General features: G+C 45.6%; 95 protein-coding genes, 3 tRNA genes and 1 rRNA gene (1 of these 99 only partly in view). 50 read left to right on the top strand and 49 right to left on the bottom strand.

Annotated features, from left to right (window positions below; translation table 11 throughout):
• Nucleotides 1–204, bottom strand: a 16S ribosomal RNA gene (locus L5M37_RS11050); the annotation flags it as partial.
• A gap of 733 nt (nucleotides 205–937) precedes the next feature.
• Entirely contained in the window at nucleotides 938–1,771 is an 834-nt protein-coding gene (gene pssA / locus L5M37_RS11045; RefSeq protein WP_263200481.1) for a CDP-diacylglycerol--serine O-phosphatidyltransferase, read from the bottom strand.
• Nucleotides 1,772–1,865: 94 nt separating this feature from the next.
• Here pssA and L5M37_RS11040 point away from each other — a divergent pair, with 94 nt between their 5' ends.
• The gene (locus tag L5M37_RS11040; protein WP_168825064.1) at nucleotides 1,866–2,333 is read left to right on the top strand and encodes a DUF4124 domain-containing protein; all 468 of its coding nucleotides are present in this window, start codon (nucleotides 1,866–1,868) and stop codon (nucleotides 2,331–2,333) included.
• Between the two features lie 278 nt (nucleotides 2,334–2,611).
• Here the strand turns inward: L5M37_RS11040 and clpB are convergent, their stop codons facing one another.
• From clpB to rluD, 3 genes are all read right to left on the bottom strand, one after another.
• Entirely contained in the window at nucleotides 2,612–5,185 is a 2,574-nt protein-coding gene (gene clpB / locus L5M37_RS11035; RefSeq protein ID WP_198573010.1) for an ATP-dependent chaperone ClpB, read from the bottom strand.
• Between the two features lie 199 nt (nucleotides 5,186–5,384).
• Nucleotides 5,385–6,119 (bottom strand): peptidoglycan editing factor PgeF, encoded by a 735-nt coding sequence (gene pgeF / locus L5M37_RS11030; RefSeq protein ID WP_263200478.1) that lies wholly within the window; start codon nucleotides 6,117–6,119, stop codon nucleotides 5,385–5,387.
• Complete coding sequence (rluD, locus tag L5M37_RS11025) at nucleotides 6,120–7,094, bottom strand: 23S rRNA pseudouridine(1911/1915/1917) synthase RluD (protein ID WP_105249966.1); 975 nt, start codon at nucleotides 7,092–7,094, stop codon at nucleotides 6,120–6,122.
• Nucleotides 7,095–7,216: 122 nt separating this feature from the next.
• On the opposite strand from rluD, the gene L5M37_RS11020 reads away from it, so the two are divergent.
• The 6 genes from L5M37_RS11020 to hmpA all read left to right on the top strand — a co-directional run bounded on the left by L5M37_RS11020 (nucleotide 7,217) and on the right by hmpA (nucleotide 11,813).
• Nucleotides 7,217–7,978, top strand: coding sequence for an outer membrane protein assembly factor BamD (locus L5M37_RS11020; RefSeq protein ID WP_105249967.1), 762 nt, complete (start codon nucleotides 7,217–7,219; stop codon nucleotides 7,976–7,978).
• A gap of 228 nt (nucleotides 7,979–8,206) precedes the next feature.
• Nucleotides 8,207–8,282 (top strand) — tRNA-Phe (locus tag L5M37_RS11015).
• Nucleotides 8,283–8,336: 54 nt separating this feature from the next.
• Nucleotides 8,337–8,423, top strand: a tRNA-Leu gene (locus tag L5M37_RS11010).
• Between the two features lie 68 nt (nucleotides 8,424–8,491).
• Nucleotides 8,492–8,578: transfer RNA gene (locus L5M37_RS11005), tRNA-Leu, on the top strand.
• Between the two features lie 165 nt (nucleotides 8,579–8,743).
• Nucleotides 8,744–10,369 carry a methyl-accepting chemotaxis protein gene (locus tag L5M37_RS11000; protein ID WP_263200476.1) on the top strand — a complete coding sequence of 542 codons (1,626 nt, stop codon included), beginning with the start codon at nucleotides 8,744–8,746 and terminating at the stop codon, nucleotides 10,367–10,369.
• A gap of 250 nt (nucleotides 10,370–10,619) precedes the next feature.
• Nucleotides 10,620–11,813, top strand: a complete 1,194-nt coding sequence (hmpA, locus tag L5M37_RS10995) for an NO-inducible flavohemoprotein (protein ID WP_263200474.1) — start codon at nucleotides 10,620–10,622, stop codon at nucleotides 11,811–11,813.
• A gap of 96 nt (nucleotides 11,814–11,909) precedes the next feature.
• Here the strand turns inward: hmpA and L5M37_RS10990 are convergent, their stop codons facing one another.
• Entirely contained in the window at nucleotides 11,910–12,632 is a 723-nt protein-coding gene (locus L5M37_RS10990; protein ID WP_263200472.1) for a pseudouridine synthase, read from the bottom strand.
• A 160-nt stretch (nucleotides 12,633–12,792) separates the two neighbouring features.
• On the opposite strand from L5M37_RS10990, the gene L5M37_RS10985 reads away from it, so the two are divergent.
• Nucleotides 12,793–13,719 (top strand): TPR end-of-group domain-containing protein, encoded by a 927-nt coding sequence (locus L5M37_RS10985; RefSeq protein WP_212601711.1) that lies wholly within the window; start codon nucleotides 12,793–12,795, stop codon nucleotides 13,717–13,719.
• A 106-nt stretch (nucleotides 13,720–13,825) separates the two neighbouring features.
• On the opposite strand, the gene L5M37_RS10980 is transcribed toward L5M37_RS10985, so the two are convergent.
• Nucleotides 13,826–14,461 carry a helix-turn-helix transcriptional regulator gene (locus tag L5M37_RS10980; RefSeq protein WP_263175716.1) on the bottom strand — a complete coding sequence of 212 codons (636 nt, stop codon included), beginning with the start codon at nucleotides 14,459–14,461 and terminating at the stop codon, nucleotides 13,826–13,828.
• Nucleotides 14,462–14,608: 147 nt separating this feature from the next.
• Between L5M37_RS10980 and L5M37_RS10975 the strand changes: the two genes are divergently transcribed.
• Both L5M37_RS10975 and L5M37_RS10970 read left to right on the top strand, forming a co-directional pair.
• Entirely contained in the window at nucleotides 14,609–15,223 is a 615-nt protein-coding gene (locus L5M37_RS10975) for an NADPH-dependent FMN reductase (protein WP_263200470.1), read from the top strand.
• Nucleotides 15,224–15,279: 56 nt separating this feature from the next.
• A complete protein-coding gene (locus L5M37_RS10970) occupies nucleotides 15,280–15,696 on the top strand; it encodes a VOC family protein (protein WP_028759264.1) in 417 nt (138 codons plus the stop codon).
• A gap of 67 nt (nucleotides 15,697–15,763) precedes the next feature.
• Here the strand turns inward: L5M37_RS10970 and L5M37_RS10965 are convergent, their stop codons facing one another.
• Nucleotides 15,764–16,102, bottom strand: coding sequence for a DUF1971 domain-containing protein (locus L5M37_RS10965; protein WP_028759263.1), 339 nt, complete (start codon nucleotides 16,100–16,102; stop codon nucleotides 15,764–15,766).
• A gap of 241 nt (nucleotides 16,103–16,343) precedes the next feature.
• Between L5M37_RS10965 and L5M37_RS10960 the strand changes: the two genes are divergently transcribed.
• Nucleotides 16,344–16,814, top strand: coding sequence for a YcxB family protein (locus L5M37_RS10960; protein WP_219255296.1), 471 nt, complete (start codon nucleotides 16,344–16,346; stop codon nucleotides 16,812–16,814).
• Between the two features lie 68 nt (nucleotides 16,815–16,882).
• On the opposite strand, the gene L5M37_RS10955 is transcribed toward L5M37_RS10960, so the two are convergent.
• Entirely contained in the window at nucleotides 16,883–17,446 is a 564-nt protein-coding gene (locus L5M37_RS10955) for an acetate uptake transporter (RefSeq protein WP_113939919.1), read from the bottom strand.
• Nucleotides 17,447–18,255: 809 nt separating this feature from the next.
• Between L5M37_RS10955 and L5M37_RS10950 the strand changes: the two genes are divergently transcribed.
• The 5 genes from L5M37_RS10950 (at nucleotide 18,256) to L5M37_RS10930 (ending at nucleotide 22,127) form a co-directional block, all read left to right on the top strand.
• Nucleotides 18,256–18,492 (top strand): hypothetical protein, encoded by a 237-nt coding sequence (locus tag L5M37_RS10950; RefSeq protein WP_028759260.1) that lies wholly within the window; start codon nucleotides 18,256–18,258, stop codon nucleotides 18,490–18,492.
• 362 nt (nucleotides 18,493–18,854) lie between these two features.
• The gene (locus tag L5M37_RS10945; RefSeq protein ID WP_113939918.1) at nucleotides 18,855–19,718 is read left to right on the top strand and encodes a MipA/OmpV family protein; all 864 of its coding nucleotides are present in this window, start codon (nucleotides 18,855–18,857) and stop codon (nucleotides 19,716–19,718) included.
• A gap of 5 nt (nucleotides 19,719–19,723) precedes the next feature.
• A complete protein-coding gene (locus tag L5M37_RS10940) occupies nucleotides 19,724–20,134 on the top strand; it encodes a DUF3019 domain-containing protein (RefSeq protein WP_028759258.1) in 411 nt (136 codons plus the stop codon).
• A complete protein-coding gene (locus tag L5M37_RS10935; protein WP_006080570.1) occupies nucleotides 20,134–20,847 on the top strand; it encodes a response regulator in 714 nt (237 codons plus the stop codon). Before L5M37_RS10940 ends, L5M37_RS10935 begins: the two co-directional genes overlap by 1 nt.
• A gap of 11 nt (nucleotides 20,848–20,858) precedes the next feature.
• Complete coding sequence (locus L5M37_RS10930; RefSeq protein ID WP_168825043.1) at nucleotides 20,859–22,127, top strand: ATP-binding protein; 1,269 nt, start codon at nucleotides 20,859–20,861, stop codon at nucleotides 22,125–22,127.
• Between the two features lie 86 nt (nucleotides 22,128–22,213).
• Here the strand turns inward: L5M37_RS10930 and L5M37_RS10925 are convergent, their stop codons facing one another.
• Entirely contained in the window at nucleotides 22,214–22,519 is a 306-nt protein-coding gene (locus L5M37_RS10925) for a DUF1289 domain-containing protein (RefSeq protein WP_198573003.1), read from the bottom strand.
• A 176-nt stretch (nucleotides 22,520–22,695) separates the two neighbouring features.
• Here L5M37_RS10925 and L5M37_RS10920 point away from each other — a divergent pair, with 176 nt between their 5' ends.
• Nucleotides 22,696–23,232, top strand: a complete 537-nt coding sequence (locus L5M37_RS10920) for a DUF4136 domain-containing protein (protein ID WP_131523840.1) — start codon at nucleotides 22,696–22,698, stop codon at nucleotides 23,230–23,232.
• 94 nt (nucleotides 23,233–23,326) lie between these two features.
• On the opposite strand, the gene cysM is transcribed toward L5M37_RS10920, so the two are convergent.
• Nucleotides 23,327–24,205: a cysteine synthase CysM gene (gene cysM, locus L5M37_RS10915; RefSeq protein ID WP_263200465.1), complete on the bottom strand. Its 879-nt coding sequence runs from the start codon at nucleotides 24,203–24,205 to the stop codon at nucleotides 23,327–23,329.
• Between the two features lie 212 nt (nucleotides 24,206–24,417).
• On the opposite strand from cysM, the gene cysP reads away from it, so the two are divergent.
• The 4 genes from cysP (at nucleotide 24,418) to L5M37_RS10895 (ending at nucleotide 28,461) form a co-directional block, all read left to right on the top strand.
• Complete coding sequence (gene cysP / locus L5M37_RS10910; RefSeq protein ID WP_028759253.1) at nucleotides 24,418–25,425, top strand: thiosulfate ABC transporter substrate-binding protein CysP; 1,008 nt, start codon at nucleotides 24,418–24,420, stop codon at nucleotides 25,423–25,425.
• A gap of 187 nt (nucleotides 25,426–25,612) precedes the next feature.
• Nucleotides 25,613–26,458, top strand: coding sequence for a sulfate/thiosulfate ABC transporter permease CysT (gene cysT, locus L5M37_RS10905; RefSeq protein ID WP_263200463.1), 846 nt, complete (start codon nucleotides 25,613–25,615; stop codon nucleotides 26,456–26,458).
• A 9-nt stretch (nucleotides 26,459–26,467) separates the two neighbouring features.
• Nucleotides 26,468–27,334 (top strand): sulfate ABC transporter permease subunit CysW, encoded by an 867-nt coding sequence (cysW, locus tag L5M37_RS10900; protein WP_028759251.1) that lies wholly within the window; start codon nucleotides 26,468–26,470, stop codon nucleotides 27,332–27,334.
• A complete protein-coding gene (locus L5M37_RS10895; RefSeq protein WP_263200461.1) occupies nucleotides 27,331–28,461 on the top strand; it encodes a sulfate/molybdate ABC transporter ATP-binding protein in 1,131 nt (376 codons plus the stop codon). Before cysW ends, L5M37_RS10895 begins: the two co-directional genes overlap by 4 nt.
• A 613-nt stretch (nucleotides 28,462–29,074) precedes the next feature.
• Here L5M37_RS10895 and L5M37_RS10890 read toward each other — a convergent pair.
• From L5M37_RS10890 to L5M37_RS10875, 4 genes are all read right to left on the bottom strand, one after another.
• On the bottom strand, nucleotides 29,075–29,710 hold the full coding sequence (locus L5M37_RS10890; protein ID WP_263200460.1) for a DUF2625 domain-containing protein: 636 nt from the start codon (nucleotides 29,708–29,710) through the stop codon (nucleotides 29,075–29,077).
• A gap of 135 nt (nucleotides 29,711–29,845) precedes the next feature.
• Nucleotides 29,846–31,357: an AAA family ATPase gene (locus L5M37_RS10885; protein WP_263200459.1), complete on the bottom strand. Its 1,512-nt coding sequence runs from the start codon at nucleotides 31,355–31,357 to the stop codon at nucleotides 29,846–29,848.
• 95 nt (nucleotides 31,358–31,452) lie between these two features.
• Nucleotides 31,453–32,598, bottom strand: coding sequence for an HlyD family secretion protein (locus L5M37_RS10880; protein WP_105249984.1), 1,146 nt, complete (start codon nucleotides 32,596–32,598; stop codon nucleotides 31,453–31,455).
• Nucleotide 32,599: 1 nt separating this feature from the next.
• Nucleotides 32,600–32,992 carry a DUF3302 domain-containing protein gene (locus L5M37_RS10875; RefSeq protein ID WP_263200458.1) on the bottom strand — a complete coding sequence of 131 codons (393 nt, stop codon included), beginning with the start codon at nucleotides 32,990–32,992 and terminating at the stop codon, nucleotides 32,600–32,602.
• Nucleotides 32,993–33,273: 281 nt separating this feature from the next.
• On the opposite strand from L5M37_RS10875, the gene purT reads away from it, so the two are divergent.
• The 4 genes from purT (at nucleotide 33,274) to L5M37_RS10855 (ending at nucleotide 40,292) form a co-directional block, all read left to right on the top strand.
• Nucleotides 33,274–34,449, top strand: a complete 1,176-nt coding sequence (gene purT, locus L5M37_RS10870; RefSeq protein WP_263200457.1) for a formate-dependent phosphoribosylglycinamide formyltransferase — start codon at nucleotides 33,274–33,276, stop codon at nucleotides 34,447–34,449.
• A 236-nt stretch (nucleotides 34,450–34,685) separates the two neighbouring features.
• Complete coding sequence (locus L5M37_RS10865) at nucleotides 34,686–36,410, top strand: RluA family pseudouridine synthase (RefSeq protein ID WP_263200456.1); 1,725 nt, start codon at nucleotides 34,686–34,688, stop codon at nucleotides 36,408–36,410.
• A 143-nt stretch (nucleotides 36,411–36,553) separates the two neighbouring features.
• Nucleotides 36,554–38,020, top strand: a complete 1,467-nt coding sequence (locus L5M37_RS10860) for a DUF3142 domain-containing protein (protein ID WP_263200455.1) — start codon at nucleotides 36,554–36,556, stop codon at nucleotides 38,018–38,020.
• Nucleotides 38,010–40,292 (top strand): hypothetical protein, encoded by a 2,283-nt coding sequence (locus L5M37_RS10855; RefSeq protein ID WP_263200454.1) that lies wholly within the window; start codon nucleotides 38,010–38,012, stop codon nucleotides 40,290–40,292. The genes L5M37_RS10860 and L5M37_RS10855 overlap by 11 nt, the downstream gene beginning before the upstream one ends.
• A gap of 68 nt (nucleotides 40,293–40,360) precedes the next feature.
• Here the strand turns inward: L5M37_RS10855 and L5M37_RS10850 are convergent, their stop codons facing one another.
• The 5 genes from L5M37_RS10850 to L5M37_RS10830 form a co-directional block, all read right to left on the bottom strand.
• A complete protein-coding gene (locus L5M37_RS10850; RefSeq protein WP_263200453.1) occupies nucleotides 40,361–41,314 on the bottom strand; it encodes a D-2-hydroxyacid dehydrogenase in 954 nt (317 codons plus the stop codon).
• Nucleotides 41,315–41,349: 35 nt separating this feature from the next.
• The gene (locus tag L5M37_RS10845; protein ID WP_168825024.1) at nucleotides 41,350–41,982 is read right to left on the bottom strand and encodes an outer membrane beta-barrel protein; all 633 of its coding nucleotides are present in this window, start codon (nucleotides 41,980–41,982) and stop codon (nucleotides 41,350–41,352) included.
• Nucleotides 41,983–42,023: 41 nt separating this feature from the next.
• Nucleotides 42,024–42,812, bottom strand: a complete 789-nt coding sequence (djlA, locus tag L5M37_RS10840; RefSeq protein WP_263200452.1) for a co-chaperone DjlA — start codon at nucleotides 42,810–42,812, stop codon at nucleotides 42,024–42,026.
• 69 nt (nucleotides 42,813–42,881) lie between these two features.
• A complete protein-coding gene (murU, locus tag L5M37_RS10835; RefSeq protein ID WP_263200450.1) occupies nucleotides 42,882–43,562 on the bottom strand; it encodes an N-acetylmuramate alpha-1-phosphate uridylyltransferase MurU in 681 nt (226 codons plus the stop codon).
• A complete protein-coding gene (locus L5M37_RS10830) occupies nucleotides 43,559–44,602 on the bottom strand; it encodes an aminoglycoside phosphotransferase family protein (protein WP_263200448.1) in 1,044 nt (347 codons plus the stop codon). The genes murU and L5M37_RS10830 overlap by 4 nt, the downstream gene beginning before the upstream one ends.
• Nucleotides 44,603–44,761: 159 nt before the next feature.
• On the opposite strand from L5M37_RS10830, the gene lptD reads away from it, so the two are divergent.
• From lptD to L5M37_RS10795, 7 genes are all read left to right on the top strand, one after another.
• On the top strand, nucleotides 44,762–47,059 hold the full coding sequence (gene lptD / locus L5M37_RS10825) for an LPS assembly protein LptD (protein WP_219250293.1): 2,298 nt from the start codon (nucleotides 44,762–44,764) through the stop codon (nucleotides 47,057–47,059).
• 242 nt (nucleotides 47,060–47,301) lie between these two features.
• Entirely contained in the window at nucleotides 47,302–48,606 is a 1,305-nt protein-coding gene (surA, locus tag L5M37_RS10820) for a peptidylprolyl isomerase SurA (protein WP_105249993.1), read from the top strand.
• Nucleotides 48,607–48,612: 6 nt separating this feature from the next.
• The gene (gene pdxA / locus L5M37_RS10815) at nucleotides 48,613–49,599 is read left to right on the top strand and encodes a 4-hydroxythreonine-4-phosphate dehydrogenase PdxA (protein WP_105249994.1); all 987 of its coding nucleotides are present in this window, start codon (nucleotides 48,613–48,615) and stop codon (nucleotides 49,597–49,599) included.
• A gap of 15 nt (nucleotides 49,600–49,614) precedes the next feature.
• Entirely contained in the window at nucleotides 49,615–50,421 is an 807-nt protein-coding gene (gene rsmA, locus L5M37_RS10810) for a 16S rRNA (adenine(1518)-N(6)/adenine(1519)-N(6))-dimethyltransferase RsmA (RefSeq protein WP_028761527.1), read from the top strand.
• A 48-nt stretch (nucleotides 50,422–50,469) separates the two neighbouring features.
• On the top strand, nucleotides 50,470–50,850 hold the full coding sequence (gene apaG / locus L5M37_RS10805; RefSeq protein ID WP_028761528.1) for a Co2+/Mg2+ efflux protein ApaG: 381 nt from the start codon (nucleotides 50,470–50,472) through the stop codon (nucleotides 50,848–50,850).
• 21 nt (nucleotides 50,851–50,871) lie between these two features.
• Nucleotides 50,872–51,696 carry a symmetrical bis(5'-nucleosyl)-tetraphosphatase gene (locus L5M37_RS10800; protein ID WP_113939897.1) on the top strand — a complete coding sequence of 275 codons (825 nt, stop codon included), beginning with the start codon at nucleotides 50,872–50,874 and terminating at the stop codon, nucleotides 51,694–51,696.
• 97 nt (nucleotides 51,697–51,793) lie between these two features.
• Nucleotides 51,794–53,815, top strand: a complete 2,022-nt coding sequence (locus L5M37_RS10795; RefSeq protein WP_198572988.1) for a methyl-accepting chemotaxis protein — start codon at nucleotides 51,794–51,796, stop codon at nucleotides 53,813–53,815.
• Nucleotides 53,816–54,050: 235 nt separating this feature from the next.
• On the opposite strand, the gene L5M37_RS10790 is transcribed toward L5M37_RS10795, so the two are convergent.
• The 7 genes from L5M37_RS10790 to rplU all read right to left on the bottom strand — a co-directional run bounded on the left by L5M37_RS10790 (nucleotide 54,051) and on the right by rplU (nucleotide 58,417).
• Nucleotides 54,051–54,464, bottom strand: a complete 414-nt coding sequence (locus tag L5M37_RS10790) for a DUF3718 domain-containing protein (protein WP_105249997.1) — start codon at nucleotides 54,462–54,464, stop codon at nucleotides 54,051–54,053.
• A gap of 219 nt (nucleotides 54,465–54,683) precedes the next feature.
• A complete protein-coding gene (gene folA / locus L5M37_RS10785; protein ID WP_263200446.1) occupies nucleotides 54,684–55,166 on the bottom strand; it encodes a type 3 dihydrofolate reductase in 483 nt (160 codons plus the stop codon).
• A gap of 27 nt (nucleotides 55,167–55,193) precedes the next feature.
• Nucleotides 55,194–55,667 (bottom strand): threonine/serine exporter family protein, encoded by a 474-nt coding sequence (locus tag L5M37_RS10780; RefSeq protein ID WP_113939894.1) that lies wholly within the window; start codon nucleotides 55,665–55,667, stop codon nucleotides 55,194–55,196.
• Nucleotides 55,664–56,425, bottom strand: coding sequence for a threonine/serine exporter family protein (locus L5M37_RS10775; protein WP_263200444.1), 762 nt, complete (start codon nucleotides 56,423–56,425; stop codon nucleotides 55,664–55,666). Before L5M37_RS10775 ends, L5M37_RS10780 begins: the two co-directional genes overlap by 4 nt.
• A 27-nt stretch (nucleotides 56,426–56,452) precedes the next feature.
• Nucleotides 56,453–57,622, bottom strand: coding sequence for an Obg family GTPase CgtA (gene cgtA / locus L5M37_RS10770; RefSeq protein WP_105250000.1), 1,170 nt, complete (start codon nucleotides 57,620–57,622; stop codon nucleotides 56,453–56,455).
• A gap of 214 nt (nucleotides 57,623–57,836) precedes the next feature.
• Complete coding sequence (rpmA, locus tag L5M37_RS10765; protein WP_006080527.1) at nucleotides 57,837–58,091, bottom strand: 50S ribosomal protein L27; 255 nt, start codon at nucleotides 58,089–58,091, stop codon at nucleotides 57,837–57,839.
• A 14-nt stretch (nucleotides 58,092–58,105) separates the two neighbouring features.
• Nucleotides 58,106–58,417, bottom strand: a complete 312-nt coding sequence (rplU, locus tag L5M37_RS10760; protein ID WP_006080526.1) for a 50S ribosomal protein L21 — start codon at nucleotides 58,415–58,417, stop codon at nucleotides 58,106–58,108.
• Nucleotides 58,418–58,689: 272 nt separating this feature from the next.
• Between rplU and ispB the strand changes: the two genes are divergently transcribed.
• On the top strand, nucleotides 58,690–59,661 hold the full coding sequence (ispB, locus tag L5M37_RS10755) for an octaprenyl diphosphate synthase (RefSeq protein ID WP_049821790.1): 972 nt from the start codon (nucleotides 58,690–58,692) through the stop codon (nucleotides 59,659–59,661).
• An 83-nt stretch (nucleotides 59,662–59,744) separates the two neighbouring features.
• Here the strand turns inward: ispB and ung are convergent, their stop codons facing one another.
• Nucleotides 59,745–60,410, bottom strand: a complete 666-nt coding sequence (gene ung, locus L5M37_RS10750; protein ID WP_263200443.1) for a uracil-DNA glycosylase — start codon at nucleotides 60,408–60,410, stop codon at nucleotides 59,745–59,747.
• Between the two features lie 187 nt (nucleotides 60,411–60,597).
• Here ung and L5M37_RS10745 point away from each other — a divergent pair, with 187 nt between their 5' ends.
• Both L5M37_RS10745 and L5M37_RS10740 read left to right on the top strand, forming a co-directional pair.
• Nucleotides 60,598–61,161: a Tfp pilus assembly protein FimT/FimU gene (locus tag L5M37_RS10745; protein ID WP_263200442.1), complete on the top strand. Its 564-nt coding sequence runs from the start codon at nucleotides 60,598–60,600 to the stop codon at nucleotides 61,159–61,161.
• A gap of 74 nt (nucleotides 61,162–61,235) precedes the next feature.
• Nucleotides 61,236–61,556, top strand: a complete 321-nt coding sequence (locus L5M37_RS10740; protein WP_105250001.1) for a DUF3144 domain-containing protein — start codon at nucleotides 61,236–61,238, stop codon at nucleotides 61,554–61,556.
• 93 nt (nucleotides 61,557–61,649) lie between these two features.
• Here the strand turns inward: L5M37_RS10740 and L5M37_RS10735 are convergent, their stop codons facing one another.
• Entirely contained in the window at nucleotides 61,650–62,264 is a 615-nt protein-coding gene (locus L5M37_RS10735; protein WP_105250002.1) for a LysE family translocator, read from the bottom strand.
• A gap of 277 nt (nucleotides 62,265–62,541) precedes the next feature.
• On the opposite strand from L5M37_RS10735, the gene L5M37_RS10730 reads away from it, so the two are divergent.
• On the top strand, nucleotides 62,542–63,093 hold the full coding sequence (locus L5M37_RS10730) for a thioredoxin family protein (RefSeq protein WP_263200440.1): 552 nt from the start codon (nucleotides 62,542–62,544) through the stop codon (nucleotides 63,091–63,093).
• 141 nt (nucleotides 63,094–63,234) lie between these two features.
• On the opposite strand, the gene L5M37_RS10725 is transcribed toward L5M37_RS10730, so the two are convergent.
• Nucleotides 63,235–65,838, bottom strand: coding sequence for a TonB-dependent receptor plug domain-containing protein (locus L5M37_RS10725; protein ID WP_263200486.1), 2,604 nt, complete (start codon nucleotides 65,836–65,838; stop codon nucleotides 63,235–63,237).
• Nucleotides 65,839–66,207: 369 nt separating this feature from the next.
• On the opposite strand from L5M37_RS10725, the gene L5M37_RS10720 reads away from it, so the two are divergent.
• From L5M37_RS10720 to L5M37_RS10710, 3 genes are all read left to right on the top strand, one after another.
• Complete coding sequence (locus L5M37_RS10720; protein WP_105250005.1) at nucleotides 66,208–67,668, top strand: sigma-54 interaction domain-containing protein; 1,461 nt, start codon at nucleotides 66,208–66,210, stop codon at nucleotides 67,666–67,668.
• 172 nt (nucleotides 67,669–67,840) lie between these two features.
• On the top strand, nucleotides 67,841–69,313 hold the full coding sequence (gene ccoG, locus L5M37_RS10715; RefSeq protein WP_263200438.1) for a cytochrome c oxidase accessory protein CcoG: 1,473 nt from the start codon (nucleotides 67,841–67,843) through the stop codon (nucleotides 69,311–69,313).
• A 523-nt stretch (nucleotides 69,314–69,836) separates the two neighbouring features.
• Nucleotides 69,837–71,438, top strand: coding sequence for an AMP-binding protein (locus L5M37_RS10710; RefSeq protein WP_113939890.1), 1,602 nt, complete (start codon nucleotides 69,837–69,839; stop codon nucleotides 71,436–71,438).
• A 75-nt stretch (nucleotides 71,439–71,513) separates the two neighbouring features.
• On the opposite strand, the gene L5M37_RS10705 is transcribed toward L5M37_RS10710, so the two are convergent.
• The 4 genes from L5M37_RS10705 to L5M37_RS10690 form a co-directional block, all read right to left on the bottom strand.
• Nucleotides 71,514–73,418 carry an ABC transporter transmembrane domain-containing protein gene (locus tag L5M37_RS10705; protein ID WP_263200436.1) on the bottom strand — a complete coding sequence of 635 codons (1,905 nt, stop codon included), beginning with the start codon at nucleotides 73,416–73,418 and terminating at the stop codon, nucleotides 71,514–71,516.
• Nucleotides 73,419–73,636: 218 nt separating this feature from the next.
• On the bottom strand, nucleotides 73,637–74,194 hold the full coding sequence (gene hutZ, locus L5M37_RS10700) for a heme utilization protein HutZ (protein WP_028761546.1): 558 nt from the start codon (nucleotides 74,192–74,194) through the stop codon (nucleotides 73,637–73,639).
• A 36-nt stretch (nucleotides 74,195–74,230) separates the two neighbouring features.
• Complete coding sequence (hutX, locus tag L5M37_RS10695; RefSeq protein WP_263200434.1) at nucleotides 74,231–74,812, bottom strand: heme utilization cystosolic carrier protein HutX; 582 nt, start codon at nucleotides 74,810–74,812, stop codon at nucleotides 74,231–74,233.
• 35 nt (nucleotides 74,813–74,847) lie between these two features.
• Complete coding sequence (locus L5M37_RS10690; RefSeq protein ID WP_263200432.1) at nucleotides 74,848–76,938, bottom strand: TonB-dependent hemoglobin/transferrin/lactoferrin family receptor; 2,091 nt, start codon at nucleotides 76,936–76,938, stop codon at nucleotides 74,848–74,850.
• A gap of 303 nt (nucleotides 76,939–77,241) precedes the next feature.
• On the opposite strand from L5M37_RS10690, the gene L5M37_RS10685 reads away from it, so the two are divergent.
• The 7 genes from L5M37_RS10685 to L5M37_RS10655 all read left to right on the top strand — a co-directional run bounded on the left by L5M37_RS10685 (nucleotide 77,242) and on the right by L5M37_RS10655 (nucleotide 82,914).
• Nucleotides 77,242–78,129, top strand: a complete 888-nt coding sequence (locus L5M37_RS10685; protein WP_263200431.1) for an energy transducer TonB — start codon at nucleotides 77,242–77,244, stop codon at nucleotides 78,127–78,129.
• A 135-nt stretch (nucleotides 78,130–78,264) separates the two neighbouring features.
• On the top strand, nucleotides 78,265–79,020 hold the full coding sequence (locus tag L5M37_RS10680; protein WP_263200429.1) for a MotA/TolQ/ExbB proton channel family protein: 756 nt from the start codon (nucleotides 78,265–78,267) through the stop codon (nucleotides 79,018–79,020).
• A complete protein-coding gene (locus L5M37_RS10675; protein ID WP_113939885.1) occupies nucleotides 79,017–79,454 on the top strand; it encodes an ExbD/TolR family protein in 438 nt (145 codons plus the stop codon). Before L5M37_RS10680 ends, L5M37_RS10675 begins: the two co-directional genes overlap by 4 nt.
• A gap of 97 nt (nucleotides 79,455–79,551) precedes the next feature.
• On the top strand, nucleotides 79,552–80,523 hold the full coding sequence (locus L5M37_RS10670; protein WP_131523861.1) for a hemin ABC transporter substrate-binding protein: 972 nt from the start codon (nucleotides 79,552–79,554) through the stop codon (nucleotides 80,521–80,523).
• Nucleotides 80,524–80,588: 65 nt separating this feature from the next.
• The gene (locus L5M37_RS10665) at nucleotides 80,589–81,605 is read left to right on the top strand and encodes a FecCD family ABC transporter permease (protein ID WP_219250304.1); all 1,017 of its coding nucleotides are present in this window, start codon (nucleotides 80,589–80,591) and stop codon (nucleotides 81,603–81,605) included.
• Between the two features lie 10 nt (nucleotides 81,606–81,615).
• The gene (locus L5M37_RS10660; RefSeq protein WP_263200428.1) at nucleotides 81,616–82,455 is read left to right on the top strand and encodes a heme ABC transporter ATP-binding protein; all 840 of its coding nucleotides are present in this window, start codon (nucleotides 81,616–81,618) and stop codon (nucleotides 82,453–82,455) included.
• A 114-nt stretch (nucleotides 82,456–82,569) separates the two neighbouring features.
• Nucleotides 82,570–82,914, top strand: coding sequence for a DUF2956 domain-containing protein (locus L5M37_RS10655; protein ID WP_263200426.1), 345 nt, complete (start codon nucleotides 82,570–82,572; stop codon nucleotides 82,912–82,914).
• Between the two features lie 45 nt (nucleotides 82,915–82,959).
• Here L5M37_RS10655 and L5M37_RS10650 read toward each other — a convergent pair whose 3' ends face one another.
• Entirely contained in the window at nucleotides 82,960–83,481 is a 522-nt protein-coding gene (locus tag L5M37_RS10650) for a hypothetical protein (protein ID WP_263141641.1), read from the bottom strand.
• Between the two features lie 875 nt (nucleotides 83,482–84,356).
• A complete protein-coding gene (locus L5M37_RS10645) occupies nucleotides 84,357–85,895 on the bottom strand; it encodes a leucyl aminopeptidase family protein (RefSeq protein ID WP_263200425.1) in 1,539 nt (512 codons plus the stop codon).
• Between the two features lie 219 nt (nucleotides 85,896–86,114).
• Here L5M37_RS10645 and L5M37_RS10640 point away from each other — a divergent pair, with 219 nt between their 5' ends.
• From L5M37_RS10640 to L5M37_RS10630, 3 genes are all read left to right on the top strand, one after another.
• Nucleotides 86,115–87,575: an aminoacyl-histidine dipeptidase gene (locus L5M37_RS10640; RefSeq protein WP_263200424.1), complete on the top strand. Its 1,461-nt coding sequence runs from the start codon at nucleotides 86,115–86,117 to the stop codon at nucleotides 87,573–87,575.
• A 244-nt stretch (nucleotides 87,576–87,819) separates the two neighbouring features.
• The gene (locus L5M37_RS10635; RefSeq protein ID WP_028761558.1) at nucleotides 87,820–88,374 is read left to right on the top strand and encodes a cache domain-containing protein; all 555 of its coding nucleotides are present in this window, start codon (nucleotides 87,820–87,822) and stop codon (nucleotides 88,372–88,374) included.
• 95 nt (nucleotides 88,375–88,469) lie between these two features.
• The gene (locus L5M37_RS10630; RefSeq protein ID WP_198572971.1) at nucleotides 88,470–90,116 is read left to right on the top strand and encodes a methyl-accepting chemotaxis protein; all 1,647 of its coding nucleotides are present in this window, start codon (nucleotides 88,470–88,472) and stop codon (nucleotides 90,114–90,116) included.
• 152 nt (nucleotides 90,117–90,268) lie between these two features.
• Here the strand turns inward: L5M37_RS10630 and L5M37_RS10625 are convergent, their stop codons facing one another.
• Nucleotides 90,269–91,201, bottom strand: coding sequence for a DMT family transporter (locus L5M37_RS10625; protein WP_263200422.1), 933 nt, complete (start codon nucleotides 91,199–91,201; stop codon nucleotides 90,269–90,271).
• Nucleotides 91,202–91,293: 92 nt separating this feature from the next.
• On the opposite strand from L5M37_RS10625, the gene L5M37_RS10620 reads away from it, so the two are divergent.
• Complete coding sequence (locus tag L5M37_RS10620; protein ID WP_263200420.1) at nucleotides 91,294–92,193, top strand: LysR family transcriptional regulator; 900 nt, start codon at nucleotides 91,294–91,296, stop codon at nucleotides 92,191–92,193.
• 44 nt (nucleotides 92,194–92,237) lie between these two features.
• Here the strand turns inward: L5M37_RS10620 and dinB are convergent, their stop codons facing one another.
• From dinB to L5M37_RS10560, 12 genes are all read right to left on the bottom strand, one after another.
• Nucleotides 92,238–93,314, bottom strand: a complete 1,077-nt coding sequence (gene dinB / locus L5M37_RS10615; RefSeq protein ID WP_263200419.1) for a DNA polymerase IV — start codon at nucleotides 93,312–93,314, stop codon at nucleotides 92,238–92,240.
• A gap of 203 nt (nucleotides 93,315–93,517) precedes the next feature.
• Nucleotides 93,518–93,985 (bottom strand): bacterioferritin, encoded by a 468-nt coding sequence (gene bfr / locus L5M37_RS10610; RefSeq protein WP_011918791.1) that lies wholly within the window; start codon nucleotides 93,983–93,985, stop codon nucleotides 93,518–93,520.
• Nucleotides 93,986–93,994: 9 nt separating this feature from the next.
• The gene (bfr, locus tag L5M37_RS10605; RefSeq protein ID WP_006080475.1) at nucleotides 93,995–94,468 is read right to left on the bottom strand and encodes a bacterioferritin; all 474 of its coding nucleotides are present in this window, start codon (nucleotides 94,466–94,468) and stop codon (nucleotides 93,995–93,997) included.
• A gap of 252 nt (nucleotides 94,469–94,720) precedes the next feature.
• Nucleotides 94,721–94,945: a (Na+)-NQR maturation NqrM gene (nqrM, locus tag L5M37_RS10600; protein ID WP_105250019.1), complete on the bottom strand. Its 225-nt coding sequence runs from the start codon at nucleotides 94,943–94,945 to the stop codon at nucleotides 94,721–94,723.
• Between the two features lie 15 nt (nucleotides 94,946–94,960).
• Entirely contained in the window at nucleotides 94,961–96,007 is a 1,047-nt protein-coding gene (locus L5M37_RS10595; RefSeq protein WP_263200417.1) for an FAD:protein FMN transferase, read from the bottom strand.
• 98 nt (nucleotides 96,008–96,105) lie between these two features.
• Nucleotides 96,106–97,362, bottom strand: coding sequence for an NADH:ubiquinone reductase (Na(+)-transporting) subunit F (gene nqrF / locus L5M37_RS10590; protein WP_028761565.1), 1,257 nt, complete (start codon nucleotides 97,360–97,362; stop codon nucleotides 96,106–96,108).
• A 46-nt stretch (nucleotides 97,363–97,408) separates the two neighbouring features.
• The gene (nqrE, locus tag L5M37_RS10585; RefSeq protein WP_006080469.1) at nucleotides 97,409–98,017 is read right to left on the bottom strand and encodes an NADH:ubiquinone reductase (Na(+)-transporting) subunit E; all 609 of its coding nucleotides are present in this window, start codon (nucleotides 98,015–98,017) and stop codon (nucleotides 97,409–97,411) included.
• 5 nt (nucleotides 98,018–98,022) lie between these two features.
• A complete protein-coding gene (locus L5M37_RS10580) occupies nucleotides 98,023–98,655 on the bottom strand; it encodes an NADH:ubiquinone reductase (Na(+)-transporting) subunit D (protein WP_006080467.1) in 633 nt (210 codons plus the stop codon).
• On the bottom strand, nucleotides 98,655–99,443 hold the full coding sequence (locus L5M37_RS10575; protein ID WP_028761566.1) for a Na(+)-translocating NADH-quinone reductase subunit C: 789 nt from the start codon (nucleotides 99,441–99,443) through the stop codon (nucleotides 98,655–98,657). Before L5M37_RS10575 ends, L5M37_RS10580 begins: the two co-directional genes overlap by 1 nt.
• On the bottom strand, nucleotides 99,436–100,635 hold the full coding sequence (locus L5M37_RS10570; RefSeq protein WP_105250021.1) for an NADH:ubiquinone reductase (Na(+)-transporting) subunit B: 1,200 nt from the start codon (nucleotides 100,633–100,635) through the stop codon (nucleotides 99,436–99,438). The genes L5M37_RS10575 and L5M37_RS10570 overlap by 8 nt, the downstream gene beginning before the upstream one ends.
• Nucleotides 100,635–101,969 (bottom strand): Na(+)-translocating NADH-quinone reductase subunit A, encoded by a 1,335-nt coding sequence (locus L5M37_RS10565; protein ID WP_006083937.1) that lies wholly within the window; start codon nucleotides 101,967–101,969, stop codon nucleotides 100,635–100,637. The genes L5M37_RS10570 and L5M37_RS10565 overlap by 1 nt, the downstream gene beginning before the upstream one ends.
• A gap of 401 nt (nucleotides 101,970–102,370) precedes the next feature.
• Nucleotides 102,371–103,369: the 3' end of a TonB-dependent receptor domain-containing protein gene (locus L5M37_RS10560; RefSeq protein WP_263200415.1), read on the bottom strand. 1,056 nt of this gene lie beyond the right edge of the window; only the last 999 of its 2,055 coding nucleotides appear in the window; its start codon lies beyond the right edge, outside the window — the gene reads right to left on this strand; it ends in the stop codon at nucleotides 102,371–102,373.

Genomic DNA, 103,369 nt, shown 5'->3' with positions numbered 1-103,369 from the left:
CCCCTCCTTTCCCCCGTAGGGCGTATGCGGTATTAGCAGTCGTTTCCAACTGTTATCCCCCTCGACTGGGCAGATCCCTAGGCATTACTCACCCGTCCGCCGCTCGCCACCTCAGGAGTAAACTCCCTTGTGCTGCCGCTCGACTTGCATGTGTTAGGCCTGCCGCCAGCGTTCAATCTGAGCCATGATCAAACTCTTCAATTAAAGTTTTGTTGCTTCCGTCTTACGACTTCAGCGGCTCAATGAATTCTGATTTTTTGTTTCTCGCTAAAAGAAACAAACTGTACATATTGCTATGAACACTCATTGTTACATTGATTTAAATTTTTGACTGCCAACCCGAAGGCTAAGCAGTTTCGATTAACTCAACACCTGTGAGTGTTCACACAGATTTCTTGTTTTATCTTGTTAAAGAGCAACTCAATATTCATAAGAGAACTTGAGTACCAGACTGAGCGTCGAACGCTTCCAGTTGGCTAGGGCTGCGTATTCTACGCATTTCCCGTTTCGCGTCAAGGAGTTTTTGCAAACTTTCTTTTCGCTCATCAATCAGTAAACTCATCGATGAACTGTCACATCAGGCTGCTTAACGCTGTCTGCCGTGTCAGTGGATGCGCATTATAGGCAGTGAAACTTTTTGTGCAAGGGCTTTTTTAACAATCCCCGCCAAGCGAATAAATAACCACCAAACTGCAGAAATATACTGCAATACTGAGCAATATCGCTGTTTGGGTTGATAAGTTTGGCAAAAGAAATCGCCTATTGCAGGGATTTTAATAGATTGAATGGGCATAAACAGAAGTTGATAGCGATTTTTCGCGATATCTATCAGTAAACCTCTAAAAGCGTTATGCCCAGTGTGATGTCTTACTCTTGTTTGCACCTAGCTAATGATAAGCAATGATCAAAAGCACGAGCCCTAAGATTTATGCTCTTCTTATTTCTCTTTTTCGATATTTGTAGCGCTTTGTGTTTGTGTTGCAGCTTGGGTTGAGGAATTGATCTCGACATTCGTCACCGTATCATCACCGACAATATGAGCAACTTTAAGTTTTCTCACAGTTCGAATCGTAATGATCGGACCTGAAATCGCATATAAGTAAAAACCGACGCATAAGATCAATGCAGGTTGAACTGACACCACCACAAATACACCGACGACCAGTAAGATCACGATAAAGTTAACCTTGCCACGCCAGTCAATTTCTTTAAAGGAGTGATAGCGGAAATTGCTGACCATCAGTAAACCGATTGCCGCAGTCACAAGGGCTGCAATCCAACTGATATTTTTTCCATCGAGACTGTATTGATTACCAAGCCAAATACTGCCAGCAATAACAGCTGCAGCGGCCGGACTAGCGAGACCTTGAAAATAACGCTTATCGGCAACGCCAACTTGCGTATTAAATCGAGCGAGCCTGAGTGCCGCACCTGCACAATAAATAAATGCCGCCAACCAACCAATTTTACCTAAGTCGGCTAATGCCCAATTGTAGGCGAGTAGTGCTGGTGCCATTCCGAAGGACACCATATCCGCCATACTGTCGTATTCGGCACCAAAATCACTTTGGGTATTAGTCAGTCTTGCCACTCGACCATCGAGACCATCACAGATCATGGCTATAAAAATGGCTATTGCAGCAGCTTCAAAGTTAGCATTCATGGAAGCAATTACGGCATAAAAACCAGAAAACAAACCCGCTGTTGTAAAAAGGTTCGGTAATAAATAGATACCTTTATTCTTTACTGTTTGATTTGAAGAATTTTGCATACACTTATTACGCTAGTTCAGTGAAGAGAAGTTAGCTTTCAAGATAACATATTTTATTATCATGTCGATGAGAGACCAGTTAGGGATAATTTCGATGTTAAAAGTGAACATGTTCAGAACAATACTGTATCGATGGCTCTGGCTCGGCCTTTTCATTGGCCCCGTTTCTGCGGGCGTTATTTATACTTGGGTCGATGAAAATGGGGTGACGCATTACAGTCAACAAGCCCCACAACAAGAAAGCATCAAAACATCAAAACTCTACAGTGAAGATTTAGAGCAGGCGAAAGTCGGTTTTATCGCGCCGATAAAGAAAGCTGAGCCAACTTCTGAAGCCAATGAATTAGAAAAGTCAGCAGCGCTGATCAAAGAGAAAGATGCTAAGCAGGCTAAATCCATTTGTGAGAGTGCAAAACACAATTTAGATATTCTCTCGACGCATACTAAGCTTATCCGCCAAACTTCCGAATCGGGTGAATCTGTCGCTATGACTGAAGAAGATCGCCAAGCCTCGATTGCCCAACAGCAGGAAAGAATCAAACTCTTCTGTGATAAGAAGTAGCCAAATTCACTATGCCACTACATTAATGAACAACGATTAACGCTGATGCAATAAAAAAGGAGCCGAGTTAAAAACTCGGCTCCTTTCGTTTTAGTGCTTGAAGCGGAAGCGATACTGACTAAGGAAGCGCTATCTCTTATTGCAAGATAGTTTATTTCAAGCTCGTTCATTCAAGAACGCTTATTTCAGTTCGCCTATTTCAACATATCCAACTTCAAGCTTGCGATTAACGTATCGCATTCAAACAACACACTAAGTTACTAGCTACTGGTCACAGGTTATTGCTCGAACACTAACTCGCCACCCGCACAGCTGACCTTGATCGGTTTACCCGGTAACAAGTCACCACGCAGTAATTTCTGCGCCAGCGGGTTTTCGACTTCTTGCTGCAATGCCCGTTTCAACGGTCTTGCACCATACACAGGATCGAAACCAATTTCCGCAATCAGTGATAATGCGTCGTCGGTGATCTCCAATGTATAGTCCTTTTCAGCCAAACGTTGGCGTAAGGAAGCAATTTGTATCGAAGCAATACGCTTGATATTGGCAGCATCCAATGGATGGAACACCACAGATTCATCGATACGGTTTAAAAACTCGGGTCTGAAACTGTGAGTGACCACATTCATTACCGCCGCTTTCATCTCTGCATAGGTCACTTGACCAAATCCTTCTTGGATAATGTCGGAGCCTAAGTTCGAGGTCATGATGATCACTGTATTTCTAAAATCGACAGTACGACCTTGACCATCGGTTAAGCGTCCATCATCAAGCACTTGCAGTAAAATGTTAAACACATCGGGATGCGCTTTCTCGACTTCGTCGAGCAATATCACCGAATAAGGTTTACGACGAACGGCTTCCGTTAAGTAACCGCCCTCTTCATAACCTACGTATCCTGGAGGCGCACCCACTAAACGCGATACTGAGTGTTTCTCCATAAACTCAGACATATCAATGCGCACTAAAGCCGATTCGGTATCAAATAAGAACCTCGCCAGTGATTTACACAGCTCAGTTTTACCTACACCCGTTGGGCCTAAGAACAGAAACGAGCCAATCGGGCGATTTGGATCCGCCAGACCCGCGCGGCTACGACGAATCGCATTCGCGACCGCATCGACGGCTTCGTTTTGGCCGATCACTCGTTCATGCAGCGCCACTTCCATTTGCAGTAATTTTTCGCGCTCGCCTTCAAGCATTTTCGATACAGGTATTCCCGTCGCTTTCGACAATACTTCGGCGATTTCGAACTCAGTAACCTTGTTACGCAATAACGTCATGTCCTGCATTTCGGCTTGCGATGCCAAATCGAGCTGTTTTTCAAGCTCAGGAATACGACCGTATTGCAGCTCAGACATCCGAGTTAAATCACCCGCACGACGCGCCACTTCTAAGTCCATTCGAGCCTGTTCGAGATCGGCTTTTATGTGCTGAGTGCCCGCTAATGCGGCTTTTTCAGTACGCCAGATTTCGTTCAACTCTGAAGCTTTCGCTTCAACGTCACGTAATTCCTCTTGCAGATGGTCAAGCCTGCGACGACTCGCCTCATCATTTTCTTTGGCTAACGCCTGCTCCTCCAGTTTGAGCTGGATAGCACGACGTTCGAGCCTGTCGAGTGACTCAGGTTTTGAGTCCATTTGCATGCGGATGCTCGATGCCGCTTCATCGATCAAATCGATCGCTTTATCGGGTAACTTACGGTCCGACACATAACGGTGCGACATGGTCGCTGCCGCCACTATCGCCGGATCGGTAATTTCCACATGGTGATGCAGCTCGTAACGTTCTTTCAGGCCACGCAAAATGGCAATGGTATCTTCAACGCTTGGTTCATCCACCAACACTTTTTGGAAACGTCGTTCAAGCGCCGCATCTTTTTCAATATACTGACGATACTCATCAAGTGTGGTCGCGCCCACACAGTGCAAGTCACCACGCGCTAACGCAGGTTTCAGCATGTTACCCGCATCCATTGCGCCTTCACCTTTACCGGCGCCGACCATAGTATGCAGCTCGTCGATAAAGAGGATCACTTGACCTTCTTCCTGCGCCAGCTCATTAAGTACCGCTTTTAAACGCTCTTCGAACTCACCACGATATTTAGCACCCGCAATCAATGAGCCCATATCGAGGGATAAGACACGCTTATTTTTAATGCCCTCGGGGACTTCACCATTAACGATACGCTGGGCAAGTCCTTCAACAATCGCCGTTTTACCCACACCCGGTTCACCGATAAGGACGGGGTTATTTTTACTGCGACGTTGTAATACTTGGATCGTGCGGCGAATTTCATCGTCACGGCCGATCACAGGATCTAACTTGCCTTGTTCGGCTCGCTCGGTCAGATCGATAGTAAACTTCTTCAACGCTTGGCGTTGATCTTCAGCGTTCGGATCATCCACTTTTTGGCCGCCGCGCATTTGTTCAATGGTTTGTTCCATCAACTCTTTGGTCGCGCCGGCTTTTTTCAACGCTTGTGCAAGAGCATCGGCACCTTCTAACGCAGCTAATACAAATAATTCGCTAGAGATATATTTATCTTTACGCTTTTGCGCCAATTTATCGCACAAATTTAATAAACGGATTAAACCTTGGGATAATTGTACATCGCCGCCAGTCCCTTCAACTTGAGGTAAGCGTTCCAGCTCTTGACTCAAGAGCGATCGCAGCGCACTCACTCGAATGCCAGCTTGGGTCAATAAGGGATGGATTGAACCTGAATCTTGGTTCAACAATGCCATCATCAAATGCAGCGGTTCAATAAACTGATGATCACGCCCAAGTGCGAGTGACTGGGCATCAGAGATGGCAAGCTGAAATTTATTGGTCATACGATCGAGTCGCATACAGCCTCCTAACACTCATATAGTAGAGATATGCCAATCCACAAGACATCTTGCCAATTTAGTGGCTTTAAAATCAGTACCGCTAATGGAGAGATCTAAATAGGATTGGTATTACATTTCGTTAGTTAAAAGATGGGGGCTATTTAGCCAAATTCAAGCGAATAACGCGCAAATAAATACAAACTGTAGGGGAATTAGCTTAAGACTTAAGCCAGATCAATGAAGCCATGCGTCCCGTCACCTTATCGCGACGATAAGAGAAGTAATCCGTGTCGCTGACTGTGCAGATATCTGCGCTATAAATATGGTTTATCCCGAGTAAACTCAAGCGTAATTTAGCCAAGCCAATAATATCGGCAAGATACTTGTTACCACTTGGAATAAAACACGCTGCCGACTGCGGATGTAAAGTACAAAAAGCTTGCTGTACTTCAACGCCGACTTCAAATTTTTGTGGACCAATTGCCGGGCCGAGGTAGGCAATCAACTCATCCATAGGTGAACGAAACTGCGCCGCGGTGGCCTCAATCACGCCATCACATAAACCACGCCAACCGGCATGGGCTGCAGCCACTTCGGTTCCCGCTTGATTACACAACAACACAGGTAAACAATCGGCAGTCATTATAGCGCAAACTAGGCTCGCGGTTCGGCTGTAACAGGCATCGGCAATCGGTGTATCCACAGCAGGAGCTAAGCTCAGCGCATCTAAATTAAGCACATGAGTACCATGCACTTGCTCGAGCCAGACAGGCTCAGCGGTTAACGCTAATTGTTTGCAGAGTAATTCACGATTAGCCATCACCAACTCTGGCGCATCACCGACATGCAGTCCAAGATTCAGACTGTCATAAGGATGCACGCTCACACCGCCATGACGATTTGTCATAGCGATGCTGACATTAGCGGGAACAGGCCAATCGTGATGAAACACTTACAAATACTCAATCGGATGCTCGACTGTGTCTTGACGCAGTGCTTTCGTCAAAATCACCATGTCTTCAGGAATTGGCGCGTGCCAGCTCATGATTTCACAACTCACAGGGTGCGCTAATTCAAGACGCACAGCGTGCAGCGCTTGGCGCTTGAAGTTTTTCAGAATATCAAAAAACTCTGGGCTGGCCCATTTCGGCGGTTTTGGACGACCACCATACACAGGATCGCCCACTAATACGTGGCCTATGTATTCCATGTGCACACGAATTTGGTGAGTACGACCCGATTCAAGGCGCAATCTTAGACGAGTGTGGTTACGGAATTTTTCCGCCACACGATAATGCGTCACAGCTGGTTTACCTGAGTGATGCACCGCCATATGAGTACGTTTCGTTGGATGACGACCAATCGGCTCATCAACAGTACCGCCACCTGTCATAGTCCCCATCACAATCGCTTCGTATTCACGAGTGATTTCACGGGCCTGCAAGGCGGCAACTAAATGGGTTTGCGCTTCAACGGTTTTGGCTACAACCATTAAACCTGTAGTATCCTTGTCCAGACGGTGCACAATACCAGCACGTGGTACATGCTCAATATCGGGACAATGGTGCAATAGTGCATTCATCAAAGTGCCATCGGCATTGCCAGCACCAGGGTGAACCACGAGTCCCGCTTGCTTGTTGATCACAATAATGTCGTCATCTTCATAGACGATATCCAGATCAATGGCCTGTGCCGCTGCGTGAACTTCTTCTTCAAGAGTGGCATCTATGAGTATCTGTTGCAGCTCATAAACTTTCTCTCGGGGCTTATTAACGACAACGCCGTCAACATAAACTGCATCAGATAGGATCCATTCCTTGATGCGCGTGCGCGAGTAATCTGGGAACAACTCTGCTAGGGCCTGATCTAATCTCAGTCCAGTTTGTGTTGCCGAAATCTCGCTTTTTAGATTAATCTCTTGTGTCATAGGAACCGTATCCCCATTTAGGGGTCAAAAAATGTGTGCTATCTGTTACAATCGGATGTTTTCTATTTTATAGTGAAATGGAAAAATTCTTAACTACAACTTAAAAAGAATTGAATTCAAGTATGTATAAATTTTCCAAAGGCGTTACCTTAGTCCTATTTTCACTAGCGTTATCAGCCTGTAGCAGCAGCCCTGATGATAACGATATTGCCGCCAAAACGTCACCTGATGTACTTTATACTCAGGCAAGAACCTCTATGGAGCTTGGCAATTACTCTAAAGCTGTCCGTTCTTTGGAAGCGTTAGACTCACGCTTCCCCTTCGGACCTCACAAAACTCAAGTCCAGTTAGACCTGATATATGCTTACTATAAAATGGACGATGTCGCTTCTGGTATTGCGAACATAGACAGATTTATCCGTCTTAATCCAACTCATCCAGATGTAGACTATGTGTTCTATATGCGCGGTTTAGTGAACATGCAAGCCGACAATTACATGTTCCACGACATGCTTAATATCGACCGAACCGATCGTGATCCTAAAAATGCTCAAGATGCTTTCAAAGATTTTGATCGTCTTATCAAAACCTACCCTAACAGCAAATATGCCGCCGATGCGCAAAAACGCATGTTAGCGTTGAAGAATCGCTTAGCAAAATATTCAATTCAAGTTGCCGAGTATTATCTCAAGATGAATGCATGGAGCGCCGCAGCAATCCGAGCACAATCTGTAATGGAAACATACCCTGGCACCCCTTCAAATGAACGGGCATTAGAGATAATGATAGAAGCTTATGGCGAATTAGGTCAGAGCAAGCTGAAGCAAAACGTGCTCATGGTAATGCAAGCTAACTTCCCAAACAATGAAATCTTATCAAACTAACCGAGAATGCCCCTTTAATAGGGGCATTTTTTTGCTTGGTTACCCTAATAAGCCATAAATAGATAACGCTAAGTTCTCAGTGTGGATAGTAGTTTGGCTATTTTTACATCCTCAATACCAGCACAAATGACACTTTCGTGTAAATCTTATCCAACTGAGTCACTTTTTCCGTTATTTAGTAAAAATCTATTGACTCAAAACCCGAAAAGCCTTTAAATTGCGCCCGTCGCCCGAATAGCTCAGTCGGTAGAGCAGAGGATTGAAAATCCTCGTGTCCCTGGTTCGATTCCGGGTTCGGGCACCATCTTTAAATGGGTTGCGATAGCGACTTATGTTAGAGAATTGCGATAGGTACAGTGCAGGTGTGGTGGAATTGGTAGACACGCCAGCTTCAGGTGCTGGTGCTCGCAAGGGCGTGGAGGTTCAAGTCCTCTCACCTGTACCAAATTGCAGTTCAAAAGTTAAGATTCACAGTGTTAAGATTGTCAATTCGATTAAATATCGAATATCCATGCAGATGTGGTGGAATTGGTAGACACGCCAGCTTCAGGTGCTGGTGCTCGCAAGGGCGTGGAGGTTCAAGTCCTCTCATCTGTACCAACATTTAAACCTCGCAAAGCGAGGTTTTTTTGTATCTGAAGCAAAATAAATTTTCTGTAACTCTCCCCTCTTTCCTCAGATTTGCTATACCTATTGTTACAGACTCATCATAGGGATAGATAGAGTTCTGCCTAAAGGACTCTTTAGTTCACTGAGGCTATCCATATGAACGGTCTACAAATAAAACAAAAAATGTTTATCGGCATTCTGGTTCCCCTTTTAATGCTAATGACGATTGGTTTTCTCGCCATTAATATGATGGGTAAAATTGAATCGGGTGTTGAACGTATCTATGGCGATAGAGTTGTGCCACTAGACGATTTAAAAGTGATTGCTGATAAGTACGCGGTCGATGTTATCGATGCGGTCAATAAGGCGAACGCGGGTGGTTTCACCGCCTCTCAAGCAGCTGAAACACTAGACAGTGCCAAATCTACCATTACCCAGCATTGGCAAAAATACTTAGCCACTGAACTTACCTCAGAAGAATCCCGACTCGTAAAACAAGCCGAAGTACTGTTCTCACCCGCGAATCAACAGATTGACACACTGATCTCACGCTTAAGAGGATTAAATGGTGATGTATCAAGCCAATTATCGGCCAATATCCTGCCGCTTTACCAAGTAATAGACCCCATCAGTAACCAAATATCTGAACTGATTGCACTGCAAATTCGCGTGGCAGGCGAAGAAAAAGATCGTGTGAATGCCATTTACCAATCTTCAATCACTATTTTTGTAGCATTAGCCTGTGCCGCCATGATTATCAGTATTGTGATTGGGCTCTGGGTCAATCGCAGCGTGATGAATCCTATTAATGACATTCTCAGTAAACTTAAGCTAATCCATCAAGACTCAGATCTTACCGTCAAATTCACTACTTTTAATCACGATGAGCTAGGACAAATATCCACTAGCCTCACCCAAGTTATTGAACACTTGCGGGGCATTCTTCATTCGATTGCCGAAGCGGCAAATACCGTTAATAGTTCAGCAAATGAGTTAAGCAGCTTCACGCAGGCAACCAATAAACGTATGCAACAGCAGCAAGCCGAAACGGAGCAAACTGCAACGGCCATGAATGAGATGACGGCAACGGTTGCAGAAGTCGCCCAAAGCGCATCTGCGGCGGCAGATTCAGCCAAAGATGCCGACACCTATGCAGCCAATGGCAATAATATTGTGATGCAATCGATTAGCAGTATGTCGCAATTATCTGATCAAATTCAAAAAACGGCACAAGTCATTGGATTTCTGTCTAATGAAAGCCAAAATATCGGCCGCGTACTCGATGTGATAAAAAGCATTGCCGAGCAAACCAATCTATTAGCATTAAATGCCGCCATTGAAGCAGCCCGTGCGGGGGAACAAGGCCGCGGCTTTGCAGTCGTTGCGGATGAAGTGCGGACCCTTGCGCAGCGCACCCAAAAGTCTACCCAAGAAATTGAGGCCATGATTGCCACACTGCAACAAGGCGTTAAAGAAGCAGTTAACGCTATGGAAATAGGTATAAATCAAGTAGATGATGCTAATGATAAAGCTAATCAAGCAGGCCAAGCACTGAAAGAAATCGTCTCCTCAGTAGATAGCATCACAGAACTTAATACTCATATTGCGACCGCTGCCGAAGAACAAAGTAGCGTTGCCGAAAGCATTAATCGTAGTATTATTGCCATCAGCGATATTGCCGAACATTCCACCGCATCGGCGGCTGAATTAAGTGAATCTGTGGTTAATTTAACTAAACTCGCCAACAGTATGCGCAATCAAGTGAGTGCATTTAAACTCTAAGTCAAAAAACCACACTATGACTGCAATAAGCTTTGCTGTTGCAGTTAACCTCCCCCATTACCTCTGTAATACATTGAAATAATATATTTATTTATCATTTCCCAATCTCATACCCGCTTTGATAAAGCACTTCAAATGACCTTAATCACGCTTATCGGTAGCACGAATTGCGATCATCACTATTGATCCAAATCAAATAGATCTTTAAACTTATTTAACATTCATAATATTTGCATATTAAGGATTTTCTATGTTGGACAGCCGTACAATCCAAGTTATCAAGAGCACTATCCCCTTACTCGAATCCGCAGGCCCTGCGCTGACGACCCATTTTTATGAACGTATGTTCAAACATAATCCTGAATTAAAAGATGTATTTAACTTGGCACACCAGCATTCTGGTGGCCAGCCTGTTGCCCTGTTCAACGCCATCGCGGCTTACGCTAAAAATATTGAAAACTTAGCGGTGCTAAGTTCGACTGTCGAGCGCATTGCCCAAAAACATACAGGATTTCTGATCAAGCCTGAGCAATATGCGATCGTCGGCAGCCACTTATTAGCCACCCTTAAAGAGTTAGGCGGTGATGCAGTAACAGAAGAAGTATTAGAAGCTTGGGCGCAGGCCTATGGATTTTTAGCAGATATCTTTATTCAACGAGAAGCTCAAATTTATCAGGCACATGCAGAACAAGATGGCGGTTGGTTGGGTGAGCGTCAGTTTATCATTAGCGCGAAAAAGACTGAGTCCACAGTCATTACCTCCTTCATATTGACGCCCGAAGATGGTAAACCAGTTAAAGATTTCATTCCCGGTCAGTACTTAAGTTTGAAGCTAAAACATCCCAATTTAGCATATGAAGAAATCCGCCAATATTCCCTATCCGATGCACCGAATGGCAACAGCTACCGCATCAGTGTGAAACGTGAATTAGGTGGCCAAGTGTCTAATCTGCTACACGATACCATGCATATCGGTGACAAAATTGCAGTTATGCCGCCGGCGGGAGATTTTATCTTAGAAGTTGGGGCGGACATCCCCGTCGTGCTCATTTCGGCAGGTGTGGGTCAAACACCGATGAAAAGCATGTTGAATCAATTGCTCAAGTTGCAACATCCAAGTGCTATTACTTGGCTACATGCCTGTGAGCAAGGTGATGTACATGGTTTCAAACAGGCTATTCACACCAAGCGTCAGCAACATCATAATCTGAAGAGCCATGTTTGGTATCGCAAGCCGAGTTTAACCGATGTGGTAGGTACAGATTATGATTTCGAAGGACAAATGGAATTAAGCAAAGTCGCAGATCAACTGCTTCCCCATGCACGTTACTATTTCTGCGGACCTATTGGATTCATGTCAGCCATCAAGCAACAATTACTCGTTCTGGGTGTCTCAGCTGAAAACATGCACTATGAAGTATTCGGCCCCCACGCCGATCTCTAATCCCATGTCACGGGCTTGGGACACCTGACTCTCAAGTCCATTTTTATATTTAGAATACGCAGAATAATGGCTGATAAATTGAATTGCTCTATGTCTCTAAGCTACCGGTTTACAGCGGATGCAAGCCACTTCTGCGGCAGTCAGCACACGACTTTCGCCCGACGCCAGAGCTTCATCCAACACAATATCACCTATTGATAATCTATGTAGACCAACAACTGGGTTTCGAAAGCGGCCAAACATCCGCTTAATTTGATGGTACTTACCTTCCTTTAAAGTCACTTCAGCAACATGGTCAGCAATGATCACCAATTTAGCGGGCTGAGTCATTACTTCTTCAAAGCTGAAATACATGCCTTCGGCAAATGCGGCTATATATTCTTCAGTTAATGGATTAGCTAAGGTGACGCGATACACTTTATCGACCTTATGCGTCGGTGACATTAGTGCATCAGACCAGCGGCTGTCATTGGTCAGTAATAACAAACCCGAAGAATTTAAATCTAGCCTACCCGCGATATGTAACTCATCACGGGCTTCGCAATCGAGCAAATCAATCACAGTTTTATGCTGAGTATCTTTAGTCGCGCTCACCACGCCAATCGGCTTATGCAACATCAAGTAAACTGGCGTGTTGGCCTGTAATATTTGCCCATCGAGTTGGATGTGAGAAAACTCATCCACTTGCCTATCCATGTCCTTCACTATCAATCCATCGACACGAACTCGGCTCAAGAGTAACAGTTCACGCACCGCTTTACGGTGAGTGTGTAACTGGGTACAAAGATAACGATCGAGTCGGCCGCGCTTAGACTGCATAACACCACAAATGACGAAATATGAATGGGATAGCCATTCTAGCAGGATGCGAGTTCAGGTCATAGCGAGCCAATACAGTAAGCATCACAGAGGTTATTTAGAGCAAAATTAGATCAAACTAGGCAAAATTTGTTAAGCTAGGCGTTCAATTCATCTTATTGTGAGTGGTTACCGCATCAAAAACTTATCTGCAAGTCCCGTTATGATACGTTCGAACCTGCTATTTTTAGCCTTGTTTTTAGTGATACTCGCGAGCTCATTCTTCACTCAAGCGAGCGATGCAGTAAATCCCCCTGAAGCGCCTCAACCTTTCGCCATCCATGATAAACCGCTGATAGAGCGCTACGTCTTCGATGAACTCAAATCCCTCAGATACGATCAACAGGATCTTGAGCGGCGCCTCACCATAGATATCACAGATCGCGAACTGGCCGTTGCCGACAAGTCGATGAATTACGCCAATGTCACTGTCACTTACTTCTTTTATATGATCGCCGGCGTCGCCTCTTTAGTTGCCTTTATCGGCTGGCAATCCCTACGGGAAATCAAGACACATACCGCCAAACTGGCCGCGAATCAGCTGCAGAGTATTGCCGAACAATACGAAGAAAAGTTCAAATTACTCGAGCAAGAACTCAAGCATAAGAGTCGTACTATCACGGATAATAATCGTGAAATAGAAGTGATTAATGAAATTCATAATCTGTGGCTACGCGCCCAAAGTGCCCAAACACCCGAACAAAAAATTGAAGTCTACGATGAAATCCTCACGATTCGACCTGGAGACTTGGAAGCGCTGACCTACAAGGCCGATGCCGCAATGGAAATGCGCGAATTTAATTGGGCACAAAGCCTATGTAATCGTGTTTTAGAGGTTGACCCAACGAACGCCCATGCTTTTTATCAAAGAGCCTGCGCCTTTGCGTGTTTAGGTGTTGAAGATAGGGCAATTTCTGATTTGGAACGCGCCATCCATAACAGCGCATCCTTCAAAGAGCTAGCGTTGGATGAAGCTGATTTCTCACAACTTAAAGGGCATCCTCGTTTCGAAACCTTATTGGCCTATCACGAACCTGATAAGCCCTAAGCTCCTAAGTTTAAGCCCAGAACGAATGCTTAATATGTAGCGTTAGCTTTCAGTGACGTTTTATCCCACAGATAAAACGCCTCAAGCAAACAACTTAAGTGCACTACTAGGCTATCGACGCAACTTTAATTGCCGCAATTTTATATGCACAGCGGCGAGCACCTTCGATGATATGTTCTTCGCGGCTCACCACGGCAATATCAGCGAATAACTGCTGGAAAAGTTGCAACTCTGAGCGGCAAAAGTTCAAACATTTAGTCGCTGCGGCGCAGATTGGACAATGATTTTCGAGTAAAAAATACACGCCATCGATGTGTTCCATGGTCGCCATATAACCTTCGTTCGAGCGTAATTTTGCAAGTATGGCCAGACGTGTCGGAATATCAGTAGCCCCTTCCATTGCCGCACGATATTGGACTAACGCACTTTGCTCCCTGTGATCGATAAGCTTATCCAAGCCTTGGTCGCCAAAGATCATTTTTACCGAGTCAATCAGCTGTACCGTCAATTCCTCATGGCGATCGGCAAAGTGAGTACGGCTTTGTTCAGTCAATCCCCAGTAACGTGTTGGGCGACCGCGGCCTTCAACTCGATCCTCAATATCCACATCACCCATATCTTCCAAAGCCTGAAGATGTTGACGCACCCCCATAGTTGTTAACGCCAATTCCTCCGCTAAGGTTTTTGCGGTAAGCGGGCCATGTAACTTGAGTAATTGAATAATCTTATCAGTAGTTTTCATTGAGTCTCCCCGATTTCAGCCGAAGCATTATCTCCCAATCTCCGTAGCTTTAACAGATTAAATAAACTTTTTTATTTACTTTATCCTTTACAAGATTAAGTAAAGCAATTACCTTACAAATAATTTATAAACAAATAGGTTTACTTAATGAAATTACTCATCATCAGCACCAGCCAAAGACCCGATTCACAAAGTGCTAAAGTCGGTCGTTATATCGCCGAAAGCAGTTTCTCATCTCCTCACAGCATGGGTTACGACACGATACATCACTTAGAACTATGCCTGTTTAATCTGCCCTTTTGGGACGGAGAAGAAAACAACAAAGGTGAACACTGGCCCGAAATAGAGCACAGAGTCGATGAAGCCGATGCGCTAGTGCTGATCACCCCGGAATGGGGCGGCATGGCATCACCATTACTGAAGAACTTTTTATTGATGTGTACTCGCGAAGAAACCGCCCATAAACCCGCCTTATTAGTTTCGATATCGGATGGTATTAGCGGTACCTATCCTATCGTTGAAGTAAAGATGAATGCCCTTAAAAACAATAAATTAGTGCCCATACCCGATCACTTAATCATCCGCAATGTCAGCCATGTACTCAATGCAATCCCTGAGAGTGCACGCGATATCGCGCTTAGGGAAAGAGTGCAATACAGCTTATATATGCTGCATCAATACGCCCAAGCATTAGCCCCCATTCGTGAACAACATGCCAATCAAGCGTACCCAAAACAGCAGGAATACTGTTACGGTATGTAAGCGGCTTGAGATTTTAACCACCAGCAACAGACTAAAATCATTACAAGGAACGCATTATGATTCATTTAGAGCATATCAATTTAGTGGTAGACGACATCCCCGCAGCACTGCGCTTTTATCAAGCGGCTTTCCCCCATTGGCGTGTTCGCGGTGGCGATAAAGGCACTTGGTACGGCAAACCCCGTAATTGGATTCATTTTGGCGATGATTATCAATACATTGCTTTTAGTGACAATGGTGAAGGTGAAAACCGCGATTTGGCAGGTCATCAAATTGGACTGGCGCATTTTGCCTTTGTGACCGACAACTTAGATGCTGTGATAGCAAGACTGACCCAAGCAGGTTTCCCTATTGCCAAAGATGGCATGGAAGATCCCTATCGACGCAATATTTACTTCTTCGATGCCCATGGTTTTGAAGTGGAATTTGTGGAGTATTTAACTGATATTCCAACGGAACGAAATCGCTATTAGCGTAAATCGTTATTAAAAAGAAGTAGCCAAGAACCGCATGTAGTGAATAGGGTGCAGGAGCTAGGTACTATTCGCTTCGCTCGGATTGTTGCTGCGCCACTATGGCCGAATCCTTATGGGCATAAAAGTGGAGTCTAAACTGAGTATCTTCAGTCAGTAGCTCCACTTTATGCCAATATTCAGGATGTGAAATGGCGGTTTCACCTGCGCGAATAATAACTTCTTTATCTAATTCGCCCCTGCTACCCGTATAGCCATAAAACTTTAAGCTGCCCGTTAACACTTGGATCTGCCCATATACGCCAGCCTTAGTATTGTGCATGTGCAGCAACATTTTAGGAACGTTGTCATGGTTGAAAACCGGCGTTGATTTGTAATTTACAAAATCTTTGGGGACTAAGGCCATGATGTTTTGCACTCCTTGTGTCAAATCACGAAAATCGAACAATGCTTACGGCAAGACTAATATAGCCGTTGCCGTATTTCTGTCCAACTCATATCTTGACCTGTATTAACGAGCGGGTTTAAACGTCGAATTTGAAAACACCAAAGTGCTCATTCATGCTTGCAATAGCAAGGTTAGTTACTTTCATCACTGTAATCGCTACACTAGCCCGCATTAAGTGCCACCTCAATTAGATGACATGATGCCAACGCCCTATTCATACTCAACAACTTATATTTTAGATAAAGCCCATTTCGATGAATGCTATACACAATCAGTGGTACCAGATCCCACGCTCAAACCTTACTACAAAGCCATTGGATTAACACTGATAGGTATCGCGCTTATTTTCACCGATATTAGCCTTTATTTAGCTTACTTTTTTGTTGGGTTAGGTGTTATCGAAGCGCTCAATGTGAAGTATCACAAAGCATGGTGGTTGATGCGTCAGATGATGAGTAAAGCGGCCAGCAATGAGGTCACACTCACTATTGATGGGCAAGGGATTCATACTCAATCCATGTCTGTGACCAGCCAAATTTTATGGACCGACATTTACCGGATTAAAGAAACTGAAAAAGGCTTCTTGATCACCCACAAAGCAGGCACGAGTTATGTTTCTCTCCGTAGCTTAGATGAAGCAGCTGTGGCCTATATTAAAACTAAAATCTAGTACAGCTAACACCCATAAAAAAGGCTGATCTTCATCAGCCTTTTTTACAACTCTGCATTGCTGAATCGTTACTTTTTCAATTCACCCACCGGTAAAATCGTACGGCCATACTCATTATTAAGCACCTGCGCCATCGCAAAATAAATCGCACTCGCACCGCAAAGTATCCCTTCAAAGCCCGCAATAGTGCCAATCAAGGCGCTACCCGTAAAATCACGCGCCGCCAGCAGAAAAAATAAGATAGTTAAAGAAGCAAACACAAACTGTTTGGCTCTTGGATAACGCAAAGAACCCACAAACATAAATGCCGTGAATATGCCCCAAAGCGTTAAATACCAGCCCATAAAATACGTTGGACTCGCCGCAATGCCAGCATTAGGCATTAAAATGAGGCCCACTAGCGTTAACCAAAACAAACCGTATGAGGTAAATGCCGTCGTACCAAAAGTATCGCCGCGCATGAAACACATAATCCCCACAATCACTTGACCAATGCCACCGTAAAAAATCCCCATGGCTAAGATCATAGAATCAATAGGGAAATATCCCGCATTATGAATGTTTAACAAAATTGTTGTCATACCAAAGCCCATTAAACCTAATGGCGCTGGATTAGCCAGTTTTGTAGACACAGAGTTCCCCTAGAGAAAAATCAACAATTCAATAAAAATCAATAGCATTTGCCATTAATCTTATGCACGCGCACCTGCGAGAGCGGCGCATTCTAGAGGATAGCTATAATCTTAGCAATGTAATCATCAAAAACAAACGAACACATAAAAATAAACAATAAAAACATAAAGTTAAAATAATAAACTGTAAAATAAAATTTAAACTAAAAAACACATAAAAATTAATTCTTTTTAATTCAATATTCTAGAAAAAAACGGCCTACAACATGCGTCATATCTCATTTTATATGACTTCTTATAACTACCGCATAATTCAGTTAACAGCGGCGATTAAACCTTCATTAAAAATCGACCATAAACAGTGATAATAATGCATTTTATCGCAAATAAGCCCTTAAAGTGATGTAAGCAGCATTTTTGAAAGAAATCCAAGTTCTACTGTACACACAATTAAGCGCAATAAGTTAAGCACATAAGTTTATGTGCAGAGTTTCATCAATTAATTTCAAGCACAAGTTCAGAAGAGCCAACTTAGCACGCATGAGTTCAGAGGGGGGGGGTTGTGAACCTAACTCAAGCAGCAAAAGATGCTGAGAATGAATCAAACTAGAGCAAATAAAGTACACTCAGCCAGCCCATTTACTCGAAGCGAATCAAGGGAAAACAAGGTAAAAAACCTTAATCAAGAAAGGTGAAAATTATTTATATCTAAAACAGAATAGCAGTGATAAATTGCTGATGTTGGCACAGTGGTGTTAAGAGAATGCTTCTTAATCTGTGGTTGGCAATACATAACTAAAGGAAATAAAATGAATAAGTTATCAGCTGTTTTTACTCTATTGGCATTAGTAAGTTTCACTTCCTTTGCTGACGACTCCTCTTTACCGCCTGCACCAGCAGCCGATCTCGCTCAGCTGAAAGAAGTGTGCCAGCAGATGGCCTCTGAAGATCAAGTCGAAAATGCTGAGCTAAAACAATATGTGCTTGATTGTGTAAACGATCAATTGACAGAAATGGGCTACAAGTCAGTTACTGAGGTCAATTAATCTTCATTCTAATCTCTGTGTTATTACCACAAAGTAGGTTATTCGGCTTCAGTCAGTGCCATTCACACTTGCGAATGGCATTATTATTTCCAAGCAACACAGCTTTTACACCATAATTGACATCATTTCAGTTACACTCGAAACTTATAAAACACAAAATTTAACATCCACAATTAACCGTACGAAAGCTGCCAAGATAAGCTTTTAGCATGACTATCAAGGTATTGTGCGATCTACAAATTTACTATTTAATTGATAGCTGTATCATTTTGCATCTGCGTGAATGAAACCACTGTTGAATTGAGCATAAAATGCTAATCTGTTTTCCTGTATTGTTAACCTCAGCCCTTAATCGTTAAATCATGTATCGTATTCTTTTTGTCCTAATTACAAGTTTAAGTATTTTGCCTGCAATCGGAATGGCGAAAGAAGCCTGTGCACCAGAAAATCAATGTATTGAGATGAACAACTGGGATCTAGGCATCGCCATAGGCTGGGGACAAAAAAGCAATCCACTCAGGGATTTTGACGATATTCCATTGTTCTTTATTCCAACAGTGGCCTATTACGGCGAACACTGGTTCTTCGACAATGGTAATTTAGGTTATACCTTAGCCGAGCAAGAAAGCTTTACAATTAACTTAGTAACAAGTTATAGCTTAGATAGAGCCTACTTCTATCAATGGGACCCATCAAATATCTTTTTGAATCGTGGCACTCAAGTTGAAGCCAAAGCCATAAATAGTATGTATTTATCGACTGAACCCGAGCCTGAGTTTAATTCCTTAGAGACTCGGAACTTCACCTTACTTGGCGGTGCCGAAGCATTCATCTATACGCGGCTCGGTATTATTAGATTGGCGTACACCCATGATATGTTTAATGTGCATCAAGGTTCAGAAGCACAAATAAAATGGACCTATGGCTGGGATTACGACCGTTTCATTTTTGAGTTTGCGTTGGTATTTGATTGGAAAAGCCAAGATGTAGTGGATTATTATTACAGCGTTAGACCCAGTGAAAACGCCTATTGGAGCGAAAGATATCAAGCAAAATCAGGTTGGGATAAAGGTGCGGAAATGACGGCCCGTTACATATTAACTGACAATTGGGATCTACTGTTGGCAGTTCGTTACACTCTAATTGCCGATGAGATTGCCGCCAGTCCCTTGTTAGACCAAGACTATAGCAGCACCTACTTTATCGGCGCAGCCTATAGGTTCTAACGTTAGTGACACTGCCTCAGTTAAGCTTGCTTTGCTTTATAGGTCTAAGCCTCGGCTTGATGGGCCAAAGTTCAGCACAAGCCAAAACTCGCGACTCGGCACTCAAACTCACACCCGAAATTTGCATCACTAGTTCAGAAACTGAGGCCTGTGACGTCTATATAGAACTACAGTGGGAACTCGCTAAAGATGAGCTTATCTGTATCTTGTCCGACAACGCCGCCTATCCCAAATGGTGCAGTGATTCAGTTTCAACCCATACGTTAAGCATGAAAATCCACACTATGACGGATATTCAATTTGTCATGGTGAGTAAAGACAGTAACCAAACTTTGGCTGGTGCCAAACTTAAAATCACTTCTGCATCACAACCTCAGGTTCGCAGACGTTACCGCAACCCTTGGAGTTTATTTTAATGACAAGCCCACAATCGAACCACAGAGTATTATTGGTTGAAGACGACGTTCGCCTAGCAAACTTGATTGTAGATTACCTAAAATCCCATGGTATGCATGTCGAAGTTGAACGCCGTGGCGATACAGTGCTAACACGATTAATCAATTACAAGCCAGATATCATACTGTTAGACATTATGCTACCGGGCATGGATGGCCTCACTCTGTGTGAGAAACTGCCCGATTATTTCGCAGGTCCAATCCTATTGATGAGCGCACTTGGTTCAAGTGAAGATCAAATCAAAGGACTAGAACTCGGTGCCGATGACTACGTGGTCAAGCCCGTCGATCCTGCTCTGTTAGTTGCACGGATCAACAACTTACTTCGCCGTCAGAATCAGCCACCACAGGCAGAATCACACTGTCTAACCTTCGGTAAATTGAGTATCGACCCGCATACCCATGCGATTCGTCTTAATGAAACTGAAATTGATCTCACCAGCCATGAATTCGAATTGCTGTGGTTACTGGCCTCGCAAGCGGGCCAAGTGCTCAGCCGTCAGTATATTTATCAGTTGTTACTCAATATTGATTTCGATGGTAAAGATCGAAAAATTGACGTGCGGATCTCTAGATTACGTAAAAAACTCAACGATAATATTGAGACACCTTTCAGAATTAAAACCGTTTGGGGACAAGGTTATCTCTTTGCTCCTGAAGCTTGGAATAACTAAGCACAAATACAGTGAAACGTCTCTTTATCAGTTTATATCTGCTACTCAGTCTCAGCGTGCTTGGGATTGGCTGGACACTCGACAGCCTGTGGCAGAAGAATGTTGATGACAATAATGCCCTCGATGCGCCGTTAGTGGCATTGGCGCAATTATTAGCGGAATTACCTCCTGATGCCCGCCAACGGTATCTGGAGGCGATCCCAGCGAACCCTGTGATGCCACTGCAATTACTCAATGCAGATCAAGTCGCGCTGGCAGATAATCAAGCGTTAAGCACAAGCAAGGTGTTCACCACCACGGCCAATGATGATAGCTTGCTGCAATTTATTCGAGTAGACGATCAAGTCTTAATGGCGGGGCCGCTGGACATAGATCCCAGAGCCAACCTTCGCAGCCTGTTCACCCTGTTCTTTTATTTATCACTCGCCCTCGTTGCGCTAATTTGGGTCGGCCCGCTTTCACGGGATTTGAGCATACTGCGTAAGGCCACCAAAGAATTTGGCGAAGCCAAATGGGACACGCGGATTACCCTGTCAAATCGCTCCCAAGTTAAGCCCTTAGCCAATACGTTTAACGAAATGGCGCGACATATCAGCGCCTTGATTGAGAACCAGAAACACTTATCTAATGCGGTATCCCATGAGATCCGCACGCCACTGGCGAGGCTCAAATTTGCTCTTGCACTTATGCCTATGTATTGTCAGCCAGATTCGGACGAACAGAAGCGACAAGACTTTCTCGATGAAATGCAGCTTGACATCAAAGAAATGGAAGACTTACTTCAAGAACTGCTAACCTACGCCAGCTTAGAGTCACAGCGAGAAGGTATCCAGTTGGATGAGTACGATTTAATTAATCTCATCAATCAAAGTATTAAGCGCCTAGAAACCTTAAGTCCAACGCCTATAACGCTCAAAGCCGAAGTCGAAAAACTGCCCTTATTCGGAGAACCCGCATTAATCGAACGGGCACTACAGAATTTACTGACCAATGCACAACGCTTTGCCCGCACTGAAATCATCATTGAGGTTAAGCAGACCCAGCACAGGGTCAATTTAAGTGTGAGTAACGACGGCGAACCGATCCCTGCAGTGGATTTACCGAAAGTGTTCGAGCCATTTTATCGCAGCCAATCGGTACAGAATGGCAATAAAGGACATGGTTTAGGCCTTGCGATCATCAAACGGATTATGCAACGACATCAAGGGAATGTGAGTGTTACCAGTGATGCACAACATACTCGATTTAGTTTAATCTGGCCGAAGAAGCGTAAGCTGTAATAAGAATCGAGATTAGACTATTGTAAGTCAGTCATGAATCCCACTCGCGAATACAAAAAACGAGTTAAACAAGTCAATTCAACCTATTAGTCTAGCTCGAAGCCACCAAAATCCAGATCGACTTCGGGCTCAGGCTCAAAATTCAACTGTGGGTTTAACGCTGCCCTTTCTTGCTCTATTTGCGCTTGCCGTGCTTTCATCATCGCCAACTGGCGACGGCGTTTACGTTGAGTGCACAGCCGAATGACATCGTACTTTTGCGCATCTGAAAACGTTAACCAATTGAATCTTTCGTCACGGCTTCGCAGGCAACCATTACAGTAACCGCGCGCATCGGTAACACACACACCGATACAAGGACTCGGGATATCAAAAAAGGCTAACTGTTCCATAACCCGCCGCTATTCCTATCTAAAAATGAACCATACTCAAAACGACCCGCGCTAAAAAAGATACCGTTGGATTGCATTCAAAGCGATTCAAATACAACACACTTATCTAAAGTACTTGCAGAAACAACCTTAATCAAGGCACATTGAACAGAGTTTGTACAACTTGGAGCACTATCATGGGATATCGTCACTTTGCCAGTCTGCTCGTCGCTGTTGCCTTATTAAGCGCTTGCAGCAGTAAACCGAAAAACGATTATGATCTCAATTACGACTTCACCGCACTACGCAGCTTTACCCAGTTAACACCACAGCCGACGGATGACCCGTTAAGCGCCCAGCGTATTCAAGTAGAAATTAACAACCAATTGACTCAAAAAGGGTTTGTAGAAAATACAGCGTCGCCCGACTTTAACGTCGCCTACGCCTTACTCACCCAAGATAAGCCCAAAGATTCAGGACTATCCATTGGATTAGGCACAGGCACATTCGGAAGTTCGGGCGGGATTGGAATAGGCACCAGTGTTGGCGTGCCGCTGGGGAGTGATACCGCTAAAATTCAAACCATTCAGATAGATATTGTCGATCCTAAGACCAAAGCTCTTATTTGGCGTGGCAGCGACAGCTATGATTTCGATGCAGGCGGTAACGAGAAAGCCCAAGATACCGCCAAAGCCGTCAACCGAATTTTGGCGCAATTCCCACCGAAAAAATGATCACGTTTAAAAGGGTAAAAATGGGCGTGTCTCGCCCATTTTTATCAATCAAACATTCATATCGCTCAATATGCTTAGAGTAAAAATCTAGGACTCAGGAAAAAAGCCCTGACGAAAGGTAACGATCGCCTCTATCACAGACAATCGCCACGACCACAGAACCCGGATATTGTTTAGCAATCTCCAGCGCAGCAAACACGGCACCGCCCGAACTGACTCCAGCACAAATCCCTTCCTCTCGCGCTAAAGTTCTCGCCATGGCTTTTGCATCTTGCTCTTCAATATCCATAACTAAATCAACCCAAGAAGCATCAAAAATCCCAGGCAAATATGCCTGCGGCCAACGCCGAATCCCTGGAATAGCACTGCCATCGGCAGGCTGAAGGCCGACGATAGTGATGTCGGGATTACAAGTTTTAAGGTATTTAGACACACCCATTATGGTACCTGTCGTCCCCATACTTGACACAAAGTGGGTAATTTTGCCTAGACTCTGTTGCCAGATTTCAGGGCCTGTCGTGAGGAAATGGGCATTAGCGTTATCTTGGTTATTAAATTGATCCAGCACCTTACCTTTGCCTTCGCTTTGTAACTGCAGCGCCAAATCCCGCGCAGTCTCCATGTTATCCACTAGCATGAGTTCTGCGCCATAGGCTTGCATCGCATCCTTACGCTCCTGAGTCGAATTATTCGGCATAATCAGGATCATCTTGTATCCTTTGATTGCCGCCGCCATCGCCAGTGCAATCCCAGTATTGCCACTCGTTGCCTCAATAAGCGTATCACCAGGGCTTATTTCTTGGCGATGTTCGGCCTGAATAATCATATTGAGTGCAGGACGATCTTTTACAGAACCCGCGGGGTTATTGCCTTCCAATTTTAACAGTACAGTGGAAGTACCACAGTTAAGCCGCTGCAAGCGAACCAGCGGAGTTTGCCCGATGCAGGCTTCAATTGTCGGAAAGTCAGACACTAGGATTATCCTTTACTTGATAAAAACAACTAAGCGATAGCCTATTCTAAGTCGGTTACCACTGACAAACACGGTGAATACTGCTTATAACATAAAATAAATCGCTCATAGTTATTCAAAAAAGTTCTATTCAACTGGCTTTTTATAAACAATTAATTCTATTACTCTAGGTGCCATAACGCTGACAAAATTGCCAGATTAAGGAGTTAAAAATGTCCGTAAAATTGATAAAGGCCCTGCTAGGAACCCTCATTCTGGGAACCTCACTCAATGTGACTGCCGCAGATCAAACCCTGCTTAATTCCTCTTATGATATCGCACGGGAATTATTCAATGCCTACAACCCCGTTTTTGCCAAACATTGGGAAGAGAAAACAGGTAAAACCGTCGAAATTAAACAATCCCATGCAGGCTCATCTGCACAGGCACGCTCGATTCTGCAGGGATTACCCGCAGATGTGGTAACGTTTAATCAAGTGACTGACGTACAAGTTCTGCACGATCGCGGTAAATTGATCCCAGAAAATTGGCAACAATTACTGCCTAACGCCAGTTCACCTTACTATTCCACCATTGCATTTTTGGTGCGCAAGGGTAACCCAAAGCAAATCAGCGACTGGGGCGATTTAGCGAGAGATGACGTTAAACTAGTCTTTCCTAACCCAAAAACCTCTGGTAATGCTCGCTACACTTATTTAGCCGCATTAGGTTATGCTCAGAAAAACTATGGTAAGGATAATCAGGCTAAACTGGATCAATTCCTGAAAAAATTCCTCGGTAATGTCGCAGTATTTGATACTGGCGGCCGCGGTGCGACCACCTCCTTTGTTGAACGTGGGATCGGTGATGTATTAATTACCTTTGAATCGGAAGTGAACAATATCCGCCAGCAGTATGGTACGGACGATTACCAAGTAGTTGTACCAAAAACCTCGATTCTGGCAGAGTTCCCCGTCGCTGTAGTTGAGAAAAATGCTAAGCGTAACGGTACACAGGAACTCGCAACTGAGTATTTGAATTATCTCTACAGCGAAGAAGCGCAACGTCTACTGGCAGGATTCAGCTATCGTGTACACAACGAAAAGGTAAAAGCTGAGTTTGCTAAGCAGTTCCCTACCGTTGACCTGCTGACTGTTGAGCAAATCATCGGTGGTTGGGATAATGCCATGAAAACGCAGTTTGCTAACGGTGCAAAACTCGATGAGCTATTAAAGCGCTGATATCGTCCTTAATGTAGTAAGATATCAACATTGAACCCGAGCAAAGTCTCGGGTTTATCGCTAATTGGCATTTATCAATCAGTGTTAGCCATAAAGATTGCATCCAACAAATGGCTTGAGCCAACAACGAGCGAACCGTATAAATAGTATTGGTTTAACGCAATTAACCTGATCGGGTGATTATTCAGTGATTTTTAATAACGGGCGTTTACGCCATAAGCGGGTTCTTCCCGGTTTTACCATCAGCTTAGGTGTGTCCCTACTGTTTGTCAGCCTGATTTTATTATTGCCGACCACTGGGCTGATTATGCAGACCAGTTCAATGAGCTGGTCCGAATACTGGGGCGTGATTGCCGATCCCAGGGTGGTTGCCAGTTACCGAGTCACCATACTATCGGCGCTCGCGGCATCATTATTTAACTGCCTTTTCGGATTATTACTCGCATGGGTACTAGTGCGTTATGAATTCCCCGGCAAACGCATTTTAGATGCCTTGGTAGATTTGCCCTTTGCCTTGCCGACCGCCGTTGCCGGTATCACCTTAGCCACCCTTTATGCGGAAAACGGCCAAATCGGTAGTCTATTAACTGAATGGGGCATAAAAGTCGCCTACACCCCGCTAGGCATAGTGGTCGCGATGATTTTCACCAGTATTCCCTTTGTGGTTCGTACGGTACAACCGGTTCTCGAAGAGTTATCCCACGAGGAAGAAGAAGCGGGAATGACGCTTGGCGCCTCGGATCGCATGGTATTTTGGCGGGTTATTTTGCCCTCCCTTTGGCCAGCATTAATGATTGGAACGGCACTGTCTTTTACCCGCAGTCTGGGTGAGTTTGGTGCCGTGATCTTTATCGCGGGCAATATGCCCTATATCAGCGAAATCACTTCGTTAATGATCTTTGTCCGCCTACAAGAATTTGATTTTGCAGGTGCCAGCGCCATTGCCTCAGTGGTGCTGATGACCTCGCTACTGCTATTACTGCTGATAAACCTGTGGCAAGCGCGTTATCTGCGCCGCATTCATGGACGATAAGGAGCGAATATGAACTCATTTAAACCCTTAAGAGTCGGTGAAGCGCCCCTGATCAAATGGAGCCTTATTACCCTCGCCGTGCTCTTAGGCTTGCTATTGTTGCTATTGCCGTTGGTGAGTATTTTTCAGCAGGCGTTTGTCGGAGGTTGGGAGCGTTATATTGGACACCTAACTCAACCGGATTCGCTGCATGCGATTGGTTTAACACTGATGGTGGCAGCACTCACAGTACCGATCAATTTAGTGTTCGGGATCATGCTGGCGTGGAGCGTGACTCGCTTTGAATTCCCCGGTCGCAAGTTACTGATCACGCTAATTGATATTCCATTTGCGGTCTCCCCTGTCGTCGCAGGTTTGCTTTATTTGCTGCTCTATGGCAACAGTGGCTGGCTGGGCGAATGGCTATATGAGCACGATCTGCAGATCATGTTTGCTTGGCCGGGAATACTGCTAGTGACCATTTTTGTCACTTGCCCCTTTGTAGCCAGAGAACTGATCCCATTGATGCAACAACAGGGCGCATCGGAAGAAGAAGCTGCAGTGATCCTTGGAGCGTCATGGTGGCAACTCTTTCGCCGCGTGACCCTACCCAACATCAAATGGGCACTGATTTACGGTGTGATCCTCACCAATGCCAGAGCCGTGGGCGAATTTGGTGCCGTTGCTGTCGTGTCTGGCAACATTCGTGGCGAAACCAATACCTTACCTTTACATGTGCAATTATTGTACGAAGATTATCAGGCCGAAGCCGCCTTCGCGAGCGCGTCATTACTGGCCCTGATCGCCCTATTTACCCTAATGTTAAAAGCCGTAGTGGAATGGCGGCAACAACGCAGTTTAACCGCCAATGACAATAAAGAGCAGAGCCAACTATGAGTATTCGTCTTACTAATATTTCCAAGAAATTTGGCCAATTTCAGGCGCTTTCCCCACTTAATCTCGATATTCAAGAAGGGGAAATGATTGGTCTGCTGGGACCATCAGGTTCAGGCAAAACCACACTGCTGCGGATTATTGCCGGTCTTGAAGGAGCCGATAGCGGCCAAATTCAATTCGGCAACCGAGATGTCACTCAAGTGCATGTGCGTGAAAGACGCGTAGGTTTTGTGTTTCAAAACTACGCGCTGTTTCGCCATATGACGGTCGCCGATAACATCGCTTTTGGACTCGAAGTCATGCCGAAAAAACAAAGGCCTTCGGTGGCAGAAATTCATAAGCGAGTGACACAACTGCTAGAAACAGTACAACTAGGCCATCTCGCACAGCGCTATCCTGAACAACTCTCGGGAGGACAAAAACAGCGCATTGCGTTGGCCCGTGCACTCGCAACCCAGCCAGAAGTCTTGCTACTGGATGAACCCTTTGGCGCCTTAGATGCTAAAGTGCGTAAAGAACTACGCCGCTGGCTACGCAGCCTGCATGATGAATTGAAATTCACCAGCGTGTTTGTGACCCACGATCAGGATGAGGCGCTTGAGCTCTCAGATAGAGTGGTAGTGATGAGCAATGGTCATATAGAGCAGATTAATACACCTGCTGAGCTATACTCACACCCCAATAGTCGCTTTGTGTTTGATTTTCTTGGTAACGTCAATGTCTTTGAAGCCAGTTGGCAACAAAAACGTTGGGAAAATGGTCAAGCATTTTTAACACCTCCAGAACAGCAAACACTGCAGCAAGATGGTGTTCTCTATGTGCGCAGTCACGAATTAGCGCTGTCAAATAAGCCCAATAGTCAGGCCAATTTGCCGTTCAATATTGTCGCCATGACCCCAATCGGCGCCGAAGTTAGATTGGAATTAGCCCCACATGGCTGGCATAGCGAAGAACTGTGGGAAGCCAAATTTACCCACCATAATCTGCAGGAACTCGGGTTGCAAAAAGGCAGTGTAGTTTACGCTACCCCAAGAACAGCTTACTTCTTTGGTGCGCAGGGTGAGAGTTCACCGACGCGTCTAAGTTGGCCATTCCTGACTCCGGGCAGTCTCGCCTTTGATATCTAACCTGAGCTCGGGATAAGCAGAGCCGCTGAATAGGCATCTTTTCGGGCCTCTCTGCGTTGCTCTGTCTAACCATAGCTCGCTATGGCGTACGACAGAGCGCCTTGATATGCGCAAAAATCTGCGCATTCAGTCAGAAAATAGATTTTTCTTTTCAAACCAATAATTTATATCATTGATTTAATTTGTTAAATTTAGATTTTTCGACACTCATTATCCCGAGTTCAGGTTATCTAATGTCATCATGATAGGAATAAGCAGCATTAGCGGTACCACAGGGAGTGGATACCGCTAAGATTCAAACCATTTAGAGAGATATTGTCACGCCAAACACTGAAGCACTCATTAGGCATTGCCGCGACAACTTTTGGTGATAGCGACAGCTTTGATTTTTGATGCAAGCGGTAACGAGAAAGCCCAAGATACCGCCAAAAACGTCAGCTAGATCTTGGTGCTGTCCCCTCCGAAGAAGTGATTAATCATGGATGGCATATACAGCCCATCCATGTTGAATCAATAGAGCTGATAAGCAGATTTATATCTAACAATCAATATATTAGATGTTTATAACAAATAATTATTGCAGAAGTACTCATAAAATCAGCGGGTAAACGAATTAACTAACCGAGGTTAATAATTCCAATTTCAGCCTATACATTTCATCAACTGACACCACTTTCACGCTGCTTATTTCAATAGAACCTTCTTTCGCCCATAAAAATGGATAAAAGCTCAGGCATTTATCTGTAGCTATCTGTGAATAGGTTTTTTGAAAGCGCTCTTTACCTAAACTCGTATAAAACTCATTGATTCTCTTTGTAGCTGACCATTGAAAAAAATCTGTGAACCCGATTTCTAACCCTTCCCAATGAATTGAGTCTGGCGACCAATAGTATATATTCCCAACATCTGCGCCTAAACCGCCGCCGTTGATAGCAAAAAATCCACCAACTACGTCATTCGCCACTAAAAGATAATGTGCACTTCTATTCCAATCAGTAAGGTTTCTAGACAATCTTTCATGTCCAGAGCCGAAAAATCGAATCCATCCATTGTCGATCAAAATCCCACCGGTTTCATAGGCAATAGCCCCTAATACCGAACGAGTCGATACCTGAAGTGATTCAAGTACTTCAACCCGATCCTTTGAAGGCGGCAGTATCTCTACACAATGCTCAGCACCAGCAACCATTTCATTGACTACTTTTATGCCAGAGTCTTCGATATCAATCAGTTCATATATACTTTTCAATCTCTTATCCTTGTATCACTAATATCCAGTAAAACGACTCATCATTCATAACGGTACCTTGGGAATGTCAAAAATAACTAAGCCAATATAGCGTTTAAAAATGCTGGTTAGCACCCATGGTACTAAGCAAAAATCTTACTCATGGGCATTCACGGTTCGGCCTGCTGCCCATTGTCGTAGCGCATTGATTTTATCGCTCATGACCACAGATAAAGGCCGTGTCTTACTAAGTTCTTCAAGTAATAGCACTTGGTCGACACTGCACTCGACACTTCTTGCGGTATACATGGCAGCAATAACCGCTTGTTCGATTTCGGCGCCGGAAAATCCTTTGCTGCGAGCCGATAATTGGGCGAGATCTAAGCTCGCCACATCGATTCCACGGCGCTTACAGTGGATTAAGAAGATGGCTTTGCGTATGGCTTCGTCGGGTAAATCGACAAAAAAGATTTCATCCATCCTGCCCTTTCGCATCAACTCTGGCGGCAGAGCTTGAATATCATTAGCGGTAGCCACCACAAACACTTCAGATTTACGCTCTGCCATCCAAGTGAGTAAGGTGCCGAGGATCCGCGTCGAGGTGCCCTCATCGCTGCTACTCCCGCTTAAGCCTTTTTCAATTTCATCTATCCAAAGCACACAGGGCGACATCATGTCAGCCAGATCCAGTGCATTACGCAGGTTCTTCTCGGTTTCGCCTATGTATTTGTTATATAAGGCTGCCATATCGAGCCTAAGCAAAGGTCGTTGCCAAACGCCCGCAACCGCCTTAGCCGCGAGGCTCTTACCACTGCCCTGAACGCCCAGCAGTAAAATCCCCTTGGGCGCATCGAGCGCTTTGACGTGGTGAACTGGAGTCGGCTGGCCGCCTTGGTCAATGGCGCTGACAGCCAATATGGGCGAGCGCTGCTTAAGCCATTTTTTAAGATTATGTAGTCCGGCAACCTGTGAAAAATCACTGGTGTCGTATTCAAATTGCAGCACACCATTAAGATCGAGTAGCTGAAACTTGGCTTTATTGATGGCATCAATATCAGACAAAGTAATAGCACCATCATTGACTATGGCTTTGCGTACGAGACGACGGGCATCGTCTAAAGTCACGCCTCGCAGATTATCGGCTAATTTGACCACAGCAGCATCATCGACCTGTAGCGGCGTACCTTGGTGACGAATTTTATCAACTTCAAGATAAATCAGATTTTGCAATTGCACTGTACTTGGCAAAGTTAAGTGAAAATAAGCGCAATAACGTTTGATTTCAGGCGGAATTTCAAAGGTATGGCTCACCAGCACTAATGTGTGTTGCAGCGTCTCGTACTCCAGGGCGATTTCTTTAAGCAAACGGACATTCTTAGGTGCATCAATCACAAAGGGATGGAAGTCGCACAGCACATAAATTCCCTGCTGCGAGGTTGATTTAATTTGCCCGAGTAGATCGGTTGGCTCACTATTAAACTTTTGCGCCGCCAAGGGCTTATCGACCCGTGCTAGGCCTTGGGTGATGCTCCATGTAAACACAGGTTGATAGAGCACACTTGCGACCCGCTTAAGCAACTCAACCACGCGATATTCTTCATAGGTTTCAATCACTACGATTGGCATATTGGAGCGCAGCACTGAGGTTAAATCGTGAATATCTTGCATGCTTTCAAATTCCTTTTTATTCACCCAAAAATGTGTCACAAAAAAGTCCAGCGAACTGGACTTAATACAACAGACAAAAGTTAACCGATTAAGGGTTAATGTCCATCAAAAAACAAGTAATTCAGCCAACCTTGCATCCTCAGCAATACTTTACGCATCACAGCGACATGATGGAAATGTTCAGTATAAATTGCAACCTGCCCAGAAACACCCGCAGGAAATTGCTTACGGATAGCATCATCTTCGATATCAATCAGCACAATCACGCGACCATTTTGAAATAAACGAGCCGATGACTGCAGCGCGCCGCCCATTTGAACTTCACCTTCAGCCATAGCGGGTAATATTTTCGCCACTTTTCCCTTAAAGATTTGTCCTGGAGCGGCATCCAATATCACTTCAGCTTCATCACCTTCCTGCAAACGCATTAACGAGTTTTGCCAGAATGCCCCCGCAAAGTAGCGCTGCTCGTCGGGAATAAAGCTCATTACTGGACGTAATGGTAAAGGCACTGCCATCGCTCCCGCACGAAGTGCCATTTGCGTTACCACACCATCTGCAGGTGCCCGCACGACTGTCTGTTCTAAATCGTAGAGTGCACTGGCTAAATCAGCTTGCAAGCCAGCCACTTTGGTATTAACACCATCAATATTAGATTCATAGGCCAGCCTGACACGCAGTTCTTCAGCATTCGCGACGGTCAGTTGTGCCTCTGAGGCTAAGTACAATTGACGCCTATTATCGAGTTCTAGTTCAGTAAAAGGCGAATTCGCGCCCCCTTTCTTGCGGCCTAACTCATAACGCTCGAAGGCAGATTTATTACGGTCTTTATCGGCCCTAGCGCGCTCTACATTAGCCTTAGCCGACTCCCACGCCGCGGCGAGTTGTGGCACTTGGAGCTCTGCTTCCATCAAAGCAGCGCGTTTACGTTTAACAACGGCCTCGAAGGGAATAGGATCGAGACGAAATAACACATCCCCTTGTTTAACAGGCACATTAGGCTGCACTTCCACCGAAGTCACTAAGCCTTTTACTGCGGGTGTGATAGGGATAGTGACAAAATATTCACGGGCAAAACGAGAATAAGGATGGTTGTAATTCATCACGAGCAATAAGGTACCAATAATGAACACCCCACCCAGCACTGCGGTGGGAACAGTCCATTTATTCATCGGAATTTTAAAGACTTTAAAGATAGCAATACACACGGCCGCATAGGTGAGTATGAGTAATAAATCCATGTTATACCTCAACTTTGTCTGTTTTTATCGCATCCACAGCAGGCGCTATATTCATGGGAGTTATTTGCTCTAACTGTTCAAGCCGAGTCTGAAGCCCTCTGACCGTCTCGCGCAATGAATTCACATCCTCCTCTAAAACTAATTCTCGCTTCATTACAGTATTGAACCCCCAACCGCGATCTTCACGGTATAAAGTCGCCCAGATCCATAAAAATGGCCAAATTGCATGTAGGGTGAATAGACTCACCCACCCGGCGATATGCAATGCATCTTGCTGGGGATGATTACGCTTTTTGGCTATTTCATAGGGGATATCATGAATGGCAATGACACCATAAAATATAATAATGATGACAAAAAACAAAATACCTAACGCAAAGTAATCTAAGAACATCTGCATCTCCTTGTATTAATAATATGTATTCCATCCCAAAGATTAGTGGATGGTCACAAAACATGCCACCAACATGACATTAACATTTGAGTTTACTCTCAACCTCAGCCCCAATATTAACCAAAGATATGCTGTTTCGTTTTTGCCCCCAGTGATCCGGGACACACTTGTCGATTTACTCCATGACCCTAAAGCCTGTTCAGGCTAAACTAACCGCATCATTGCGACATAGAACGCAAGCATAAAACTCATCATCCCTACAATCTCAAAGGTACCCACACATGATAGGCACTCCCTACACTGAGGGCGCACGACGCGCCATGTTGCTCGGCTGCGGTGAACTTGGCAAAGAAGTGGCCATTGAACTGCAACGCTTAGGCGTTGAAGTGATTGGCGATGACCGTTACGCCAACGCCCCCGCCATGCAAGTCGCGCATCGCTCCCATGTGATCAATATGCTCGATGCCAACGCCCTGCGTGCGGTTATCGAGTTAGAAAAACCGCACTTAGTCATCCCAGAGATTGAAGCCATCGCTACCCAAACCTTAGTGGATATGGAAGCCGAAGGGGTAAATATTATCCCAACAGCTCGGGCAACGAAGCTCACTATGGACAGGGAAGGTATTCGTCGTCTCGCCGCTGAAACCTTAGGTTTACCAACCTCACCATATTTTTTCTGTGATACCGAAACCGAATTTAATCAAGCGATTAGTGAAATTGGCGTGCCTTGTGTGGTAAAGCCAGTCATGAGTTCCTCGGGCAAAGGCCAAAGCGTTATTCGCGATATCGCCCTAAGCCATAAAGCGTGGCAATACGCCCAAGAAGGCGGACGTGCCGGCGGCGGTCGCGTGATAGTCGAAGGCTTTATTCCCTTCGATTATGAAATCACCCTGTTAACCATCAGCGCAGTCAACGGCATTCATTTTTGTGCGCCCATTGGCCACAGGCAAGAAGATGGCGATTATCGCGAGTCATGGCAGCCACAAGCCATGTCCGATGAAGTGTTAGCAAAATCCCAAGCGATTGCGAGCAAAGTCGTCGAAGCCCTTGGCGGTTATGGACTATTTGGCGTAGAACTGTTTGTTAAAGGCAATGAAGTGTATTTCTCTGAAGTCTCGCCAAGACCCCACGACACAGGCTTAGTCACACTCATCAGCCAAGACTTATCGGAATTTGCCCTGCATGTTAGAGCGATTCTCGGCCTGCCGATTCCCAATATCCATCAGCATGGTCCAAGTGCCTCGGCGGTGATTTTGGCCGAAGGCACCTCAAGCAATATCCGCTATCAAGGGATTGGTGCGGCATTAGAAGCGGTCAATACTCAGCTTAGATTATTCGCCAAACCCGATATTGATGGTCGCCGCCGTTTAGGTGTCGCGCTTGCCCGTGATATCGATATCGATAGCGCAATCAGCAAAGCACTCGATAGCGCCAGTAAAGTGAAAGTCATCTTTTAAGCGGGTTTAGCCATTTAAAATTTGTTTTAAGTACAAGCTACACATCAAAGGGAAATGCGCTTTAATGCCATTTCCCTTTTTCAACACAGAGCCACACCAATAAAAAGTGACTGCCCAAAATCGACAGAGTAAACTAACGCCCTTTCTTGCTTGCCCTCATCCTAAGTTGTGGCTTAACTCAGATAATTAACTCCGATAATTAACCCTGATAAGTAAAACCAACAGTAGACCCCAATATGCATCTTCAGCCTTCTTGCTTTACCTCTTTCACACAAGCCATTGATGCCTATGCCCTGCCGCAGCGTTTTACCTTTCCTTTCTATTACGAACCGCATCCATTGTGCGTGATCGCTGCCAACGAATTACAACGCCACCTTGAGACTCAAAACGATTGGCAGCATAACTTTGGCCTCACGGGGGAGTTAACCGGTGCCATTGGTAAAATGTTTGGTGTGCTTTTAGTGCAAGATCCACAGGGGAAAGTGGGCTATTTGTCGGCATTTTCGGGCAAGTTAGCTGAGCAGAACCATTGGCCACGCTTCGTTCCACCTGTGTTTGATATGCTGGCTAAGGACAATTTTTTCCACGCCGAAAATCTGCAAATCAACCAAATTAACGAGCAGCTACTTGCAATAGAAAATCATCCCGATATTCCTCGGCTATCGAGCGAACTCAACGCTGAGCAAGCTCAAGCACAAGCCAAGCTTGCCGCCCACAGGCAAGTGATGATCGACGGCCGTCAATCCCGCAAGACGCAGCGCAATCAACTCGCAATGCAATGGGCTGCCAATCCAACTGATGAGACTTTACGTGAAAATACTGTAATCGAAGCCAAACTCAGCCAAGAAAGCATTAACGAAAAGAATCAGTTAAGAGATATTAAACGCTACTGGGATGAACGTATCCATGCCATCAGCCAAGCGTTAACTCTGCTCACTGATAAGCGTGACGCGTTAAGACTACAGCGTAAACAGCTCTCGGCGGCGCTGCAGCAAAAGCTGTTTGAGCAGTATCGTTTTTTGAATATTCGCGGCGCAGAAAAAAGCCTTAACGGCATATTTAATGGGACGGTTGAGTTAACACCGCCCGCAGGCTCAGGGGAATGTGCCGCCCCTAAGTTGCTACATTACGCCTTTAAACACGGTCTTAAACCATTGGCGATTGCCGAATTTTGGTGGGGGGCGCCGCCAAAATCAGAAATTCGCCAACATAAGCAGTTTTATCCTGCCTGTCTGCGCAAATGCCAGCCTATCTTGGGGCATATGCTCGAAGGGCTTGTTGTCGATGATAATCCGCTGCTGACGAACCCCGCCGAAGGCAAAACCTTAAGCATCCTCTACCAAGACGAGGCGATGGCGATTGTGAACAAACCCGCCGAGTTTTTATCAGTGCCCGGCAAAGAGATTGAAGACTCAGTGTATTCGCGCATGCGGCAAACGTTTCCCAATGCCACAGGGCCACTTATCGTCCACAGGCTCGATATGTCGACCTCGGGATTAATGGTGATCGCATTGACAAAAGACGCCCATAAACAGCTGCAAAAACAGTTTATCCAGCGCACAGTGACTAAGCGTTATGTGGCACTTTTAGCAGGGATCCCTACAGCAATGGCAGATAAACAGGCCGCAGGACAAATCTCTTTACCCCTACGTGGCGATTTAGACGATAGACCGAGACAACTCGTTTGCCATGAGTTTGGCAAAGCGGCCCAAACCTATTGGAAATTAAGCCATATCGATGAAATGGCACGTACAGCCCGCGTGTATCTATCCCCAAAAACGGGCCGAACCCATCAACTCAGAGTTCACTGCGCCCACTCAGAAGGGCTAAATACGCCCATTGTAGGTGACGATCTGTACGGCACTCGCGCCAATCGCCTGCATCTGCATGCAGATTTATTGATGCTTCAACATCCCGTCACCCGTGAACAGATGCGCTTTCAAGTCGATCCTGATTTTTGAGATCTGAGTTCTGATATTGATTAACAAGGCACCAAAAGGAAAACCAAGCTTAGTGGGCATTATCAGAAGTTTGACCGCGATGTATAAGTCGCATTTTTCGGGCATAGTAATGCCTCACTCAAAACGGAATCGACAGCGGTAGTATGGGCATAGGCAATCTGGTTAAAAACATAAACCGAAATCAATGGTTCTTATTTGCTTTGTTGAGCGCCACCGTATTTATGAGCGCCTGTCAGCCAGCATCGGAGCCCCGTGAACTCAAGGCAAACCCAAATGCCAGTCATACAGCAGAAATCACCTCCGCAACCGTAATGCCTCGTGCTCCACTCGCGCAGGAAGTCTATATCTGGCAGCGCCAATGGCGCCCCGCCAATCAAACGGCATTAGTGCAAAGCCAAGGTGCATTCCAAGGATTACGTATTTTAGCGCTGCAAGCGCATCCAAAACTCAATGGCGCGGACATTTGGTTTGAAGTTGCGGTCAATCATGCTTGGTTGCAGGCAGATCCTAGGCCAAAAATTGCCGTGATTCGCTTAGATGGTCAGTTCGTGCATTTAAATGATGAACAAGTTATTAATAAAATCAAAAAAGTACTAGCAAATTGGCAGGCAAAAGGCACGCACATCACAGGTGTTGAAATCGACCACGACAGTGCCAACAGTAAACTGCCAGCCTATCGGGATTTTCTTAAAAAGCTTAAAGCGCAGTTACCCACAGAACTCAAACTCAGCATTACTGCACTGCCCGCTTGGCTCAGTAGCGCCGATTTTCCCGTGTTACTCACCAGTATTGATGAACTCGTGCTACAAATTCACAGCGTAAGCGATCCACGCCTCGGACTATTCGATGCGACTCAAGGTTGGCAGTGGGTGCAGCAACTCTCAAATATCAGCACTGTGCCTTACCTTATTGCGCTCCCCGCCTATGGTTCGGCGGTCATCAGTACTGCTTCAGGTTATAAAGTTGAAAGTGAAACACCGCTGCGCGATCAACTCCAATCAGCCAATGTAGTACAGGAACTGATGGCCGATCCTCTAGTATTGCAAGCCTTTGTGCAAAAACTACACACTCAAAAAGATGCCAAACTGAGAGGCATTATCTGGTTTCGGCTGCCGCTGGAAGGGGATAAAAGAGTTTGGCCACTCAACACCTTAATCGCCGTTGCACAGCAAGGTGAACTTGCCGCCAAGATTGAATTAGTGATCTCAAGCGATAACAAGGCCACAACCCAAACGACATTAGCCGCTGAAAATAAGCCAAAAAATCTGGAAATCCACAGGCCACAGCTATTTCAACTGAGCTTAATGAATCACGGTAATATTGCAGGTGAAATTCCTCCTATTTTGTCGCTAGCGGGACAAGCTTGCAGCGGGTATGATGCGCAAAATGGCTATAGCGTAATACAAAAAGATGGGCTGTTAACGTGGCAATGGCGAGCTGAGAATACAGCAGCGTTGACACCAACCAAAACAGTTTCACGCACTGCAATCATGCCTATGCCGCAATCAAACAGAGACATTCAAACACACATGCTCAACCCTGGCGGCCAAAAAGTGATAGGCTGGGCACGTTGTGAGTCATTATATTTACAGGGAATTTATGCGCCATAAGCCAAAACTATCATTTACCATGGCAACACCCAATCGGGCTTTTATGCTTAAAAAGACCACGCTCATTTGTTTAAGCTTATTTTCCCCTATGCTATTGGCCTGCGGCCCCGATTTTCCTTTGCAACTCACTCAGGATAGGCAGAGCAATCTCAGTTATTTACCGCAAACCTCCTTTAGCCAACAGCTCACAGCCATCGCCAAGCCTTTACCTTGGCAGTATCAAGATGCACCCGCTGCACAGGAATATCTCTGGGATGAAGTGCATAGCCGTTATCTTTCACAAACTCGCGCCTTTGAAAACAGCGAGTTAAGTGACGCCCATTTAGCCTTAGTGAACACTTTGCGGGATGCAACGGGCCCCATTGAAGCCGAGCAAATGGCCGCTAAGTTAGACAAAGATCTACCACAAGCGCTAACTTGGTACACCTTAGGTGCCGTAGCGTTTGAAGCAAAAGATTATGAGAGGGCGAGTAACTATTTCATCAAAATCATCAAATTACCACAAAGTGAATGCGCATCTCGTAGCCTGTGGGCACTCTATTCGCTGTCGCGTATTGAGCTTATCTTAAGCAAGACTTCGGCTGATCCTGAACATTTTAATCGTGCTAATGCTTACCTGACACAATTACAAACCGAAGTCGCACAAGGCGCCGCCGATCCCCTGCGTTTGAGTTTAGCGAGCTTAGGTGAGCAAGCCTATATCCTGCTACACCAAGGTCAGCCGCTCCCGCAATTGACCAATCAAGCTACAGGTGAAACTGAGTCAGAGCTGCAAATGACTCTCACCCCTGATGCACTGAATAAAGCTATTGAGCTCTATGCCACGCAATCGGTACAGGGCGATAGCGGCGGTTATGATTCCTTATTGATGTTAAGCCGCACTTTGATGGGTAAAGAGATTGCTGAACTTAAGCCGCTACTGCAACAGGCGAGCGTGCAGCAGTTATTGATTGCCTATTGGCAAAGCAGCACTAATGAATTTGCCTATAATGGCCAGCTTTCAGAAATGGGATTAAAGGTTGCTGAGCTCCTTAAAGTATTTCCAACCGATGGCTTACAGCTCAACCATGGCGATAAATTAGCGGCGATTTATTACCAGTTAGGGGATTATACCAGTGCTGAGCGCCTATTAACGCTAGCGAAACCGAGCGGCCTCACTTGGTGGCTCAACGCAAAATTAATGCTACAAAAGGGCGATCAAGCAGAAGCGGCCAAGGCCTATGCTCAGGCAGCGCGTCACTTCCCTGAGCAACTCAATAAGATCTCGGCCACTGTTGACGCTAAAGAAACTCAGCAACAAGCCATTAATGCCGATGAAGATACAGCCACTTACTGTCGTATTCGTGCCGAGCAAGGAGTGTTGTCACTAGAGCGTGGCGAATATGTCGATGCGCTCAATCACTTACTCGCCAGCGGTGATGAGTACTGGCAAGACATCGCCTATGTGGCGGAGCGCGTGCTCACCACGGCTGAACTTAAGTTATTTATCGACGAACATGTGCCATTTATCGCCTTTGAATACCCTAAAGACAGCGACTGGTACGATAATATTGAGCCAATTAACAACCGCTTGCGCTACTTGTTAGGTCGCAGGCTATTACGCGAAGGCGCGATAGCTGAAGCGCCGGTTTACATCCCTAATCCTAAACTGAATGCCAGCGCCCTTGCCTATGGCACAGAGTTGAATGCAGCGAAAAAAACAAAAGGCATTGATAGCGCGAAAGCCTATTGGGCTGTTGCCGAACTTGCCCGCCACCAAGGCATGGAACTCTTAGGGTTTGAATTAGCCCCGGATTACACTATCTACCAAGGTGTCTTCGATCTAAGTGATTGGAATGAACCTAGCAAACTGGCTGAGAAAGAACAGCTGCGGATCAGTGCCAGCCAAGCAATCCCCGATAAACGCTTCCATTATCGCTACACGGCGGCGGAACTAGCCAACAAGGCATCGGATCATGTGCCCCACAACAGCCAAGCCTATGCAGCGCTACTCTGCCAAGCCACAGGTTGGGTATTGTATCGAGATCAAGAACTTGCCCTGCGTTACTACAAAAAATACGTCGCCAACGGCCCCTTTGTGCCTTGGGCCGAGAACTTTGGTTTGCAGTGTGAAGCGCCCGATTTTGACGGTGCAGTAAAACGAGCGCAGGCGAATGAAATGGCAGAATGGAACGCCCTGTACCACAAGCTGAAAAAGCCCGTCGTATTTGGCGTATTAGCCCTCACAGGCTTATTGGGTGTGTGGTGGATGCGTAGAAGAAAAACTCAATAATAAATAACCATTTACGTCTTTCTCTCTCAACGTCGACATGATGAAAAGAGAGAAAGACGCATACCGCTTTACTTGTTCACGCAGTTAATCACTTCCCCCTTCAAATAACCGTTCAAATTCACCACTGCGATATTGAGTAGACTTTGCCTTGCTTCCTTCGTCGCCCACGCATTATGCGGGCTGATGCTGATATTAGGCGCATGCAATAAGGGATTATCTGCAGTGGGCGGCTCGGTCGATAACACATCCACGCCGGCAAATAACTTGCCTTGAGCCAGCGCAGCAGCAAGCGCGGCTTCATCAATTAATCCACCGCGCGCTGTATTAATCAGCAACGCATTAGGCTTCATCAAGGCGAGGGTTTGTTGATTGATAAATTGCTCAGTTTCTGGTGTTAGCGGGCAATGGAGCGAAATAATATCTGATTCGCTAAGCACAGTATCACGTTGCGCCCACGTCACGCCTTGGGGTAAATCCTTGATGATTGAACGAGTATTGACAAGAACTTTCATCCCGAATGCGAGGGCAAGCGTTCCCACCTGCTGACCGATATCGCCATAACCTATTAAGCCTAAAGTCTTGCCTTTTAAAGATTGCAACGGCATTAAAGTAAAACAAAAATCTTGGCAGTTCAGCCACTGGCCATCGACCACAGCTTGATGATGGGCGGCCACGGCTTGGGTGTGATGCAGAATATGGGCAAACACCATTTGCGCAACGGCATCAGGCGCATAAGCGGGCACATTAGTGACCACTATACCTTGCGCTTTAGCTGCCGCGATATCGACAACGTTCGTGCCCGTGGCCAATACGCCTATGTATTTGAGACTAGGAAGTTGCGCTAGCGTCTTTGCATTCAAGGGTGTTTTATTGGTGAGAATGACTTCAGCACCTTGGGCTCGCGCGACAATATCAGCGCCACTTGTGCGGGAAAAACACGCAAACTCGCCTAATTCATTTAAGGATTGCCAGCTGAGATCGCCAGGATTTAAGGTTTCACCATAAAGTACGACTATTTTCATGCCACTAAATCTCCTTTTAAGACGATGCGTTAGATCTAAAAACTGACTTTGAGCCCAAGGTTAGCCTGAGCCTGCCACATCACATCCGACGTAATATGCCATAGGCAATCATCTTCATTGCAAAACAGCGAAGTGTCACTGTTGATAAACGTCGCATAACCCCGAATATCCGCAAACAGGCCAAAGTGTGGCGTCACTTGATACTCTACCCCGCCACCAATTCCCATGGAGAAACGCGTTTCGCTCGACCAACCGCTAGGCAGCATGCGGGTGATCCCCGCGCTGGCGGTGACATAAGGCTGGATATCGCCACGGGGGAAATATAAAGTGCCACCCAAGTGGATGTAATCTAAATCTAACGAGGTAAGAAAGTCTGGCGTAAACAAGCCGCCACTTTTCAGTTCAGAGGCTTGATGACTATATAAAAGATAAATATTACCGGGATCATTGGTGCCAATACCCACCATCAAACCGTAATGACTCGACTCCTCAACCTTCACATCGGCCTTATCACCAGTTTGATCTGTGTTGACCTCATATTGATTCACATCAAATTGACCGCCCCCCAGACTATAACCACCAAAAGGAGCGATAAATACCTCGGCCTGCGTAGACATAGCCACAGGTAACAAACTCGCCAACAGCAACAAACGGTAAGTGTTTTTCATAATGAATTCCTTATCTTTTACAAAAACCAATTTAATCAAGGCTAACGCATACCGCGCTCAGACTTGACTCTGTCATAGGCTGCTTGAATATCCTGAGCCTTACGATTAGCGAGCTCCATCATTTCCGGTGGCAACCCTTTCGCCACTAACTTATCGGGATGATGTTCATTCATCAATTTACGGTAAGCCCGTTTAACTTCTTGGTCGCTAGCTTCGTTCGTAATGCCAAGTAAACTGTAGGCATCAGTAATCGATGTTTTATTGCCACTCGATGTTTGATGGAAACGAAACTCCGCCTGCCAGCGTTTAAGTAATTCATCTAACTGCGCTCGACCATAACCTAACTCTTGAGCAATCGTCATCAAGATAGCGTGCTCAGCAGGATCCAATTCACCATCAGACAGTGCCGTTTGGATCTGGATTTCGATGAACATCTGCACTAACTCTTTGCGTCCCATCGTAATAACACGGAAAGCTTGTAAGCTGCTGCACAAATCAAAATCCGCCGATTTACCCTCACGAAATGCCTGTTGCGCCTCTTTACGGGCTTCCCCCGTTAAACGCATTTGATCCATTAATAAGGTCGCAATGCGAATATCGGTTTCGGTAACATGTCCTGATGCTTTCGCCACATGCCCCATTACTGCAAATGTGGTATTAAAGAAAATGGCTTGGCGATTCTTAGCCTGCCCTAGAATCTGTCGAAAACCCACGCCCGATGCCGCACGCTTATCGTAAAGATGACCGAGCCACAAACCTAGCAGTGCACCAAAAATACGGCCGAACATAAAGCCAATGACAAATCCAAAAAACTTACCCCAAAGCCGCATCTTATTTCCTGATTTCTATTATGTATTTGATGCACTAGCTTAATCCTATGGATATGCCAGCACCGAAATTTACTTGTTACTTTGTAACCTTAGTTCAAGCGCTTGCAATCGTGCAATGGTACCGACATCACACCAAAATCCATTAAACAAGGCACCACTAACTCTGTCTTGAGCCATTTGCGATCTCAACAACGGACCCAGTGCAAAGGCGCCCTGCGGCGTGTCATGAAATAGCGCAGGGTGATAAATGCCCATGCCCGAAAACGTGTGCTTAACATCGCCACGCTCCTGCACTTGATGACCATTCAAAGCAAAATCGCCATTTGGATGATGCTCAGGATTAGGCACTAACCATAAGTGAGCGAGCCTATCCGCCGCAGCCAGTTGCGTGATTGGCGGTAAAGCATCAATAAACACATCACCATTAATCACTAAAAAAGGTTCGTCGCTTCCGTCCTCACACAATAAAGGCAAAGCGCGTTTAATGCCGCCGCCGGTTTCAAGCGCACTCTCTTCTGCGCTATACCGAATGCGCACCCCAAAAGTGCTGCCATCGCCCAGTGCTTCGACTAACTTATGCCCTAGCCAAGCATGGTTGATGACGATATCGACTATGCCTATCGCGGCAAGTTTTTCAATATGATAAACAATCAGTGGCTTACCTAACACTGGCACCATAGGTTTAGGCAAACTGTCCGTTAACGGCCGTAACCTTTCCCCTCGTCCAGCGGCCAAGATCATGGCTTTCATTGCTTAACCTCAGATGAAGACTGACTCACACTAAACGCAGGTAACACACGACGAGTTAACCAGTGTGCAAATGGCACGAGTTCGGGATACTGCAGCGAGATGTCGACAATATACGTTAATGTCAGTGGAATATCCGCCATATACGCAGGTTTACTATCGCGATAATTTAACCGTGCAAAAATCCCCACAGCCTTAATGTGGCGCTGTAAGCCCATGAGATCAAACCAAGTTTGATATTGCTCAAAAGGAGTCTGTGCGGGAATAAAACCAAGCGCTAATGCTTGCTGATAATGATACCGCATCAAGTCTGCAACTAACGGCTGCGGCCAACGAATATAACAATCGCGTAGTAGTGATACCGCATCGTAAGTCACAGGACCAACGACAGCATCCTGAAAATCAATCACGCACAGCTTGTCAGCTTGCAGCATAAGATTACGGCTATGGAAATCCCTATGCATTCCCACACTAGGCTGAGATAGCGCATTGCCGACGAGGCGATCAAAAGTATCATTCAGCAATTGCAACTCTGCCGCGTCCAAAGACAAATTAAGATGTGTTCCTAACAGCCACTCAGTAAAAATGTGTAATTCACGGCGCACAAAGGCTTCATCGTAGTTAGGTAATGCCTGTACTAAACCGCTATCAAGATTCTTACACTCAATTACAGCGGCCACTTGCGGTAATAAATCGAGCGCCTGACGGTAAAACCGTTCCACATTTTGTACCGTCAATACAGATAAGAGTTGGGTATCGCCCAAATCACTCATCAACATAAAACCCAAATCGGCATCGGCGTGGATTACTTTTGGAACTGTCAGTCCCACGGCTGAATAAGCATTCGACAGTGCAATAAACGGGGCGATAGGCACTAACTGAGGCGGAGAATCGGCGGCGATAAAGGTAGCATCAGGCATCGAAATCCGAAAGTAACGCCTAAAACTTGCGTCTCCGGAAATCAACACAGGCATCGCCTCACAGGAAAAATAAGCATTCAGCCACTGATTAAGGGAAAGAAATCTCGGATCGGATAAAGTCATTTCATGGCTCTTAAAGAAAAATTGCTTTATTATAGCTGGCATAGAATTTGGAAACAGCTAAGAAATTGAGAGATTTATTAAGCGATGTTGCGTTTGTCAATTGCAACTTTCCCCATCCATACTTGTCCAGAATAAGAAATCATAATTACTGACCTAAAGATGCAGATCCGATACCTTCTGGCCCTGAGCCTGTTACCGCAATTAGTCCTGGCAGACGACTCTCTAACCGCTTCGGCATCCCAATGCTTAATCGAACCGCCAGTACCCCGTATCGTATCTCAAACCCAAGGGATGAGTGCGGCTGAACTCAACAAAATTCGTATTGCGTCTGATAACACCAATGCCGAAATGGGGAAGCAGGCGATTTTCCGTGGCGATGTGGTTTTTAGCCAGGGCGATAGGCACATAGCTGCCGATGAGGCGATTTTAGATCAAGCTACTGAACAGTTTGATGCCAATGGTAATTTAGTCTTTCAAGACAGTAACTTCACCGTTACAGCCGAATCCTTACAAGCTCAAATGCGGACAAACCGTGCCACCCTTAAAGGCGCACAATATTGGATCCATGGCCAACAAGTTCACGGTGATGCCGAAAAACTGCAAATTACTATCAATAACAATTTAATTTTAACGAATACCAACTTCACTACTTGCCCTCCTGACAATGTGTCTTGGCTACTCGAGGCCGAAAAGATCAAGATCAACAGTGAAGAAGAATGGGGCGAAATTTGGAATGCCAAACTAAGAATTGGTGGTGTACCTGTATTCTATATCCCCTACATGACAGTCCCCGTTTCAGACAAACGTAAATCTGGCTTTCTCTACCCTAGTTTTAGCACTAGCACTACTGATGGTGTCGAAATTTCCGCACCCTATTATTGGAATATTGCCCCAGAGTACGATTTAACATTTACACCTAGCTATATGTCAAACCGTGGTTTATTCACTAAAACAGAGTTTGGTTATCTGGCGGGTGAGGCCCAAAATGGCCGAGTCAATTTAGAATATCTAGGCAATGACAAATTGATCGATGGTAGCCCGAATCGCTACTTATATAACTGGCAGCATCAAGGGGCGATCGACAAAAATTGGCGCGTATTAGCGAATTTTACCGATGTATCAGATAACAATTATTTCAATGACTTAAAGTCAGATGTTAACCGTGCAACCGATAACCAGTTATCACGCATAGGTGAAATCAGCTACTTCGAAAGTAACTGGGATCTAAGCACCCGAGTACAAGATATTAAAGTACTGGGTGAGGATGAAAAACCATATCAAGTCATGCCTCAGGTTAACTTTAACTATCGCGCTGCTGATTTTTGGAACAATTTAGATTTTGGTTTCAATTCGGAGCTAACGAATTTTGCCCATCAGGACAACAATGTTAATACGGCGACTCGTTTGTACATGTCACCAAGCGTAACTCTGCCAATACATGGGCCTTCAGGCTCGCTCACCAGTCAAGTTAAGTTGATGCAGACCAATTATTGGCAGCATAACGAAGATCCAGACATAGTTGTTGACGACACAGTGAATCGCACCATCCCGCAGGTACGGATTAATGGTCAAATCAACTTCGAACGTTTTACTGAGCTTTTCGATCAAAACTACCGCCAAACGCTCGAGCCACAATTTCAATATCTTTATGTCGGCTACGAAGATCAACGCAACATAGGCATTTATGATACGGCTCAATTACAGGACGACTACTTTGGTCTATTCCGTGATCGTCGCTTCTCGGGTCTGGATCGGATTTCCGATGCAAATCAAGTCACTCTAGGTGTTACTACACGCCTGTTTGATAGTCACAACCAAGAAGCCACTAAATTCAGCCTAGGACAAATTTTTTACCTGCAAGACAGTAAAGTCGGTTACGAAGACAGTATTTTTGAGTCTAATCAATCAACTTCAGTACTTGCTGCAGAGTTAGATACCCGCTTGTCCCATGATTGGTATATGGGGGCTGCGATTCAGTACGATACCAACACCAGTGACAATAAAAAATCTGAAGTCACCTTAGATTTCAGACCTGAAGCGAATAAATTGCTGCAATTTAGCTATCGCTATGTCCCAGATTTATTGAACTCAAATACCAATGATACAGTGAACATCTCCCAAGCGGGCGTTCGTGGCGCTTGGCCAATCAGTGACGACCTCTACTTTGTTGGTAATTGGTATTATGACCTTAACGAAAGTCGCAGTATTGAAACTTACACAGGTATCCAGTACGAATCATGCTGTTACGCAGTAAGACTTAGTTATCATTACCGCATTAAAACCAACTATGACGACAATATAGGTTCTGCCACAATTGATCCTCGCGAACAGTTTGATAGTGGTATCTACCTGAACTTAATCATTAAGGGACTCGGTGGTTCTGGCCCATTAGGCGTATCCGATATGCTCAATGACGGCCTGTTTAACTACAGAAAACCGCTTTATCTGAGGAATTAGCAAAGAATTGTGATAGATTGCTGAACCTCAACAAGGACTCAGAGTCCAAACAGATTAATGAGTGCTTTACCGTTCACCTTTTGCTAAAGCGAATAAAAGCGGATCTTAAGGTCTAACCTTGCACTCAAATGCGTCGCCAAAAAATTACATTAGGGCAACTCACTGTAATTTCGATATAAATGGTAAAGTTATTTCAATTAAGCCGTCGAACCTGACCTTAGAACGTGCCAAGGATTTTGTGGATGAAACCCAGTAAACATCTGATTTTTGCTTTATTTGCACTCGCGATCAGCCAACCTACATTGGCCGCACCCCAGCCGCTCGACCGCGTTGCAGTCCAAATTAACGACGGCATAGTGCTCGAAAGTGAAATCACTAACATGATTGACACTGTTAAAGCGAATGCCAAAGCAGCAAACCAATCGTTACCTTCTGACAGTGCCCTGCGCACTCAGGTGATTGAGCGTTTAATCTTAACTCGCCTACAATTGCAAATGGCCAGTCGTATAGGGCTGAATATTGGTGACTTACAACTAGACCAAGCGATTGAAAACATCGCGCGTGAACAAAAAATGTCTGTCGCGCAGATGCAACAAAAAATTGAAAGCGAAGGTTTAAGTTTCAGTCAATACCGCGAACAATTGCGCGAAGAAATCACTCTAGGTGAAATTCAACGTATTCAAGTACAACGCCGTATTCAAGTATCACCACAGGAAATTACTAGCCTAGTCAAACTCATCCAAGAACAAGGGATGAAAGATGTGGAATACCAAATTGGCCACATCCTGATTGACGTGCCTAATAACCCCACCAGTGAACAACTCGAAGCATCAAGCAAACGCGCCAATATCGTATTAGAACGTTTGAAGAGTGGTGAGGATTTCCGTCGTACCGCTATCGCTTCTTCTTCAGGTCCTAAAGCACTCGAAGGCGGTATTTGGGATTATATGAACATCAACGAAATGCCAACTCTGTTCGCCGAAGTGATCAACGGTGCGAAAATGGGTGACATTATCGGCCCGATTAAGAGTGGCGCAGGTTTCCATATTATTAAGATCATGGATGCTCGCGGCCTACAAACCAAAGAAATCGAAGAAGTTAGAGCGCGCCACATTTTGCTCAAGCCATCGCCGATCCTGTCAGAAGACCGCGCTAAAGCCATGCTTGAGCAATTCCTGAAACAAATCCGCTCAGGTGAAGCTAAGTTTGAAGACCTAGCGCGTCAGTACTCAGAAGATCCCGGTTCGGCCACAAAAGGTGGCGAATTAGGTTGGGCAGAACCAAGCATTTACGTTCCTGAGTTTGCTCAAACGCTCAACAGCTTGAAAAACGACCAAATTAGTGAGCCATTCCGTACGACTCACGGTTGGCATATCACTCAGTTAGAAGAACGCAGAAAAACCGACGCCACGGATCAGTTCAATAGCAACCGTGCGCACCAGTTGATCTTCCGTCGCAAATTTAACGAAGAACTGCAAAACTGGCTAGACGAAATGCGTTCAGACGCATACATTGAAATCTTCCAGCCAGAGACCAATCGAGGTTAATTCTAATTGAGCACTAAACGTATTGCCGTTACCCCAGGCGAACCCGCAGGTATTGGCCCCGATTTAGTCGTACAACTCGCTCAGCAGGCTTGGCCTGCTGAGTTAGTCGTTTGTGCGGATCCAGAATTACTTGCGAGCCGTGCGAAACGACTCGGTTTGCAAGTGACTTTCCGCCCTTACCAGCCAAATCAAGCTCCTAAACCGCAAGAAGCGGGCACATTAACCATAGCGCCCTTTAAGTTAGTGAGCGAATCGATTTGCGGTCAGCTCGATGAGCAAAACAGCACTTATGTAGTTGAAACCTTGCGTTATGCGGGCGAGAAAAACATGAGCGGCGAGTTTGATGCTGTCGTGACAGGCCCAGTGCATAAAGGCATTATCAATCAAGCAGGTATTTCCTTTAGTGGCCATACTGAGTTTTTTGCCCATCAAGCAAATTGCCCCGATGTAGTGATGATGCTGGCAACGCCGGGTTTGCAAGTGGCACTCGTGACCACCCATATTCCTCTGGCCTATGTTGCAAAAGCCATAACACGCCAACGCTTACAGCATATTATCAAGATTCTACATGCCGATCTCATCAGCAAATTTGGCATAGTTTCACCGAAAATTTATGTCTGTGGTCTCAATCCACACGCTGGTGAAGACGGCCATTTAGGGCGTGAAGAAATCGACGTGATTATTCCTGCACTCAACGAGTTGCGAGAAGAGTTCCAAATGAATATTGTCGGCCCATTACCGGCCGATACCCTGTTCCAACCTAAATATTTACAGGACGCCGATGTCGTCTTGGCCATGTACCATGACCAAGGACTTCCCGTTCTCAAGTCACAAGGATTTGGCAAATCGGTAAACATCACCTTAGGTTTACCTTATATTCGTACCTCGGTTGACCACGGTACGGCGCTCGATCTCGCGGGTACAGGCAAGGCCGATATTGGCAGTTTTGTCTGTGCTCTGAATAAAGCCATTGAGTTATCCTCAAAGAACTAAACGATTACATTATTAATGAGCAACAAAGTACATTTAGGCCACACGGCCAGAAAGCGTTTCGGACAAAACTTCCTTACCGACGGCAATGTGATTGACCGCATTGTGGGTGCAATTGCACCCGATAATCACCATGTGATGGTCGAAATCGGCCCTGGCCTTGGTGCCTTAACTGAACCTGTAGCCGATGCTGTGGATAATCTGACTGTCGTCGAACTCGACCGCGATCTGGTTGAACGCTTACATCAACACCCAGTCCTTAAAAATAAACTGACTATTCACCAAGGTGATGCACTGCAGTTTGATTTTGGCCAACTGAGTGTGCCTGGCAAAAAAATGAAAGTATTCGGTAACTTACCTTACAATATTTCAACGCCACTGATGTTCCACCTGTTCGAATTTGCCGAACAGATTGAAACCATGCACTTTATGCTACAAAAAGAAGTAGTCCTGCGTCTATCGGCAAGCCCTGGCTGTAAAGCCTATGGCCGTTTAACGGTCATGGCACAATACTTCTGCCAAGTGGTTCCGGTTCTCGAAGTACCGCCCCACAGCTTTACCCCTGCGCCTAAAGTGGACTCAGCAGTCGTACGCTTATTGCCATACGCCGTAAAGCCGTTCCCTTGTAAAGATGTGACCGTACTACGCCACCTTTGTACTACCGCATTCAACATGCGTCGTAAGACTCTGCGTAATAACTTAAAGCACATGTTATCTGACGATGAGTTCGAGCAGTTAGGGATTGACTCAAGTCAACGCCCAGAACAGATTAGCGTGCAGCAGTATGTTGCTATGGCTAACATGGTTTGCGATAAGAAAGCATAAATATGTCTGGGCACTTAGGTGCCCTTATACCAGAGCCTAGGAACAAGAATGAGCGCATTGGACACCTCCATTCGGGTCGAAGTCAAAACTGAGTATATAGAGCAGCAGTCCTCGCCCGAGGATGAAAAGTACCTCTTCAGTTACACCATCACTATCATCAATTTAGGTGAGCAAGCGGCTAAACTTGAAACTCGTCACTGGATAATCACTGATGCCAATGGCAACACCAGTGAAGTCCAAGGTGCCGGTGTTGTCGGTGAAACGCCAACCATTGCGCCGAATACTGCCTATCAATACACCAGTGGTACTGTGCTCGATACGCCACTTGGCATAATGCACGGCACTTATGGTATGGTCAGCGAATCGGGTGAGCGTTTCCAGGCGACAATCCGTCCCTTCCGTTTAGCGACCCCAGGCTTACTACATTAATATCGTTAGGAAAGGGGTACTGTGGCGCATTATTTTGTTGGTGATATTCAAGGCTGTTTCGCTGAGTTACAAAAATTACTAGCTAAGGTCGATTTTAATCCTTCCCGCGATGAACTCTGGGCTGTAGGTGATCTTGTTGCACGTGGACCTGACTCCTTAGCTACGCTACGTTTTTTTCGCTCCTTAGGTGATTCCGCTAAAACGGTTTTAGGTAACCACGATCTCCATCTAATGGCATTACACGGTAAGCTCAAGCGCGCTAAACCCAGCGATAATCTCACTGAAATTCTAGAATCCCCCGATATCTCAGCCTCAATTGACTGGCTGAGACAACAACCTCTTATGCGTGAATTACCTGAACACCAACTCATTATGAGTCATGCGGGTGTACCACCTCAGTGGTCGCTGGAGGTATTAAGAGAAGAATCCGCACTCGTCAGTCGCGCCCTCAAGCACGATGATTATCTTGAGACATTAATAAGCCAAATGTATTCAGATACCGCAGAGCAATGGGATCCAAGTGCAATTGGCATAGAACGCTTACGTTATTGCATCAATGCATTAACACGCATGCGCTATCTTTATGTCGATGGCCGACTTGATTTTGATTGCAAACAACCTCCTGAAAACTGTACTAATCCACAACTCAAACCTTGGTTTGAGTTTGCTTCGCCGCTGCGCCAGAGTCATACCTTAGTATTTGGCCATTGGGCTGCGTTGATGGGCAAGGTCGACGATACTAAATTAAAGGCTTTAGATACAGGCTGTTGCTGGGGTGAACACTTAACCTTATGGCATCTTGAAAAAGACCAAAAAATTACGCAAAAAAAGTTAAAAAAGAGTTAAACTAAAACAGCTTAAAGTCGATAACAGACTGAGCCGCCTAACCCTGAATATCACCCTGTTTTCATTTGGAAAAATATAATAAAAATCGGAGTATCCTATGAAATTTAATGTAGCCACCAGAGTGATTGGCGGATTTGGTATTGTCACACTTTTACTCGTGTTGCTAGGATTTACATCTTATTTAACCAACAATAGCCTAAAAGCCAGCTCTGCTATGATGCAAGAATTAAGCTTGCCCGCGCTAAAATCGACAAACCACCTTAGTGAAGCATTGAGTGAGCAACAAAGACAAATCCTGATTGCTTATAACACTCCTAGATCGGCAAATATCCCGAATATTCGTAAAGTGTTTGAAGACCACGGGACTCAGTTCAAAAACGAAATTGCCACCCTCACTCAGTTAGTCAAGAGCCAGCAGAATCTATCTTCTTTAATTGCCCAATTAAGCGGCAGCTTTGCTACCTTTGAGCGAGATAGTATTGCCATGATCGCCGAACGTGAGGCCTCATTGAGCAAGCAAGAACAGCTAGTTGAACTAAAGAAAAAGCTCGAAAATGCCGCCGATGATGCCTCATCAGAACTGCTCGATATTGTTGATTTAGAAAGCAGTCAGAATCCCGATGAGCAGAGTCTTGCTGCATCAGCCAGCGCTATTGATACTAGTCTCGGAAATATCATCACTACTATTGCAGATTTAGTAACGAATGACGAAGACAGTAAGCACGAACTGATCTCAAAGGAACTTGACTATATTATCAGCGAAACCAAGAACAAACTTGAATATGTGAATCGTCACGGTCAAGGTATTGTCGAAGCGGATACCTTAAGCTCGGTCACTAAAGATATCGAAAAAGTATTAGCGCTCGTCACCGGTCCGCAATCTATGTTGCTGCTAAAATCGAGTCAGCTCTCCCACTCCAAAGAAGCTGTGATAAAACTAGGCATTATCGAAAATGATGTGAAAGTCATCAATTCCAACATGAATGATGTCAGCGATAACATCGAACTTGTTGCCGCGAACATGAGCAATGACACTATAGCCAAGATTGACTCTGCTAGCATACAAACCATGATTGTCGTGTTAATAGCAATCGTTGTCGCTGTGATTGTGAGTTTTGCTGTGGTGAATCCGTTAAAACGCTCACTCAGCCAAGTGAACAATGCCCTGAACGTCTTAGCCTCAGGCAACCTTACCCATAAACTAGATGACTCTGGACACGATGAATTTGCCGAACTAGCAAAAAACTGTAATCGTCTCGTCGATAGCTTACGCAGTTTAATCATAGGTATTTTAGATAGGTCAAATCAACTTGCCGCGGCAGCCGAACAAACATCAGCAATCACAGCGCAAACCACCTCAGGCATACAAGAACAAAAAAGCCAAGTTGACCAAGTGGCTACTGCGACAACTGAACTTAGCTCTAGTGCTCAGCAGGTGTCTTTAAGTGCCAATCAAGCCCTTGAGCAAATCAAACAGGCTGATCAAGAAACTCAGCACATGCGTGCCATTGCACAAGAGAACAAACTGACTATTTTGGCTTTAGCCGATGAAGTGGCCAAAGCGGGTGTTGTGATTAATAAAGTGCAGTCGGACAGCGCCTCTATTGGCTCAATTTTGGATGTGATCCGTGGTATTGCAGAACAGACTAACCTACTCGCCCTTAACGCCGCTATTGAAGCCGCCCGTGCGGGTGAACAAGGTCGTGGTTTTGCGGTAGTTGCCGATGAAGTGCGTAGTTTAGCCTCACGCACTCAAGTGTCGACCCGAGAGATCCAACAGATGATCGAAGTGTTGCAGCAAGGTGCAGAGCAAGCCGTTGCCGCCATGGATATGGGGCGCGCTCAAGCCAACGCCTGTGTTGAAAAAACGGAGCAAGCCAACATTGCCCTCGAGACCATCAGCCAATCTGTGCATAAGGCCTATGATTCTGGCACCCATATCGCCCATGCTGCGCAGGAACAGAATTTAGTAAGCCAGCAAGTTTCTGAAAAACTAGAGCATATTGCAGCAATTTCAGAAGAAACCGCTATCGGTGCAGATCAAACGGCTCAGTCTAGCCATCAAGTCGCCAAATTAGCCGAAGAACTCCAAGCTTCGGTCGGTGAATTTAGAGTCTAATGTTTATCACCACTAAAACCTAGGGTCGCTTAGCGGCCCTTTTTTTTGAGACGAATTCACTTTCCTATCTTACTGACGACTCGAACTGTCCGGCCTTTGCACAAATTAAGGCCATAAAAAATGCCAAACTTAAGTTTGGCATTTTTATCTAGCTTAATGCTAGATACTTGATATTAGACGTTTAATATAACGTAGCAGCAAATAGGGCTAAAGTGCCGCTAAGTTCAAATCCGCATTACTCTTCTTCACCGCCCGCAGCAGCACCAAGACGCTCTTTCACTGCAGCAGTAATTGGGCTAGCACCATGACCGTTTGCTTCAGCCCAAGCTTGGATTGTCATCCCATCAGCTTCAGCAACACTCAATTCAGTCGCCGACAAACGCTTAGCCACAAACTCACCGGTATCGTTCGCACTCGCACCGTAAGCGGTGCGCAATAGACTTGCACCATCGCAACTGATACCACTGTAAATCTGACGTAACTTAACGCGGCTTTCTTTTAACTTTTTACGTAAGCGGTTTTTGTCGTTAGCTTTTACATAATCACAAAGACTCGCTACGAGTGGATCTTCCCCCGCAACAGCAGAGGTTGGTACAGCAATAGAACTAAATCCAATTAACGCAGCCAAGGCCACAGGCATAAGACGCATCCGATACTCCTTAATACTTTCTTATAGTTTTATTATCAATTCTGTATGGGCTGCATCTATTGTCTAAATGATATTGACCTCTTGGCTTTAGCTCTCGTTCGAAATCTAGGATAACGAAATAGGCTATCTCTTTCCGTGAAAACTAAATGTCCGATATGATGCAATACGTTAGATAAACTGACGCCCCATACACACAGGGTACACAACAGAAGCTGCAATTTAACATTTTTTTACCAAATTGATAAAGCGATATTCCAAACCAGCAGCATTTATACTCGACAAAGATTCAGTTTCCTTCCAAGTCCCATCGTCCCAGTGGGGGAAAAATGTATCGCCTTCCACCTCAAGATTGATTTGCGTCAAATATAAGATATCGGCGCAGGGCAATAACTCGGCATAAAGCTGGCCACCACCTATAACCACTAACTCTTCACACTCACCAGCAGCTTGTTTAGCAGCATCAAACGAGGTCACACAGGTCACCCCCTCAATCACCAGATCCGTTTGGCGTGAAATCACTATATTATGTCGACCAGGAAGGGGCCTACCGATTGACTCAAAGGTCTTACGTCCCATCACAACAGGCTTGCCTAGGGTCATCGCTTTAAAGTGACGTAGATCTTCTGGAAGATGCCATGGCATTTTATTATCTTTTCCGATGACTCGATTGTTTGCCATCGCGGCTATCATAGCAATGCGCATGCTCACTCCTGTTTTATAGAAATAGAATTATTGAATGACGGGACGGGTCCTGAAATACAGCAAACTCGGCATGGCCAAACCCACAGCTAACGCCCCTAGAATAAAGACAGTTTTGAGGCCATTACTAATCACTTGCCCCGTCAGTTCAGGACTAACTTGAGATTGAGCGGTCAATTGCACTAAGGCAATCACAGTATTAAATGCATAAGTGCCTGGGATCATAGGAATAATCGCAGCGACAGCATACATTAAAGGTGGCGCTAAGTGGCGCTTACCAAACCCTATGGTAATAATCCCTACTAATGCCGCGGCGGCGAAGGTTGCCCACTCGATTGGCAGACCAAACTGTAACATTAAAGTACGGGAACTATGGCCAATGGCTCCCGCTAAAGCGCAGTAAGGAAGAAATCGTTTAGGAACATTAAATACCATAGCAAATCCTACGGCGGGAATTGCTGAGAAAAAAGCATCGTGCAGCAGCGTTATCAGTAATTCCATCATAGGAAAATTCCGCCGATCTGCATCGCAATCGTAATGCCAATCACAGAAGAAACGGTCAGCAAAGTAGCATGACCCCAGCGGGAGATGCCAACATTCATATGCCCTTTCACCATGTCGGAAATCGCATTGATCATCGGAAAACCCGGCACCAGCATTAGCACACTCGCGGCCATAGCAGCCTTAGGCGTTTCACTCAATGCAAACACATAGCCAGTTTGAGCCAACATACTGGTGACAAAAGCCGTGACGGCAAAGTTAACTAATAAATTAAAATGCCGCTTAGCAATTGCTAAACGTACCGACATACCTACTGCCGCGGCAAAAAAAGTAATCACGCATGCAGTGAGATCGCCATTAAATAAATGACAGAAGCTAGCGCACGACAGGCCAATCATGAATACCACTAAGCTAGGAGGATAAGTTTTAGGTTCAATCCGCGCCAAGCGTTTACGCACTTCATTTGGGCCATACAGCCCCTTTTCGGCGAGTAAACAGATACGTTGTAATTCACAGACGACTGTCATGTTAATGCCATGCTCACGAATACGACGAGTAGTTGTGATACAGCGACCATGAACCAAACTGGTTAACACGAGGGAATTAGAGGAAATAGAGAGTTCTACGCTGGCAAGACCTAAAGCCTGACCTAGACGCTGGCTGATTTCTTCAACTAAATCAGATTCCGCGCCGTAGGCCAGTAGCAATTGTGCAGCACGCACAACTTGCCGAGTAATATCATTTTGAGTATCAGCGTACACAGAACTCTCAAAACTCAAAGATTACTATTATCTTTGGTAAATAACTTCTACGTCGTAGTCGTCATCATCAAAGTCGTCGTCATCATCTTCATCAACATAATCTTCATTCAATGAATCAAGGTTTGCTTGATGATAATTATCCCACTTAAACTCAACTTCACTATCTGGGTCGACTTCATTGTCTTCAGGTGGAAGACTCGCAATGTAATCGAGGAGTTTTAATGCCAACTCACTGGTACCGTCGCGGTTATAGGCGGAGATAGTATAAACATCGCCTTCCCAACCCATTTCTTTAACGATACGATCAACCTTCTCTTGCAACTCTTCTTCAAGCAACAGATCGGTTTTGTTAAAGACTAACCAACGCGGCTTACTCGCCAACTTTGGAGAATATTTCTCAAGCTCACCTACGATAGCGCGCGCAGACTCAACCGGATCGGTTCCGTCAATCGGCTCAATATCTATGATGTGCAGCAGAATACGACAACGCTCAAGATGCTTTAAGAAGCGAATACCTAAACCCGCACCATCGGCAGCGCCTTCGATGAGACCAGGAATATCCGCAATCACAAAGCTTTGTCCAGGACGTGGATTAACCACACCTAAGTTAGGCACCAGTGTTGTAAACGGATAATCAGCCACTTTCGGCGTTGCACGGGAAACCGCACGAATGAATGTCGACTTACCCGCGTTAGGCATGCCAAGCAAACCAACGTCAGCCAGCAGTAACAACTCTAATTTAAGGCTACGAACTTCACCGGGTGTGCCTAACGTCTTTTGACGTGGGGCACGGTTAGTACTGCTCTTAAAACGGGTGTTACCTAAACCATGGAAACCACCTTTGGCAACCAATAGCTTTTGACCGTGGGTTGTTAAATCCCCAAGGACTTCTTCAGTATCATGATCGACCGCGCGAGTACCAACAGGAACTTTTAAGATCAAATCTTTACCGCTATGACCAGTACAATCACGGCCACGACCATTTTCGCCACGTTCAGCCATGTGAAAACGTTCAAAACGGAACTCGATCAAAGTGTTGAAGTTTTCGTCAGCCTGCAGAAAAACACTGCCACCGTCGCCACCATCACCACCATCAGGACCACCATCAGGTACATACTTTTCGCGCCTAAAGCTAACACAACCGCTACCGCCGTCGCCTGCTTCGACCCTAATTACTGCCTCATCGACAAACTTCATACTTACTCCTGGCACCACTGAATGAAGCAATTATACCGTCTAACTTCATTGGTCGCCAAAAAACTCGAGATACTTTGCTCCCAATCTTACCTGTCAATGCTCATTCTTGGTAATCATTTACCAACTCAAGCATCTACACGGCGTAAATAGAAGCACAAAAAACAGAAAGCCCCACCAATGGCGGGGCTTTAACAGTATAAGCTAGGTTCGAAAGTTAAGCTTCGATGCTAATAAACTTACGGTTATTAGCGCCTTTAACTTCGAATTTAACTTTACCGTCAGTCAGAGCAAACAGAGTATGGTCACGACCAATACCTACGTTTACACCAGCGTGGAATTTAGTACCACGTTGACGAACAATAATGTTACCAGCTAGAACTGATTCACCGCCAAAGCGCTTAACACCTAGACGTTTACTTTCTGAATCGCGGCCGTTACGAGTAGAACCGCCAGCTTTTTTATGTGCCATGAGTTAGACTCCTATTATGCGTTGATAGCAGTAATTTTAACTTCAGTGAACCACTGACGGTGGCCCATTTTCTTGTCGTGGTGCTTACGACGACGGAACTTAACGATAGTAACTTTATCGCCACGACCGTGACTTACAACTTCAGCAACGACTTTACCGCCAGCTACTAAAGGAGCACCAACATGCACTGTTTCGCCATCAGCGATCAAAAGAACTTGATCGAACTCGATAGTTTCGCCAGTTGCAACTTCTAACTTTTCTAAACGTACTGTGTGGCCTTCAGCTACACGGTGTTGTTTACCACCACTTTGAAAAACAGCGTACATAGCTATTTTACTCCAATTCCTAACACGCGGGCTCATTCTTGGATGAGGCAGGGTGCTACAAAAACTTTATTGACAATGGGCGCGGAGTTTACGCGAAGAATCTAACTCTGGCAAGCCCTAATTAGGAAAGAATAAAAAAAGACCGGATTAACTCTCACATTAGTTGAGCTAGTGCTGTCATATGTCAGAATTTTAGGTAAAATTCATTTCATTATAACACGTGAGCCTAAACAGGGGCCGGGTACGTAATGACCCCACAACCAGAGTCTATTATGGATTTAAACGCTATTCGTCAACTGGCTGACACTGATATGCAAGCAGTCAATCAGCTGATATATAAACAGCTTGAATCAGATGTCGCCCTAATTAATCAATTAGGTTTTTACATTATTAATGGTGGTGGTAAACGTCTTCGTCCTCTGCTGTCGGTTTTAGCCGCACGTGCGGTGAGCTACGAAGGCGAAGCACATCTTAAGCTAGCGGCGATTATTGAGTTTATCCATACAGCCTCATTGCTCCACGATGATGTAGTTGATGAATCGACGTTACGCCGCGGACGAGAAACCGCCAATGCACTGTTTGGCAATAGTGCCAGTGTGCTAGTCGGGGATTTCCTTTATACCCGCTCATTCCAGATGATGACCGAACTTGACAACATGAAAGTGCTCAGAGTGTTAGCTGATACGACTAACGTGTTGGCCGAGGGTGAAGTCTTACAACTGATGAATTGCAATGACCCTGACACCACTGAAGAAAGCTATATGCGGGTCATTTATTGCAAAACAGCCAAGTTATTTGAAGCCGCGACGCTACTCGCGGGCGTGCTAGCAGGTGCAACGCCCGAGCAAGAAACCGCCTTAGGCAACTATGGTAAGTATCTCGGCACCGCCTTTCAGCTTACCGACGACTTACTCGACTATACAGCCGACAGTGACGAGCTAGGTAAGAATATTGGCGATGACCTTGCCGAAGGTAAACCGACTCTGCCACTCATCTATGCCATTGCCCATGGCACAGACGAAGAGAAACAGCTCATACGTCAAGCAATTGAGCAAGGTGATGGTACTCAGGCCATAGATAAAATCGTAGCAGCACTGCACCATTGCGGCGCGTTAAACTACACCCAACAAAAAGCAATTGAAGAATCAGAGAAAGCCATCGCGGCATTATCTGCTTTACCCGATAGCGACTATAAGCAAGCCTTAGTAACGCTAGCTAAGATTTCGGTCGACAGAAACCACTGATTGCTAACTAATGTAGTTTCGCCCCAAAAATAAAGGTCTTACTCAGTAAGACCTTTTTTATTGCTTTAACCGCAATCCTAAAATCAAACCTGCCAAAGGATCGGCGTTTCGCCTCGCTCAAGCAATAATTGATTCACTTGAGAAAAATGCCCACAACCAAAAAAACCGCGATAAGCCGATAAAGGTGAAGGATGTGGTCCTGTGAGCACTTGATGTTGCGGTGCGTTAATGACTTGACCCTTTTTAATGGCATGACTGCCCCAAAGCACGAAAATAATCGGCTGAGTCTGCCGATTTAATAATTCCAGCACCGCGGTCGTAAAGACTTCCCACCCGGCTTTTGCATGGGAATGCGCCTTGCCTTGCTCAACTGTCAGCACAGTATTGAGCATCAGTATCCCCTGCTCCGCCCATGCGGATAAATCACCATGGGATGGCACAACAAAACCTTCAATATCCGTCGCTAATTCTTTGTACATATTGGCTAAAGATGGCGGTGGTTTTATCCCGCGTTTAACCGAAAAACATAAACCATGGGCTTGATCTGGGCCGTGATAGGGATCTTGGCCAATCAAAACCACTTTGACTTGTTCAAGGGGCGTCATACTAAAAGCATTGAAAACATCAGCCTCAGATGGATAAACCACTTTCCCAGCCCTGCGTTCATTGTCAACAAATACGCTTAGTTGCTGAAAATAAGGCAAAGCTCTTTGCTCATCGATAAATGTTTGCCATGTCGCCTGAGTCACTATTTTACCTCCTCAATTCTATAATCGGGTTAGCTTAAAAGTCCTGTGGTGGCATGGCAAGTTTGCAGACCTTACCTGCCGTTAAGTAATACCACTAAACCTGCTAGGTCTCACGTTAAGACTTTCAATTTAAAACATTCGAAATTAAGTGATATAGTGCGCCCATTCTCGCACACTCTGATACGTAATGATGATCCAACATTCTGATAAATCAATTCAAAGACATCAAACGGGTTTCACCTTAATTGAACTTGTGGTGGTCATCATAGTGCTCGGTATTTTAGCCGTAGTGGCCCTGCCAAAATTTATCAATGTGCAACAAGATGCACAAATTGCAACAGTTAAAGCGGCAGGCGGAGGCTTTAAATCAGCCATCAATCTGGCACGTTCCGTATGGGCTGTAAAAGTGGGCTCAGGTCCAAAAGAGGATTTACCCGTATTTGGTACGGCACAATCCGAACAAATAGATTTCAACGCCTTCGGTTGGCCAGCACAACACTATATCCATGGCAATGAGGCCTCTCCGGCACTCGATAATGTCGAAGACTGTATATCGGTATGGGAAGTATTATTTCAAAATGCCCAGCCAAGTGTCTCGCGCTTGAATATTGATGCGACTGAAACCGACTATAAAGCCAGTTATACCGATCCTAGCCAGTGCACTTATTTGTATCGAACAAACGATAAACTGTCGATTAATTATGACTCCCATACAGGAGTCGTCATTACCGACACAGATCCCAATAGTTAATGCCTGACGATTCCTTCTTACACCAATTAAGTTAGAATCGAACTTTAATCTGTTACTTTTTTAGAGTGAACGCCATGACCGACACGAGCAGCACCACCATTTACGAACTTGCCGATCAGTTTATTGCCTTAGCCAATCAGCTAAGCCAACAAGAAGCAGACGTAGGTAAAGTTGGCACAGCACTCCGTTTTGCCGCAGCACGTTTTAATGCCTTCGAAGCCGCGATTAAATCAGCGGATCTCGGTGCAGAAAAAGAGAGCGCATTAGAATGGTTTAGCAGTGAATTCAAAGAAATGCTGAGTGACAACTTAGACGACCACATTGCCAATCCACCCATTATCCAAGAAAGTGTGGCAGAAGAAGCTGATAATTCTGTGCAAATGTTTAAAGGCTAATCACGCCTTGATTTAAAATGCATAGCCATCAACAAACACGCCATCGATTGATGGCGTGTTTGTTATTTAAAACCAATGATTTTAGATAGATCACTAAAGCGTGTACACCACACGAATCGCCAGCAATATCAATACTACGCCGGATAACTTATCAATTAACCCCGCTTTTTCTCTCAACTTAGGCAACACACTCGAGTGGGATAGCAATAAGGCTATCAAGGTGTACCAAAGACCATCGACCACTAACGGTGTAAAAACAATTAATGCTTTAGCCGTCATGCTGTCGGCGACCATCACAAATTGGCTGAATAACGCAAGAAAAAATAGCATTATCTTAGGGTTGAATAAAGAAATAGCAATACCATCACGGGCTGCGGTTAAGGTATCTGTCGCCTCCCCTGCAGCCAATTTAGCTTGCATACCGCCATTGGAACGCAGCGCTTGAACTCCCATCCAAGCAAGGTATAAGGCACCGAGAATCGCAATGCCATTAAAGACTAAGGGCGCCTTTTTAAGGACTACGGCTAAGCCCAGTAACGTCACCAGCGCATAGATCCCAATCCCTATCGAGTGTGCCCAAGCACAAACGATACCCTTTCCCCGCCCACCACCTAAAGTATGACGTACTACCATAGTCAAACTTGGGCCCGGCGACATAGCCCCCAAACAACAAATAGCCAATAAACCTAACCAAGTACTCCAACTCATTGATGACACCTTTCGCCGAATAAAAATGCCCACTGCTGGGCCTTAAACTTGCTTGCTATTCTAACATCGCGTCATCAAGGCGTTAACGCTAATAAATCCATTTTCAATAAATGAACAGTCATTTAAGAGAATCCCAAACGCGATAATCCCATAAATTCACACTGATTTAAGCCGTTAACCGCTAAGATTAGCGTTAACCTAAGTCTTTATAGCCAAACCTTAATACCTAAGCCTTCATCGCTATTATCACAAAGGCGATTCTCAATCAGGAAATTTTATGAACACTATAACGCTGATCAGTATTTTTATTCTTTGCCTATTAATAGGTGCGATCTTATTACTGCTTTGGCAAAGACAAAAAGGTAAAACCATACCGCTGACGGTGATTTTTGTGCTGGGATTTTTCGCCTTAGGACTCAGTGCTATTATTGGATTTGTGCACAAAAGCGAGGATTACCAAGCCTATCAAAAACTACAATGGCACACCTTAGCCCCAGAGAAAATCGCGCCTCTGGTTGCCCAAGGCTATACCGTCTTTGTCGATATTACCTCTGATTGGTGCACCATCTGCCAAACGAATAAAGCGGAAGTCACCCACAGGGAGCAAATTGTAAATGCCTTGATGGCCGACAATATCATTCTGATGCAAGGTAACTGGAGTGAGGCGAATAAAACGATTGAAACCTATATGCGCCACGAAGGTGTGCCCGGCACGCCCTACAATAAAATTTATGGTCCAAACGCCCCCAATGGAATTCTCTTGCCGTCAAAACTCAGTATGAGTGATGTGTTAAATGGTTTAGTTGCCGCGCAAACGAATCGTAACTAAGCACTAAACCATATTTAGGACGAGTCAAATACGAATAAAAAAGGCTGCATTGCAGCCTTTTTGCTTACTTCACTTCTATTTATAAAAGCCAAATTTCTTGAAAGGTGGGTTAGAAATCGCTTCTATAAATTGGCTTACTCATTAAAAACGGTAATTCACTCGACCATAGTAGAAACCGCCGTTGTAATCGAATGGCCCACTTTCATAGTAAACGCCACCAAGTTGAGAATAAGCGTAATCATCGCCCACTTTCAGCTTTTGCGCTTTTTGGTCGAATAGGTTATTCGCCCCTACTGCCAGTGTTAAGCCATCAAGTAATTGATAGCTCATTTCAAGATCGACGGTCACTGCAGCATCAGCCATTTCAGAGCCCCAATCAGAGGTATCATCAGCGTGAGTCGCATAGTACTCACCAAAATAGTTACCACGCAGTGACAGGGTTACCTTGTCCCAAGACTGTGCCCAAGTTAAGGTGGCACGATGTGCGGGGATACCATCTTCTAAACGGCGAACTTTACCCGCATCGGTCGTTTTAAGATCAAACTTATCAACGCTGGTATCGGTCCAACCATAGGCAAGACTGAACTTAGCATTACCCGACAGGATTTCTGCATCATAGGAGGCGACGATGTCGATACCTTGAGTCGTAGTATCAAAGTCATTGGTGTAATAGCTCACGCCTTGGATTAACTCAGGGAACTCAACGCCAGCTGCACGTAAGGCATCATAATCTTTAGCTTCAACATCAATCTTACTCGACTGCGCAATACGGCCCTCTACGCCAATGTTGTAATAATCGACCGTTAAGAAAAAGCTTTCGTATTCATATACAGCACCTAACGCATAGCTTATTGACTCTTCAGGCTTTAGCACTTCTCCGCCATAGAATGCCGCAAGCGGATCGGTTGGGGGGGCAATAAAGGTCTGGATCAGTTCACCTTCGATAATCGATGTCTGCGTGTTGACGACGTTTTCTTGGCCCACGGTTGGTGCACGAAAGCCGGTGCTGTGTGAGGCGCGGAACGACAATTCATCCGTTGCAGAATACTGCAACGTCAATTTGTAATTTAACGTATCACCAAAGGTTGAAAAGTCTTCGTAGCGCAGTGCTAAACCGAGTAACCAGTCATCACTTAAATAAGCTTCTAAATCAGTATAAATACCTATGTTATGACGTGAGTTTTTACCCGCAGACTCTGGGCCAAAGCCTTTAAAACCATGCGCACCAATGTTGAAACCTTGACTAGCATAAGGGCCAGCAATCCACGAGGCTTCATCACCTTGAGAAATCTCAAACGACTCATTTCGCCATTCAAAACCAGAAGCAAAACTAATGTCTTCAATGCCTCCTAAGGTTATGAAGCGCGAGAAATCGAGGTTAACGGTAGTTTCAACTTGCTCATAAGCTCCCGTATCGAAATCCGTCGGGGTATCTAATCCCAGTGATGGATTCAACGAATTTTTAAGACCAAAACTGGCTTTGTTCGCCCCCGTACCAGCACTGAAATCATAATTCCATTCACCGATATCGCCTTTTACACCTGCGAAGAAGGACATATCTTCAATGGTGCCGGTGAACTGTGGCGTATAGCCACCTGGAAATATCTGGTTCATAGCAAAGCAATTTGGGTCGGCAACCATCGCCTTGTATGCATCAGTGTCGAGTACGTTGCCGTCACTATCAGGAATACCGTCGTTATTTGTATCAATTTTAGGAATAGGCACTGCCGCACAAGTCGTTTTATCACCATTAACCGCGCCCACGAGTAAATTCTGACCCTCGTCATTGGAATACACGTTGCTACGATTTTGCGGGTAACGATAATAGAAGCCTCCCACGGCATCGCGGGAAGACAGATTACCAAAGGCATAGGCATGCATGTTGGCATTAATGTCTAAGCCTGAGTTGATGAACACTGAATAGTCATCATTAATTTCAGGATTACCCCACACTTGAGCGGGGTCATTGATCGCGGTATTACCCTGCTCGGCTAAGTTAGCCGCATCAGGACGCTGCACACTACGGTTAGTGGAGCCAGCATTTTTATACTGGAAGCTTAAATTGACGAAGCCATTTTCAGTCACAGGTAAACCGACATCCCCTTCGACCGTAGTTGTAGCACCATCACCCTCGTAATATTCTCCTTGGGTCACAGTGATGGAACCACCCTCGGAATTATCTTTTAAAACAAAGTTCATGACTCCGGCAATCGCATCCGACCCATACTGCGCCGCAGCGCCGTCGCGTAACACTTCAACTTGCTTTAATGCAGAACCAGGAATAACTGAGATATCAGGACCTTGAGCGCCATCGTTAATACCACCACCTTGAAACGCAATCACAGATGCACGGTGACGACGCTTACCGTTGACTAGCACTAGCGTACTGTCTGATGGCAAACCCCGTAAATTAACGGGACGAACTAAGGTTGCTGCATCACTGATCGGTTGAGCGCGTGAGTTAAACGATGGCACCGAAGTCACTAACATATCAATCATGTCAGTTGAGCCATTTTTTTTAAGGTCGTCACTACTAATAATATCAATAGGAACGGGAGAATCGCCGATTGAGCGTGGCGCAGCACGGGACCCTACAACTGCAATTTTTTCAACGTTCTCATTTTTAACAGCCGTCTCATCTTCTTCTGCTATTGCCTGCGGACTGATTAAACTACCAGACAAAGCTAGAGTAATCGCCAAACTCACTGCACTTAATCCAAACTTCTGCTTCTTTGAGGTCATCATATTCATCCCAACTGCTTATTATTTTTAGAATACCTGACCTGCTTTGTGCGATTCTCGTCCCTAAACCTTGCTACCACGGTCAACGCAAAATCACATTACACAAACATTTTTATAACACAAATTAAACAATATCCAATGTTAAATCAGACTTTTGAATGAATATTAGTCATTTATCTTTTATATCAATTTCTTAGATGAAAATATTTTTTAGAGTATGGCACCAAGTAAAATGTACTCGAACGGCAAAAAGTGTGAGCAGAAAAATCACCAAAGAAAAAATGCTTAAAGGGCATAATCAAAAACACGATATATCGCGTCACAGTACTTAAGGTATACTCAGAAAATACCGCCAAAACCAGAGTAAGACAGATGACCAATAAGATTTCAGTCAATAATGAAAAATCGATAGATAAGCATTTCTTACCGGAAAACCAGTTACTGCTCAACGCTGTCGGCGAAGGTATTTATGGATTTGATTTAAGCGGTAATGCGGTGTTTATCAATCCGGCAGCCGAACGCATGACGGGTTGGAAGAATGAAGAGCTACTCGGTAAAAACATCCATAACTGCCACCATCACAGCCATGCAGATGGCAGTCATTATCCCCAAGAGGATTGTCCGATTTACAACACCTTAAAGGATGGGATCACCCGAGAAATCACCCACGATGTATTTTGGCGTAAAGATGGCAGTAGCTTCCCCGTTCATTACAGTTCCACCCCTGTTTACCGTGACAATCAACTGATTGGCGTAGTCGCGATATTTCGCGACATTAGTATTCAAAAACAAACAGAGCAGTCATTACGCCAAGCCCTAGCCCAAGTACAAGCACTCTCGGAGCGACTCGCCTCTGAAAATCATTATCTACAGGCAGAGTTGGCAGACAAAACGGGTGATGTGGATATTTCGGGTGCCAGTACAGTGATCCGCCATATGATCCAGCAATTGCACATGGTGGCCAATACCGACAGTACTGTGCTCATTTGTGGTGAAAATGGCACAGGAAAAGAACTCGTTGCCCGTAACTTACATCAGCTCAGTCGCCGCAAAGATAAACCCATGATCAGTGTCAACTGTGCCGCGTTTTCGGCATCTTTACTAGAAAGTGAACTCTTTGGTCACGAGAAGGGGGCATTTACTGGCGCCACAAGCCGCCGTAAAGGTCGCTTCGAACTTGCTCATCAAGGCACACTGTTCCTCGACGAAGTCGCTGAACTCAGTTTAGAAGCCCAATCAAAACTACTGCGAGTCATCCAAGAACAATCCTTTGAACGTCTCGGTGGCAGCGAAACCATTCAAGTGGATATTCGCTTAGTCGCCGCCAGTCACCACGATTTACTCAAGCGAGTCGAACAGGGATTATTTCGGATGGATCTCTATTACCGCTTGAATGTATTCCCTATTCAAGTGCCACCACTGCGCGCGAGGATCGAAGATATTCCCGAACTCGTCAGCCATATTCTGCACAACTTGAATCGTAAGCTAGGTAAAAAAATTCGTGGAGTGAGCCAAAAAGGGCTACAAAAACTCATGGCTTATACTTGGCCGGGCAATGTGCGCGAACTGCAAAATATCCTCGAACGCGAAGCCATTCTATCCCAAGGAGATATTCTGCAGATCCACGCTATGCCGAGCAATAATCCCTTAGCTCAAACCCAAGGGCAAACCTTAGCGGAAGCGGAAGCGCTGCATATAGAACAAACCCTTAAGCGCTTAAACTGGCGCATATCCGGCCCACTCGGCGCAGCGAATGTCCTCGGTGTGCCCGCAAGTACACTGAGATCGCGAATGAAAAAATTGGGGATCCAGCGTCAATCGAGTGAAATCTAATTCAAAACGAGCACACTAAAAACACGATATATCGCCAATGTGTGATATATCGTGATCCGCATCTAGTTCCAATCACAAAATAATTATAAATATCATGATGTTGAGCCAATTAAAACTTGGCCTAGCGCTTGCTATAGGGAGGCGAATCTTATTTAAGCCGTTAGGACCCTTTATGCCCAAGAGCGAAGTTACCCCAAATTCTCCAAGTGTAAATAAGAGTGTGGGCGCGAAACCTGCCTCAGTAGAGCTACACATTCCGGTTAAAAACCTCTCTACTGAAACCGCAGCAAAAAGTCGTCTCCCCTCTGGCAATATCCATTTTCGTGAGCAAAAAGGTGATTTTCAGCGCCTGCGAACCATGATGAATAGCCTATTGATCGTGATGTTTTTCGCCCTGCCGTTTATCTCTATTGATGGCCGCCAAGCAATACTGTTAGATATCAGCCAACAACAGTTTTTTTTCTTTGGTATCACGCTCTGGCCACAGGACTTTACGTTGCTGGCATGGATTTTTATCGCCGCCGCCTTCGGTCTGTTTTTCATTACCGTATTTTGGGGCCGTGTTTGGTGCGGTTACCTTTGCCCACAAACAGCTTGGACCTTTATCTATGTGTGGATAGAAACGCGCATCGAAGGCAGCAGTAATAAACGTAAGCAGCTCGACAAAGCCCCTTGGACTAGCAGTAAAATCGGTAAAAGAAGTGCAAAACACTTACTTTGGGGTCTAACAGCTCTGCTCACTGGCTGTGGTTTTATCGGTTATTTTATTCCCGCCCGCGAACTTTATGTGGACATCTTGACGGGTAATGCCAGCTTCTGGGTGACAAGCTGGGTGTGGTTTTTCGCCATTTGTACTTATCTCAATGCGGGCTGGATGCGCGAGCAAATGTGCTTACATTGCTGCCCCTATTCACGTTTCCAAGCTGTGATGTTCGATGCCAACACTAAAACCGTGACCTATGATGCACAGCGCGGTGAAGCCCGTGGCCCTCGCAAACGTAAACAAGAGAACAATCACGATGACCATACTTTAGGTGACTGTGTTGACTGTAATTTGTGTGTCGAAGTTTGCCCAACAGGGATAGATATTCGTAACGGCTTGCAATATGAGTGTATTAACTGCGGCGCCTGTGTCGATGCCTGTAATGAGACTATGTTGAAGTTCGATTACAAGCAGAATCTTATCGGCTATATGAGTGAAAATGATCTTAAGGGAGTGAATTACTCCTATTGGCGCTCGCCGCGTTTCTTAGGCTACGGTGCAGCGGTCATTATCATGTTTATCGTCATAGGGTTAGACTTAAATAGCCGCAGCGAGATCCAGCTTAACGTGATCCGTGATCGTCAAAGCTTGTACCGTGAAACCTCGGATAATAAAGTTGAAAATACCTATCAGCTGAAGATCCGCAACAAGACACAAGATACTAAGCAATATCAACTCGCCGTCGACAGTGAAATGCCCTTTAGCTTGATTGCCGATCCTATTATTACCTTGGCAGCGGGTGAACAAGTGGACTATCCCGTCACAGTATTAGCCGATAAGGATGCCATCCCCTCGGGGCGCAAAATTATCCAATTCTCGGTGACGGATGTTAAACAGCCAACACAACAAGTGAGCCAAGAAACCGGATTCTTCAGTCCTTAGCACTAAGCTTTTAGCGCTTAATATGAGTTACCGTAACATTGGTCATCATCAAATTAACTAGCCAATCGGCGCTTGAGGAATCAACTCAAGCGCCGGTTAAAGGCAGATATTCATCCCCAAATGACAACCTGATCTTTAACGTCTCATACATCGGAATAAAACCTTAAACACCTACAAAGCTGAAATTTCTCCCCGTTAAACGGCGCATAGACAAAGCAAATTGAGCAGATTCAATCTTAATCCTTAGAAACATAACGGTTACAAATTTTAAATTGTCTTTCCTTCAACTCTTATTTAGGTTTTGTGGTTCATTAGATAACTAAGCTTCTAAGATAACTAAGCTATAGTTAAACACTCAGCTTTAGAGTAAAAATACTATTTGTTACATAAAGATACCGTTATTGGCATAAAGATGTTTTTCGCGATAAGCATTGACCTCTAGTGCTAACACCCTCTAATCTAAACACCTGTTTAACTCCAAAATAATAACAACTAATAAACATCATCTTTGAGGTAGTTCAGCATGGCATACGATCAAGACTCTCAACTCAAACTAAACTACTCATCACTGGTCGATCTGATCGAGAAAACCAGCCTGCGTTACGGTGATAAACCCGCCTATGCCTGTCTCGGTAAAACCAGCAGTTTTAACGAGATAGAACGCGATTCTCGTTACTTTGCCGCCTATTTACAAAATAAGACCACACTCAAACCGGGCGATCGCATCGCCATTCAATTGCCTAATATCACCCAATTTGTCATCGCGGCCTACGGCGCAATCAGGGCTGGGCTTATCCTTGTTAACACTAATCCCCTATATACCGAGCGTGAGCTCATCCATCAGTTCAATGATTCTGGTGCCAAAGCGATCGTGGTGTTATCCGATCTATTACCGACCTTAGCCAAAGTCATCGACAGCACCAAAATAGAATATGTCATTTCAACCCACCCTTTAGATTTGATCGATCCGCACGTACAGCCTAAGACAGGCCTGAAGAATGTGGAGTTTTGCCAAATTTTAAAACAAGGCGCAGAACTCCCCTTTAGCCGATTTATCTCAAATCTCGACGACCTCTCGGCGTTGCAATATACGGGCGGCACCACTGGATTATCTAAAGGTGCTATGTTGACCCACGGCAATATGCTCGCTAATGCGGCGCAGGTAAAATCCCGCATCGCGAGCGTGATCACCGAAGGGGAAGATATCTTCGTTGCACCGCTACCGATTTACCATATTTATGCATTTATGGTGAACTTAGTGCTGTATTTCGAGTGTGGCGGCTGCTCGGTATTAATTCCAAATCCACGGGATATTAGCGGCTTAATTAAGACACTCGCCAAATATCCCTTCACTGGATTTGCAGGACTCAATACTCTGTTTGTCGCCCTATGCCATCAACCCGAGTTTAAAGCACTCGACTTTAGCCATTTAAAAATCACCATCTCGGGCGGCACAGCACTGACGGCCGCGGCGGCCAACATTTGGCAACAGACGACAGGCAACATGATCAGCGAAGGTTATGGCCTATCTGAAACTTCGCCGGTGATTTCACTCAATGCACCCGGTTATCAAAAACTAGGCACTATTGGTAAACCGGTGATTGGCACTGAGGTTAAACTCTTAGATGAAAACGACATTGAAGTGCCCTTAGGTAAGGCCGGAGAATTAGCCGCACGCGGCCCACAAGTCATGCGGGGATATTGGAATAATCCGCAGGAAACCGCTAATGCCATGACTCAAGAGGGCTTCTTTAAAACTGGGGATATTGCCATAGCAACAGCAGAAGGTTTCCACCAAATAGTTGATCGTAAAAAAGATATGATCATAGTCTCAGGTTTTAATGTCTATCCCAACGAAGTGGAAAACGTCCTAGCGAGCCACCCTAATGTGATCGAATGCGCCGTGGTGGGAGTAAAAGATGAACACTCGGGTGAAGCGGTTAAAGCCTTTATCGTGCTAAAGGATGATAGCCAAGATCATCAACAGGCTAAAGAGGCCATTCTAACCTATTGCCGCGAGCAGTTAACCGCCTATAAATTGCCAAAAATCATTGAATTTATGGCGCAATTACCTAAAAGTACCGTAGGTAAAATTCTGCGCCGCGAGCTAAAAGATAAAGCTTAAAAAACGCATTTAAAGACAAAGCTAACCCAGTGAGCTAGCTTAAGCGTTTTAGCTAGCGACTGGGTTTTATTTTACCTACACGGTCTCATTCAAGGCGCTGGCATTGGCCTCTTCGGTTAACAATTGCAGACTGGCAAATTCACGATATAACGCATTAGATTGCATTAACTCTTGATGGCGACCGCAGGCGACAACCTCACCCTTATCAAATACAAAAATCCTATCAGCATTAATTACCGTCGATAGACGGTGAGCAATAATCAAAGTCGTTTTACCCGCCATCAATACGTCCAACGCTTGCTTCACTTTCTGCTCGCTCACCGCATCTAAAGCGCTGGTCGCTTCATCGAGTAACAATATCGGTCTGTCGGCTAAAATCGCCCGCGCAATGGCAATACGTTGTTTTTGTCCACCAGAAAGCCGCACGCCACGCTCGCCTAAATAGGTTTGATAACCTTCAGTAAACTCGCTAATAAACTCGTGGGCACGGGCCGCAATACAGGCATCTATCACTTCTTGCTCGGTGGCATCGACTCGACCATAACGCACGTTTTCAAGTACGCTAGTCGCAAAAATCACCGAGTCCTGCGGCACTAGAGCAAACTGCGACCGCAACTCCTGCGGAAGAAGATTAGCAATATCAATACCTTCCAGTCGAATACTGCCAGCGCTAGGCACATAAAAGCGTTGCAACAACTGGAACAAGGTACTTTTACCTGCGCCACTTGGCCCCACTAAGGCGACCCGCTCACCCGCAGCAATGCTCATATTGAGCTGTTTTAGCACTAAGGCATCATGCTCTGGATAGGCAAAATTGAGCCCTTCAATCATTAACTCGCCACTGACCTTGGCGGGTAAACTCACAGGATGAGTTGCAACGGGAATATCCACTTGTGTTTCAGCCAGTTCGATTAAACGTTCGGCGGCGCCAGAAGCCCGCTGAATTTCGCCTATCACTTCGCTAATCGTCGCTACTGCGCCCGCGACCATCACAGCGTAAAACATAAAGGCAGATAACTCACCGCCCGTCATCTTACCCGCCATCACATCGTGGGCACCGACCCAAGTCACCATAGCAATTGCGGCGATACTTAAAAACATCACGGTTGAGATCAATAAGGCACGGTAACGGATCCGGCCACTGGCCGCAGACATGACATCTTCGACGCGGCGATTGAACAAGCTACGGTCTTTATCTTCATGCCCATAGGCTTGCACCGTATGGATTTCATGAAGCGTTTCATCAACATAAGCGCCGAGATCGGCAACCCTATCTAGGCTTTCTCGCGCCAGCGTACGGACTTTACGGCCGAAAAAGATCACCGGCCCTAACACTAAGGGCACAGCCAACAACACCAGCAATGTCATCTTAACGCTAGTGATACCCATCATAACTAAACCACCAAGCACAGTTACGCTAGAGCGCAGCGCCATGGACAGACTCGAACCCACCACAGTTTGTAACAAAGTAGAATCGGCGGTAAAACGGGAGATCACTTCACCGGTGCGTACCTTAGCGTAAAAGGCGGGAGAAAGTTTAAGCAGTTGATTGTAAACCGTTAGACGAATATCGGCGCTGACCCGCTCACCAAGCCAAGTCATCAAATAGAAGCGGCAAAACACAGCTGTGCCACTGACGGCGGTAATTCCGAGCACTAACAGTATGATTTCATTCAGCCGCTGCGCATTATCCCTTACAAAGCCTTCATCGACCATCAAGCGCACACCTTGGCCCAATGATAGCCAAGCGAGTGACCCGATCATCAAGCAGATAATCGCCGCGACAACTTTCAGTTTGTAGGGTTTAAGAAACCCCATAATCCAAGGCAATACCGATCTTTGCTGCGCCGAGGTCCATTTAGCCTTTGATTTATCAGCGCTTGTTGTAGGCGTGACTGGAATTAACTTTTCGGGCAATGGCTCAGCCCCCGCTTTAATGGGTTCAGATGATTTGGCGAGTTCGGTTGTCGGCTCGGTCACGGGTAGCATCCTTGAGGTAGGTAAGGCAATTCAAATATAACATCAGCATGAATTGGATCATCTGCAGCCGTTAACCGCGCAGCATGACTTAAAGCATATAAGTGAGATGCTACCTCTTGCAGTGGAATTCAAGGGCTGTGTGGTTTTACTCAAAAGAAAAGCATAAAAGAAACCCGCAGCGAGTGCGGGTTTGTTTTATTGCCATCGCTTAGCGCGACTTAAGCGACTTGCTTGTTTTCCGGCGTTTTTGGCGTGCCGTGGTGGCCATCGCGCTTCCAATCCACATCTAACAACTCTGCGCCGCTCAGGCTAAATGCTTGGCCAAAACCTTTGACGTAAAGACCCTGATGGGGCGCGAGCTTATATAAGTTAAAATCGGTTAACGCCGCAAGGTTATCGGACATTTCGCCAAAACGTGCCGATAACACACCAACACCTTTGCTGAAGGCGGGCGTATCGCGGGGCACTGCCTCGGCAATCGCATCGAAGGTTAAACGCTTGCGGGCAAAAACCGATTTGGCCGCAGTTTCATCTTCAACTAACATCACAGAGACCTTAGATGAGTGCTTTAAATTATGACCGTGACGGGCTAAGTCACTCACCAAAATATAAAAACCATCATCGGCCAGTGCGAAGGGCGCATAGCTCGCATTCGGCTGGCCATCTGTACCAATGGTGGCCAGTTGTAAGGTCTCGCGCTGCTGTTTAAAGGCTTCGATTTCGGGTAAGAGTTTGTCTCTTAAACGTTGTTCTTGTTCGGTAATTTCAGGCTTCATTTGCTGTTTTCCTTAATACTTTTGTTAATGCTCAATTCAGAAGTGTGATTGCACCGAGGCAAAGGCAGTCGCGAGCGCTTTAAATTGGCGAACTTGCTCAGGAAACAGTGCTCTTTGTTTATCACGACCTAAATACACTTTGAACACTACCTCACCTTCACTGCCGAAAAAGTTAATCGAATGGCTCTCGCTGCCTCTAAAAGGTCTGCTGATCAAGGCGATACCACTCATTGCATCCAATTTGAGATGACCATGCAAACCGTCCCCCTTGCTGTAGAGGTTGTAATAACCGTGGGCGTATTTTCCCTCGGGGAAATCCCCTTTAAATTCAAATACGCTGCCAGATAACATCACAATAGTGGTTAACTTTCCCCATTTGGGTAAGGCTTGCAGTAAGGTATCGAGCTGAGTTAACGGAACAAACACCACTTGTTCGGGCGGCAGCGCTGCAACCACTTCAAGCTCGGCAATGCCTAATTCACTGGCGAGCTGTGCTGGCATTAAATCAGCTTGTTGTTCAAATCGTTGTCGCAATTGCGCCTGTAGCTCACTTAGCTGACGTTGCTCAGAGCTTAAATCTGGCGCGACATCGAGCTCGGTATCGAGTGTCATCTTCATTTTACTGTCTCCAGCGGTAGTGACTATTAGGTGGCTTAGAACATATAGCGCGCCGATAACTTCATATTACGACCCGGTTGATACAAGGTTTGCCACGCTTGTTGATACTTCTCATCACCGATATTTTCGATTGCGAAATCCACTCTCACACCCGCCATCGCGCCCATAGTCGGCTCCCACGCAACATACACATCCCATAGGGTGTAATCGTCATATTTCGCCACTTTAAAGCCGTCAGGCGTATTCGACTGCGTCGCCACATAAGTGACGCGAGTGCCGAGTTTCATGTCACCTTCCATAATGCCTTGGGATAAATCGATATTGAACTTATTGGCGGGTATACCTTCTATGTCATCGCCCGTTTGACGATCTTCGCCATGGGTTTGGCCGTAATTCATCGCTAAGCGAGTTTGGCCAATACGGTAACGACCGCTAATTTCAAAACCTGTTAAACGTGCATCTTCAACGTTATTCCATGAGGTCGTTTGCTCGAATCCAGGAATGCCACGCCAAGGATTAGACACTTGCTGCACGATAAAATCGTCCACATCGTTACGGAAAATGTTAAACGTTAACGCCAGTTCATCATCACCCGCTAACTCACTGAAACGTAAGTCCGCTTTGATTTCTTTATTGCGCGCAGTCTCTGCTTTTAGATCCGAATTCACCGCGAAGGTGTTACATAAACCTTGGGGTAAAAATCCGGGGATTGGCGGGATGCAATAGTGGGTACCACTGGAGAACATTTCCTCTACCGTAGGTGCGCGGAAAGCTTGATCGTAACGGGCACTTAAGGTCAACCAAGGCTGAGTCTGCCACACCAAGCCAAGCGATGGTGATAACTCATTGTCATCTGAGGATAAGTTGAGATTATGGCTGTCATTTTTAAAGCTGTCATAACGCAGACCCGCATCAAGATTTAACGTCTGAGTCAGCTCGATATCCGCACGCGTAAAAGCGCCCCATACTGTGGTTTCGCCATCGATATTCTCTGGACGCTGGCCCACTTGGCCCGAATCATCACGCGTCGTTTCTATAGTATCGCGAAAACCATCGACCCCGTAGGTCAACAGAGTATTGCCTAAACGCGAACTGTTATTAAGGTTAATCCCCACAGTGCGGAACTCAGTACTGTCTTGCTGACCTTTCGTAATACGGTCTTCATCGTAATCGGTACTGTTCCAATACACTTGCATCTTAGTATCCAGATACGGGTTATTAGCAGGATTGAGACTATAGTTTAGGGTGAGGTTTTGATCGTCAGTCTTGCGGCGCACCAAAGGCACTGAACTACTCACAGCAGCAGAAGGATTGCTAGGTACTAATTCATTGTTTTTGCTGGCTCTTGCAGATAACTCTAACCGTGATGCCTCGTCGGCTTGCCAACCGAATTTAGCTAAACCACTGCTGCCTTGGGATGCACTGTTATTTAGAGTTTCGTCATTACCGGTTTTTATATTGTTTGAATCGTAATAGGAACCATTGAGTAACCAATCGATGCTGTCTTGTTGACCATAGATAGCGCCACTGGTTTTAGTGCGGGAGCCATTGGTCTCATAACCTTGTTTGAAATAGCCACCAAAGGTCTCGTCTGGTGCTAAAAAATCTTGTGCCGACTTAGTATTCTGCGCTACGACGCCACCGAGGGCACCACTGCCCCACAAGCTACTGGCAGGGCCGCGCAGCACTTCGATGGATTTGAGCAACTCTGGGTCCATAAAGTAGGTACCTCTGTGACCAGAGCTGGTATTTTGTCTTGCGCCGTCAATTGTTTGCAACACACGATCGCCACTTAAACCACGGATTTCAACCCCTTGAGATGAAGCTCTTGGGCCATTGGTCAACGTAATATTCGCCTCATTTTTAAGGGCATTGGCAACTGATGATGCTTGGGCGACCGTAAGTTGCTCTTCATCCACCACTGCCACGCTACGGCTGGTTTCGGAGGCTTTTTCACTAATGCGTGTTGCACTCACTAACACTTCATCAAACTCTGTTGTGACTAGTTTTTTATTCGCATCCTGTTGAACAACAGGCTTAACACTTTCCTCTGCCGCTAACGTAAAACTTAGGGCCGTACCACTCAGTGCTATCGCCATGGCGATCACTAACGGCTTTTTTTTCATCTCTTCATCCTCAAGTGATATTCAGCTGTTTCCGTACAATTTATTACTGAGCCTAGACTCTCTTTCCAGACGCCAATCCTTTCGAGATTGAGCCTCTTCCAGATCGAGCCCAAGGCAATCAGTACCCATAAAGTAGGATAAATCGTCGGTTTAGCTGCTTTTTTAAGCGCTCATTCGAGCTATTGCAGGCACTCTACCTGAGATAATAAAATATATCAAATGCAAATCATTATCATTTGCGATCTTGTTTATATTGAGATATCTTAATTAGGAAAATGGCTTTCATTAGAAAAAGAGGTTGCTGTGACACCAAAACGATATCTTGCCTTTGGCGCGTTAACGGTTGCCATCCAGACGGGTGTTATCGCCTCACAACCCGCTATGACTATGCAGCCAAGCGCCCAATCATCGAGCGTAAACCAAGCATCACTCACTCCCAGCGCGAATACTGTCACCCTTAATTTTTCTACCGCGACTAGCGCTACAAGCAACACGAGTGCAGAGCCCATCAAGCAAACAGACGCCAAAGTAGCCACTGTGAACAGTACAGTGCAAAAAAACAGTACAGCGCAAAAAGTATCAACAGCAGAATCTGTCGATAAGGCGGTTATCCCGAAAACTAAAGCTGATCAACGAATTGACAGCCAACTCGCCAAAAAATCTTCAGCAACAAAACCCACGGCTAACAATCATCCGAATGCGGACCCTTTAGCGACGAACGCTTTAGAACCAAGTGCTTTAAATTCAAGTGCTTTAAATCCAAGCGTTTTAGCACATAAGCGACTCGAACAAATTGAACATCAAACAGAACCCAAAACTGCACAAATGGATTTAATCACTAACGCAGCCGAAGTTGATGCAAAAGCGACCCCAAATGTGGCCAGTGCAACAGCTGACAGTGCCCAAACTAACATAGTGGAATTAGCCAAACCGCTGTTCGCTGCAGCACAACCGCAACCGACTTATCCAAAGATAGCGCGTAAAAAAGGGCTAGAAGGCACCGCAACCATAGAAGTGATGTTTAACGAACTTGGTGAGCAACTGGCACTGACGTTAGTAAAAAGCTCAGGGTTCAGTCTGTTAGATCAAGCCGCGTTAGATGCAGTTGAAAACTGGCAATTTGCGGCGCCAGCGCAAAGGCTAGCGAGTCATTATAAGGTCAGAGTGCCTATTCGCTTCGCGCTCAACTAACAGGCCCAATGTTGCCACTGAAAAATTAGCTCGTGGGAAGTTAGCTCGTAGGGAATTAGCCACCGCACAACTAGCCTGATTTTTGTTTTACTAACTTACATATAAAACTACTTTTTAATAGATTGGAGAGGCTTAATGCCCGTAACTGATTTTTCAACCCTACAGACTCAACTCGGCGTGCTCACTTGGCCATTGTTGTTATGTGCTTTTTTAGCTTTGATGATCTGCCTTGAACGTAGCGCCTTGTTTTTGCATCAAACTTTGCTATCAATCTGGCCCAAAAAACAGGCCTGGGTAAAAGCATTGCGTCAATCAAGCTCAGCGGCAACCACTGAAAACGTCAGCGCGCTGCTAGCGCAAACCAGCGCACAGCAAGATTTACTCGCCCGTGGCGCGACCTTGTTACTCAAACAAGTCCACCAGCCAAAAGTGCTAAGGGAAGAATTACTCAGTCTGTGGCTCAATAAGCAACAACGCGACTTGCAAGCCGGACTCAAGGTTTTACAAGTGATTGGCATCATTAGTCCACTACTCGGTTTGCTCGGCACAGTATTGGGACTCATCGAAATGTTTGCCCAACTCGGGCAATCACAAGGCCCCGTCACTCCAGCACAACTCAGTGCTGGACTGGGCCTTGCGATGAACACCACAGCTGCCGGACTCATGATCGCCGTGCCCGCCATTACCGCCGCCCATCTTTTTGGGATCTGGGCTCAAGGCCAATGCCTGCGTGCTGGGCATGTGCTCAATCAACTCAATCTCTGGTTAGCGGGTATCGAAGATATTTCAATTGATGCCAATCATTACCATGCATTCACCCGAGTCAGTAAAACCAGCGTCGAGCAAAAATTAGCATCCAAGCCCCATACTCAAATTGAGCCACAGACATGATAAGTGCAGAGAAACCATTCTTATCGCAGGCTGGCATTGCTTCGCCTGAGCAACTTCCGAGCCTAGATTTAACCGCGTTAATCGACATTATTTTTATCGTGCTGGTGTTTTTACTGCTGACGGCAAATAGCCAATTATTGAGTTTGCCGGTAGATGTGCCACAAAGCCCAAGCTCGGCCATCACGGTAATCGACAACAAACAAACAATTGCCATCAATATCATGGCAACAGCGCCTTATTGGGCTATTGATGGCAAAGAGTTTGATGACTTAGCCACTTTTACCACTGCATTTACTGCACATTTTCAGACTATGCCGAAGGCGACGGTTGTCATTGCCGCCGACAAAGCCGCGCCAGTGGAACCTTTGATGCAACTGCTTGCACTATTGCAGACGCAGTCCATCAGTCAGACCCAAATTTTGATGGAGCACTAGCGTATCCGAACCCGCCATTTAAACGAGAAAGCAAAAGTCTGACATCAAAAAACGGCATCTAAGCCTGTGGCGAACAAGTTGTATTAGGAGTTTAACCATGTTGTTTCAAGCAACTAAAATACCAGTAAACAAAGGTTCCATTGCTCAACGTTATCAACATAGACGCACATATAAAGCATTGAAAAAAATTATTTTTTTCACGTCAGCACTTACGACCTTACTATCCTCAAGCGTTTTTAGCGCTGAACTGAGTGCCGAGCCAAAGATAAGACTCGTGAGTGCGGGTACAGGAGTCACAGAGCTCGTGCTCGCCCTCGACGCAGGCAATGAGCTAGTCGCCATCGACTCCACCAGCTATGTGCCTGAAAGTTTGAGCCATGTGGCTAAGCTTGGTTATCACAGAATGCTCTCCGCCGAAGGCATTATTGCCCTCTCCCCAACGCTGGTTGTCGGTTCAGATGTGATGGGACCCGAAACCACACTTAAGGTATTAAAACAGGCGAATATCCAAGTCGTGCAATTACCCGCAACAAATGATGAACCACAACTGATGAACAATGTGGATACCTTAGGTCACTTACTCAATCGCCAAGAACATGCGGTTAAATTAAAACAAGATTTACATCAACAACTGCAAAGCTTAGCGGGTAAAAAACAACAAGTGCGCGATGCGGGCTCTCAGCCAAAAATTCTCTTCATGCTGTTACAAGAAGGCCGCGGTGCACGGGTTGGCGGTAAAGGCACAGCCGCAGATACTATTATCGAGCTGTCTGGGGCACAAAATATCGCCGAGTTTGATGGCTACAAAAGCATGTCTCAAGAAGGGATTCTGTCCTTGCAGCCCGACATTATTTTGCTGTCAAAGCGTAGCGATAAACCCACAGATCAAACTAATGCACAAATTGCTCAAGAACTGTTGAAAGAGATGCCACTACTCGCCCATACCCCAGCAGGTGAAAACGGCCATATTCAAACACTAGCACCGCAAGCCCTTCTCGGTGGTTTAGGCATCAGTGCCATAAGCGCCGCGGATACGCTCGCCAGCACATTGCTCAAGCAAAACCATTAACAAACGCAGCGATGAGTACAGTTAGCACTAATTAACCCCAGATAAAAATAGAAAGGATATTTGAGATGTTCCTCAACCGCTGGCTCTGGCCGAGTCTAGTCACACTGTTAGCCCTAAGCGGCTTACTCTCGGTCAGCACTGGCCCCGTTAGCATCAGCTTTGTCGACGCCCTAAATGCAGTGTTCAATTGGGCTACCCAGCAAAATATCGGCAATATTGCGCCCCACGAGCAACTGGTAATCAACAATGTACGCTTACCACGGACATTACTGGCGTTAGCAGTAGGCGCTACGCTCGCACAGTGCGGCGCGGTAATGCAGGGGCTTTTTCGCAATCCCTTAGCGGATCCCGGTATTATCGGAGTGTCATCCGGCGCAGCACTTGGCGCAGCCATCTGTATCGTGCTGCTACCCAACGCAAATCCGTTGATGATCCCCATCAGTGCGTTTGCATCGGGATTAGTGACCACCCTTATCGTCTACCGACTCGCCAGCAACCCAACAGGTACATCGGTCGTATTATTACTTTTGTCGGGTGTTGCCATAGCTGCGCTGGCAGGCGCAGGAATAGGTGTTCTCACGTATCTTGCCAACGACATGGCGCTACGTGACTTAACCCTATGGCAAATGGGATCGATTGCAGGTGCGCAGTGGCTATATGTCAGTCTGTGTCTTGTGACCTTAGCGCTACTGAGTTGGCGATTTCACCAAGATGCGGCGGCACTCAATGCCTTGCTGCTTGGCGAATCCGAAGCACGCCACTTAGGGATAGATGTCGATAGGCTCAAACTTAGGCTTATTTTGCTTTGCGCCTTAGGGGTTGGCGTAAGTGTAGCTGCAACAGGAATTATCGGCTTTATCGGCCTCGTCGTACCGCATTTAGTGCGCATGATGTTAGGGCCAGATCATCGCCAACTGCTGCCCATCAGCGCACTTTTAGGTGCAGCCCTATTGGCATTGGCCGATATCGGCGCGCGCGCTTTTTTACCGCCTGCCGAGTTACCCGTTGGACTCGTCACCGCGCTCATCGGTGCGCCTTTCTTCATCTTTTTACTACTGCAACAACGCAGTAAGCTAATCTAAGCGAGTTTTTATGGCTGCAACATCCTTTGTAAATCAACCATCACAATCGACAACTTATTCAGCCAAGGCGCAATTTGATCGCACCGAGCTCAGCATTTGTCAGCTCGATGTCAACATCGGTCCAAAAACCGTGCTCAGTGATATTAATGTACAGTTTCAATCGGGTGCAGTAACCGCCCTACTCGGCCCAAATGGTGCGGGTAAATCCACCCTGCTTAAAGCCCTTTGCCAAGAAATTAGCACACCAAGGCAAAGTATACGGTTAGGCCATAGCCAGCTGGCGGATTGGCCTAGGAGCGAGTTGGCAAAATCCTTAGCTGTACTGCCGCAACACGCCAGCCTCACCTTTCCCTTCACTGTGTCAGAAGTCGTAGCAATGGGCTTATATCCCTTAACCATCAGTAAGATAGAAGGTGATGCGTTAGTTGCAGAGCAACTGGCGCAAGTGGGCTTAACCCATCTGGCTAAGCGCAGCTATCCAACCCTCTCTGGCGGCGAGAAACAGCGAGTCCAACTCGCCAGAGTCTTGACTCAACTCAGGCAATCGCCGTTTCCGCCCGTACTATTACTGGATGAACCAACATCAGCGTTGGATCTTGCCCAGCAGCACAGAGTACTTGAGTTAGCCCAAAACTTAGCTCACCAACAAGGCTACACTGTAATAGTAGTACTGCATGACTTGAACCAAGCCGCGCGCTATAGCGATCAATTAATTGTGTTAAAACAAGGGCGAATCGTCAGTGAAGGCACGCCATCCGATGCTCTGTCGGTTGATACCATTAGGGAAGTATGGGACTACGAGCCCGTATATATCCCCTCCCCACAGGGTGGACATCCACTGATTTTTTAATGGAAAGAAGATATTCATCTTACGTTTTTGAGGTCTAATGTGGGTATAATCGCTGCGTTTACACTTTAGCTATCACCTTTTAGCCACAGCCGCATTAATTTAGGCAGAGCCCAGATGAAACCCACTATCTCGACAGAAACTCAACAAGAAGCAATGGTCGCAGCCAAAGCCACCCAAAAGCCGGGCCAAACCAAAGAGCAAACTAAACTCATTGCCCAAGGGATAGAAAAAGGCATAGCTGAATATAAAAAGCTACAAAAAACCAAAGCTCGCGAACGGGATAAAGCACGTAAACAACAGTTGAGAGCAAAATCTCGCACAGTTAATGATACTGATGAACTAGAGGATTCAGACGAGTTATTCGAATCTCAACGTCAGTTCACCACCGCGACTTGGATTGCCATAACGCTTTTACTATTAAGTTGGGTAGGGTTTGCCGCATATATCTCTGCAGATTAAAGCTATGATTTATATATAAAAATTAAGACATCCATATATCACTTGTTAGGCAATATCCTCTAATACCTTACACACATCATTAATTGAAAAAATATTACCGTTAAGGCTTGCTCGGTCTTTTGATATATTCAGAACGAGCCTGAATACGTTGTTCGCATCAGGATAACGGGCAAGCTTTAAAATGATGTCATCACCACTTTCTTCTGCAGACCGAAAATCCCAGCCCTTCCCAGATAAATCAAAAAGCACTTCCGCCGTTTCAGTATTGATTAACACTGGCGCATAAACCCAATGCGACATTCGCATCTCACTGGGGTTGATATCCAGTGTTAACTTACCATTTTGAAAAAACAGCTTAGTGTCCATAAACAGTCCCTGAGTAACAAGTTTCACAAGCGATAGGCCGATAGCTTGTATATTGAACCCCATATCCATTTGTTGTCCATACCGCATCACTTCTAACACGAACCGTTTACGCTCATTACCATCAGGCAAAACCGTTAAACGCTTAAGCGAAAAAAAGACAAAAAAAAGCCTGCTCAATGAGCAGGCAAAGACATATTTCAAGCGTCCCTTTCGGGGAAGTACATTACCGCGCTAGCGGGAAAAACCTGGCATATTCATGCAAAAACATCAATATGCTACTTGAGTCTAAACACGCCAAAAAAGGCGATACAAAGGTTGATGGATGATGGAAACTTAAACTTTAAGGAGGGTTAGGCCTTAAAGCTCATGGCGAATAAACCGCCACGCAAAACATCAGTGTTAAACCAAGTGTTTTGCCAATAAATATGGTTGTTGCCTGTATAAGACATAGTCAATACTCCTAAATTAGTTGTGATTAAGTACTCTAGTGAAGCTTGGCTCGGTTCCTTGGAACTAGAGATTCTCATATCCGTTGAGACGACTTGTCACTCAGGTCCTTGGAGAAAAATATCCATCCTGGATAGACTAGAGAGGAAAGGCATAGTGCCTAATCCACGAAAACAATTATATGGATTTGTAGTTTTATTACAACCTTTATTTGTATTTTTTTTGATTAAGGCTTTTTAATGTAATTAAATTACACAATTATAGTGAGGTTAATGGCGACCTGCTTCACAGAAAAACAGAAATAACCCTGTAAATATCTAATAAATAAGATATTACAGAATTATTTCTATTTGTTACTAGGGCGTGTTGACGTTTCGAGATTAAATTTTGTTCGCTCTGGCAAGCTCGTGATCGCGAAACGAGGAGTGACGTGTAGTTATTCTACTCAAATGACGAGTGACAAAGAGCAAGAGCTTGCCAGACGAACCCTTCGGGCAGCGTTTGGCTGGCATTTCTGCTGCGTTATCGCCCGTTTATGTAGAATAACTACACCGCACGGGCTTTACCTTGCATAAAAGCCAGCCAACTCGCTGCAAAAATAACCCTGAAACGTCAACACGCCCTACCCGTTAGCGATTGATCAGATATTGATACAAGCCCACCAGCGGACTCGCTGTAGGTTTGCCGTAGAGCGGATCACCTTCTGTTGCACTGCCTGCAATATCTAAGTGTGTGTAAGCCAAGGGAATAGGGGCATTAACCCCATGATCAAATAGCCCCGACGCTTTCAGTAAAAACGCCGCGGGATACTGATGTCCACGGGCGGTAATCGATGATGGCGCATTATTGGAAGATAATATTTCAGCAGCGCCTGACACATCGCGGATCTTAGCGAAGTCTTCATGGCGTAATGTAGACACTTCAAAGGGCTCACCCCATTGAGTCGCCTGCTGCTGTAAAGTGACAGCGCATTGCTGTGAACTTGCCACTGAGTTTTCCACCGCCGCAGGATAACTGCCATAACAACGTACGACATGACCTGTGAGTGTTGCTACCGAAAACATCTCAGGCTTCACCGCCGAAACGGCTTTGATGCGTAAATGGCTCAGTAAATCCGCCAGCACTAAGCGCCCTTCGGCATCCGTATTACCAATTCGTACCCGCACACCCGCATGGCTCGTAATAATTTCATCGGTCACGAAGGCTTCGCTGCCTATGCTGTTACGCACTAAACCTAACTCGGCAATCACTCGAATACCTTTAGGCTTTAGCATTGACAGAGTTTTAAATAGCCCCGCCACGGCAGAAGCGCCGCCTTTATCACGACTCATACCCGCCATAGCGCCGCCGACTTTCAGATCGGCGCCGCCGGTATCGTAAATCACGCCCTTACCCGCAAACAGGAAAGTGCGAGTCACTTGACCCTCTGGCAGATACTCTAGTTTCACCACGCGAGGCTGATGACGACCGACGGCAAAAGAAGAACGCGCCACAGCACTGAGTAGCGGATAATCACGCTCTAAAATATCTCTGTCTTCTACCACTGCGGTTTTGATCACGCTGCCCGCTAAGGATTGCAGACAATAATCGGCAAAGGCTTTAGCCGACATGCGCTCAGGTTCAGTACCACACAAATCCCGCGCTAATACGCGGCCAGCTTCTAAGGCATTGAGCAAATTGCTGTTATGGGTTGATGAAGATAATAACCCGATGGCCTCAAATGCAGGTGTTAAGCCCGTCGCTTCACGCAGCTCTAAGGTTTGCCACAGTTCTTGACCGCAAGCTAATGCTGCGACTTCAGAGGCAAAACTAAAACGTGAGTCCTTCGATGGCACTACATATAACAACGGACGTTTTGCGCCTGCGTCTTTTGCAATGGCAATCGCCGCCCTTGCAGCATTAGCATAGACTCGCACGTCCACATACTCGTCATTCACTTGGGTGACAGGGGCAATGATCAAACGCCCTCCCGCAAGCCCTGGGGCAAACAGTAATGTCGGGCTCTTACCCACGCGCTTATCCACGTGGGCACCGTGCTGAGCCAATAAACCTATCTCATCAAAACCGATAGAATCCAGATCGGGCGTCACCACCACAACCGCATCCCAGCCTTCACCATCAAAAATGGCATTTTCTGCTTTTACATCAACGAAGTTAACTTGAAACATGACCCATCCTTTTTCATTATTGTGCCTGCATTATTCCCGCTCTATCGCTTAATTACCAATCTAAAAGTGGTACCGACACTCCCAGAAAAAATCGAACTGGAAACTTTGGCTGCCAGCTCACCAAAAGCCTGTGACGCTGAGATTATTTGGCTGCACAGAATGTGGTAGAATGGCCGCAAATTTGCCCTATACCCACAAGACCTTATGAGGGACACTCAAGTGACAGCCTTAAGTCAGTTATACCCGCAGCCATTATGGCAATGGTTCGAACAAATTTGCGCGATTCCCCATCCATCTAAGCATGAGCAAGCCTTAAGCCAGCACATTCAAGCGTGGGCTAAAAGCAAACAACTTGCCGTCGTTGAGGATGCCGTTGGCAACGTGATCATCCGTAAACCTGCGACGCCGGGTATGGAAGATCGTAAAATCGTGGTTATTCAAGCCCATATCGATATGGTGCCACAAAAAAATGCCGATAAAGTGCATGATTTTACTAAAGATCCTATCGAAGCTTATGTCGATGGCGATTGGGTTAAAGCCAAGGGCACAACCTTAGGTTCAGATAACGGTATTGGCATGGCATCGGCTTTAGCCATTTTAGGCTCTGATGATATCAAGCACGGCCCATTAGAAGTGCTGCTGACGATAGATGAAGAAGCGGGCATGACAGGCGCCTTCGGTTTACAGGCGGGCATGTTAGACGCTGACATTCTGATCAATACCGACTCAGAACAAGAAGGTGAAATCTACATGGGCTGCGCCGGCGGTGTCGATGCTCAAATCACCCTGCCTATGGTGTGGCAAGCCTCTGAGCAAAGTTACTCAGCCTTTAGCCTGCACTTATCTGGCTTAAAAGGGGGTCACTCTGGGGTGAACATTCACTTAGGTCGTGGCAATGCCAACAAGCTATTGGCGCGTTTCCTCTTTGAAAACGCAGATGATTTAGCGTTGGAGTTGACCCAATTTAGCGGCGGTTCACTACGTAATGCGATTCCACGGGAAGCCAACATCAGCTTTATGTTGCCAGAAGAAAACGTCAGCGCCTTAAACGAAAAAGTCGCTGAGTTTGAAGCGCTTATCCGCACCGAATTAGCCATTGCCGATCCCGATATGCGTTTAGTGTTAAACACTATCCCAACGCCAAAACGTGTGATGAGCGAAAACAGCCAAAATACCCTGATCGATTTGCTGCATGTGTGTCCGAACGGCGTGATCCGCATGAGTGATGAAGTCGAAGGTGTGACTGAAACCTCACTCAACGTTGGCGTTATCAACACTAACGATGAAGAAGTCACTATCCTGTGCCTTATCCGCTCGCTGATCGATTCTGGCCGTACTCAAGTCGAAGGCATGTTAACTGCGCTGACCAACTTAGCCGGAGCCGATATCGATTTAAGCGGTGCTTACCCAGGCTGGAAGCCAGATAACAGCTCACCTGTAATGGCAATAGTGCGCGAAACCTATCAAGACATTTACCACAAAGAGCCAGTGATCATGGTGATCCATGCGGGTCTCGAGTGTGGTCTATTCAAGAAACCCTATCCAGACATGGACATGGTCTCGATTGGCCCCACCATTCGCTATCCACACGGTCCAGACGAAATGGTAAACATCACCACAGTCGGCCAATATTGGACATTATTATTAGCCGTACTCGAGCGCATTCCAGTCAAGGCTTAATGTTCTAACCTTACCCTAGCTCACTCAATTCAAGGCCATATCTGCTCAAGTCAGATGTGGCCTTATTTTTTACCGCGGATTCTATTTGTGTAGAAATGCCATCGATAAAATTTTTATGAAAGAACTGAATAACTTGAATTTTCTACTATAGTTGTTCTGTCTGACCCTAACGTATTTTTGCTTATCGCGCTTTTAGAGATAACCGCTTTCCCCTTCAATACTGTGACCTTAAGGAATAGAGATCATGAAATTTGGTAAAATCTTGTCAGCCGCTGCACTACTGCTCAGCAGTAACCTCAGTTTCGCCGAAGAAGTCCCCAAAGCCGTTATAGACCTAGCCGATTCACTGATGCCATTAGGCAGAGAAGTGGTACTGGTGAATGCTGTTAAAGCGCAAAATGCCCAAGGCAAAAGCTTAGATTCAATCAAAACATTAGATGAAAAATGGATTGCCACCGCAGGTATTGATGACTTTATGTCATCCCTGATGAACAACGAAGCGGCTAAGTTTCTCACGACCTTCGAAGCCAGCAAACCTTACTACCAAGAAATTTTCCTCATGGACAATCAAGGCGCGAACGTCGCCATGATCAGTAAAACTTCAGATTATTGGCAGGGTGATGAGGATAAATGGCAAAAATCCTTCGCCAATGGCAAAGGCGATAAACACATAGGTCCGGTCAAATTTGACGAGAGCTCCCAAGCCTATCTAGTACAAATTTCTATTCCAGTGATGGATGGCGATGCTGCAATTGGTGCTATCACGATTGGGATCAACCTAGATCAATTTGGACTCTAATTACCAGAGAACGCCAGTGATGGGCTGCATCCTCTTACCACAGAGGTTATTGCGGCTCTCACCTTTTCAGTGCATCAATCAAGGAGGGCGTGACTATGGAATGGTATAAAGATCTATCCGTTAATCAGAAACTGACTTATCCGAGTCTGCTACTCGCTGGCGTAGTCATCTTCGCCTCTTCAACTGGCATTTTAGGACTCAAAGCCTTAAATCACAGCGCGAATACACTCGCGCTTGAATACTTACCTAGCCAATCTGAGCTACTACAGGCCGATAAAGAGCTTTATCAAGCTCAAGTGGCCGAGCGCAGCCTGATGTTTGTTAACGTGGGCACAGACTCTTACAACGACCTTTTAAAGCAGCACACTAATAGTATCTCTCTGGTTAAAGAACATATTGATAAATTTGCCGATGTGACCACAAGTCCCATCGCTAAAGATAAGCTCAATGAATTAAATCACAGTTTCGATACTTGGCGAGCGACAACCACAGAAATCAGTAATCAACGCACCCAAAATGGCCGTAACGGTAGAACGACGGCGATTGATCTTAGTTTCGGTCAAGCAGCAACGCAATTCGAGCAACTACACCAGAACATTAATCATTTAATCAATGATTTAAATAGTAATACTACCGCAGCGATAGCCCAAGTAGATGATGATGCCAATCATGGACAACAGATGCAGTTAATTGCCTTAGCCATCAGTCTCTTGATCTGTATACTCTTTATCGTTGCACTGCCTAAACTCATCAGCAAACCGCTGGCGGTTTTACTCGCAAAAATCCACGACATTACCGATGGTGATGGCGATTTGACCGAACGAGTCCACTTAACCTCTAAAGACGAGCTTGGTGATCTCGCCAAGGCATTCAATCATTTTCTCGATAACTTACACGGTATTATCTCGCAATTTAAACAGTCTACATCAGAGCTCAACACCGCTGCCGAAGGTCTAGCCAAAACCAGCGCATCAGCAAAACATACCTTGATGGATCAACAAGCTGCCACCCACAGAATCGCCGATGCCAGCGATCATATTGCCGCCTCAGTACAAGAAGTATCAGTCAGTGCCAGTCATGCCGCCGATGCCGCTAAACAAGCCGACGTATTTACCGCCGACGGTCAGGCAAGAGTGAAAAAAACCATCAATGTGATTCGTGAACTTGCGGGAGATGTAGGCACGGCAGAAATGCAGATCAATAAACTCGAACAGGAAGGCCAACATATCGGCCGCGTGCTTGAGGTGATTCAAGCCATTGCCGAACAGACGAATCTATTAGCCCTTAACGCCGCAATTGAAGCGGCGCGCGCGGGCGAACAAGGACGCGGGTTTGCAGTGGTTGCCGATGAAGTGCGATCCCTTGCCTCTAAGACTCACCAATCAACCGAAGAAATTAAATTGATGATCGCCAATGTGCAAAATGGCACTCAAAGCGCTGTGGCAGCGATTAATATCGGTAATGAAAAAGCTATCTCAAGCGTAGAAGCCGCCAGTAATGCCGGTGAAGCCTTAGCGCATATTGCAGAAATGGTCAGCCAAATTAGTGAGATGAACAATCAAATCGCCCTCGCGGCTAAAGCGCAAACCACTATGGCCAACGAGAGTCATCAAAATATTCAACACATTGCCGAACAGTCGGAGGAAAGTCTACGAACCACTGATGAAATCTACGCAGCAAGCGTACAACTCTCGTCAATGGCGAGTAATCTCACGGCGCTGGTCAGCCGCTTTAAACTGTAATTTTTGAGGGTGAAAGCTTTTATATAAGTTACCTTTTGTAAATCAGTGATGTTTGAAAAGTCCCCTCTAACGAATAAGGGAGCATAAACCTGTCGCAGTGATTATCTGAATTCAGGTGCTCCCTTATATTTAAACAGCAAAGCTAGCACCGATTAGCAGCGCTTAACCACTAAGCCTCTTGCCGCGCGTAAGTTGACTAACATAGGTAACATCAACGCAAGGATCACTATCAGCATCCCTACCAATTGAATTTCCGTCACCGCCTGCCCCATGGCTAACGCCGTTAATGCTGCAAAAACGGGCACGAGATTAAAAAAAATCGATGCCTTAGCGGGGCCAAGCGCCTTAACACCGTTAATCCAAAACAGATAACCGAGCACAGTGGCGAACAAACCTATGTAGAGCACGCTAGAAAAAGCCGTTGCCGACAGTTCCATCAACTCCAGCCAAGGGTGAAACTCACCTCGGCCAAGCCCAACCACGGATATAGACACACTGGCAGCTATCATACTCAGCAAGGTAAATGGCAATACAGGCAACCAATGGCCGACCCGTTGCGAACAAATGGTATAACCACTCCACGCCAACATGCCGGCGGCAATCATCACATCACCTTGGTTAAAACTAAAGTTGAGCAACTGCTGCACACTACCGTTAGTGATCACTAGCAGTACGCCCGCCAATCCGCCCACTAAGCTAAACACTTGTTGTCTACTGAGCCATTCACGCTGTAATAGCCCATTGACGATTGAAGTCACCAACGGGCTGAGCGCCATAATCAAGGCGCCATTGGCGGCAGAGGTGTGCTGCAGGCCATTAAATAACGCCAGATTTAAGCCGCCCACACCAATCACACCCACTAACGCTATGGCAATATATTGCGTCAAACTCAATTTGGGCCAAACCTGACGAGTAAAAACGATATATAACGCTAGAGTCACAGCCGCAATGGTAAAACGCCAGAATACGAGGGATTCCCCTGACATCTCCTCCAGCACTCGCTTAGCAATCGGAAACACACTGCCCCAGCTAAAAACGCAAATCAGTAGACAAACGAATGTCATGTAAGGTGTATGGGATTTCATATCGGCCTCTAGGGAGGTAATTGGGATTGGGCTTAGTTTATAAGTTTCATATATTATTAAAACGCACAAAATTGAGAGCTTAAATTCCAAATATGAAACTTAATTATTCCTTAGACGATATGCGCTTATTTTGGGTAGTGGCACAGCAAGGGAGTTTTAAGCTCGCGGCGCAGCACTTAGGCATTCCACCTTCAACCTTAAGCCGTCGAATCAATCTGTTAGAACAATCCTTAGGTCTGCGTTTACTGCACAGAGACGCCCATAGAGTCAACCTTACCGCCACAGGTCAGCGGTATCTCGAACGCTGCGGCCCGCTATTTATCGAGTTAAACCAGGTATCTGGTGAGTTGCATGCGGATAAACATCAAGCGGTTGGCAAATTGCGGATCTCGGCGCCCATCAATACAACCTATCGCTGGCTGGGTGAATCACTCAACGCCTTCCAACGGCATTATCCCAATATTGATATCGATTTAAGTCTGTCGAACATGAATATCGATGTCAGTGAAAACGCCATCGATATCGCCTTTCGAGTGGGCGAACCTAAAGATCCCGATTGGATTGCAAGGCCACTTACCGCGATTAGCTTTGTACTTTGCACCAGCACATCGGCAACCCAGTGGCATGCGCTGCAATCCATTGAAGAGCTGGAACAGCATCCGGTTATCATCGCCAAGCCCACAAAAACGTGGCGTTTACAGCACAATCGCACAGGGCAAAATGTCGAGTTTGAACCAAGGGGGAATATCAAATTAGCCGTCGATGATATGGCGATTGCCTGTCAGGCCGTGGTGGCGGGGCTTGGGATTGGACTCATACCCATCAGCATGGCGAGTGAACAGATACGAAGTGGCAAACTCATTCAAATACTGCCCGAGTGGCAAGGTATTCCGCGTACCGCCTACTTGATGTATCGCGATCGAGACAACCTGCCCTTACGAGTCAGACTGTTAATTGATTTTATGTTGGCGAATCCACCCGAGGCTTATTGAGCCAATGCAGGCATAAGTCTGCGGCTTATCGACTCAATAAACGGCTAGAGTGCTAAATCCAGCTGAGTCTGGCCGTTTAAGCTTGTGGCGACGACAAGAGTAGAATCGGTAAGGCCAACTGAAATCCCTAATAGACGAATGCCACGGCCTTCTTGCCTTTCGATTGCCTGCGCGAGTAGCTCATAGAACATTACAATCGAGACTTCATCGCTGCGGTGCTCAATTGTAGTCTGCTTGAAATCGTTAAACTTAAGTTTGACCACCTGTTTATGTATTTTGCGTTCCTTAGCACTGCGACTTAAACGCAACGACAGTTCTTGGATCAAACTCGGCATCACCTGCTGGCACTGCTCTAAGCTATAAATATCCTTTGCTAACGTGGTTTCAACACCCACTGATTTGCGCTCTCTGTCGGCAGAAATACCCCTTTCATCTATGCCTTGGGAACGCTCAATCAACACACCACCAAACTTACCGAATCGCGCTAAGAGCTCAGGTTTAGAATAAGCTTGCACATCGCCACAGGTATTGAGCCCGAGCGAAGAGAGCTTTTCGGCGGTGACTTTGCCAACACCGGGAATTTTACGCAGCGATAAGGTCTTAACAAACTCAGAAAGCGTCTCTGGCGTAATGACATATTGGCCGTTTGGCTTGTTCAGATCCGAGGCGACCTTAGCTAAAAATTTTACTGGTGCGATACCCGCCGATGCGGTTAAACCCGTTTCGGCTAAGATATCGCGACGAATCGCTTGGGCAATCAAGGTCGCAGAGCCCTTATATTGTTGGCACTCACTCACATCCAAATAAGCTTCATCTAAGGAAAGCGGCTCAATTAATTGGGTATAGCGGGAAAATATTTCACGAATTTGTAGCGACACTTCTTTGTAAACTTGCATCCGACCCGGAACTAAAATCAGCTCAGGGCATAACTTAAAGGCATAAGCCGTTGCCATTGCTGAACGTATACCGAATTTACGTGCCTCGTAACTGCAAGTACTGATAACACCGCGACGGTCGCTACTCCCCCCCACGGCTAAAGGCTTGCCACGGTACTCAGGAAAGTCGCGCATTTCCACTGCAGCAAAATAGCAGTCCATATCGATATGAATAATTTTTCGCACGTTGAATTCCTCCAACGCCAAAATACTGTATATAAAAACAGTAATCAAGTATTCCTGATAGATTTGGGGCCAATAAGATGTGGCCTAGCGCTGAAAAAGAGAACAAGACAAGTGTGAGGAACAACAGACATGCTTAATAACTGAGTTTCCTAGGCCATTACACTCAGTGGCCTAGGTATTTACTCAACCTAACAATCTAAGGCTCACATCTTAGTTTGCAGGTAGTTTTGCAGCCCAACACGGTCGATAAGCCCAAGTTGTTTTTCGAGCCAATACATATGGTCAGACTCTGTATCGTCGAGTAATACTTCAAGGATTTCGCGGGTCTGGTAATCTTGCTTCTGCTCACACAGTGCAATCACTTTGCGCAAATCGTCCGCGACCTTGTATTCGTAGGCGAGATCATTACGTAGCATCTCTTCTACATCTTTACCTATGTTCAATGCCTCACGGGCGGCAACATTGGGTGTACCTTCGAGGAATAAAATGCGCTGCACTAATTTGGCTGCATGGGCTTTCTCATCATCTGACTCATGGGCGATACGCTCATAGAGTTCATTCAGGCCCCAATCTTCATACATATGGGCATGGACAAAATACTGATCCATTGCCGAGAGTTCTCCCGTTAGGAGTCGATTTAACGCATCGATAACGTCTTTATCGCCTTTCATATCTTGCTCCTATTGGTCGCTAATTTGCGATTGTAGATAATTTTGAATACCGGTTAGCGTAATGAGCTCTTGCTGCGACTCGAGCCAATCTAAGTGCTCTTCTTCGTCTTCGAGAATATCTTCCAGCAGATCGCGGCTCACATAGTCCTGTTCGGCTTCACACAAGCTAATCGCATCACGCAGCAATGTAAGCTGCTCTTGCACCATGGCCAGATCGCAGTCGAGCATCTCTTGGCTATGTTCACCAATGCGAAGTTTTTCGAGTTGTTGCAGATTAGGCAGACCTTCCAAAAACAGCACCCGCTCGATGAGCTTATCGGCGTGCTTCATATCTTGGATGGATTTTTTGTATTCGACGTGGTTTAACTTCTCTAAGCCCCAATGTTTAAACATGCGGGCATGGAGGAAATATTGATTGATGGCGGTCAACTCACAGGTAAGCACCCGATTCAGTTGCCCAACCACTTTAGGATGACCTTTCATAAGTTACTATCCTTGGTAAGCGTGAAAAGATTGATCTAAATCAAGCTTCTAGCCTAGTACAATTTATCTACCAACTCAAATTATCTTTATATTTCACTCACTTAATGATGAAAAGCATTCTCATTCCTGCTTAGATTAACTTGCTATCCCACTCTAATCCCAAGGATAAATCTCAAATGATTAACCCGTGTAAGAAAATACGAGGCAAAAAATAGCCCCCTAAATTGGAGGCTATGATCGAATCAAGACTATTTAGATAATGCGGTCTTTCGTTAACTTCTCACGACGCGCTTCTTCAGCGGCCATACGACGTTTACGTTTGTCACAAGGGTCATCACAATCACACGCTTTTTCAATCCCTAGAACACCTAAACCGCCACAACTTCCTTCAACGGCTTTGCGCTTGATGAGATAACCAATCGACATGAGCAAAAAGAAGACTAACAAGATCACAAATGCCGCGATAAAAGAGGTCATGGTTTACTCCAAAAACTAAATAAGGAAAGGCTTGAAGGCGTCGCTGTAATAAACCTTAAATCCGTCGCCTTGCTTTTCGATTAGCATTATCGCCAAGTGTTCCTTCTTGGCAAGCTCCAATGATGCTTCTGTGCCCAAAACCATCATGGCCGTCGCAAAACCGTCGGCCGTCATACAATTTTGATGCAATACAGTCACGGATGCTAACTTATGATTTATCGGTAAACCAGTACGCGGATCGATTATATGCGTAAAACGTTGGCCGTCTTCTTCATAATAATTACGATAGTCACCAGAGGTCGCCATCGCCATAGTACCAGGTGCAATAACCTGCTGTACGGCTTCAGAGCCATCATTGGTCGGTTGCTCTATCGCAACACGCCAAGAGCTTCCATCACCTTTGGCACCTTTGATACTCAGTTCGCCACCGATTTCAACTAAATACCCTGTCGCGTGGTATTTATCAAGAATGGAAGCGATCTTATCAACCCCAAATCCCTTCGCGATTGATGATAAGTCTACATATAAATGGGTGTTGTGCTTACTTAGACGGTTGCCTTCAATGGAAAGTTCACTAATCCCTGTTTTGGCTTTAGCCGCATCAATATCAGCCTGTGTCGGAACTTTCGTTGGACGCTTATCAGGTCCAAACCCCCACAGATTAACTAAAGGACCTAAGGTAATATCAAGTGCCTTATCCGTCACTTGATATAAACGTATTCCCTCTTGCACCACTTTTATGGTATCCGGTGAGACTTCAACGCTTTGCTCCAATGGCAATTGGTTGAAACGGGATAATTCTGAATTAGGCCGATACGTCGACATCTGGTCATTGACTAGCTCAAGGGCTAAATCAATCTCCGCTTGAAGTAACTGCGCCGTCGGCATCTTCTCATTCGGGACGACTTTAATGTGATAAGTCGTGCCCATAGTGCTGCCGGCCAACGAAATGACTTCGTTTTGCTTTGAACAGGCTGAAACAAAAAAGGCCAGTCCCACGAGGACTAGCCAGTTAAATGAATACTTTAACGCTGAGGTATTGATCTTTAAGGTCTGAAACATAGTGACCTACTACTCTTATTTGGGCCCTTAAATGCAAAAGTTGCAGATGAAAGGTTAACCTCAACATCTGCAACTTTTCTATCTAGGACTAATGAACATTAGCCGCCGAAGTCATCCAACAGGATGTTTTCGTCTTCGACACCAAGATTTTTCAACATACCAATGACGGCAGCGTTCATCATTGGAGGTCCACACATGTAGAACTCACAATCTTCTGGAGCATCATGGTTTTTCAGATAGTTTTCATACAATACGTTATGAATAAAACCTGTGTAACCATCCCAGTTATCCTCTGGTTGAGGATCTGAAAGTGCCACATGCCATACGAAGTTATCATTCTCAGCCGCTAGGCCGTCGAAGTCTTCTACGTAGAACATTTCACGCTTAGAACGTGCACCGTACCAGAAGCTCATCTTACGTTTAGACTGAAGACGCTTCAGCTGGTCGAAGATATGTGAACGCATTGGCGCCATACCCGCACCACCGCCGATAAACACCATTTCTGCATCAGTATCTTTCGCGAAGAATTCACCGAATGGACCAGATATAGTGACTTTATCACCCGCTTTTAAGCTCCAAATGTAAGATGACATCTTACCGCAAGGCAGTGTCAAGTTACGTGGTGGAGGCGTAGCAATACGCACGTTCAGCATAATAATGCCGAACTCTTCTGGGTAGTTAGCCATTGAGTATGCACGGATAGTTTCTTCATCAACCTTAGATTCAAGATTGAAGAAACCGAAGTGTTCCCAGTCGCCACGGTATTGTGCAGGTACATCAAAATCTGCATATTTAATATGATGAGCTGGTGCTTCGATTTGAATATAACCGCCAGCACGGAATGGTACAGACTCGCCATCAGGAATTTGCAGCTTCAGTTCTTTAATGAAAGTGGCTTTGTTATCGTTAGAGATAACTTCACATTCCCATTTCTTGATACCGAAGATTTCTTCGTCAAGCTCGATTTCCATATCGTTCTTAACGTTAACCTGACAAGAAAGACGACAACCTTTACGGGCATCACCTTTGCTGATGTGGTCAAGTTCCGTTGGCAGAATATCGCCGCCGCCAGACTTAATCACCACGCGACATTGGCCACATGAGCCACCGCCACCACACGCACTCGATACGAAGATACCGCTGTTAGCCAAAACGCCTAACAACTTACCGCCCGCACCGGTTGTAATCGCTTTTTCAGGATCGTCATTAATGCCGATCGTGATGTCACCACTAGCCACTAACTTAGACTTAGCGAATAAAATCACTAATACTAAGATGAGGACGATAGCAGTAAACATACTCACACCGAGGTAAACCTCGAGCGGAGTAGATTTAAAAATACCAAGAATATCCATTAACTTATCCTTAGAAGGTCCAATTCAAGAAGCCGTTATGTGTCTCTTACAGAGACACACCTGAAAACGACATGAAACCTAAGGCCATCAAACCAGCGGTGATAAAGGTAATCCCTAAACCACGTAGGCCGTTAGGCACGTCGGCATACTTCAGCTTCTCACGGATACCGGCCATCAATACGATAGCTAATGCCCAACCCACTCCTGAGCCGAAACCAAACACCACACTCTCGCCTAGCTTGTAGTCACGCTCAACCATGAATGATACCGCACCGAAAATCGCGCAGTTCACTGTGATCAAAGGTAAGAAAATACCTAATGCGTTGTACAAAGGTGGAAAGTACTTGTCCAGTGCCATTTCCAGAATTTGAACCAAAGCCGCAATCACACCGATAAAGGTAATGAATTTCAAGAAGCTTAAGTCAGCTTCAGGTGCGCCAGCCCAAGCAAGTGCACCAGGAGCTAGCAGCCCTTGATAGATAACTTGGTTTGCTGGGACAGAGATAGTTAACACTACAACTACCGCAATCCCTAGGCCCATGGCGGTAGTAACTTTCTTAGACACAGCCAAGAAAGTACACATACCTAGGAAGAAGGCCAGTGCCATGTTTTCAATGAAAACAGAGCGAATTAACAGGCTAATATAATGTTCCATCGCACTTACCCTTTTGCTTCAACTTGCTCTGGCTTATAGGTACGAATAATCCAAATCAAAACACCGATCAGGAAGAACGCACTCGGAGGCAGTAGTAGCAGACCGTTTGGTTGGTACCAGCCGCCATCAGAGATCTTGTGCAGGATTTCAACACCGAACAGAGAACCGTTACCAAACAGTTCACGTACGAAGCCAACAGCTAACAGAATCGCACCGTAACCTAAACCGTTACCGATACCATCCATAAAGCTCATCATTGGCGGTGTTTTCATCGCGTAGGCTTCGGCACGACCCATTACGATACAGTTCGTAATAATCAGACCGACGAATACCGACAGCTGCTTAGAGATCTGATAAGCATAAGCCTGCAGCAATTGGTCAACCACGATTACCAAAGAGGCAATAATGGTCATCTGTACGATAATACGCACACTGCTTGGAATATGATTACGGATCATTGAGATAAACAGGTTCGAAAACGCAGTTACCGCAGTTAACGCCAACGCCATTACCAATGCAGTTTCGAGCTTGCTCGTTACCGCTAATGCACTACATACACCAAGTACTTGTAAAGCAATCGGGTTGTTGTTGACTATAGGTCCGGTCAGAACCTGTTTCAGTTCTTTAGCGTCAGACATTAGTTGAGACCTCCATTGCGTGCTTTTTCAATGAAACTCGCAAAACCTTCTTTACCCAACCAGAATGTCAGTGAATGTTGTACACCGTTACTCGTTAAGGTTGCGCCAGATAATGCATCTACACCGTACTCAGTGCTAGCAACAGTTGGGTTTTTCGTTACGCTGATAGCGAGTTTACCTTGCTCATCAAATAACTTTTTGCCATGCCATTTCGCTTTCCACTGAGCATTTTGCACTTCGCCACCTAAGCCCGGCGTTTCGCCGTGCTCGTAGTAGACTAAGCTTTGCACTGTGTTTAGGTCAGCATCCATAGCAAGGAAGGCATACATAGTAGACCATAGGCCATAACCATGGATTGGCAGAATGACACTGGTTAATTTACCTTGGCCGTCACGAACAAGATAAACTACAGCCTTATCAGCAACACGTTTCACTGAAGCGATGTCATTCTCAGGTACAAATGAGGTTTTCACATCACGAGACGCTTTACGTTGATCATAAGTGTCAGCATCAACACCCTCAACCCAAGCACCCGTTTTCAAATCGACCAGTTTAGCTTCGATGTGTTTGCCGTATGTATCCAGAATTTGCGCTTTGGTCACTTTGCCAGCTTTAGTATCGATAAGACCAGCGGCTTCCAGAATGTACTTTTGCTTATCAAGCAGTTTATTTTCTGCTTGAGTCGGTCTCAGTAACACTGCTGCAGTAGACACAAATATCGCACAAATTAGACACAGGCCAACGACGATAAATAAGGTTCTGCCGAACGAATCTTTATTACTAGCCACGGGCAATCCTCCGCTTGATATTTGCCTGAACCACGAAGTGGTCGAACAATGGCGCGAACAAGTTAGCAAACAAAATTGCCAACATCATGCCTTCAGGGAATGCAGGGTTAATCACGCGGATAAACACAGCCATTGCACCGATCAAGATACCGTATGCCCATTTAGCTTGGTTAGTAAATGACGCTGACACTGGGTCTGTCGCCATGAACATCATGCCAAACGCAAAACCACCTAACACTAAGTGCCAGTACCAAGGCATTGCAAACATTGGATTAGTGTCACTACCGACAACGTTAAGCAGCGTAGAAATGGCAATCATGCCCACCATTACACCGCCAACGATACGCCATGAAGCGATACGCGTGTAGATGATGACCAAACCACCTAACAGAATCGCTAATGTAGACACTTCACCCACTGAACCTGGAATGAAACCGAAGAACGCATCCCACCAGTTTTGGTTAATTGCGTAATCTAAAGTGCCAGACGCCGCTTGGCTCAGTGCAGTTGCACCTGAGTAACCGTCAGCCACAACCCATGAGGTATCACCTGACATATTCAACGGATAAGCGAAGAACAAGAAGGCACGACCCGCTAGTGCTGGGTTTAAGAAGTTACGCCCTGTACCACCGAACACTTCTTTCGCCACGACCACACCGAAGGTGATACCCAGCGCCACCATCCATAATGGGATAGTTGCTGGCAGCGTTAAAGCGAACAGGATAGAGGTAACGAAGAAACCTTCGTTGACTTCATGACCACGGATAGAGGCAAACAGCACTTCCCAGATACCACCGACGGCGAAGGTCACCGCGTAGATAGGTAGGAAGAAACAGGCGCCATACCACATCAGCGCAGGCCAGCCAGAGTTTGCCGTCAGTTCGGTACCGAACATGCTGAACAAGCTCACTTGCCATACGTCAGGAGTAGCAAAACCAGCCACTAAAGCTAATTGAGCTTGTAAACCTACGTTGTACATACCCACGAACATCGCGGGGAAAGCACAAGCCCAAACCGTAATCATCATACGTTTTAGGTCGAGGTTATCGCGAACATGGGTTTTGCCCTTGTTCACTTTACCTGGGGTATAAAAAATCGTGTATGCCGCTTCGAATAGGGCATAAAACTTTTCGTATTTACCGCCTTTTTCAAAGTCGGGTTCAATACGTTCGAAAAAATCTTTCAAGCTCATTAGCCTTCCCTCTCGATCGTATCTAGACAGTCACGCAGATATGAACCGTAGTCATACTTGCCTGGACATACGAACGTACACAGTGCGAGATCTTCTTCATCTAACTCTAACGCGCCTAACGTAGCAGCACCGTCAAAGTCACCTGAAATCAAGTCACGCAACAACATAGTAGGAAGAATGTCCAATGGCATTACACGCTCATAGTTACCAATTGGCACCATAGCGCGGTCTGAACCACCTGTACTGGTCGTCATACTGAACAGACGAGAAGGAGCAAGATGTCCTAAGAATGCACGAGTGATAGAATATTTGTCTGAGCCTGGTAATACCCAGCCTAAAAATTCTTTCTCTGTACCTTCTTCTAACAGACTTACTTGAACATGGTAACGACCTAAATACCCTTGTGGGCCAACGGCTGTACGACCATTCAGAACAGAGCCTGAAATCAGACGAACATTGCCATCTAAGGCTTCACCTGCGGTTAATTCAGTCATGCTCGCGCCCACAACAGTGCGTACGAGTCTTGGCTTAGCCGCTTTAGGGCCTGCGATCGCAATAACACGTTCGGTATTGAGTTCACCCGTCGTAAATAGCTGACCAATTGCTATTACATCTTGGTAACCAATATGCCAAACGGTACGTTTTGCAGAGGCAGACAATAAGAAGTGAATATGAGTACCGACTAATCCTGCAGGGTGCACACCGGCAAATTCTTCAACTTGGGCGTTTGCGGCAGGAATATCAGCGCCAGGCGCTTTACAAAGGTAAACTTTACCGTCAGTAAGTCTTGCTAAGACCTTAAGACCATTAGCAAAATCTTCTTTATGCTCACGGATCACCACAACGGGATCAGCGGCAAGAGGTTGAGTATCTATTGCGGTTACAAAAATACCAGCAGCAGAAGAGTCTACAGCAGGAACTTTGCTAAAAGGACGAGTACGCAATGCTGTCCATAAACCTGATTCGATCAGATTGTCACGGACTAACTGCGAGTCGAGCGTATCGAGTGCAGTGGCATCATATTTAGCAAAGGCAACGCTTTCGTTTCCTTCCACTGCAATGACAACAGACTGCAGAACACGCTGGGCGCCCCGGTTAATGTCTAATATAGTACCACTGGCTAAAGCCGTATATTTAACGCCTAAATTCTTCTTATCTTCAAAAAGAACCTGGCCTTTTTGTACTTTATCGCCCACTTTGATTTTCATCGTTGGACGTAAGCCAATATACTCTTCACCCAAAGTAGCTACATGTTTAATGGCTGGGCCATTATGGATAACTTGCTCTGGTCCGCCTGCTATAGGCAGTTCCAATCCTTTCTTAATTGTAATCATATCCACAAGCACTACGTTTGAAGGAAAGACAATGCGCCGCGTTCCTGCTAAATACTTAGGTTTTAAACAAAACCTACTGCATTGAGCTAGCGCAGATTTATCACAGAAATGCGATCGCAATCACGCTGGTCGCGCGCATTTTACCCCAATTGACTTGGCATCGCCACGAAAATTATAGGTGATTTCAAACCTAAAATACGGATTGAAAAGAATCATGCGCTACGGCGTTCACCTTCCGACCTAGTGACTGATCAGAAAGAGAGAATATTACGGCCACTGGGTACTATAGCATTAATAATTAAAGATTTAATTTAGCAAAAAGTCGAAACATCCACTAAACACGGCTTAAATCGATCTTATTTGTTTCAATTGATTTAAATTCAAACGAAATAAAATTCAACTTAAAAGCGCCATTGATAACCTAAATAGCTAATACGTCCATTTTCCGATCGAATTCCGCTATTTGATGCTGTTGTGACTAATGTCTCATCTAAGAGGTTTTCTATCCGAAAATAAATCTCATGGTGACGGTTAAAATGATAATTCGCCGCTAAATCTACCCGCCATTGTGCGGCTACAGACTGTAATTGGGCGCCGAATTGGCCCATTTCGCGCTCCGATTGATAAAAGACATTCGCATGCAGTTCATATTCGTCATATTTCATCCCTGCACTCAACTGCAGTTGCTGCTCAGGTAACCAAGCCACCCTATCGCCAGCCACGACGCAGCCTTGGATTTCATTGCAGCTATTGGTTTGATACTCGGCATTTGAATACTGATAATTCAAGGCTAAAGGTAACTGCACGCTGCCCAGTTCCCACTGATAGCCAAGATTCAGCTCAACTCCTTTGGTCAGCACATCCACGACATTGCCTTGAACCCACAATCGACTGTCGGCACATTGGGTATACGCATCGCAATTGACATGCAGATTATCAAAATCTTGGACATAGGTTTTGATATCTGCACTAAAACGCTCGCTGGCATATTGGGCGCTGACTTGATATTGCAGCGACACTTGTGCCTCTTGCTCAATATTACCCGCACTCGCGGCGGTCCATGAGCGGCGAATATCCGTACTAAAGCGCCAATCTCCAGCATCATATAAAACACCGAGTTGTGGCATCCAATCGCTGTCGGAGAAATCAGCCGCATCCAGTCCTACATAAGCCAAATCGACCTTGCGATTGACGCTCACTTGTTCATAGGCAAGCGCGAGCTTTATCTGTAATTCGTCCCAATTAAACAAAGAATCGATTGCCGAAGTAAATGCTGTTGCATCGTCGGTATAGGCCAATAATGCATTTTGTGCATCACTCACTAAACTCAAGTCCTGCTGCCATAGACTCTGTTGATCGCCAAGGTGCATCTCGGCTTTATCCGTATGATAACGGGCGCT

Origin of the sequence: Shewanella sp. SM69 (assembly GCF_025653985.1) — a bacterium.
In the GTDB taxonomy this organism is placed as follows: Bacteria; Pseudomonadota; Gammaproteobacteria; order Enterobacterales; family Shewanellaceae; genus Shewanella; species Shewanella oncorhynchi.
Note: the sequence above shows the minus strand (reverse complement) of the source record. Positions and strands in the feature narration are given on the sequence as shown.

What these genes read in the sequence shown, in the direction of transcription:
- L5M37_RS10795 (WP_198572988.1), top strand. Translation starts at nt 51,794, where the DNA reads ATGAAATTTAATGTAGCCACCAGAGTGATTGGCGGATTTGGTATTGTC.
- L5M37_RS10830 (WP_263200448.1), bottom strand. Translation starts at nt 44,602, where the DNA reads ATGACTTTATCCGATCCGAGATTTCTTTCCCTTAATCAGTGGCTGAAT.
- L5M37_RS10990 (WP_263200472.1), bottom strand. Translation starts at nt 12,632, where the DNA reads ATGCAGTCTAAGCGCGGCCGACTCGATCGTTATCTTTGTACCCAGTTA.
- hmpA (WP_263200474.1), top strand. Translation starts at nt 10,620, where the DNA reads ATGTTGGACAGCCGTACAATCCAAGTTATCAAGAGCACTATCCCCTTA.
- L5M37_RS10855 (WP_263200454.1), top strand. Translation starts at nt 38,010, where the DNA reads ATGCGCCATAAGCCAAAACTATCATTTACCATGGCAACACCCAATCGG.
- L5M37_RS10740 (WP_105250001.1), top strand. Translation starts at nt 61,236, where the DNA reads ATGACCGACACGAGCAGCACCACCATTTACGAACTTGCCGATCAGTTT.
- L5M37_RS10645 (WP_263200425.1), bottom strand. Translation starts at nt 85,895, where the DNA reads ATGTTTCAAGTTAACTTCGTTGATGTAAAAGCAGAAAATGCCATTTTT.
- hutX (WP_263200434.1), bottom strand. Translation starts at nt 74,812, where the DNA reads ATGAAGATGACACTCGATACCGAGCTCGATGTCGCGCCAGATTTAAGC.
- rplU (WP_006080526.1), bottom strand. Translation starts at nt 58,417, where the DNA reads ATGTACGCTGTTTTTCAAAGTGGTGGTAAACAACACCGTGTAGCTGAA.
- L5M37_RS10865 (WP_263200456.1), top strand. Translation starts at nt 34,686, where the DNA reads ATGCATCTTCAGCCTTCTTGCTTTACCTCTTTCACACAAGCCATTGAT.
- L5M37_RS10790 (WP_105249997.1), bottom strand. Translation starts at nt 54,464, where the DNA reads ATGCGTCTTATGCCTGTGGCCTTGGCTGCGTTAATTGGATTTAGTTCT.
- L5M37_RS10970 (WP_028759264.1), top strand. Translation starts at nt 15,280, where the DNA reads ATGATTCATTTAGAGCATATCAATTTAGTGGTAGACGACATCCCCGCA.
- lptD (WP_219250293.1), top strand. Translation starts at nt 44,762, where the DNA reads ATGCAGATCCGATACCTTCTGGCCCTGAGCCTGTTACCGCAATTAGTC.
- L5M37_RS11020 (WP_105249967.1), top strand. Translation starts at nt 7,217, where the DNA reads ATGTATAAATTTTCCAAAGGCGTTACCTTAGTCCTATTTTCACTAGCG.
- L5M37_RS10860 (WP_263200455.1), top strand. Translation starts at nt 36,554, where the DNA reads ATGGGCATAGGCAATCTGGTTAAAAACATAAACCGAAATCAATGGTTC.
- L5M37_RS10960 (WP_219255296.1), top strand. Translation starts at nt 16,344, where the DNA reads ATGCCAACGCCCTATTCATACTCAACAACTTATATTTTAGATAAAGCC.
- L5M37_RS10980 (WP_263175716.1), bottom strand. Translation starts at nt 14,461, where the DNA reads ATGAAAACTACTGATAAGATTATTCAATTACTCAAGTTACATGGCCCG.
- L5M37_RS10875 (WP_263200458.1), bottom strand. Translation starts at nt 32,992, where the DNA reads ATGTTCTTAGATTACTTTGCGTTAGGTATTTTGTTTTTTGTCATCATT.
- bfr (WP_011918791.1), bottom strand. Translation starts at nt 93,985, where the DNA reads ATGAAAGGCGATAAAGACGTTATCGATGCGTTAAATCGACTCCTAACG.
- ispB (WP_049821790.1), top strand. Translation starts at nt 58,690, where the DNA reads ATGGATTTAAACGCTATTCGTCAACTGGCTGACACTGATATGCAAGCA.
- hutZ (WP_028761546.1), bottom strand. Translation starts at nt 74,194, where the DNA reads ATGAAGCCTGAAATTACCGAACAAGAACAACGTTTAAGAGACAAACTC.
- L5M37_RS10975 (WP_263200470.1), top strand. Translation starts at nt 14,609, where the DNA reads ATGAAATTACTCATCATCAGCACCAGCCAAAGACCCGATTCACAAAGT.
- rluD (WP_105249966.1), bottom strand. Translation starts at nt 7,094, where the DNA reads ATGACACAAGAGATTAATCTAAAAAGCGAGATTTCGGCAACACAAACT.
- apaG (WP_028761528.1), top strand. Translation starts at nt 50,470, where the DNA reads ATGAGCGCATTGGACACCTCCATTCGGGTCGAAGTCAAAACTGAGTAT.
- L5M37_RS10580 (WP_006080467.1), bottom strand. Translation starts at nt 98,655, where the DNA reads ATGTCTGACGCTAAAGAACTGAAACAGGTTCTGACCGGACCTATAGTC.
- cysP (WP_028759253.1), top strand. Translation starts at nt 24,418, where the DNA reads ATGTCCGTAAAATTGATAAAGGCCCTGCTAGGAACCCTCATTCTGGGA.
- nqrE (WP_006080469.1), bottom strand. Translation starts at nt 98,017, where the DNA reads ATGGAACATTATATTAGCCTGTTAATTCGCTCTGTTTTCATTGAAAAC.
- L5M37_RS11040 (WP_168825064.1), top strand. Translation starts at nt 1,866, where the DNA reads ATGTTAAAAGTGAACATGTTCAGAACAATACTGTATCGATGGCTCTGG.
- L5M37_RS10710 (WP_113939890.1), top strand. Translation starts at nt 69,837, where the DNA reads ATGGCATACGATCAAGACTCTCAACTCAAACTAAACTACTCATCACTG.
- rpmA (WP_006080527.1), bottom strand. Translation starts at nt 58,091, where the DNA reads ATGGCACATAAAAAAGCTGGCGGTTCTACTCGTAACGGCCGCGATTCA.
- L5M37_RS10565 (WP_006083937.1), bottom strand. Translation starts at nt 101,969, where the DNA reads ATGATTACAATTAAGAAAGGATTGGAACTGCCTATAGCAGGCGGACCA.
- cysW (WP_028759251.1), top strand. Translation starts at nt 26,468, where the DNA reads ATGAACTCATTTAAACCCTTAAGAGTCGGTGAAGCGCCCCTGATCAAA.
- nqrM (WP_105250019.1), bottom strand. Translation starts at nt 94,945, where the DNA reads ATGACCTCTTTTATCGCGGCATTTGTGATCTTGTTAGTCTTCTTTTTG.
- L5M37_RS10660 (WP_263200428.1), top strand. Translation starts at nt 81,616, where the DNA reads ATGGCTGCAACATCCTTTGTAAATCAACCATCACAATCGACAACTTAT.
- L5M37_RS11000 (WP_263200476.1), top strand. Translation starts at nt 8,744, where the DNA reads ATGAACGGTCTACAAATAAAACAAAAAATGTTTATCGGCATTCTGGTT.
- L5M37_RS10620 (WP_263200420.1), top strand. Translation starts at nt 91,294, where the DNA reads ATGAAACTTAATTATTCCTTAGACGATATGCGCTTATTTTGGGTAGTG.
- L5M37_RS10745 (WP_263200442.1), top strand. Translation starts at nt 60,598, where the DNA reads ATGATGATCCAACATTCTGATAAATCAATTCAAAGACATCAAACGGGT.
- bfr (WP_006080475.1), bottom strand. Translation starts at nt 94,468, where the DNA reads ATGAAAGGTCATCCTAAAGTGGTTGGGCAACTGAATCGGGTGCTTACC.
- L5M37_RS10885 (WP_263200459.1), bottom strand. Translation starts at nt 31,357, where the DNA reads ATGCAAGATATTCACGATTTAACCTCAGTGCTGCGCTCCAATATGCCA.
- L5M37_RS10780 (WP_113939894.1), bottom strand. Translation starts at nt 55,667, where the DNA reads ATGATGGAATTACTGATAACGCTGCTGCACGATGCTTTTTTCTCAGCA.
- murU (WP_263200450.1), bottom strand. Translation starts at nt 43,562, where the DNA reads ATGAAAGCCATGATCTTGGCCGCTGGACGAGGGGAAAGGTTACGGCCG.
- L5M37_RS10950 (WP_028759260.1), top strand. Translation starts at nt 18,256, where the DNA reads ATGAATAAGTTATCAGCTGTTTTTACTCTATTGGCATTAGTAAGTTTC.
- pssA (WP_263200481.1), bottom strand. Translation starts at nt 1,771, where the DNA reads ATGCAAAATTCTTCAAATCAAACAGTAAAGAATAAAGGTATCTATTTA.
- L5M37_RS10595 (WP_263200417.1), bottom strand. Translation starts at nt 96,007, where the DNA reads ATGTTTCAGACCTTAAAGATCAATACCTCAGCGTTAAAGTATTCATTT.
- L5M37_RS10945 (WP_113939918.1), top strand. Translation starts at nt 18,855, where the DNA reads ATGTATCGTATTCTTTTTGTCCTAATTACAAGTTTAAGTATTTTGCCT.
- L5M37_RS10965 (WP_028759263.1), bottom strand. Translation starts at nt 16,102, where the DNA reads ATGGCCTTAGTCCCCAAAGATTTTGTAAATTACAAATCAACGCCGGTT.
- folA (WP_263200446.1), bottom strand. Translation starts at nt 55,166, where the DNA reads ATGCGCATTGCTATGATAGCCGCGATGGCAAACAATCGAGTCATCGGA.
- L5M37_RS10665 (WP_219250304.1), top strand. Translation starts at nt 80,589, where the DNA reads ATGTTCCTCAACCGCTGGCTCTGGCCGAGTCTAGTCACACTGTTAGCC.
- L5M37_RS10690 (WP_263200432.1), bottom strand. Translation starts at nt 76,938, where the DNA reads ATGAAAAAAAAGCCGTTAGTGATCGCCATGGCGATAGCACTGAGTGGT.
- L5M37_RS10925 (WP_198573003.1), bottom strand. Translation starts at nt 22,519, where the DNA reads ATGGAACAGTTAGCCTTTTTTGATATCCCGAGTCCTTGTATCGGTGTG.
- ccoG (WP_263200438.1), top strand. Translation starts at nt 67,841, where the DNA reads ATGCCCAAGAGCGAAGTTACCCCAAATTCTCCAAGTGTAAATAAGAGT.
- L5M37_RS10680 (WP_263200429.1), top strand. Translation starts at nt 78,265, where the DNA reads ATGCCCGTAACTGATTTTTCAACCCTACAGACTCAACTCGGCGTGCTC.
- L5M37_RS10935 (WP_006080570.1), top strand. Translation starts at nt 20,134, where the DNA reads ATGACAAGCCCACAATCGAACCACAGAGTATTATTGGTTGAAGACGAC.
- L5M37_RS10720 (WP_105250005.1), top strand. Translation starts at nt 66,208, where the DNA reads ATGACCAATAAGATTTCAGTCAATAATGAAAAATCGATAGATAAGCAT.
- L5M37_RS10920 (WP_131523840.1), top strand. Translation starts at nt 22,696, where the DNA reads ATGGGATATCGTCACTTTGCCAGTCTGCTCGTCGCTGTTGCCTTATTA.
- rsmA (WP_028761527.1), top strand. Translation starts at nt 49,615, where the DNA reads ATGAGCAACAAAGTACATTTAGGCCACACGGCCAGAAAGCGTTTCGGA.
- L5M37_RS10845 (WP_168825024.1), bottom strand. Translation starts at nt 41,982, where the DNA reads ATGAAAAACACTTACCGTTTGTTGCTGTTGGCGAGTTTGTTACCTGTG.
- L5M37_RS10675 (WP_113939885.1), top strand. Translation starts at nt 79,017, where the DNA reads ATGATAAGTGCAGAGAAACCATTCTTATCGCAGGCTGGCATTGCTTCG.
- L5M37_RS10635 (WP_028761558.1), top strand. Translation starts at nt 87,820, where the DNA reads ATGAAATTTGGTAAAATCTTGTCAGCCGCTGCACTACTGCTCAGCAGT.
- purT (WP_263200457.1), top strand. Translation starts at nt 33,274, where the DNA reads ATGATAGGCACTCCCTACACTGAGGGCGCACGACGCGCCATGTTGCTC.
- L5M37_RS10895 (WP_263200461.1), top strand. Translation starts at nt 27,331, where the DNA reads ATGAGTATTCGTCTTACTAATATTTCCAAGAAATTTGGCCAATTTCAG.
- djlA (WP_263200452.1), bottom strand. Translation starts at nt 42,812, where the DNA reads ATGCGGCTTTGGGGTAAGTTTTTTGGATTTGTCATTGGCTTTATGTTC.
- L5M37_RS10630 (WP_198572971.1), top strand. Translation starts at nt 88,470, where the DNA reads ATGGAATGGTATAAAGATCTATCCGTTAATCAGAAACTGACTTATCCG.
- L5M37_RS10850 (WP_263200453.1), bottom strand. Translation starts at nt 41,314, where the DNA reads ATGAAAATAGTCGTACTTTATGGTGAAACCTTAAATCCTGGCGATCTC.
- L5M37_RS10730 (WP_263200440.1), top strand. Translation starts at nt 62,542, where the DNA reads ATGAACACTATAACGCTGATCAGTATTTTTATTCTTTGCCTATTAATA.
- L5M37_RS10670 (WP_131523861.1), top strand. Translation starts at nt 79,552, where the DNA reads ATGTTGTTTCAAGCAACTAAAATACCAGTAAACAAAGGTTCCATTGCT.
- L5M37_RS10655 (WP_263200426.1), top strand. Translation starts at nt 82,570, where the DNA reads ATGAAACCCACTATCTCGACAGAAACTCAACAAGAAGCAATGGTCGCA.
- L5M37_RS10625 (WP_263200422.1), bottom strand. Translation starts at nt 91,201, where the DNA reads ATGAAATCCCATACACCTTACATGACATTCGTTTGTCTACTGATTTGC.
- L5M37_RS10725 (WP_263200486.1), bottom strand. Translation starts at nt 65,838, where the DNA reads ATGATGACCTCAAAGAAGCAGAAGTTTGGATTAAGTGCAGTGAGTTTG.
- L5M37_RS10880 (WP_105249984.1), bottom strand. Translation starts at nt 32,598, where the DNA reads ATGGATTTATTACTCATACTCACCTATGCGGCCGTGTGTATTGCTATC.
- clpB (WP_198573010.1), bottom strand. Translation starts at nt 5,185, where the DNA reads ATGCGACTCGATCGTATGACCAATAAATTTCAGCTTGCCATCTCTGAT.
- L5M37_RS10570 (WP_105250021.1), bottom strand. Translation starts at nt 100,635, where the DNA reads ATGAGCTTGAAAGATTTTTTCGAACGTATTGAACCCGACTTTGAAAAA.
- nqrF (WP_028761565.1), bottom strand. Translation starts at nt 97,362, where the DNA reads ATGGATATTCTTGGTATTTTTAAATCTACTCCGCTCGAGGTTTACCTC.
- L5M37_RS10735 (WP_105250002.1), bottom strand. Translation starts at nt 62,264, where the DNA reads ATGAGTTGGAGTACTTGGTTAGGTTTATTGGCTATTTGTTGTTTGGGG.
- cgtA (WP_105250000.1), bottom strand. Translation starts at nt 57,622, where the DNA reads ATGAAGTTTGTCGATGAGGCAGTAATTAGGGTCGAAGCAGGCGACGGC.
- surA (WP_105249993.1), top strand. Translation starts at nt 47,302, where the DNA reads ATGAAACCCAGTAAACATCTGATTTTTGCTTTATTTGCACTCGCGATC.